Source organism: Mesorhizobium sp. BR1-1-13 (assembly GCF_020165515.1).
Taxonomy (GTDB): Bacteria; Pseudomonadota; Alphaproteobacteria; order Rhizobiales; family Rhizobiaceae; genus Mesorhizobium.
The window spans coordinates 170,940-285,201 of sequence record NZ_JAIUIH010000004.1; the positions used below are offsets into that span (position 1 = coordinate 170,940).

The window sequence follows — 114,262 nt, forward strand, 5'->3', positions numbered from 1 at the left end:
ATCCGAAACAGCCTGCACCAGCCCTAGTCTGGCATGCGTCAATTGTCGGTCGTTAACCTTAACAAAACGTAAGTCCGGATTATCGGTGCCACGGTTCCAATGCCCGTGGAAGCTGGAGGCGAGATCGTAGAGATAGAATGCCAGCCGGTGCGGCTCGAGCGCAAGTGCCGCCGACTCGATCAACCGTGGATATTCAGCGAGTTTCCTGATCAGGCCGATCTCGCCTTCGTCAGTCAGCGACGCAACGGCAGCCGCCAGGCTGTTGCGATCGAAATTGGCCTCGCCCAACTGCTCGCTCGCCTGCCGGAACACCGAATGGCAGCGCGCCGAAGCGTATTGCACATAGAACACCGGATTGTCCTTGGACTGCTCGGTCACCTTGGCGAAGTCGAAATCGAGCGGCGCATCGTTCTTGCGATAGAGCATCATGAAGCGGATGGGGTCGCGGCCGACTTCCTCCACCACCTCGCGCAGCGTGACGAAATCGCCGGACCGCTTGGACATGCGCACCGGCTCGCCATCGCGAAACAGCTTCACCAGGTTGCACAGAAGAACCGTGAGCTTCACCTCGTCGCCGGCGATTGCCCGCGCCAGCGCTTCCAGCCGCTTGACATAGCCGCCATGATCGGCGCCGAGCACGTAGATCAGCTCGACGAAGCCGCGATCGACCTTGTCCTTGAGATAGGCGACGTCGGCGGCGAAATAGGTGAACGAACCATCCGACTTGACCAGCGCCCGGTCCATGTCGTCGCCGACCGCCGTCGAACGGAACAGGGTCTGTTCGCGATCTTCCCAGTCGTCCGGCCTCTCGCCCTTGGGCGGCGGCAGCTTGCCTTTGTAGATATGGCCCTTCAGCGTCAGGTCGTTGATCGCCGAGCGGATCTTCCTGGCATTGTCGGCGTGCAGCGTGCGCTCGGAGAAGAACACGTCGTGATGCACGTTGAGCAGCGCCAGATCCTCGCGGATCATCGCCATCATCGCGTCGATGGTGCGGTCCTTGACGATGGCGAGCGCCTCTTCGTCCGGCATCTGCAGCAAGGACCGGCCGAATTCCTTGGCCAGCGCCTGCCCGACCGGGACCAGATAGTCGCCTGGATAGAGCCCGGCCGGGATCTCGCCGACCTCGTCGCCAAGCGCTTCGCGATAACGCAGCATCACCGAGCGCCCGAGAACGTCGATCTGCGAGCCGGCGTCATTGATGACATATTCCTTGGTCACGTCGTAACCGGCAAAGGCCATCAGATTGGCAAGCGCATCGCCAACCACGGCGCCACGGCAATGGCCGACATGCATTGGTCCCGTCGGGTTGGCCGATACATATTCGACATTGGCCTTCCTGCCGCCGCCGATGCTGGAGCGGCCGTAATTGCGGCCCTCGCCCAGAAGCGTCGTGAGATGTGCCTGCCAAAAACCGTCCTTGAGCCGCAAATTGACGAAGCCCGGACCCGCAACTTCGGCGGCCGCGACATCCTTGTCGTCCCGCAGTGCGAGCGCCAGGCGCTCAGCCAGCGCCCGCGGGTTCTGGCCGGTGGGCTTGGCCAGCACCATCGCCGCATTGGTCGCGAGATCGCCATGACTGGCATCGCGCGGCGGCTCGACGGCGATGCGCGACAGGTCGGGCGAAACGCCGTCATTGTCTTTCAGGTCAAGCGCTTCGACGGCTTTTATGATTCGCGCGGTGAAGTCGGCGAAGATGTTCATGGGTACGACTCTGGCGGCTTTGCAGGGAATCCGGCTTGTTGGCCGGCAAAAACGAGCCCGCCCTAGCTCAAATCCGGCGTATGGTCAAACAAACGGCGGTGTTCCTTCAGCGCGTAGGTGTCGGTCATCCTCGCCAGGAAGTCGGCCACGCTGCGCGCCTTGATGCGATCCTCGGCCCGGTCGAGCCCCTCGCGCCAGCCGTCCGGCATAGCGCGCGGGTCGGCGAAATAGACGTCGAACAGGTCCCTGACGATCCGCTCGGCATCGGCGCGCACGCGCATGACTTCCTCGTGCCGGTAGAGGTGCTTGTAGAGAAAGGCCTTCAGCTCTTTCTCGGCGACGGCCATTTCGGCGGAAAAGGTCACCATCGTCTCGCCCGCCGCCCTCACCGCATCGGCGCTCCGCGGTCCGGTGCGTTCCAGATTGGCGGTGGTCGACCTGATCACGTCCTCGACCATGGCGGTGATCTGGCGCCGCATCAGCTCGTGGCCGGTGCGCACCTCGTCGAGATTGGGATAGCGCGCGCGCACCCCCTCCAGGATCGTGCCCGGCAGCGAGACGGCCTTCAGCATGTCCAGCGTCAGCAGGCCCGCCCTCAGGCCGTCGTCGATGTCATGGGTGTTGTAGGCGATGTCGTCGGCGATCGCAGCACACTGCGCCTCGATGCCGGCGAACCGGTCGAGTTCGAGGTCGTGCAGTTCCGAATAGTCGCGGATCGCCTGCGGCACCGGGCCCTTCAGGCCCTTGCCTTTGGCGTCCGTCAGCGGTCCATTGTGCTTGACCAGGCCCTCCAGCGTTTCCCAGGTCAGGTTCAGCCCGTCGAACTCGGCATAGCGCGCTTCCAGCCTCGTCACGATGCGCAGCGATTGCGCGTTGTGGTCGAAGCCACCCCAATCAGCCATTTTCTCGTTGAGGGCGTCCTCGCCGGTGTGGCCGAAGGGCGTGTGGCCGAAATCATGCACCAGCGCCACCGCTTCAGCCAGATCCTCGTCGCCGCGCAGCGCCCGCGCCAGGGCGCGTGCGATCTGCGCCACCTCGATCGAATGGGTCAGCCGGGTGCGATAATGATCGCCTTCATGGGCGATGAAGACCTGCGTCTTGTGCTTCAGCCGCCGGAACGCGGTGGAATGGATGATGCGGTCGCGGTCGCGCTGGAATGGCGTGCGGGTCGGGCTTTCGACCTCTTCGAACAGGCGCCCGCGCGAGCGCGCCGGATCGCTGGCATAGGCCGCGCGGGGCCTATAGCCGAATCCGATGTCGCCCAACTCGTTGGTCATGGTCGATGCCGCCTGACTTTGGTCGCCTGACTTTGGCCGCTAGACTTTGGCTGCTAGACTTGGCCGCCAGACTATGGCCGGTTGACTTGGCCCTTCGCGCTTCATACCTATCATGTGAAACCGAAAGCAAGGTGACGCCCATGGGCGCGGATGCCAAGACTGCCATGAAAGTCGAGATGACCGATGCTGCCGCCAGGCGGATCGCCAAGATTGTGTCGGGCGAGGCCGGCAAGACGGCGTTGCGCGTTTCCGTCGAAGGCGGCGGCTGCTCCGGCTTTTCCTACAAGTTCGATCTGGTCGATGCACGCAACGACGACGATGTCGCCATCGAGAAGGACGGCGCCACGGTTCTGATCGACGATTTGTCGCTTGTCTATATGGGCGGGTCGGTGATCGATTTCGTCGACGACCTGATGGGCCAGTCGTTCCAGATCCGCAACCCGAATGCGGTCGCCTCCTGCGGCTGCGGCACAAGCTTCTCCATTTAGGAACAACATGCCTGCCATCGGCGCGGTTCGTCAGGTCGCGCTCTCGGCCGGGCGAGACCTCGACGCGACACTGGCCTTCTGGCGCGACGTGCTCGGGATGAGCGTGCATGCGCGTTACGATCCGCCGGGCATCGCCTTCATCATGGCCGGCAGCGTGCGGCTGCTGTTCACCGACGGCATTCCGGCCGGAACCGTCTATTTCGACATATCAGGTCTCGAGGATTTCCACGCCGGCGCGAAAGCTGCGGGCGTTCCCTTCACCGCGCCTCCGACGCTTGTTCATCGCGACACCGAGGGCCAGTTCGGCCCGGCGGGGGAAAGCGAGTGGATGGCCTTTCTAAAGGATCCCGCAGGCAATACGATCGGTCTGGTCGAACGTCTCGCCCCGGAAGAACATTGAGGCCGCCATGAAGATCGTCACCTGGAACATCAACGGCATTCGCGCCCGCATTGGCAACCTCACCCATTGGCTGACCGAAAGCGCCCCCGACATCGTCTGCCTGCAGGAGATCAAGACGGTCGACGAGCAGTTCCCGCGCGCCGAGATCGAGGCGCTTGGCTACAATGTGGAAACCCACGGCCAGAAGGGTTTCAACGGCGTCGCCCTGCTCTCGAAACTGCGCTTCGACGAGGTCATCAGAGGTCTGCCCGGCGACGACGCCGACGAGCATGCGCGCTTCATCGAAGGCGTGTTCTCGACCGACAAGGGCGCATTGCGCGTCGCCTCGCTCTATCTGCCGAACGGCAATCCGATCGATGATGAGAGGAAATTCTCCTACAAGCTGTCCTGGATGGCGCGGCTGGAGCGCTGGGCCGAGGAGCGGCTGAGGCTGGAGGAAGCCCTGGTGCTGGCCGGTGACTACAATGTCATTCCCGAACCTGTCGACGCGAAGTTCCCGGAGAACTGGCTGAATGATGCGCTGTTCCAGCCGCAGACGCGGCAGGCGTTCCGCAGGCTGAAGAATCTCGGCTTCACCGAAGCGGTGCGTTCGGTCACCGATGCGGGCGACACCTTCACCTTCTGGGACTACCAGGCCGGCGCCTGGCAGAAGAACAACGGCATCCGCATCGACCACCTGCTGCTGTCGCCCGAGGCCGCCAACCGGTTTTCATCGGCCTCGATCGAAAAGCATGTGCGCGCCTGGGAAAAACCGTCCGACCACGTGCCGGTGGCCATAGATCTCGATTTGCTGCCGGCCTGACGGAGACCCCTGCCCCTGCTGACGGCGGACCTTGTATCGCCATAATCAGGCGCATGATGGAAGATCATCATGGCGGCCGGGGTTCCCATGACCAGACGATTTGTCCTTTGTCCGATCGGCCTGGTGTTCGCCATGGCCGTCCCCGCGGCGGCCTTGGCCGACCAGGAATGCCTGGCCAATGGAAAATCATATCAAGTCGGCCAGGTCGCCTGCCTGACGATTGCGGACAAGAGCCACCTCGCCCGCTGCGAGATGGTGCTGAACAACACCTCATGGACAAAGGTTCAGGACGGCTGCCCGCAAGACACGCTGGCGCCTCACCTGCACGCCACGCCGATCTCGGCGCCGGCTCCCAGCATGGTGCCGGCGGAGCCGGCCGAGAATTGAGTTCTGATTAGCGATCTCCTCGTGGGGAGATCATCCTTACTGATCGGCGCTGTTGCCTTTGGTCAGGATATCGTCGGCCAGTGAAATCGCAGTGCGGCGGTCGGCTTCGCCGGCGGCGGCAAACGCTTCTTCCTGCATACCGCGGATCCAGGGCTGATCGGCGGGCGCCGCACGTTCGAGTGCTGCCGTCATCATCGCCAGGCCGCGCACGATCTTGCCGCTCTGAAACAAAAGATGGCCGAGCGTCGCCTGCGCGCCGGCATGGCCTTTTTCGGCGGCGAGCTGGAACCAGCGCCCGGCCTGCTTGACGCTGGCCTTCACGCCGCCCTCGCCCTTCAGGAACATCTGCCCCATCTCGAACTGGGCATTCGGGTTGCGGTAGTTGGCGGCTGCGCGCATGTAATATTCCTGGGCCGCCACTTCGTTCTCGGTCACCGGGCTGCCGGGAATGCCCTTGCGCAGGTAGTCGCCCAGCGCCACCAGCGCGTCGGAGACGTAGCTTTCTTCCGGTGAGCCGGGTTCGACGTCCTGATCGACAATCTCGGAGAAGAACTTGAACGCCTCGTAATCGTCGCGCGCCACGCCGTCGCCTTCGGCATACATGCGCGCAAGCTTCCAGGTGGCGCCGATCTGCCCGTTTTCGGCCGCGTATTTATAGGCCTCCGCGGCCTGTTCCTTGTGGCCGTTCTTGTAGGCGGAGTAGCCGAACTGGAACACCGCCCAGGGGCTCGACTGCGGCTTCACGCCGGTCTTGTCGTCGAACACCTTGTCGTCGAAGGCCATGGCCTGGCCGACGGCGCCAAAGATCGCTAACGCGACCAGTGCCGGAAGGACAGACGACCTCAACAACTCTGGTGTTGACTTCAACAACTCAGATGTCCGCATAGCAGTGTGTTTCTTTCGCACCGCCCGGATGGGTGACTGCGCCATCGCGCGCCGACCCTACCGTCTGTGCGTATTTCCATATCGCGCCGGACTGATAGTCGGTCGTGCGCGCCTTCCAACTCTTTGCCCTCGCAGCCAGTTCCCTATCGGACAACGCCACATCGATCGTGCCGTTCACGGCATCGATAGAGATCACATCGCCGTCCCGGATGAGGCCGATCGGACCACCAACGGCTGCCTCCGGCCCGACATGGCCGATGCAGAAGCCGCGCGTCGCGCCCGAGAAACGGCCGTCTGTGATCAGCGCCACCTTGCCACCCATGCCCTGGCCGTAGAGTGCCGCCGTCGTCGACAGCATCTCGCGCATGCCAGGTCCGCCGCGCGGCCCTTCGTAGCGGATGACGAGAACTTCGCCTTCCCGGTAGTTGCGATGCGTCACCGCTTCGAAACATTCCTCTTCCGAATCGAAGCAGCGCGCCGGGCCGGAGAATTTCAACTCCGTCATGCCCGCGACCTTCACGATCGCGCCTTCGGGGGCAAGGTTTCCTTTCAAGCCCACGACACCGCCGGTTTGGGTAATAGGTCTGTCGGCCGGGCGGACCACATCCTGGTGTTCATTCCAGGCAACATGCTCCATATTTTCGGCCAAAGTGCGGCCAGTGACCGTCAGGCAATCGCCATGCAGGTAGCCGTGGTCGAGCAGCGTCTTCATCAACAGCGGGATGCCGCCGGCCTCGAACATGTCCTTGGCGACATATTTGCCGCCGGGCTTGAGGTCCGCGATATATGGCGTCTTCTCGAAAATCCGGGCGACATCGAACAGGTCGAATTTGATGCCGGCCTCATGCGCTATGGCCGGCAAATGCAGCGCTGCATTGGTCGAGCCGCCGGTGGCCGAAACCACCGTCGCCGCGTTCTCCAGGGCTTTCAGCGTGACGATGTCGCGCGGCCGGATATTCCTGGCGATCAGTTCCATGATCTTTTCGCCGGAGGCGAAGTTGAAACGGTCGCGCATTTCATAAGGCGCCGGCGCGCCGCAGGAATAGGGCAGTGCCAGGCCGATCGCCTCGGCCACGGTCGCCATCGTGTTGGCGGTGAACTGGGCGCCGCAGGAGCCGGCCGACGGACAGGCCGCCTGCTCGATTTCAAGCAGTTCGGCATCGCCGATCGTGCCGACCGAGTGCTGGCCCACCGCCTCGAACACATCCTGCACGGTGATCTGGCGGCCGCGATAGCTGCCGGGCAGGATCGAGCCGCCATAGATGAAGATCGACGGCACGTTGAGCCGCACCATGGCCATCATCATGCCGGGCAGCGACTTGTCGCAGCCGGCGAGCCCGACCAGCGCGTCGTAGCAATGGCCGCGCATGGTGAGCTCGACCGAATCAGCGATGACCTCGCGCGACACCAGCGACGACTTCATGCCCTGGTGGCCCATGGCGATGCCGTCGGTGACGGTGATGGTGCAGAATTCGCGCGGCGTGCCGTTGGCGGCCGCGACGCCCTTCTTGACCACTTGCGCCTGGCGCATCAGCGAAATGTTGCAGGGCGCCGCTTCATTCCAGCAGGAGGCGACGCCGACCAGCGGCTGTGCGATCTCGGCCGCCGACAGGCCCATGGCGTAGAGATAGGAGCGATGAGGCGCACGCGCCGGACCCACGGTCACATAGCGGCTGGGGAGCTTGGCCTTGGAGATGACTTTGGCGTCCATACTCTTCCTTGCCCCACATCTTCCTCGCAAGGGGGCGGTGCGGCCTGCTCCCATCGCCGAGCCTTTTGGCGCGTGTCCCGAGACAAGATCGAGGTGCGCCGGGTTTATGGCGGGAAATGGGCAATTTCCTCGGCCTGACTTTTAGTGCAGGGGTTGTTCAGAAAGTGTTGCCAAAACGTCACAACCGCACGAGGCGGAGCCGGTGCGGTTTATCTGCAACGCAGCCCTGCGGCCGACAGGCTCGGCCGCAGCCCCGCAACGAAAAAGGCCGGGCATTGCCCGGCCTTTCATTGGATTTTACAAAGGCTTAGAACTTGATCTTCACTCCACCAGAGATCGCCGTGATCAGATCATTCCCGAAATCGTAGCTGGCATCCTCGCCTGCAACATAGCCGTTCTCACCAGCCAATGTTCCCGAGTGGCCGCTGGTCAGAACGCCGACCGCTCCAGCGAGCCGCACTTCGATGTTGGGCTGCGGCGTATAGGCGACGCCGCCGCCCAGGGTCCACGTATCGGTCTGCGCACCATAGCCATGCGAGGTACCACGATCCCAAGTCAATTGACCGGCGGCACTCCATTGATCATTGAACTTGTGGCCGATACCACCTGAAACGGTCCAGCCGTCACGATACATCAGGTCGAGCGACGTCACTTGACCGGGACCGTTCGTGAAGCATGCCGCCCCAGGCGCAACTGTTGGGCAGATCGGAACGCTCTGCAGCACGCTCCAGTTGACCCACTTGATTGAACCGAAGGCCAGCCAGCCAGGCGCAATACCGGACTGCAGTTTCAGCTCCAGCGAATCCGGCATCGACTCCTCTGCGCCATAGATCGGCACAGAACCTCCAAGAATAGCTGGCAAGGTGAGTGTGCCCGAAATGTTGTCAAGCTTGACCTTCGAATTGTAGACCAAGCTGGCGCGGAGCGCGATATCAGGGATTTCGTAGGCAACGCCGGCGCGCCAGCCCCAACCGTTGGCCTCCAGATCGACACGACCAAGCAGCGGTTGTCCGAGGGGAGTAAAACCAACCAAGCTTTCCTTGAAGCCTGAAATATCCTGATAGAACAACCCGCCGATAAAGCGGAGCTGGCCCTTGCCAGCGTCAAACTTGTAGGAACAGGTGCCGGCGTAATTGTTGCTCTTGATATCGGTCTCGACGTTAGAAAGCGCTCCGTTCCACATACCTGGTGCGGTATGCGCACCCCAAGGCTGCGAATAATCGACCATGCAGTCGATGCCCTGCACAACCTGGGCCTTCATTCCTATGCGCGGCACCCAATAGCCCTCGGCTCCGTCGGCCGAGGTACCAAGGCCGAGATTGGCTCCGCCGGGACCACGCGCATTCTCGTACTTACGGTCCGGCATCACATAGGTTGCTTCCGCATCCGTCGCGAACGGCGCCGGATCAAACAGCAGGTCGATATCGTAGCCGCCGCGTTCCAGGCCGCCGGCATGTGCCGAGCTCATTGCCGTCCCCAGCAAAGCCAGCGAAAAGCACCCTGCCCCCAGCAGTGCTTTCAGACGCAGATTGTTCATGGATGTCCTCCCCGAATAGTCAGTGCATCCAGCTAGAACCAATTCGGGTTAACGGTGCAACAACGAATTCTTGGGGCGTACATGTACATGTCCACCGGACGCATTCCGGACAAAATGCAGACCAGCGCAGCAAGGCAAAAAAACGGTTCGCAGGGCGTGTCTCCCTCAAAAAAACGGGAGAAAATCGGCCAAAAAGGCCATAAATAAGGAGTTTTGAGCAGTCAAACCGCCCCATTGTTACATTATGGCAACAATGGGGCGAAAACTTCCGTTTACGTCAACATTAACGCTACGGAATGCCGGTTTTCGAAGCAAAAAGCCACCCCATTTTAGAGGGCCCTAAAGTCTCCCGAATCTGCCTTCAACCCGCTTCGCGAACCCTGGCCAACGCCACGGAAAGCTTGCCCTGCGCCTCGCGGTATTCGGCCAGCTTTTCACGCTCGGCTTCCACGATCTCGGCCGGCGCGCTGGCGACGAATCTTTCGTTCGACAGCTTCTTGTGCAGGCGCGCGATCTCCTCGGTCACCTTGGCCAGTTCTTTCTGCAAGCGCGCGGCCTCGGCGGCGAGATCGATTAGGCTGCCGAGCGGCAGGCAGACCGTTGCCTCGTTGAGCACGATCTGCGCCGAGCCCTTGGGTGCGGCGTCAACCTGCGAGATGTCGCCGACGCGCGCCAGCCGCTTGATCGCGGCGGCGTGGCGCTCAAGCCGTTCGCGGGTAAGCGTGTTGGCTCCGATCACCATCAGCGGCGCGATGGCTGCCGGCGGCACGTTCATTTCCGAACGCACGGAACGAATGCCGGAGACGAGATCAACCAGCCAGTTGATGTCGGCGGCCGCTTCAGCGTCCTCGAAATCCGGCGACGGCCACGCGGCATGGCAAAGCAGCGAAGCGCGCTCCTTGCCCTCGCCCGCGGTCTGCGCCCAAAGTTCCTCGGTCATGAACGGCATCATCGGATGCAGGAGCTTGTAAATTTCGTCGAGCACGAAGGCGACGCAGGCGCGGCTTTCGGCCTTGGCCGCCTCGTCCGTGCCCATGAACACCGGCTTCAGCAGCTCCAGATACCAGTCGCAGAACAGGTTCCAGACGAAGCGGTAAGCCGCCCCCGCCGCCTCGTTGAAGCGATATGAGGTGATGCCCTCCGTGACCTCTCGCGCGGCGCGCGTCAGCTCGGTCAGGATCCAGCGGTTGACCGCCAGCTTGGCGTCGTTCAGCCAGAAATCGTCATTGCGCGCGACTTCGTTCATCTCGGCGAAGCGCGTCGCGTTCCACAGCTTGGTGCCGAAATTGCGGTAGCCGGCAATGCGCGCCGGGTCGAGCTTCACATCACGTCCCTGCGCCGCCATCACCGTCAGCGTGAAGCGCAGCGCGTCGGCGCCATATTCGTCGATGAGGTCGAGCGGGTCGACGACGTTGCCTTTCGACTTCGACATCTTCTGCCCGTTCTTGTCGCGCACCAGCGCGTGCATGTAGACGGTGTGGAACGGCTCTTCGTCCATGAAGTGCAGGCCCATCATCATCATGCGGGCGACCCAGAAGAAGATCAGGTCGAAGCCCGTTACCAGCACGTCCGTCTGGTAGTAGGTCTTCAGCTCCGGCGTCTCATCCGGCCAGCCCAGCGTCGAGAACGGCCACAGCGCCGAGGAAAACCAGGTGTCGAGCACGTCCTCGTCGCGGGTCAGGATTTCGCCTGGCTGGAAATTCTCGAGCTTGTCCTCGACCCAGGCCTTCCAGGGTCCTTCGAGCGCCAGATAATATTCGATCGCGGCACTCAGCGCTTCTTCCTCGGTCTTCTCGACGAAGACGCGCCCGTCCGGCCCATACCATGCCGGAATCTGGTGACCCCACCAAAGCTGGCGCGAGATGCACCAGGGTTCAATGTTCTCCATCCACTGGAAGTAAGTCTTTTCCCAATTCGCGGGTATGATCTTGGTGCGCCCCTCTCGCACCGAGGCGATGGCCGGCTTGGCGAGTTCGGCGGCGTTTGCATACCACTGCTCGGTCAGGAACGGCTCGATCGGCACGCCACCGCGATCGCCATGCGGCACGGCGTGGCGATGCGGTTCCACCTTGTCGAGGAAGCCGCCTTCTTCCATCAGTTCGACGATCTTCTTGCGCGCGACAAAGCGGTCGAGGCCGTTGAGTTCGTCCCATACCGCCTGGCGCTCCGGCGTCACCTCGAGCCCGGCGAGGAAATCCTCGTTGTCCCTGAGGTTTACCGCCGCCTCGACGGTGAGGATATTGATCGCCGGCAGCTTGTGGCGCTTGCCGACCTCGAAGTCGTTGAAGTCGTGCGCCGGCGTGATCTTGACCGCGCCGGAGCCCTTCTCCGGGTCGGAATACTCATCCGCCACCACGGGAATCTTGCGGCCGACGATCGGCAGGACGACATTCTTGCCGACCAGGTGCTGGAAGCGCTCGTCGTCCGGATGCACGGCGACGGCCGTGTCGCCCAGCATCGTCTCGGGGCGCGTCGTTGCCACGATGATGAAGGTCTTCGGGTTTTCCGGATCGAAGGCCACGCCTTCGACGGGGTAGCGGAAGTGCCAGAGATTGCCGTTGACCTCTTGCTGCTCGACCTCGAGATCGGAAATCGCGGTGAGCAGCTTGGGATCCCAGTTCACAAGGCGCTTGTCCTTGTAGATCAGGCCTTCCCTGTAGAGCGTGACGAACACTTCGAGCACGGCCTTGGACAGGCCCTCGTCCATGGTGAAGCGTTCGCGCGACCAGTCGGCCGAGGCGCCGAGCCGCTTCAGCTGGTTGAGGATCGCGCCCCCGGATTCGGCTTTCCACTCCCACACTTTCTCGATGAACTGTTCACGAGTGAGGTCGCGGCGATGGATCTGCTTTTCCATCAACTGCCGCTCGACCACCATCTGCGTGGCGATGCCGGCATGGTCCATGCCCGGCTGCCACAGCACGTTCTTGCCGCGCATGCGCTCGAAGCGCACGAGAATATCCTGCAACGTGTTGTTGAGGGCATGGCCCATATGCAGCGAGCCGGTGACGTTGGGCGGCGGGATGACGATGGTGAAGGCCTCAGCCCCCTCCTCGGCGCCGGCGCCGGCGCGAAACGCGTCGGCCTCTTCCCACACCTTGGCAATCTTCGGTTCGACGGTTTTGGCGTCGTAGGTCTTTTCAAGCATGGGAAAACGGTCCGCGCTGTCGGATTTTTGCTGGTCCGGTGTAAATCGGAAGGCTTTGATCGAGTCAACCGTAGGGGCCGCCTCGGCAACCGGCACAACAGAAAGAGGATCACCGTTCAGATAGTGTCTGTCCCGTATGCGACAACCTTGGTGGCGTCGGCACTGTCACCGGTTCCAGCCGGAGAGGCATTGCACACCTAGGCCGCCCAATCCCAAATGCCAGCTCGGGTCGTACGAGGAATAGTGCGACGTCTCAGGGCGCGCTGGAGTCCTCCGGCTTTTCTTTCATAGCGTCGGCGAACTTGCGCATAAGCCGCACGAGTTCGTCGACGTCGTGTGCGTCCCAGTTTTCGAAAACGGCGCGAGCGTTTCTCTCTCGTGCAGCGTCGATCTTGTCGGTCATCGCCTTGCCCTTGGGCGTGACGACGGCCTCATTCACGCGGCGGTCTGTCTCGCTCTGCCGGCGCACGGCCAGGCCAAGGCTTTCGAGCTTCGCCACCTGACGGCTGACAGTGGTGTAATCGCGGCCAGCCCGGTCGGCGAGGTCCACTATCCCGATCGGCCCAAGCCGCTCTATCCCGACCAGCAGAGGAAACAGTGCGCGGTCGAGCGCAATTCCGGCCTCCTTTACCATCTGCTCATCGCGCTGAGGCCGGTTCATAAGGCTGGCAATCTCGATCAGCGCTCCGTGGAGCTCGCGAATCTGATGACTTCCAATATGTGTATTTTTCACATTTTTCATTGACGGCACTCCGACTCTCCTATTATGTGCATTTTACACACAAGGAAATCGGTATGACAAACGGATTTGCGGCAGATGTGCTCATCTGCGGCGCGGGAGCGGCTGGCCTGACGCTGGGGATCGAGCTTGCACGGCGCGGTATACCTTTTCAGCTCATTGAGAAGATGAGCGAACCTTTCCGTGGCTCGCGCGGCAAGGGCATCCAGCCGAGGACACAGGAGATTTTCGAAGACCTCGGCATTCTCGACAGGGTCGTTGCCGCAGGCGGCGTCTATCCGCCGATGCGCGTGTATGGCGATGACGGCAGCTATATCGAAAAGGACACCGGCGAGCGCCCCGATCCGACGCCGGCGGAGCCTTACGCTATCGCGCTGATGATTCCGCAATTCCTCACCGAGCGGATCATGCGAGAGCGGCTGGCAGAACTAGGCCATAGGGTCGAGTACGGATGTGAGTTGGTTGGGTTCGAGCAAGGCGAAAACGGTGTCATGGCACGTCTTGCAGGGCCGAATGGCGAGCAAACCGTTCGCGCACGCTATCTTGTCGGAGCGGACGGCGGGCGCAGCTTCGTGCGCGGCGCGCTCGGCTTGAATTTCCCCGGCAAGACGCTGGGCGTGCGTGCGGTCGTGGCGGATGTGCTGTTGACCGGGCTGGACCGCGATGCGTGGCACCAGTTCAACGACGGTGACATGGAGCGAATGGTCGCGATTTGCCCGCTCGCCGGAACCGATCTCTTCCAGATTCAGGCACCCATTCCGCTGGACGGCGAAGTGGACCTCTCGGCAGAACAACTGGGGCGCTTGATTAATGAGCGGACAGGCCGCGCCGACGTGCAGGTGGATTCGGTCGCCTGGGCGTCGGCCTACCTGATGAACGCCCGGCTTGCCGATCGCTACCGGGTCGATCGGGTATTTCTCGTCGGCGATGCGGCTCATATCCATCCGCCAACCGGCGGCCAGGGCCTGAACACCAGCGTGCAGGATGCCTATAATCTGGGCTGGAAACTCGCCGCCGTGCTCGGCGGCGCGGATGATTGCCTGCTCGACACCTATGAGCAGGAACGGCGTCCGGTCGCGGAATCGGTCCTCGGCCTTTCGACGCGGCTGCTCGACGCCCAGAAACAGGGTGGAATGCACCGCGGCCGCGAGGTGCGCCAGCTCGATATCGGCTATCCGGACTCGCCGCTCTCCAGGGAACTGGCCGAACGCAGCAGCGGCCCGCGTGCGGGGGACCGCGCGCCGGATGCCCAAATCAGGGGCGCGGCGGGCCAACCGTGGCGACTGTTCCAACTGCTCAAAGGGCCGCATTGGACGCTGCTTGTTCATCAAGCCGGGAGAGAGACGGTTGCGCCACGCCAGGGGCTGCATGTCCACCACATCGGCCCGCAAGGCGATGTCATCGATGCCTGGGGACACCTTCGCCATGCTTATGCACTGGCACCGGGCGAGTGTGTGCTGATCCGGCCGGACGGGTATGTCGGTGCGATCGCGATTCTTGGCGCGGACCGGACCGCGGAGCTCGAAATCTATTTGGACCGCATGGGCGTAGTCCAACCCGGAGAAGACCCGAAATGACTGTCGAGATATGTTCGAACAATGAGGTTGGCGGGCTCTATGCTTGGATCGGGCCTATATGAAGCGTGGAGCGGCGTGGTCGTGGCAATCGCCATCATCGGAGCCATTATTGCGGCCACCCGCCTCCCTCGACCTGCCGATCCTGAGATTAGCGTGCCTGCGCCAGGGTGAAGGCGCAACGGTGTCCAACCAGCCACCTAAGGCGACCCGGGAAAATCATTGCGCGCCGCGCGCCACGCGCTCGATCTCCTCGCGCACCAGGCGCTCGACCAGCGTTGGCAGGTTGTTGTCCAGCCAGTCCTGCAGCATCGGCCGCAGCATCTCCTCGGCCATCTCGTCGAATGTTTTCTTGCTGCGGCTGGCAAAGGCATCGGAGAGCTCGCCAAAGGCCGCGGCGACCTGCCGGCCCGTATGCTCGGAAAGGATTGCCGGACGGGCCGCAGGCGTTTCATCCGCCGCCTTGCGCGCCTCATCGGTGGTCGCCGGGGCGGCGATCGAAGGGGCCCGCTCGAACGCCGGCTCCGGTATCGGCTCGTCCACCGGCGCTTCGGGCTGGGCAACCGGTTTGCGAATGCCTGGTATCGCCTTCGCCTGCTCGCCGACCGCCGCGATCTCGCGGCGCCAATCGGCGACGATGGCATCGCTTGCCGCGCCGGCCTCGGGCGCCGCGGGCCTGTCGGCCCTTTCGGCGGGCAGCGGCTCGGCAGCGATCCGGGCACTCACCTCGGCAAGCGTCATCGACGCCCTTGGCGCCACGGGATCGGTTCGCTCCGGCGCGTCCATGCGCGCGACCCTTGGTTCGGCCGCCGATGTCTGTGCCTGCACCTCCGCCAGCGTGACCGGCTTCCTGACCTCAAGGCTTGGACGCAGTTCGGCGCGAAACGCGTCGACGTCGGCGGCTGGAGCCTCGCTCGCCGCCGGCTTAAGGTCCTGGCGCAAGTCATCGGCATCGTCCGGCTGCTTACGGCCGCTGTCGCTGTCCTCGATGATCCTCCTGATGGAAGCCAGTATCTCTTCCATGGAAGGTTCGCGCTGTGCGCTGCTTGCCGTTGCCATCGTCACATCCGCCGCCCTTGTGACCTGTTGCAGATTTCCGCTCCGGAAGAAGCCGGATTCGAATCATGGCGACAGCGTAACCGACGGATCGCCGTACGAGAATCCCCATTCTGGGGACATGTGGGATTTCAACAGATTAGCGAAATTCGTCGTGACGGCTTGCCGGCGCAGTTGCGCAAACAATGAAGCGGGCCCGCGGGTCGCTCGCCGGCCCGGCGTTTCGATCGAACGCCGCCCCGCTTCTAGAGAACTACTCGAACCTGTGGAGCTTAGCGGCCGTCCGGCGTGCGCAGGCCGATCCACTTGTCCTTGACGGCGTTGTAGTGCTCTTCAGGCCTGTACTTCGTCGCCTGCAGCGCAAGGCGCTCGGCCGAGAGGCGGCCGATCGCCGACAGGATGGCATAGCTTGCCACCACCACGTCGTGCTCGGAATTTGCCTGGTTGATCTTGGCGGTGATGACGGTGGCCTGCGCGTTGAGCACGTCCAGCGTGGTGCGCTGGCCGACATTGCGTTCCTCGATGACACCGTTCAGCGCCAGTTGCGCGGCGTCGATCACCTGCCTGTTGGCGGCGACGCTCTGCTGCGCGGCGGTGTATTGCGACCACGCCGAGGCGACGGCCTGGCGCACCTGGTCGCGGCTGACATCGACCTGGATGCGGGCCTCGCCAAGCGATTCCTTGTTCTGTCGCACAACCGCCGAGGTGCGGCCGCCCGAATAGATCGGGATCGTCAGTGTCGCACCGATGTTGGCCGAGGTCGAACCGCCGTTGCTCCCCTGGAGGTCGGGATTGCGATGCAGATAATCCTCCGAAATGCCGGCCGACGCGGAAAGCTGCGGCAGCAATGCGCCCTCGGACGATTTCACCGAAAACGCGGCCGCATCGACCAGATGCTGGGTGGCGAGGATCGCCGGATGTTCGGCCGAGGCGATGGCAATCGCCGAATCGAGGCTCGGCGGCAGCAGCCTGGCCAATGGCGAGGCAGGCCTGAGCTTGCCCGGCTCGTCACCGACGATCTGGTGATAGCTCGCCGCACTTGCCAGCGCCTGCGCGCGGGCGGCGCTGAGCGACGCCACGGCGGAAGCGCGCGACGCATCGGCCTGCGCAACGTCGGTGCGCGTGCCTTCGCCGACCTCGAACCGCGAGCGCGCGGCGCGCGCCTGCTCGGTCAGGAACTGCAGATTCTGCTCCGTCAGCACCGCGATCTGCCGGTCGCGTATCACGTCCATATAGGCCGTGGCCGCGCTCAACAGCGTGTTCTCCTCGGTGTTGCGCAGGCTTTCGACTGATGCCTTGACCCGCGATTCGGCTGCCGCCACATTGTTTCTCGTCTGGAAGCCGTCGAACAGGCTCTGGTTTATGACGATGCCCACACTGGCCGACCCCGTCTTGACGTTGGCGCCGCTGGCACGGGTATTCACATAATTCGTGTCGGCCGTCCCGGTGATGGTCGGGCGCCAGCCGGACTTGGCGATGGCCACGCTCTCGTCGGTGACGCGTACGCCGGCTCGGGAGGCATTCAGCGAGGAATTGTATTGGTAGGCCTTTGCAAGCGCGCCGGAGATGGTTTCGGCCGAGGCGGCCAGCGGGGAAAGCGCGGTCGCCGAAACGAGGACGGCGGTGAAAAGTGACTTGCGTAGAGACGGCACCATTAAACCCTCATTCGTTTTCCATGGGAACCACACCGCACCGGCTTCTCCTTTGAGAACCGGAGCGGCGTGTCAGAATGTTCCCTGTCGCTCGGCCCAAAGTGCCCCCATTGGGATCAGCAACGATTGTTCAAATGCAAGCGACCATGACAAAGCCTCTGCTGCAAGGCCAAATCATTCAGAATTCGAAAGCATGCTCACGTTCGAACCCGGGTAGTGGCTTAATTGCCGCATTAAATGCCCGTCTACCGGTTACAACCCCCCCTGCTTTGAAAAAAAGCCGCGCCACGCCGGAATTGCCCTGGCCTTCGACCGCGACGAGGCGGCCGCCTTCGGCGAGCTGGTCGAGCAGCGCCGCCGGCACTTTGCCGACGCTGCCGCCGACGAAGACGACATCGTAGGGCGCCTTGGCCGCATGTCCCTGCGGCAGCGGGCCCTGGACCACGGTCACATTGCCGCAGCCCAGCGATGAAAGCACCGACTTTGCGGTTTCGGCCAGCGCCGAATCACTTTCAAGCGCCACCACGGATCCCGCCAGTCGCGACAGGATGGCCGAGGCATAGCCGGTGCCGCAGCCGACATCGAGGACCGAATCGGCCTGACTGATTTCGGCCAGTTGCATCAGCTTGGCCAGCGGCGAAGGCTCCATCAGATATCGCGCGCCGCCGGGGCCGTCCGCGATGCGGATGTCTTCGTCGATGTAGGCGAGATTGCGCTGGCTTTCGTCGACGAAAAGCTCGCGCGGCACGGAAAGCATGGCGTCGAGCAGCGGCGTGCTGGTCACGTCGGTGGTGCGGATCTGGCCATCGACCATCTTGACGCGAAGCTCGGAGAAATCAGCGCTCATGTCCCAACCAATCCGCTTGCCGCGCCACATCGCGGTTCATCTAGACGGGAACGGCGAGCCCCTGCGCTGACGCGCGGGAGCCCGGAGATTGGAGGCCTCGCCCGGAATCGAACCGGGGTGCAAGGATTTGCAGTCCTCTGCGTAACCACTCCGCCACGAGGCCTCGTTGCTCCCGGCGTTCCACCCGGTTCCAATAGGTTGCGGCGAAAAAGCCGTCAAGCGGCGACAATGCATTCGCGACGGTTTCGCCTGCGCCAGCCCCGGCACCCCGCCCCAAATGCGAGACAGGGCGGTTCGAGCTGCATTAGCAAGCCGTTAAGCATGGCGGATGATCGAGAGAAACTCCGCGCATCGGGCTGCGTTGAAGTGCAGGAGGACTGCGCCATGCAGCTGGCTAAAAAACCTGACGAGTCGACCAACAATGCGGACAGCTCGCCGCTGCTGGGGTGCGAGGAGCTGGTGCGCTACGCCATGGATTGCCTCAAGATAGAAGGCACCGGCCGGCTTTCGCCGCGCGACCGCGCGCGCCTTGCCTCGGCTTCCGCCGTCCTGAAGGAAATCAGCGAGGATCTGAAAGCAGGCCAGCAGGACGTCCCGGAGGAGGCGAGCACTGGAACGCAGGATAGCGCTGCGATTTGATTCGGCCCCTAAGGTCGCCGCGACGAAACCGGGCAAGGCCCCGGCCGATCAATCCGGCCGGCGCCGCCGTTCCCACCAGACGACGAACCGGCGCCGATGGCGCCGCACCATGGCGAATTCGTAGGAGAGCACCAAAAGTCCGAGCGGCACCATCCAGAAACCGAGAACAGGCAAGAACCCCAGAATGCCGCCGATCGTCAAAAGCACGCCGATCGCAATCCTGAGGCCGCGCGAACGCGGCATGGTGAACTTGCGTCCGAAGACCGATATCTTTCGCGCCGGTGCCTGGTTTTCTTCTGCTGCCGTCATCTCGAATGGCTGGTCCGTCTGGTGGCTTGAGGGTGTCACTTGAGGAAAGCCGCGACTGCACATTCGGTTCCGCGCCCCTCGCAAGGAGGCTAATATGAGGACGAACGCCGCCGATTGCGAGAAACGCCTGAGCGAAAAAGTCTCGGAAAAATGCGAAATGGTTCTTTGCAAAGCCGAAAAGGGTTTGCTATAGGCTGCGCCACTCGCATGAGAGCCTCTGTTCCCCGGTAGCTCAGTGGTAGAGCAACCGGCTGTTAACCGGTTGGTCGCTGGTTCGAATCCGGCCCGGGGAGCCAACAATTTCAAAGACATCGCCGCCTGAGCCCAAATCGCGAATTTTGCGATTTGCGTATCAGGGCAACATCTGCGGCAACAGAAGGTTTGCAGCGCGCTGGACAATCGGCCGTTCTGCCGAGCCTTCCACATGGCCAAGGCGAGGCCGCCGCTCGGCAAATCGAAGCGGCTATCGCACGCATGAAGCTCACCAAGGGATCATGCGCTGCTCCTTCGCGGAATCGAGCGAAAGCAAAAGAGCCCTGCTCACCGAAGCAGCCGAAGCCACAAAATCTAAGCCCAGGAAGCAGACTGTCCCAGCGCGTTGACGGTTGGTTAACGTTACGTTACCCTCCATAATTAGCTTAAGCTAAAAAAGGGGGATCTGATGAAAACGACTATCGTTTGCGCGGCTATCGTCCTTGCCACCTCAAGTGCCGCTGTGGCCCACGAGAAGAAGAAAACGGTCAACGCCGACGCATGTGCCGGCCTGTCGATCAAGGCGGCAGTGGCGGCGAAATTGGACTGCACTGCAACGGGTACCGGTATTTCACCACAGACTGACGCAGCTAAACCCAAGGCGCGCCTTGGGTACGACGATGCCAGCCCTGGGATGCCCTCTTTCGGGCTTTAATTTTTCCGCTTCAGTCGCCATGCTCGCGCGCCACGCGCTGGTGCAGGGCTGGAGCGAATGATGCGAAAAATTTTGATATCGGTGCTGCTGCTGAGGGCCGCCTTTTCCATAAACGCCGCCCTCGCGCTGGACAGCAGCGGCACGCCTGTCGTGGTCACGCCGCTTGCCTCGCGCACGACCACCGCATCCGGTTCCGCTCGGCCGGACTGACATGCCGTGCCGGTCGCCGATCTTTATCGATGGAACCCGATTCCTCGGGCTGGGTTCTTCGCGAAATCCCTTTGCTTGGTGAATGCCTTTTCCTGGAGCAAACTCCCTGCCGGGGCTCAAGGAGCAGAAATGAGAGCACGAACAGCGACGGTCGGCGATCTGGAAGACGTGTTTCGCCATTTGTCCAAGCGGATGTCCGACGAATACATCGCCGCCGGCAAGGACAGCAAGGTCGCCTACGACAATCTGATGATGAACCTGAAGGAGGGCCGCGCCCATGCCCTTGTCGACAGCGACGGGACCGTAGCGATCATCGCCTGGCACGAACATGGTGACGCCGCGGACACGCTGTTCGCCGCGCGCGAGGGCTTTTTCAGGGCCGCGACCGTGCGTTTCTGCAGGCGGCATATCAGGCAGATCCAGGCGCTCGCCGGCAATCTCCCCATTCACTCCCGCAGCTGGCTCACGGGACCGGAAATCGCAAAATGGTTTCGCACCATCGGCTATGTCGAGCGCGGCGAGGAAAACGGCGCCAAACTGTTCGAACTGCCGCCGGCCGCGACCCGGCCGGGCTAGGCAAGCGGCTTCGGTGCACCGCGATTCCAGCGTCCATTGCACCGTGGCACGGCTCGCCTTGGCGCGGCCCTAGCCCCAGGCGCCGACCATTTGCCGCGTCGTGGCGTTCAACCGGTTGAAGGCGTTGATCACGGCGATCTGGATGACGAGCCCGGCAAGCGCCTTTTCGTCATAGTGCCGGGCGGCCTCGTCCCATACCTCGTCCGTCACGGCATCCGTTCTGTCGGCCAGCCTTGTGCCGGCCTCGGCAAGGGCAAGCGCGGCGCGTTCGGCATCGGTGAAGTACGGCGTTTCCCGCCAGGCCGACAAGGCAAAGATGCGTTCGTCCTTCTCGCCGGCCTTCTTGAGTTCGCGCGCATGCATGTCGACGCAGACCGAGCAGCCATTGATCTGGCTGGCGCGCAGATGGACGAGCTTGCGCGTCACATAGGGCAAATCGGCCGCCTCGGTCGACTTGTCCAGCGCCAGCAGCGCCTGCAGGGCGCCGGGCATGAGCATCACGGGGTTCCTGAGCCTGGCTTCCATGGTCTTTCTCCGTTTTGAAACGTTTGTCCAGGGCGTGGTTTGCCATGCCCGCAAGCGGCGCATCCGGGAGACTTGTTGTGGTTCGCCGGCCATGCCCGCCGACTGGTCGAGGAGCGTCGGCGCTCAGCCTTGCTTCGCAGCCACCTGCTCAAGCCGCTCAAGAATACGCGGCCAGCCGCTTCCCATGCCGACATATCCACGCTCGTCGGCCGGCCGGAATCCCGAGTGCTCCATCCGCACCCGGGTCGCCGCGCCCTCAGGCGTGAGCGACCAGGTCACCACGGTTTTCAGTCCGCTGTCGGATTCGCTTCCGTCGCCCCAGCTATAGGCAAGCAGGCGTGGCGCCTCGACCTTCAGCACGACGCAGTTCGTCACCCCCGACCAGCCCGGTACCGGTGAAGCGCGAAACGTGAAGCGATGACCCTCTTGCGGCGCGAAGTCGTTCTGCATGAGCCATTCTGCGACAAGTTCGGGCACCGTCAGCGCACGCCATATCTTCTCCGCCGAATGCGGAATCAGCCGTTCGACGACGATCGATTTGGTCTGCGTCATGCCCTGCTCCTCTTAGTCGTTGTCGAGCGGCCGCTCGCGATCAATAACCCGATGGCTATGGATCAACTCATAACCACGTAGTTATAAGACTGTCAAGCAGGGAAATGTCCCCTGGTCCAATGCGACGTGACGTTCCTGCTTTCGCGCCCGCCGCCCGGGTGCTACGGGCTTTTCACAACATAATGGACAGGATCACACCTTGACCGAAGAAGTCCGCCCGCCGCTGATCGAAATCTGTGTCGAGGGCATTGATGGCCTCCTGGCAGCACAGGCCGGCGGCGCCGATAGGGTCGAACTGTGCGCCAGCCTCGTCGAAGGCGGCATCACGCCGAGCCTGGGAACAGTGCGTGCCGCCCTCGACCAGGCGACCGTACCGTTCCATGTCATGGTGCGGCCGCGTGGCGGCGATTTTCTCTACAGCGAAACCGAGTACCGTTCGATGCTGGCCGACGTAGCCGCCCTGCGCGACCTCGGTGTATCAGGCGTGGTGTTCGGCTGCCTCACCGCCGAAGGCACCATCGACGAGCGCCGCATGAGCGAATTGACGGAGGCCGCCGGTGGCCTCAACGTCACTTGTCACCGCGCTTTCGACATGACGCGCGACCCGGCCGAGGCGTTGGAAGCGCTGATCCGTTGCAAGGTCGGCCGCGTGCTGACCAGCGGCCAACGCGACACGGCGATGGAGGGCCTGTCGCTGTTGGCGGACCTGGTGCGATAGGGGGGCGATCGCATCGTCATTCTTGGCTGCGGCGGGCTCGATCTCGGCAACATTGCCGAGGTGCGGCAAAGGACTGGACTATCCGAAATGCATTTCGCCGCCCTCAAGGACGTGCCCAGCGCAATGCGCTACCGCAATCCAAAGGTCGGCATGGGCGGCTCCGATCTCGACCGCGAGTATCGCAACACGCTAACCGATACGCCGCTTGTGGCAGCGACGATCGCGGCGGCCAAGGCATGACCGCCCTCTCCCCGATCAGCCGTGTCTCGCGAAGCGACGAAGCGGCCATACTCGCGCTCAACAACGAGCATGCCGCCGAATTGTCGTGGCTTGAGCCCGAGCGCCTGTCTTTCCTGCTTGGCGAGGCGTTCTATGCGCGCCGCATCGGCGCGCTCGAAGCCTTCATCATGACTTTCGATCAGGGGGCCCGGTACGACAGCCCGAATTTTCTCTGGTTTCGCGAACGCTACGAGCGCTTCGTCTATGTCGATCGTGTCGTGGTGGCGGCGCAAGCCCGTGGCCGCGGCCATGCCCGCCTGCTCTACCAGGACCTGTTTGAGCACGCCACGCGCGCCGGCCACGTACTGGTCGCATGCGAGGTCAATGCCGACCCGCCCAACCCGGCTTCGGACGCCTTCCATGCCGCGCTCGGCTTCTCCGAGGTCGGCGACGCGGTGATCCACGGCGGCAAGAAGGCTGTGCGCTACTACGTCAGGCCTATCATCGCCTGAGCACTGCTCCTTTCCAGGTCTCCACCATTACTGGAACAGCGCCGCCGCACTGACCAGCGTCGTCCAGAACCCCCACAACAGCGGGATGCCGACCAGCAGCCAGGCAAGGATCAATTTGACAGAATTGCTGTTGTCTTGCGCCATGATCACTCTCCTTACGCTGCAGCCGGTTCGGCCTTCATGTGGAACCGTGCATTCACCGGCCGCATCACCAGGTTGAGCAGGAAACCGACGACGAGCAGGCCGGCCATGATGTACATGGTGACCGTGTAGGCATCGGCCTTCGCTACTCCTGCATCGATCTGGTACTGCCTGATGTAGTTGACCAGGACCGGCCCCAGCACGCCCGCCACCGACCACGCCGTCAGCAGGCGGCCATGGATGGCGCCGACATAACGCACGCCGAAGACATCGCGCAGATAGGCGGGAATGGTGGAAAAGCCGCCGCCATACATGCTCAAGATGACGCCATAGAACAGCACGAAAAGGAACACGTTGCCCGACTGGCCCGTCCACGGCACCACCGCATAAAGGATCACGCCGAGCACGAAGAAGACCGCGTAGGTCGTCTTGCGGCCGATATAGTCGCTGGTCGACGCCCAGAAGAAGCGGCCGAGCATGTTGAAGATCGACAGCAGGCCGACGAAGCCGGCGGCGGCGGCCGGCGTGATGCGTCCCGGGAACATCTCCTGGCTCATGGCGGAGGCTTGGCCGAGGACGCCGATGCCGGCCGTCACATTGAGGCACAGCACGCCCCACAGCAGCCAGAACTGCGGTGTCTTCAATGCGTCGTCGAGATGCACGTTGGCGGTTGTCACCATCGTGTTTTGTGTCGTCGGCGGCGTCCAGCCGGCCGGACGCCAGCCATCGGGCGGCACCCTGACGATGACAGCGCCGATCAGCATGAAGATGAAGTAGACGATGCCCAGCACGATGAAGGTTTCGGCGACACCGATATGCTGCGGGGTCGAAAACAGCTTCAACAGATAGACCGAAAGCGGCGAAGCGATGAAGGCTCCGCCGCCAAACCCCATGATCGCCATGCCTGTCGCCATGCCCGGCCGGTCGGGAAACCAGGTGATCAGCGTCTTGACCGGCGAGATGTAGCCGAGCCCGAGGCCGATGCCGCCCAGGACGCCGTAGCCGAGATAGATAATCCACAATTGATGCAAGGTGACGCCGAGCGCCGACACGATGAAACCGCCGCCGAAACAGCAGGCGGCCGCGACCATCGCCTTGCGCGGGCCAACGCGATCCAGCCAACCGCCGCCGAAGGCTGCCGCGAGGCCAAGAAACAGGATCGCGATCGAAAATATCCAGCCGAGTCCGGTCAGCTTCCAATCATCGGGCGCCGAATCGGTGATACCGATCAGTTTCGACATCGGCAGGTTGAAGACGCTGAACGCGTAGGCCTGGCCGATGCAAAGATGAATGCACAACGCCGCCGGCGGCACCATCCATCTGCTGAAACCGGGCTCGGCGATCGTGCGCGAGCGGTCGAGCCAGCCGCCGGCGTTTTCCCTGGTCGTTGCCATTCCATCCTCCCATGCAATGCTCCGATTCGAATAAACTAGGCGGAGCACGGGGCGGGACAACAAGGAATAGCTGCCATAATACCAATGTCTAAGGACATTGGGCTATCCGGCAAGCAGATCGCCAGGTCACCCCTGGCTATATTAGGACGAACTTACCAAACAAGCTGCCGAACAGGCGGCATCGAGCGAGGCTGACCTTGGCCGCTATGCAACGCAAGGGAGGGACACTGCGGCGTCACTCACCAGTTGCGGTTCAGCCACTCACGCGACGGCCGCTCGATAACATAATAGCTGCAGAGCGCGCAGGCAAAGACCCCAGCCAGCATCAGCCAAGGGTCGCTGCCTCGCTCATAGACGAATTGTAGAATGGCTGCTGCCACAGATAGAGCGAATAGGACCATAGGCCCAGCGTCGCCATAGGCCAGGACGACAGCAGTCCGGAAAACAATCTCGTGCTGAAATCGAGAGCGTTGACGGCAAGCGCCAGCAGCGGCACAGCGACCAGATAGTGGATCGGGGTCGGTACCGGGTCCATGAACAGAAGCACCGCCGCGATCGCTGCCGCCACCGCCACATAGGGGCCCTTCAACAGGGCCGGCAGCTTGCCGTCGGTCTTCAGCAGGCAGATGGCGGCCGACAGCAGGATCGACGCGATGTGCACGTCGGTGCGCCAATATGTGGTTTCGTAATCCATGTGCAGGAACCAGTACGAAACGGCACCGTTTGCCATGGCCAGCACCGCCAGCACCAGGAGCAGCGGGATGATGCGGCTGCGGCTTGCGACGAACGCGCTGATCGCGGCCAGGATGATGTAGGCATGCTCTTCGACACAGAGCGACCAGATGTGGTCGAGCGCGCCGGCGCGGTTCACCAGAATTCCGGCATAGTTGTAGGTGAATGTCAGCGCCGTCAGCGCCGCCTTCCATTTGAAGGCGATGAACGTGCCCGACAGCGCAATCATCGAAACGATCACGAACACCAGCAGTGCAGGATAGATGCGGGAGAAGCGGCGCTTGAAGAACTTCTTCAGCGGGTAGCGCTCGACGAACAGGATCTCGGCCATCAGCCGGCCGCTGAGCACGAAGAAGAATTCGACGCCCAGCACGCCGAGATTGATCCCTGCAACGGGAAAGAAATGGCCAATGAGCACCAGCGCGATCGAAAGTCCGCGCCAGCCGTCGAGATAGGCCAGTCTTGTCCTGGCGGATCTGTCGGCGACGGGTCTTGGCGGCACAACATGCGTCGCGGAGATGTCGGTCATGCCGCTCCCTTCGCATTGAAACATGCGAATAGGGTCGCAGGTCGTGATGAACACTCCGAACCCGGCTCGCGTTTGATCGCCGGCATAGTGCAGTGCAATACCGCTTTGTGCAAGTGCGAGATTGCCACAATGCGCCCGTCTGCGGAAAAGGGGCGCGAAGTCCCTCTCCCGCCTGACAGGGATCAGAAAGGAATCAGGCGTTCGCGGCGGCCACCGCGCGCTTGGCCATGACCGCGACCAGATTGGCACGGTAGTCGGCGGAAGCGTGGATATCGCTCATCAGCTTGGTCGCCGGCACCTTGACGCCGTCGAGCGCCGAAGCCACGAAGTCCTTTGCAAGCGCGGCCTCGATCTCCTTCGAGCGGAAGACGCCATCGTCGCCGGCGCCGGTCACGGCCACGCGGATGCCGTCCTCACCCTTGGCCACGAACACGCCGACAATGGCGTAGCGGGAGGCCGGATTGCGGAATTTTTCATAGGCTGCTTTTGCCGGCGCGGTGAAGGTGACGGCCGTGATGATTTCGCCGTCCTCCAGCGCCGTCTCGAACAGGCCCGTGAAGAACTTGTCGGCGGCGATCTGGCGCGTGTTGGTAGTGATGGTGGCATTTAGCGCCAGCATGGCCGCTGGATAATCGGCCGCCGGGTCGTTGTTGGCGATCGAGCCGCCGATTGTGCCCCTATAGCGGACCGCCGGATCACCGATCAGCGATGCCAGATGCGCGAGCGCCGGGCAGGCCTGTTTCAATTTGTCGTCGCTGGCAACATCGAAATGCGTGGTGGCGGCGCCGATCGTGACTGTCCTGCCGGACACTGTAACGCCTTGCAACTCCTTGATCCGCGACAGGTCGACGACATCGGAAGGGGCCGCCAGCCGCGTCTTCATGGCCGGGATCAGGGTCATGCCGCCCGACAGCAACTTGGCGTCGCCGCCCGTGACGAGCTTCGCAGCATCGGCGACCGAGGCGGCGCGGTGGTAATTGACTGCGTACATTGTCTCTCTCCCTTCGGGAAAGAGCGAACAGGGTATAGCGAGTTAGCGAATAGGACCTTCCCTTCGCATCACGCTTTTCCCCTACTCGCTACTCCCTACTCGCTTTTCAATGCTTCGCCGCACGGATTGCGGCCCACACCGTAGACGGCGAAGCCGGCATGGCGATATCCGCGATTCCTATGGCGTCAGTGATGGCGTTGATCACCGCCGGCGGCGAGCCGATAGCGCCGGCCTCGCCGCAGCCCTTGATACCGAGCGGATTGCCCGGACACGGCGTGTTCGAGGTCGAGACCTTGAACGAAGGCAGGTCGTCCGCGCGCGGCATGGTGTAGTCCATGTAGCTCGCGGTCAGAAGCTGGCCGTCGGCATCATAGTGGGCGCCTTCGAGCAGTGCTTGGCCGATACCCTGCGCGATGCCGCCATGCACCTGGCCCTCGACGATCATCGGGTTGATGATGTTGCCGAAATCGTCGGCTGCGACGAACTGGATGATCTCGGTCGTTCCGGTATCCGGATCGATCTCGACCTCGCAGATGTAACAGCCGGCCGGAAAGGTGAAATTGGACGGGTCGTAAAACGCCGTTTCCTTCAATCCTGGCTCCATGCCACCGGGCAAATTATGAGCGGTATAGGCCGCCAGCGCCATCTGGAACCACGGCACGTTTTTGTCGGTGCCGGCGACCTTCAGCGCGCCGTTCTCGATGACGATGTCGCCCTCGTCGGCTTCGAGCAGGTGCGCCGCGATCTTCTTGGCCTTGGCCTCGACCTTGTCGAGCGCCTTGGCAATCGCCGACATTCCGACCGCGCCCGAGCGCGAGCCGTAGGTGCCCATGCCCATCTGCACCTTGTCAGTGTCGCCATGGACGATCGAGACGCTGTCGATCGGCACCCCAAACCGTTCGTTGACCAGTTGCGCGAAGGTCGTCTCATGGCCCTGGCCGTGGCTGTGCGAGCCGGTCAGCACCTCGATGGTGCCGGCGGCGTTGACGCGCACCTCGGCCGATTCCCAAAGGCCGACGCCGGCGCCGAGCGAGCCCACCGCGGCCGACGGCGCCAGGCCGCATGCTTCGATGTAGCAGCTCATGCCGATGCCGCGCAGCTTGCCGTTCCTGGCGGCCTCCGCCTTGCGTCCGGCAAAGCCGGCATAGTCGGCGGCCTCCATGGCCGCGTCGAGCGAGGCGCCATAGTCGCCGGCGTCATAGTTCATGATGACCGGCGTCTGGTGCGGAAACGTGGTGATGAAGTTGGTCCGCCGAAGCTCCGCCGGCGACATGCCGAGTTCCCGCGCCGCGGTCTCCATCGTGCGCTCGATGAGATAGGTGGCTTCGGGACGCCCTGCCCCGCGATAGGCGTCGACGGGTGCCGTGTTGGTGTAGACCGTGCGGACATTGGCGTGGATCGCCGGGATATCGTACTGGCCTGACAGCAGCGTCGCATAGAGATAGGTCGGCACGCAGGACGAGAACAACGACATGTAGGCACCGAGATTGGCCAACGTGTCGACCTTGAGGCCGGTGATCCTGTTGTTCCTGTCGAAGGCCATTTCCACTGTCGAGACATGATCGCGGCCATGTGCGTCGGAGAGGAAGCTTTCGGTGCGGTCGGCCACCCACTTCACCGGCACGCCGGTTTTCTTGGACGCCCACAGGCAGACGATCTCTTCCGGATAGATATAGATCTTGGAGCCGAAGCCGCCGCCGACATCGGGCGCGATGACGCGCAATTTGTTTTCCGGCGCAATGTTGTAGAAGGCGCTCATCACCAGCCGCGCGACATGCGGGTTCTGCGAGGTCGTCCAGCAGGTATAATGGTCTTCCGCTCTGTCGTAGTGGCCCAGCGCTGCCCGCGGCTCCATGGCGTTGGGCACCAGCCGGTTGTTTACGATTTTCATGCGGGTGACGTGGGAAGCCGCCTTGATCGCCGCGTCGGTCGCCTTGGCGTCGCCGATCTCCCAGTCGAAAATCAGATTGTTTTCGGCCTCCGGATGGAGTTGCGGAGCGCCCTTTTCGAGCGCCTTCGTCGCATCCACCACCGCCTCGAGTTCATTGTAGGTGATCTCGACCGCTTCGGCGGCGTCGCGCGCCTGCCCCTTGGTGTCGGCGACCACGACGACGACCGCATCGCCGACATAGCGAACCTTGTCGACCGCCAGCGGCGACCAGGCTCCCATCTTCATCGGGGAGCCGTCCTTGGAATGTATCATCCAGCCGCAGATGAGATTGCCGATGCCATCGGCCTTCAACTCCTTGCCCGTCAGCACACCGATGACGCCCGGCATGGCTTGAGCCTTGTCGACCTCGATCTTCACGATCTGGGCATGCGCGTGCGGGCTGCGCACGAAGGCCGCATGCTTCATACCGGGCACCACCATGTCGTCGACATAGCGGCCGGCGCCGGTGATGAACCGCTTGTCTTCCTTGCGCGCCACGCGAGCGCCGACACCTTCAATGCCCATTAGAAATTCCTCCCGAAATAGTGAGTAGGAAGTAGTGAGTAGTGAAGATCGGCGCCGGTTCGGACCGACTACTCACTCCTCACGCCTTTCTCACGCCGCTTGCCTGACCTTGCCGCTCATCCCCTCCGATGCGGCGAGGATCGCCTTGACGATGTTGTGGTAGCCGGTGCAGCGGCAGATGTTGCCCTCGAGCTCTGCGCGCACCGTCGCTTCGTCGAGGCCTTCGGGGTGGCGCTTGATCATGTCGGCCGCCGTCATGATCATTCCCGGCGTGCAGAAGCCGCATTGCAGTCCGTGATGCTCCTTGAATGCCGCCTGCACGGGATGCAGGTCGGCACCATTGGCAAGCCCCTCGATCGTCACCACGCTCGATCCGGACGCCTGTACCGCGAGCATCGTGCAGGATTTCACCGCCTTGCCGTCGACATGGACGACGCAGGCGCCGCATTGCGAGGTGTCGCAACCGACATGGGTACCGGTGAGACCGAGATTCTCCCGCAAGAAGTGAACCAGCAGCGTCCGGTCCTCGGCCGCACCGCGGACCTGTTTTCCGTTCACCATCAACGAAACGTCCGACATGAATCCTCCCTGGGCATCACCTTGGTCATCACGCTGCCGACGCGGTGTTGGCTTCGGCCATGCGTTATTCGTACACCGCACAAGCCGTAAAAAACAGCGCGGCGCAAAAGCCGGATCATTGTACTTTCGGCCATGGCAGGGCGGAACACCCATTCCCCTCGCCCCATTGCCAAAATGCCGATTGGCGGCAACAATGGCTTTCGACGCTGGCGCGCAAGAAGCACATAAACAGCCGCGCACAGGCAGCGTCGGAGGAAATGCGGGAGAACGTCGCTGACCGTTTCACGGACGCGCTACGCATGCGGTTTGTCGGCGCTGACCACGGACGAGCCCGACCCGGACGTCTTCGCACGCGCGGTAGCGGCGGAGGCGGCCGCCATCGAGGCCGGCTTCGCCCTGTTGTTCTTTTCCCAGCGCCTTGTCGAGGCCGGCGCCCTTTCGCGCGCAATCGCGGCCCATGCGCCGGCGCTACACTACGCCGGCTGCTCGACTGCCGGCGAAATCACGCCGCAGGGCCTCGAGGAAGGCCATATCCTCGCCATGCTGCTCCCTTCGGCGTCGTTCACCGCGGTCAGCACCACGGTTGACAACCTGTCGTCATCGGGCTTGGACAGGGTCACTGGTGATGTCGAGGATCTGAGACGCACGCTGCATGGGCGCATCGGCGGCGAGCGGACCAGGAACACCTTCGCGCTCTGTTTCATCGACGGACTGTCCTATGCCGAGGAAGCGGTGAGTTCGGCCATCCATTGGGGCCTCGATGACATACCGCTGCTCGGCGGTTCCGCCGGTGACGACCTGAAATTCGAGACGACGAGCCTGATCTCCAACGGCAGGGTCACCTCCGACAGCGCCATCATCGTGCTGGTCGCCACGGAAATCCCTTTCCATGTCTTCAAGACCGACAATTTCGTTCCCACCGACGAAAAGCTGGTGGTCACCGCGTCCGATCCCGATCACCGCATCGTGCGCGAGTTCAATGCCACCATTGCGGCCGAGGAATATGCCGCTTCGGTCGGCATCGTCGCGCAGACGCTGACGCCGCTGAGCTTCGCCTCGCATCCGGTGGTGGTGAAGGTAGGCGGTGAATATTACTGCCGCTCTATCCAGAAGATGCATGCGGACGGCTCGCTGTCGTTCTTCTGCGCCATCGACGATGGTGTCGTGCTGTCGATCGCCCAACCCAAGGACATGGTGGAATCGACCCGCGCGGCTCTACTCGACGTCGAGGCGAGGCTTGGCGGCATCGACATGATCATCGGCTTCGACTGTGTCCTGCGCCGGCTGGATGCGCGCAACCGCCAGGTCTTTCGCGAGATTTCCGAACTCTACCGGGTCAACAACGTCATCGGCTTCGGCACCTATGGCGAACAATACCGGTCGATGCATCTCAACCAGACCTTCACCGGCATCGCCTTCGGCGAGCGCCCGGCCGCCGAGTGAGCGCTGCCGTGCCCCTCAAGGACATAGACGATCCCGACAGGCTGAAGAAGATCAACGCCGCGCTGGTCAGCCGCGTCGAGCGTTCGATGGACCAGCAAGGCAACGCCTTCTCGCTGTTCCAGACCGCGATCTCCCTGGAAAGCAGGGTACGCGCCCGCACCGAGGAACTGCACTCGACCTTGCGGCGGCTGGAGCAATCGAACATCGACCTCAGCGCCGCCAAGGAAAATGCCGAGCAGGCGAACCTGTCCAAGACCCGCTTTCTCGCTGCGGCCAGCCACGACGTGCTGCAGCCGTTGAATGCGGCGCATCTGTCCGTCTCCGCCCTTGCCGAAGTGCAGACCAGCGACGAGGGCCGGAAACTGGTGCGGCAGGTCGAGCGCTCGCTGGAGACGATGGAGGACCTGCTGCGCACGCTGCTCGACATCTCCAAGCTCGATGCGGGCGTGGTCCAGCCCGACATTGGCGATGTCAGCCTGGAGGCGCTGTTCTCGTCGCTGCGGTCGGATTTCGAACCTGTGGCCGAACTGAAGGGCCTGTCGCTGAAATTCCGCGCCGTCAACGCCGTGGTCCGCTCCGATCGCACGCTGCTGCGCCGCATCCTGCAGAACATCCTCTCCAATGCGCTGGGCTATACCCGCTCGGGCGGCGTCCTTGTCGGCACCAGGCACCGCGGCGATGCCATCCGCATCGATGTCGCCGACACCGGCTGCGGCATTCCCGACGACCAGCGCGAGGCCGTGTTCGAGGAATTTCATCGCGGCATCATGCCTGCCAATGCCGAACTCGCCGGCGGCGGCCTCGGCCTTGGGCTGGCCATCGTGCGGCGCATCGCCGGCGCGCTCGGACATCCCGTGACGTTTTCCTCGAAGGTCGGCCGCGGCACGATTTTTCACATCGATGTCCCCGTCGGCATCGGTGCCACGGCCGACGCCGTCGCCAGCGCTGCAAGCCTGGAGCGGCCGCGCGGCTACGGCCTGTTCGGCACCAAGGTTCTGCTGGTCGAGAACGATGTCGAGGTGCTGCAGGCGATGACCTCGTTGCTCGAACGCTGGCAATGCCTGGTGCGCGCCGCGACCTCGACCGACGACGCGCTCGACATGCTCGGCGACACGGACTGGGTGCCGGACATCGTCATAGCCGACCAGCACCTCGACGGCGGCGATCTCGGCACCGCCACCATATCGAAGGTCCGCCGCTATCTTGGCCGCGCGGTACCGGCACTGATCGTCACCGCCGACAGTTCCGAAGCCGTCGCCAAGGCGGCGCGGGCCGGCGGCATCGAGCTGATGCGCAAGCCGGTCAAGCCCGCGCAACTAAGGGCGCTGCTGGCCCATCTGCTGGCTTAGACCTGCCCCTCAAAACCCCGCCTGGTCCCTGAAAAGCTCCGCATTGTCAAGCTTCGAAACCTCGATCACCGCTTGCGTGCGGCTGTAGACGTTGAGCTTGCGCAGGATCTCCGAGACGTGCGCCTTGACTGTGGTCTCGCCCACTTGCAACTCATAGGCGATCTGCTTGTTGAGCAGGCCCTGGCGTAGCATCTGCAACACGCGCAACTGCTGCGGCGTCAATGTCGAAAGGCGCTGCACCATGTCGGCGCGGTCGGTGCTGTCGGCGTCGGGCGGGCGGCCCTCATAAGTTTCCGGAACATAGATGGCGCCTTCCATAACCGAGCGTATAGCGTTGGCCAGATCGCTCTTGCGCGCCGATTTCGGGATGAAGCCGGCAGCACCGTAGGACAGCGCCTCGGAAATGATCTTGGGCTCCTCGTAACCGGACACGATGACCACGGGCAGGCGCGGATAGCGTGTCCGAAGCTGCAGCAACCCCTCGAATCCGTGCACGCCGGGCATGCTGAGATCGAGCAGGGCAAGATCGAACGGCTTTGTCCCGGCCAGCAGGTCGAGTGCCTCGGCGATCGAGCGCGCCTCCACCGTGTCGACCTCCGGATAAGCCATCTGCACGGCGCTGTGCAGCGCCTCGCGAAACAGCGGATGATCGTCGATGATCAGGAACCGGGCGCTGTCAATGGCTGCTGTCATGTGGCTCGTTTCGGTTTGCCGGCCGCAGCATAATCCCGCGACCATGGCCGACTTATTGGCAAATAGTCTATCCCAGTGGAGGATGCATCGCCGCGAAAGTGATGGAAACTCCGGATTCCTTATACGGGCCGGCAGGCCAATGCTTTATGAAAAGCGACGCCTTGCCCGACCCCTTAATTCGGCAGAAGGTGCCCGCGACCCCGACATCCAACTGCAGAGACAGACCATGACCGCCTTTGTCCTCCCCGCTCCGCCAACGCCCTCGGTCGCAGTGGCCGGCTCGAACGAACGATTTGCGGTGCGCCGCATCTTCTGCGTCGGGCGCAACTACGCCGCGCATATCAGGGAGTTCGGCAATGACGAGCGCGATCCACCCTTCTTCTTCACCAAGCCGGCCGACGCGGTGGCCGACTCCGGCGCCACGATCCCCTACCCGCCGCTGACGACCAACCTGCACCATGAGATCGAACTGGTGGCCGCGATCGGCAAGCCGGGCTTCCGCATCCCGCGCGCCCAGGCGCTGGATCATGTCTGGGGCTATGCCGTCGGCATCGACCTCACTCGCCGCGATCTCCAGGACGAAGCCAAGAAGGCGGCGCGGCCCTGGGACTGGTCGAAGGCTTTCGACCGCTCCGCGCCGTGCGGTCCTCTGGTTCCCGCGCAAAAATCCGGCCATCCGAGCCAAGGCCGTATCTGGCTGGCCGTCGACGGCAAGATCCGGCAGGACGCCGACCTCGCCGAGTTGATCTGGCCGATCTCCGACATCGTCTCGATCTGCAGCGAAGGCATGGAATTGCAGCCGGGCGACCTCATCTTCACCGGCACGCCGGCCGGCGTCGGCGCGGTCAACCCTGGGGAGACGATGACCGGCGGCGTCGACGGCATCGGCACAATCGAAGTGACCATCGGCCAGCCAAATCGGTGAACGCATGAGCGACATCGTCCTTCACAACTACTACCGCTCCTCCACCTCCTACAGGGTGCGGATTGCGCTGGAGATGAAGGGGCTGACCTATGACTACGTGCCGCATCACCTGCGCCATGGCGAGCATCTCGAACCGGCCTATCTCGCGGTCAACCCGCAGGGCCTGGTGCCAGCGCTGATCCTGGGCGACGGCACCCTGCTGACGCAATCGCTGGCGATCATCGAATTTCTCGACGAGACGAAGCCCGAACCGCCTCTGCTGCCGAACGACGCAGTTGGGCGCGCCCGTGTCAGGATGCTGGCGCAGATGATCGCCTGCGATATCCATCCGGTGAACAATCTGCGTATCCTGACCGCGCTGCGAACCCTGTTCGGCGCCGGCGACGAGGATGTCGCCAACTGGTTCCGGCACTGGGTCAACGAGGGTTTCAAGCCACTCGAAGACCTGTTGATGGCTTCGCCCGAGACCGGCACGTTCTGCCACGGCGACACGCCGGGGCTGGCCGATATCTGCCTGGCGGCACAGGTCACCAGCAATGCCCGTTTCGGCGTCGATATGGCGCCCTATCCGACGATCTCGCGCATCAACGCCGCCTGCATGGCCCTGCCGGCCTTCCAGAACGCCGCGCCGCAAAACCAGATCGATGCCGAGTAACCGTCATTCGGCGACGCGCAGCGTCGCCATCGGCGTATGCGCAAACGGCCGACTTGTCTGGCGGAATCGATTTCCGCTTGACCGGCCCGGGAATCGGCTATCGTTTCCCGAAGTGCGCGCAAGGTGGAGTTGCCGATGAAAGCCGTCGTCTTCGAAAAATTCGGCGAAGAGCCGACGATCCAGACCGTTCCCGATCCGAAGCCGGCGCCGGACGGCGTCGTCATCAAGGTCGAGGCGACAGGCCTGTGCCGCAGTGACTGGCACGGCTGGATGGGCCATGATGCAGATATCCGCCTGCCGCATGTCCCCGGTCACGAGCTGGCCGGCGTCGTGGTAGCCGCCGGCAAGCAGGTGACCCGCTGGAAGGCTGGCGAGCGCGTCACCGTCCCGTTCGCCGTCGGCTGCGGCCATTGCTTCGAATGCACGTCCGGCAATCACCAGGTCTGCGAGCACCAGTCCCAGCCGGGCTTCAACGCCTGGGGCTCGTTCGCCGAATATGTCGCCATCGAGCACGCCGACACCAACCTCGTGCGCTTGCCCGACGAGATGGAATTCGCCACTGCCGCCAGCCTCGGCTGTCGCTTCGTCACCTCGTTCCGCGCCATCGTCGACCAGGGCCGGGTGACGCCGGGCGAATGGGTGGCGGTGCATGGCTGCGGCGGCGTCGGCCTGTCGGCGATCATGATCGCCAGCGCCATGGGCGCCAATGTCATCGCCATCGACCTCACCGAAGAGAAGCTGGACTTCGCCAGGAAGATCGGCGCGGTGGCGACCATCAACGCGGCGACGACCCCGAACGTCGTCAAGGCGGTCAAGCAGATCACCAACGGGGGCGTGCATATGTCCATGGATGCGCTCGGCCATCCCACCACCTCGTTCAATTCGATCGCCAATCTGCGCCGGCGGGGGCGCCATGTGCAGGTCGGCCTGATGCTGGGCGATCACGCCCGCCCGCAGGTGCCGATGGACAAGGTGATCGCGTTCGAGCTCGAAATCCTCGGCAGCCACGGCATGCAGGCCTACCGCTACCCCGCGATGATGGAGATGATCCGCACCGGCAAGCTGAAACCCGAGCTTCTGGTCGGCAAGAAGATCAGCCTTGAGGAAGCGCCCGCCGCGCTGATGGCGATGGGCGGTTTTGAAGGTATCGGCATCGGTGTGGTGACGAAGTTCTAGCCAGCCGCGCCCGTCATCCAACAGTCGCGGGCCGTGGCAAGTCCCGCTTGGCAAACTTTTTGGCGCCGAACACGCACAGCACCACGCCGAGCGTGACGACGACCATCATGGGGCTGACCTGTTCATGCAGCAGTGTCGCCGCCAGGGTGAGGCCAAAGAAGGGCTGCAGCAGTTGCAACTGCCCCACGGCGGCGATGCCGCCTTGCGCGAGGCCGCGATACCAGAACACGAAGCCTATCAGCATGCTGAACAGCGAGACATAGGCAAGCCCGATCCAGGCATTGGTCCCGACCGTGGCGAAGGACGGTGGCAGGGTTACCACGGTCAGCACCAGCATGACCGGCAGCGACAACACCAGCGCCCAGCAGATCACCTGCCAGCCGCCCAGCCTGCGCGACAGCGCGGCGCCTTCTGCGTAGCCCAGGCCGCACACGATGATGGCGGCAAGCATCAGTGCGTCGCCAACCGGCGAGGCAGTCACGCCCTGCGCAAGGGCAAACCCGCCCACCAGCGCGCTGCCGAGGCATGAGAACAGCCAGAAGGCCGGTCTCGGCCTCTCGCCCCCGCGCAGCACGCCGAAGATCGCGGTCGCCAGCGGCAGCAGGCCGACGAAGATGATGGAATGAGCAGAGGTGACATGCTTCAGCGCCAAGGCTGTCAGCAAGGGAAAGCCGACCACCACACCCAACGCGACGATGACAAGCGACATCAGGTCGTGACGCTCCGGGCGCTTCTCGCGGAAGACGAGCAGCAGCCCGAGGCCGAGCAAGGCGGCTATAACCGCGCGCGCCGACGTCAGGAACGTCGGATCGAGATCCATCACCGCCACGCGCGTTGCCGGCAAGGAGCCGCTGAAGATCAACACGCCGATGAATCCGCTCATCCAGCCGCTCGTCGTCTTGTCCATTGCAGGCACTCCATCCATTGCGCCCTCTATCGGGCCCATGCCCATGGCGTCACCAGAGACAATGCAGTACAATTCAACAAAACTGTAATGGTTTGCCGGAAGGTACAGATGGACGAACAACCCGCGAGATTCGATAACAGCGGAACCCTTGTCGAAGGCGTCATGGCCACGATCCGCCAGCGAATTGCCGCGCGCAGCCTCACGCCTGGCGCCCGGTTGCCCTCTATCCGAGCCTTCGCCAAATCCATGCAGGTTTCCAAATCGACAGTGGTCGAGGCCTATGAGCGACTGGCGGCGGAAGGCGCGATCCGTTCCCGGCCAGGCTCCGGCTTCTATGCCGCCGGATCGCTGGCGCCGCTGTCGCTGGCCGAGATCGGCCCCCGGCTCGACCGCGCCGTCGATCCGCTCTGGATTTCGCGGCAGTCGCTGGAAGCGGGCGATGAGATGCTGAAGCCCGGCTGCGGCTGGCTGCCCGCCTCGTGGATGCCGCAGGCAGCGCTACGTCGCGCGCTGCGCACCGTGGCGCGCGCCGATGATGTGGCCCTTGCCGACTACGGCACGCCGCTCGGGCTGCCGCCGCTGCGCCAATTGCTGGCGCGGCGCATGGCCACGCATGGCATCGAGGCTTCCCCCGAACAGATCATGGTGACGGAATCGGGCACGCAGGCCATCGATCTGCTGTGCCGGTTCCTGCTCGAACCCGGCGATACAGTGCTGGTCGACGATCCCTGCTATTTCAATTTCCACGCACTGTTGCGTGCCCATCAGGCCAAGGTCGTCAGCGTCCCCTATACGCCATCGGGACCGGATATCGACTTGTTCGCGCAGGCGCTGGCCGAGCATCGGCCGCGCCTCTACATCACCAACTCCGCTATCCACAACCCGACTGGCGCGATCCTGTCGCCGGTCACCGCGCACCGGCTGCTCAAGCTCGCCGATCAATCGGACCTGACCATCGTCGAGGACGACATCTTCGCCGATTTCGAACACACCCCTGCCCCGAGGCTCGCGGCTTTCGACGGGCTCGAACGTGTCGTCCATATCGGCAGTTTCTCCAAGACGCTTTCGGCCTCGATACGCTGCGGGTTCATCGCCGCGCCCCGTGACTGGATGGAAGGGCTGGCCGACCTCAAGATCGCCACCACCTTCGGCGGCGGGCGGCTCGCGGCCGAATTGGTGCTGACCCTGCTCAGGGATGGCAGCTATCGCAAGCATATGGACCTGCTGCGCGCCCGGCTCTCACGCGCCATGATCGAGACAAGCGCTCGGCTGAAGGCGATCGGGATCACGCCCTGGATCGAGCAGCCCGCCGGTCTGTTCCTCTGGTGCAGCCTGCCGGATGCAGTGGACGCAGCCGAGGTTGCCCGCCGCGCGCTTGCGGCCAATGTTGTGCTGGCGCCCGGCAATGCGTTCAGCCTGTCGCGATCAGCCAGCCGGTTCCTGCGCTTCAACGTTGCGCAATGCGAAGACGAGCGGATTTTCAAGGTGCTGGAGGCAGCCATGCCGCGCTGACGGCTGCGGCGCGGCTTGCGCGATCAGGACTTCACGCAAATGTCGCGCACACAACTCCGCAGCCAGCGCTGCGCCGGATCGGCATCGAGCCGCGGATGCCAGAGCATGGAAATGGTGACCGCCGGGATGTCGACCGGCAGGGAAAAACTCTGCATGCCGGCGCGCGCGCCTTGCGTATGCCGCTCGGGCACGCTGGCGATCAGGTCCGAGGCGCGCGCCATGGCGAGCGCGGCCGAAAAACCGGAAGCCATGCACACGACCGTCCGTTGCAATCCGAGCCGGCTCAAGGCCTCGTCGATCGGCCCTGTTTCGCGGCCCCGCCGCGAAACATTGATGTGACGGCCAGCCGCATAGCGTTCCGGCGTCATCGGGCCTTTGCCCAGCGGGTGGTCGCTGCGTACGGCACCGACGAAACGGTCGCGAAAAAGCGCCTGGATGCGCACCTCCGGCCCGGTCTCGCCGGCCACGCCTACTTCCAGGTCGATCGCCGCTTCGCGCAGCGACGCCATGTCCTTGTCCGACTTCGGCGCGAAACGCAGCCGCACGCCCGGCGCATCGGCCTGGATACGGGCGATCAGGCGCGGCCCGAACTCCTCGACGAAGCTTTCATTGGTGCGCAGCGTGAAGGTCCTCTCCAGGCCCGGCAGATCAAGCAGCTGGGCCGGGCGCAGCAGCGTTTCCGCATCCTGAACCACACGGCCGACCTTCTGGCGCAGTTCCTGCGCGCGTGGCGTTGGAACCAGGCCGCGACCGGCGCGCACCAATAGCGGATCTCCCGTCGCCGCGCGCAGGCGTGCCAGCGTGCGGCTCATCGCCGAGGGGCTGAGCCGTAATCGCTTCGCCGCACGCGCCACGCTGCCTTCGTCCAGCAGGACATCGAGGGCGACGAGCAGATTGAGATCGGGCGGCGACATGGGTCGATCCTAGCACGAAATCCACTGATGTGGCGCGTGATGCACGAATACAATGCAAATGCTGCGCATTCCGCCACATCACGCAAACGATTAGATCTTCGAAGCTTCGACCTGAAGCCGACAAAGGAGATCGCCGTGGCAGTCACTGAGCAACATCGCAACGATCACGCATCGGTCGCACAGAAAATCCCATCGGCTGGATGGGCGCTGGCGAGCCTGTCGCTGGCCACGCTGCTGTCGTCGCTTGGCACCAGCATCGCCAGCGTCGGCCTTCCCGCGCTGATGCAGGCATTCGATGCCTCATTCCAACAGGTGCAATGGGTCGTGATTGCCTATCTGCTCGCCATCACGATCCTGATCGTCAGTGCCGGGCGCCTCGCCGACATACTCGGGCGGCGGCCGCTGCTGCTTTTTGGCATCGCGCTGTTCACATCGGCGTCCGTGCTCTGCGGCCTCTCGCCGGCTTTGTGGCTGCTGATCGCGGCGCGGGCGGTACAAGGGCTTGGCGCGGCGCTGATGATGGCACTGACGTTGGCCTTTGTCGCCGAGACGGTGAGCAAGGCCAGAACCGGCAGCGCCATGGGCCTGCTCGGCGCCATGTCGGCCATCGGCACCACGCTCGGCCCTTCCTTGGGCGGCCTGCTGATCGCCGCTCTCGGCTGGCGTTCGATCTTCCTGGTCAACGTGCCGCTCGGCATCCTGACCTTTGCAATGGCCTGGCGTGCTTTGCCTGCCGGCAACCGGACGGCGCGGACCGGTCAAGCCAGCTTCGATGGTTTGGGCACGGGCCTGCTGGCCCTGACATTGGCGGCTTACGCGCTGGCGATGACGCTGGGTAGAGGCAGTTTCGGGCTCATCGATATCGGCCTGCTGGTCGCGGCTGGCATCGGCATCTTCCTGTTCGCCACGACGCAAAGGATGGCGAAAAATCCATTGGTCGAGCTTTCCGCCTTCCGCGATCTCTCGCTGAGCGCCAGCCTGGCCATGAACCTCATCGTCGCCACCGTGATGATGGCGACCTTGGTGGTTGCGCCGTTCTATCTCTCGCGCGGGCTCGGACTGGACGCGCCAAACGCCGGACTGGTGCTCTCGACAGGCCCGCTGGTCTCAGCGCTGTCGGCGTTGCTTGCCGGACGCCTTGCCGATCGCTTCGGAGCCAAAAGGATGATGGTCGCGGGCCTGCTCGGCCTTGCCACGGGCACGTTCCTCCTGTCCCTGGCGATAACGACACTCGGCATCGCCAGCTATGTCGTCCCCATCACCGTGACCTGCTTCGGTTATGCCCTGTTCCAGACAGCGAACAACGCCGCCGTCATGAGCAGCGTCGGCGGCGGTCAACGCGGCGTCATCTCCGGCCTGCTCAATCTGTCGCGCAACCTTGGCCTCATTACGGGCGCCTCCGTCATGGGCGCCATATTCGCCGCCGCATCGGCCGGAGGACGCGATGCCGGCGGCCAAGGCATGCTGACGTCAGCGGCGGCGGCCAGCGGAATGCAGGTGACCTTCCAGACTGCAACGGCCCTGACGCTGGCGGCGCTGGTGCTGGCGCTGGCTTCGGCTCGCGCCGTCGGCGGTGCTGCGCCCGAAATCCCCTGACTTGCCGCGCTGCATAGCCTGGAGGTTGCCCGGCCGGTCCTCGCCTGATAGGTGAACGACACACAGCCGAAGGACGGCTGCAAGATCATTCGGGGCAGCGGTATGGGAGCCAGCAAGTCAGCAGACGAGTAAGCCGCGACAACATCTCGTTGTTGCGGCTATCTGCCCCGTCATTTCCATTCTGAATCACCGGCAGGTCGCCGCCAAATCTCATCATTTGTGCGGATCCTCGACCATGTTTTATCCAAAACGCCCGATATGGGCTTACTCCTTGCCGTCGGCGCTGCTGCTGATGGCGCCCTTCGACATTCTTGCCTCGCTGGCCATGGACATCTATCTGCCGGTGGTTCCGGCAATGCCGGCAGCTCTTGGCACGACCCCTGATGTCATCCAGCTGACGCTCAGCCTCTATATGGTCACGCTTGGCCTCGGCCAGCTCGTGTTCGGCCCGATCTCCGACCGGATTGGCCGGCGCCCGGTAGTGATCGGCGGCGGGCTGCTGTTTGCAGGCGCTTCGTTTCTGCTGGCCGGCACGTCGTTGGCGACAGCCTTCGTTGCCCTGCGCGTCCTGCAAGCCATCGGCGCATCGGCTGTTCTGGTCGCGACCTTTGCAACGGTCCGTGACGTCTACGCGCAGCGGCACGAAGGCACGGTGATCTACGGCCTGCTCAGCTCGATGCTGGCCTTCGTGCCGGCATTGGGACCGATCGCCGGCGCCTTGATCGCCGACAGCTTCGGCTGGCGCGCGATCTTCATCACGCTCGCCGTCCTGGCCATGCTGACCACGTTCCAGGCGTGGCTGCGATGGCATGAGACGAAGCCCTCGAATGGCGACCGGCCGCACGCCGTATTCCGGTCGATCCTGGGCAGCTTCGCCTTTTGGACCTACACGCTCGGCTTTGCTGCGGCGATGGGCACGTTCTTCGTGTTCTTTTCGACGGCGCCCCGGGTTCTGATCGATCGCGCCGGCTTCTCGCAGATCGGCTTCAGCTTCGCCTTTGCCACGGCGGCATTGGTGATGATCGCAACCACCCGCTTCGCCAAAGCCTTCACCGGCCGCTGGGGTATCGCGGGCAGCCTGGCGCGCGGCATGGCGATGTTGCTTGTCGGCGCCGCAATGCTGGCGATCGGGCAGTTGTTCGCCGCGCCCTCCTTCGCGACCTTCATCCTGCCGACCTGGATGATGGCGGCGGGCATCGTCTTTGCCGCCTCGGTCACGGCCAATGGCGCACTCGAGGCGTTCACGGATGTCGCGGGAACCGCTGTGGCGCTCTATTTCTGCGTCCAGAGCCTGATCATCGGCATTGCCGGCACGTTTTTCGTCCTCCTGCTGGGCGGCGACACCGCGTGGCCGTTGGCCTGCTATGCCGCTGTTTTTGCGGCGATGACGCTGGGCGCCCTCAGCCTTTTGCCGAGCCGGCAGGCAAAGAACGCCTGACGAAGATGACCCAGGGGCCTGACGGACCGCCGCTCAGGCCCCTGCCCGCTTGCGGCGCTCATAGAGCATGACCAGCGTCTCGGCCGTCAGCGCCGGCTTTTCCTCGCCCTCGATCTCGACGGTGTTGGCGGCCTTCATCAGGTATTGGCCCGGCCCCCTGTCCTCCATGGACAGCAGCGTGGTGCGCAGCCGGATGCGTGCGCCCACCTTGACCGGCGCCAGGAATCGCACCTTGTCGAAGCCGTAGTTGAAGGCGGCCTGCGTGTTCTCGGGCACGATTCCCATGCCGAGCGCCAGCGCGCCGATGATCGACAGCGTCAGGTATCCATGCGCGATCGTCGTGCGGAATGGACTTTGCCGCCGCGCCCGTTCCGGGTCGACATGGATCCATTGGTGGTCACCGGTGCATTCGGCGAACTGGTTGATACGGTTCTGGTCGACTGTCGTCCATTCCGAGACGCCGAGCTCCTGCCCGGACATCGTCCTCAACTGCTCGTAGGTCGGCGGCGTCTTAGGCCGTATTTCGGTCATTCCTGTTTTCCCGATGGCTTCCAACGCTTCCGGACCACGAACCGGCGGCTCCTGTCAATTCGCCCTGCATGATTCCGTTCCCCCGGAATCGACGTGAATCCTGGCATCGCCTATGTCAACCCGTATTTGCCCGGTGCAACAGCGTGGCGGGTCGATGAGAGAGCATGCAAACAAACCTTCGCCGAGCGCAGGGCTGGCAGGCAATCAGTCTTTGGCACGCGAGCTACTTCTTCTCGAAGCCGGCGCGGATTTCCTCCATCGCCTCCTTGATGCGCATGCGCAGGATGTCGACCGATTCGGTGCCGGATTTCCTGGCCAGCTCGGCCACTTCGCTGGCATTCTTCAACGTGGTCTCGAAGGATTTCCTGGCGAACTCAGTCTGTTTGGCCATCAGGTCCTGCGGCGTGCCGGGCGCTCTGTAGCCTTGCGTCATGTCGGCGATTTCGCGCAGCGTGTCCTGCAGCATCTCGCGTTGCCTGGAGAACAGCGACGACGCGCCGGCGGCACTTGCCCGCGCCGATTTCTCCAACGCTTCAAGGTTCTTGCGGTGGTGCGCGAGGATCGCCTCGACATCGACATTGGGCAGTTTCAGGTCACGGCCGAACCGGCCGAACATGTCCGTGAAGGAATCGGAAGCCGGTTGTTTGGCCATGCTCATCTGCTCCCCCTGTTGATGCCCCAGCCATGAGAATAGGGCATGGCGTGCGCCCGTCAATTGACGAGAAACAGCCGCTCCGCGGTGTAAAGCGCGATGCCGGCCAGACCGCCGATGATCATGCCGTTGAAGCGAATATATTGCAGGTCCCGGCCGATGTTCATCTCGATCAACCGCGTCAGCTGCGCCAGGTCCCAGCGCTTGACCTGGTCGGCGATGAATTTCGATACGCCGCTCTTCTGGCTCTCGACGAAAGAGGACAGCGCCACCACGAATCCCTGGTTCATGTCGGCCCTGATCTTGGCGTCGCCGGCCAGATGCCGGCCGACCTCGACGAACATGTTGGCAAGATGCGCGCGGATGATCGATCGCGGCGCCTTGGCATCCTGCTCGATGAACAGGCTGAGGCTTTCCCACGTGTCGCCGGCCAGCGCCTTGACTTCCGGCCTGGCGAGGAAATCGCGCTTCAGCTTCTCGGCGCGCCTTGCATACTGCTTCGACGTTCTCAACCGCTCGACGAACCCCTGCGCGAAATGGTCGAATTCCGCGCGCATCGGGTGGTCTGGATCGGCTCTCACCTCGTCGAGCAGCGAACCGGCCGAGGCGACGACCTTCTTCAGGAGATAGGCGTCGGCCCTGAATAGGTTGAACAGCGACGGCAGTTCCTCGCGGATCTTTTCGCGCATGGTCGTCAGCGCCTGTTCATCGTTGAGGAATCGGCCGATCACCTTGATGAACTCATCGAACAGCCTCTGGTGACGGCGATCGTCGGTCAGGGCCGAGAGCAATTCGGCCGCCAACGGCGCCAGCGGCACTTTTTCGATCTGCTCCAGCATCCGGCTGGTGACGAAGCCGCGCAGCCCCGATTGCTCGACGGCGGCAAGCGTCTGCGGAACCAGGCGCACGACGAAACGCGACAGGCCCGCGGCACGCTCCGAATCGGCCAGCCAGTCGGCTACGAGCGCCGAGAAATCGACCTCGGCCAGCTTTTCGCGCACCGGCTCGGGGGCAAGGAAATTGACTTCGATGAAACGACCGAGATTGTCGGCGATGCGGCTCTGGTTCTCGGGAATGATCGCGGTGTGCGGGATCGGCAGGCCGAGAGGCCGCTTGAATAGCGCGACCACCGCATACCAGTCGGCCAGGCCGCCAATCGTCGCCGCCTCGGCAAAGGCGGCGACGAAGCCGAGCCAAGGATAGGTGCTCTCGAAGGACTTGGCCAGGGCGAACACGGCGACGCAAAGCGCAAGTGCCGCCGTGGCAACAAATTTAGTCCGCCGCAGTATGGTAAGCTTGGCATGCGCGTCGGCATCATATCCGCCGGAAGCCAACGCCGTGGCTGATTGTGACATGTCGGAGCCGCTCCTCGTCGATCTCGGACCTATTTAGAGCATTCCAGGAAAGGTGTGTAACGCTGTTCCCTGGAAAAGCGCCTGGCGCTCTCCCCGCGGAATTGCGTGAAAACAAAGAGTTAGGGCGGTCGGCCATCTGCCAAACGCTGGACCGCTCTGGTGTTTCACCCGAGGAAATGCGCATGACAACCGATTCGGCCGCGTCTTGCCGCCTTGCGCACACAAAGTTGACGAGGATATTCAGCTATTATGCGAAGCTAGTCTGGAATTATTCCAAGGTATAGGCCATATTCCGCCGAGGCCAGTGCGGCGAATCCGATAGCTCGGAGCAAAGCTGCACCAGCAAAGTTCAAAATCCGGCGTGATCGCAGCTCGCCGGCGCTTTGTGAGGACAAGATGCGGCTTACCCGCCAGACCAATTATGCCATGCGCATCCTGATGTATTGCGCGGCCAATACCGATCGGCTGAGCCGCATCCCCGAGATCGCCGCCGCCTATTCGGTGTCGGAGCTTTTCCTGTTCAAGATCCTCCAGCCGCTGGTCGAGAATGGCCTTGTCGAGACGGTGCGTGGCCGCAATGGCGGCGTCAGGCTTGGCCGCGCCGCGGAATCGATCAACCTGTTCGACGTCGTGCGCGTGACGGAGGAAAGCTTCGCCATGGCGGAGTGCTTCGAGAACGACGCCGCGGAATGCCCTCTGGTCGACAGTTGCGCGCTGAATTCCGCGTTGCGCGAGGCGCTCAACGCCTTCTTCGCGGTGCTTGCCCGCTATACGATCGCCGATCTCGTGGCGGCGCGTCCGAACGTGCGCAACCTGCTCGGCATCGACATGCTGGAGCGCCGCGCGCCGGCCGCCTAACTCACGACCAGGTCTGTTGAGATTCAGCTCAGGCCGAGTCGAGAATGGTGGCTTCCGAGAACCGGAACGGAGCGTACGTTCGGGTACGTGACTACCGGAAGCGCAGGAAACCGCCGTTCGCAGGCCGGCCTCAGCTGAATATCAACTGACCGCTGATTGAGGCAGCACGAACGGCATATTGCCGGCCGGCAGGACTCGAACCCTCAAGCGGCAACCGAATACCCTTTCGATCAGATCGTCGCTCAGCACATCCTGCGGCGAACCGGTGGCGGCAAGCCGGCCGCAGTGCATGACGAAAATCCGGTCGGCATACATCGCCGTCAGGTTGAGGTCGTGCAGGATGGCAACCACGCCGCCGCCCCTTCTGGCGAAGTCGCGGGCAATGTTCATGATGATCAGCTGGTGCTTGATGTCGAGGCTGGACACCGGCTCGTCCAGGAACAGATAGCGCGGCTTGCCGTCGAGCACCGGCGCCCAGACCTGGCACAGCACGCGGGCGAGTTGAACGCGCTGCTGCTCGCCGCCGGAAAGCTCCTGATAGAAGCGGCCGGCGAAACCGTCTAGGTCGACACGCGCCAGCGCCCGTTCCGGCAGGCGTTCGTCCTCGCCCGGCAGCACACCAGAGCGGCCTCCGACAAGGCCGAGCCTGACAATCTCGCGCACAGTAAAGGGAAACGACAAGGTCGTCGCCTGCGGCAGTACCGCGCGCAGCGTGGCCGCCTCGACTGGCGTCATGGTCGACAGGTCGCGGCCGTTGATGGCAATCCGGCCGGTATGCGCGAGTTCCCCGGACAGCGCCTTGAGGAAGGTCGTCTTGCCCGACCCATTGGGGCCGACAATGGCCGAAATCTCACCCGGCCTGACCTCGAAATCGACGCCAGCCACGATGCCTTTCCTGCCGATCGCCACCGAAACATCGCGCGCTTCGATCATGAAACACCCCTACAGGTCGATGACGCCACGCTTGCGCAGCAGAATCCAGAGGAAGAACGGCGCGCCGGCGATCGCCGTGACGATGCCGATCGGCAGTTCGGCCGGCGCCACGATGGTGCGGGCGACCGCATCGGCCAGAAGCAGCAGCGATGCGCCGAGCAGCGCCGAGGCCGGCAGCAGGAAGCGATTGTCGGGGCCGATCAGCAGGCGCAGCAGATGCGGCACCACGATGCCGACGAAACCGATGCCGCCGCTGACCGCGACGGACGCGCCGACCGCCGCCGAGACGCCGACGATCGCCGTATATTTCAGCCGCTGCACCGGAATACCGAGATGGCCGGCGGTCGCCTCGCCCAGTGCCAGCGCATTGAGGCCGCGGGCCAGGAACGGCATTGCCGCCAGTGCCACCACGATGACCGGCCCGACCGAGCCGATCTTCTGCCATGTCGCGCCGGCCAGCGAGCCGAGCTGCCAGAAAGTCAGGTCGCGCAATTGCCGGTCGTCGGCCATGAAGATCAGGATTCCGGTCAGTGCCATGGCAAGGGCCGCCAGCGCGAGCCCGGCAAGCAGCATGGTGGCGACGGATGTGCGGCCTTGCCGCGTCGCCACCCTGTAAAGCAGCAACGTCACCGACAACCCGCCGCCGAAGGCCGCCAGAGGAAGGGTCAGCGCGCCCAACCACGCGGTCACCGGAGAAAGCATTGTCGTGCCGAGCACGATGACCGCCACCGCGCCGAGGCTGGAGCCTGCCGAAACGCCGATAAGGCCGGGGTCGGCAAGCGGATTGCGGAACAGGCCCTGCATGACCGCGCCGGACACCGCGAGCGCGGCCCCGATCAGCACGCCGAGCACGACACGCGGCAGCCTTATGTCATAGACGATGAGGCGATCTCGCGCGCTCATCGCCACGTCGCCAGGCGCTGCGCCAAACAGCCAATCGCCGACGACCTTGACGGCGGACGCATCCGAGGCGCCGGAGGTCAGCGACAGCACTACCGCTGCCGCAAGCATGACGCAGGCGAGCGCGATGATCAGACGGGCGCGCCCGGAACGGTCACCGTCGCTGGCCATCTTCCTCTCCGCCGGCCCGGCGATCGACTGGTCGACCATGCCGCTCAGTCCGTAATCTGCGTGCCATAGAGCGCGACGGCAAGGTCGTGGACGGCGTCGGCCGTACGCGGTCCGAAGCCGAGCAGATATCCGCCATCGATGCGGATCAGCTTGCGCGCCGTTCCGGCCGGCGTCGAGGCGATCGACGCGTTGCCGAACAATTCGTCGTCCGATACCGGCGGCCCGGCATTGCTCATCATCAGGATCGCGTCCGGCCTGGCGGTGACAACAGCTTCGTCGGACAGTTGCTTGTAACCGGAGAAACCTTCGATCGCGTTGACGCCGCCGGCCAGCTTGATGATGCCGTTGGCCGCGGTGTCGCTGCCGGCCGCCATGATCTTGCCGCCCTGCATCGACAGCACGAACAGGACGCGCTTGCGCTCCTTGATCGAGGCCGTCTGCTTTTCCGCCGCCTGCAGCTTGGCATCGATCTCCCTGGCCAGCGCTTCGGCCTTGGCGTCGGCGCCGAGCGCCTTGCCGACCACGCGGACCTTTTCGAGGATGCCCTCACGGTCGTACCGGTCAGGCACTTCGATGAAGGGGATGCTCGTCTTCTTCAGCACATCGAGCGCCTCCTTGGGGCCGCTGCCGTGCAGCGCCAGCATGCCCGAAGGATTGACCGACAGCACACCCTCCGGCGACAGCTGACGCATGTAGCCGACATCTGGCAGGTCGAGAGCGGCTTTCGGATAGCGGCTGGTGGAATCGCGCGCCACAAGATGCTTTTCCTCGCCGAGCGCATAGACGATCTCGGTGATCGAGCCGCCGATGGACGCGATCCTGGTGGGATCGGCGAAGACGGCACCGTCTTCGGTGGCGCCCGCCGGCTGCAGCGAGGCAAAGCCCAGGAAGATACCGATTGCCGGCCCACGCATCCGTCCAAGGCCAGCCATCAGTCTCGATAGAGAAACCATCATTTTTCCTCAGGCTGCCGTCGGGCTTGGAATGCGCGGCAGGTTTTCGGCCAGGAAGCGCCAGTCGTCGCGCTCACCCTCTCCTTCATGGCGCTTGCCGAAGAACTGGATGATCATGTTGCCGACGGCGTCGTAGACCTCCAGCGACGTGACATGGCCGTCCTTGGTCGGCTTGCGCACGGCCCAGACCTCATGAATGTGGTCGGTGCGCAGGTGCAGATGGAAGGTCTCGTCCAGCACATTGATCCATGGTCCCATTGGCTTGATCGACTTGACCGGACCGGAATGGATCTGGATACAGCCGCGGTTTCCCACAAAGCACATGATCGGCATCTCGCCCGCGGCGGCATGATGGAACATCGCCCTCACCGCATCATTGTCGAGCAGCCAGGCGTAGTCCTGGCCCACCATGCGCACAGCCTGGCGGCGGCTGAGCTTCAACGTCTTCAGCATGCCGAAGAACTGATGCACGTCGGTCAGCCGGCTCCAGCGGTCGCGCAGATCGTCGAGAGTGGCGGTGGTTGTCGCTGCTTCGCCTTCATCATGGGAGGCTTGTCCTAAAACGACCACCGTCGGTTCCTGGTTCGATGATTCCAGCGAAGCGACCAGCTTCTGATAGGCATAGAGATTGGATCCCGGCCGCAGATGCACCTTGTGCACCGCCTCGCCCGCCGCGTCGAAGAATTGCAGGCTGCGGCGGATGTCGTCGCCGTCCCGTTTTTCCACGGCAAAGCCGTGCGCCCATATTTTCGGGAAAATGCGCAGGTCGATGTTCTCGCCCAGCACCATGGCATTGTGATTGCCGGTGACGACCTTGTCGTAGACGCCGATCTTCTCATGCACGGCGCTTTCGTTGCGGGTCAGCGCCATCACCTCGCCGACGGCTTCGAGGCCGGTCAGAAGATCGTTGACGCGTGGCTCGACGCGAACGACATCGTCGCCGCAATGCGCGGCGACCAGCTCGGCCTCCGAAATGCCAAGCTGTGCGGCCAGATCGCGCTCGCGCGTTTTCGGATTGTCCGTCCGCGCCCGCCGGATTTCGTGCGGGGCGGGTTTTACGCGCTGGTCCATTGTCCTGCTACCTTACGCTTACTTGTTGAGGATGAGCTTGCCCTGACGGGTGATCTTGAGCCGGTAGAGCGCGCCGTGATGCTCGATGCCGATCTCGTGCTCGCCTTGGAACAGCGTGTTGCTGGACAGCGTGCGCACCGCCAGCGGAACGCGGTCGAAGCGGGCGGAGGCATCGTCGGAACGGCGGACGCGATAGCGGAAGTCGTTGGGATTGTGCGTGTTCATCTGGATCGATCCCTTTCCTGTGCCGGGCTCCTGGCTAGGCGTTGCGTAATCCGATTCATTCTTGACTCGAATAATCATGTTTACTAGTCAGTGCAATACCGGATTAAATGAGTCAAGATTTAAGACGGGAATACGATCACAAATGCCAGCCAGCCCCAGGCCAGCCCGCATCGAACCTGGAAACTTTGGAGTTGGGGCACATGGGGTTAGCGATTTGGGAACGGCGCGGCTGGTCGGGGCCGAACGGTGCAGCGGCTTTGCTGGCGGGCGTGGCGGCGATTGCCTTGTTCGTGCCACCTGCCAACGCTCAGCAATCAACACAGGCGGCGGGAGAGCAGGCCGATCAATCGAAGCAGGCTGAGGGGGAAAAGCCGGCGCCAGCGGGCGCAACGCTGCTCGACAAGGTTCTGGTCATCAGCCGCACCGGAGAAACGGCCATCCAATCGCTGGCCTCGGCCAGCCATATCGACCAGGAACAGCTCGATCGCCGCATGGCGACGACGCCGAACGAAATGCTGTTCGGCGTGCCCGGCGTCGCGGCGCAGGCCGATGCCAGGCGCGTCAGCACCAGCGTCAATATCCGCGGCCTGCAGGATTTCGGCCGCGTCGCGGTCATCGTCGACGGCGCGCGGCAGAACTTCCAGCGTTCCGACCATGGCACCCAATCGACCTTCTACGTCGACCCCGAGCTTATCAAATCCGTCGACGTCATCCATGGTCCGGTCGCCAACACCTATGGTTCGGGCGCAATCGGCGGCGTGGTCTTCTTCGACACCAAGGACGCCCAGGACTTCCTCAAGCCGGACGAGACATGGGCTGGTTCCGTCACCGGACGCTACGAGAGCAACGGCGGGGGCTGGACCACCAGCGCATCCGGCGCCTATCGCTTCAACGACAATTTGGATGCGCTGGGCAACATCGTCTACCGCAATTATGACGACTACAAGGATGGCGACGGCGACACCGTCAAGGGCACCGGCTTCGACGTGCTGAGCGGACTGCTCAAGACCACCATCCGCCCGAGCGACAACAGCGAACTGAAGCTCGGCTGGGTCGGTTCAAGCGACGGCTGGAACGAGATCAGCGGCGGCGTGCCGGTCAACGACGTCGACCTGAAGTCGAACACCTTCACCGCTCGCTACAACATCACGGACGAAGACAAGAGCTGGCTCGACCTCCACGTCAACACCTCCTACAACAAAACCAATCTTGATCTGACCAGCCTTGTTCCGCAAAACCGCTTCGATCCCGTCACCGGCCTTCCCGTGATGTTGCCGGCAGGTTCGACGGCCACCTTCGATGTCGGCACAGCCGCCATCGACATCTGGAACACGTCGCGATTCGAGACAGGCGGCCTCGCGCATGAACTGACCTATGGCGGCGACTGGGTGAATGACGACGTCGAAACTGGCGGCACGGCAGGCGGCGACAGCTTCTATACGCCTTCCGGCAAGCGCAACGTTTCTGGTGCCTATGTCCAGGACAAACTCACCTGGGACTGGCTCGAGGTGATCGCCGGGCTGCGCTACGACAATTACAGCCTCAAGGACGGCGCTCACGAGGCATCGGGCGACCGCTTGTCGCCGCGCATCACCGTTGGCGTTTCGCCTTTCGAAAGCGCCAGCCTCGCAGGGCTGCAGTTCTACGGCACTTATGCAGAGGGCTATCGGTCACCGTCGCTGACCGAAACCCTGATCAGCGGCAACCATCCGGCTGGCGTCACCTTCCCGTTCCTGCCCAATCCCAGTCTGAAGCCCGAAACCGGCAAGACGGTCGAATTCGGCATCAACTACAGGCAGAACGACATTCTCGAATCCGGCGATGCGTTCCGGCTGAAAGCCGCCTATTTCAACAATGATGTCGACGACTATATCGACGGTGTCACGCTGTCGGCCTTCGATCCAACCAGCGGTTGCCCTTTCGGCCCGGGCATTCCGATCTGCTTCCAGTACCAGAACTTCGCCAAGGCCAAGATCAACGGCTTCGAGATGGAAGGCGTTTATGATGCAGCATGGGGCTACGCCGGACTTTCCGCCTCCATCATCAATGGTCACACCATATCCTACGAAGGCGATCGGGCGGACCTTGCCACGATCCCGTCCGCGCAGGTCACCGCGCAGCTCGGCCTGCGCTTCCTCGAGGACAAACTCACTGTCGGCGGCGAGGTGCAGTACAATGGCAAGCCCAAGGGTAACCCGATCGCCGAGGATTATACGCTGGTCAACGCCTTCGCCAGCTACCAGGCGACCGACAATCTGAAGGTTGATTTTCGCGCCGACAATCTGTTCGATGTCAAATACGCCAATCCGTTGAACGGCAGCACGACGGTCGCGGTCTATGAACCGGGCATAACGCTGAAGCTGGCGGCAACGATGCGGTTTGGAGGATGATGATGACGAACTTGACGGCATCCCTTCGTCTGCTGACCTCGGCGCTGGCGATGTCGCTTGCAGCGGTTCCGGCGTGGGCACAAGAGTCCGCGCCGGCGCCTGCTCTCGTCCTTGAACTCAATGGCGCGCAACCCTCCGAAAAGGGCTGCCGCCTGACCTTCGTGGTCACCAACAATCTCGGCGCCGACCTTTCCAAGGCGGCGTTCGAGATCGCACTGTTCAACGACGCCGGCGTCGTCGACCGCCTGACCGTGCTCGATTTCAAGGACTTGCCGGCCGGCAAGACGAAGGTGACGCGCTTCGATCTCGCTGGCACCAACTGCGTCAAGGTCAGCCGCGTGCTGATCAACAGCGCGACCGAATGCGTCGGCACCGGCGTCGAGCCGAACGCTTGTATGCGCAAGCTCAAAACCGGTACCAAGACCAGTATCGCTTTCGGCGTCTGAGGACGGTGTGGAGCGCGCGCAACAATGAACGCGCCCACAGAGAACCGTTCATCACCCGTCTCAGTCCCGGAAATCGAAAGGAACTTCATGTACATCGCCATGAACCGCTTCAAGGTGCAGAACGGCTCGGAAGCCGATTTCGAAGCCGTGTGGAAAAACCGAGATTCCAGCCTCGCGGAAATGAAGGGCTTCCGGGAGTTCCATCTGCTGCGCGGCCCAGTCAACGAGACCGAAGGCTACACGCTGTTTGCCTCGCACACGGTCTGGGCAAGCCACGACGATTTCATCGCCTGGACCAAGTCGGAGAACTTTCGCGCCGCCCACAGGAACGTCGGCACGACGAAGGTCCACTATCTCGGCCACCCCCAGTTCGAGGGTTTTTCGGTCGTCGAGGGCGCCTGAAGCGACCTCGCCAGCCGGATAAGGGTCCTCACGCCGCCGCAAGCAGGCTGGCATTGCCGCCCGCCGCGGTCGTGTCGACGCAAACGGCCCGCTCATGCGCGTAGGCCGCCGGATTGAGCACCTCGCTGACCAGCGGCACGATCGGCCCTGCGCGTTCGGCGATCACCTTGCGCACGATACGCGCCGCTTCCGGCGTCCCCGAGAAGGCGACGACGTCGACGTGCAACGACCGAGCCTCGACCGGATCGGGGCGGCCGTCGATCGCCGCCAGCGGCAGGCCCTTGCCGGTCAGCGCCGAAAGCGCCGCCGGCGCACCTGGCGCCACCGCCAGCACCGCATTGCCGGCGGCGAGCGCCTGGATCGTCTGGGCAAGCAGCGTGTCGCCGTCCGGTCCCAGGCACAGCACCCGACCGCGCGGCGCCAGTGAGAGTGTATTGGCCTCGCCGGTCGGCCCGGGCAGGTCGATCTGGCCGAAATCGATACCGGCGGCTGCTCCGATCGCCGCGGCACCTTTGCCGCGCAAGTGCTTGCGCAGGATGGCGATGCGGTCCGGCCGCGTCGACCAGCCGCCAAGCGCGGGATCGGGCAGATTGTCGGCGAGTTCGGTCGCCGTCACCTTGTGGCCGTCGGCAAGTGGCGTACCTGCCTCCGGTCCTTTGCGAAAGCGCCGGAGATAATGCGGTCCGCCGGCCTTGGGCCCGGTGCCGGACAGCCCCTCGCCGCCGAACGGCTGCGAGCCGACGACCGCGCCGATCTGGTTGCGGTTGACATAGATGTTACCGGCATGGATCCCGTCGACGAAATGCTGCACGCGACCCTCGATGCGGGTGTGCAGGCCGAAGGTCAGGCCATAGCCCTTGCGGTTGATGGCGGCGATCACCGCGTCGATCTCATCGGCGTCGAAACTGGCGACATGGAGCACCGGCCCGAACACTTCGCGCTCAATCTCCTCGATGCCCTTGACCCGGAACACATGCGGCGCGACGAAGCGGCCATCCCTGGGTGCTTCCAGCTTGGCGATCAGCCGTCCCTGCAAACCCATCGTCGTGCAGTAATCGCGGATCGAACCCTGTGCCTCGTCGTCGATGACGGGACCGACATCCGTCGAGATGGCCCAGGGATCGCCGACCTTGAGCGCCTCCATGGCGCCCTTCAGCATCTCCAGCATCTTCTTCTCGACATCCTTCTGCACATAGAGGACGCGCAGCGCCGAACAGCGCTGGCCCGCACTCTGGAAGGCGGAGGCGAGGATATCGCGCACCGCCTGCTCGGGCAGCGCGGTGGAATCGACGATCATGGCATTCAGCCCGCCCGTCTCGGCGATCAGCATGGCATCGGGCGCGGCTGTCTCGGCCAGTTGCTTCTCGATCAGCTTGGCGACCTCGGTCGAGCCGGTGAAGCAGACGCCGGCGATGCGCGGATCTGTTGTCAGTGGCCCGCCGACCGAGGGGCCATCGCCCGGCAGAAGCTGGATGACGTCTTCCGGCACGCCGGCCTCCCGCAGCATTTCGACGGCCCGGAAGGCGATCAGCGGCGTCTGCTCGGCGGGCTTTGCAATCACCGAATTGCCGGTGACGAGCGCTGCGGCGATCTGGCCCGTGAAGATGGCGAGGGGGAAATTCCACGGCGAGATGCAGACAATGACGCCGCGCGCCTCGGTGCCCGCCTCGGCATTGGCCGCCTCGGCGGCGTAATAGCGCAGGAAATCCACGGCTTCGCGCACTTCGGCGACGCCGTCGGCCAGCGATTTGCCGGCCTCGCGGGTGGCCAGCGCGAAGAATTCGACGGCATTGGCTTCGTAGAGATCGGCGGCGCGATTGAGGATGGCCGCACGTTCGGAAACTCGGCGCCGCGCCCAGGCCGGCTGCGCTTCCACGGCGATGCGCACCGCAGTCGCCACCTGCTTGGCGTTGGCCTCACTGACCGTGCCGACCACTTCCGATGGCTTGGCCGGATTGACGACCGGGCGCTGCTTGCCATAACCGGCGGCGCGCGTGATAGGCTTGGCGTGCCAGCTGTTAGGGCCCGCGAAGGCTGTCCTCTCCTTGTCGATCGCTGCCAACGTCACCGGATCGGTGATGTCGAACCCTTTCGAGTTGCGGCGGCCTGCGCCGAAGATAGCGGCCGGCGGGGGGATCGCGGGATTGGCGGCGGGGCCCTGGTTCTCGACCGCCTCGAGCGGGTCACGCGCAATGTCTTCGGGCTCGACATCCTCGTCGGTGAGTTGGTGGACGAAAGATGAATTGGCGCCGTTCTCCAGCAGCCGGCGCACCAGATAGGCGAGCAGGTCGGAATGCGCGCCGACAGGCGCGTAGATGCGGCAGCGCGTGCCTTCGGCCTTGCGCACCGTCTCGTGCAACGCCTCGCCCATCCCGTGCAGGCGCTGGAACTCGAAGCTATCACGGTTCTTCGTCATCGACAGGATGGCGGCGACAGTGTGGGCATTGTGGGTGGCGAATTGCGGATAGATGCGATCGGTCATCGACAAAAGCTTTCTCGCGCAAGCGAGATAAGAAACGTCGGTGTTGACCTTGCGGGTGAAGACGGGGTAGCCGGCGAGCCCCAGCGTCTGCGCCCGCTTGATCTCGGTATCCCAATAGGCACCCTTGACCAGCCGCACCATGATGGTGCGATCGTATTTCGTGGCAAGCGCATAGAGCCAGTCGATGACGAAGGCCGCGCGTGGTCCATACGCTTGCACCACCACACCGAATCCGTTCCAGCCTGCAAGCTCCGGCTCGGCAAGCACGCGCTCGATGACGTCGAGCGAGAGGTCGAGGCGGTCGGCCTCCTCGGCATCGATGTTGAGGCCCATGCGCGAATGGCGCGCCGCGAGCGCCAGCGAAAGGAGCCGCTCGGCCATGACAGGCAGCATCTCTTCCTTCTGCGCTTCCTCGTAGCGCGGATGCAGCGCCGAGAGCTTCACCGAGATGCCGTGGTTGTGGCGGATGTCGGGGCCGTTGGAGCCCGCGTCGAGCGAGGAAATCGCATCGGCATAGGCCTTGTGGTAGCGCAGCGCGTCGGCCTCTGTGCGGGCCGCCTCGCCCAGCATGTCGAAGGAGTAGAGATAACCCTTCTGCGTCATCGCTCGGCCGCGCTTTACGGCTTCGGCGATGGTGCGGCCGAGCACGAACTGCTCGCCCATCTCGCGCATCGCCGCCGCCACCGCCTTGCGGATGACGGGTTCGCCGAGTCGGCGCACCATGGCGCGCAGCGTGCCTTCGATGCCGCCCTCGCCTTCATCGAGCACGCGGCCCGTCAGCATCAGCGCCCAGGTCGAGGCATTAACGAAGATGGAGCTCGAGCCGCCCGAATGCGCCGACCAGTCATGCGGCGCGATCTTGTCGGCGATCAGGTCGTCCATCGTCTCGGTATCGGGCACGCGCAGCAGCGCCTCGGCCAGGCACATCAGCGCCACGCCTTCCTTGGTAGAGAGGCCATAGGCGGACAGGAAAACCTCCATCAGCCGCGGATCGGACGAGCCGCGCACCGCCCGCACCAGATCCGCGGCGCGAGCCGAGATCGCACGGCGGCCCTCCGCCGAGAGGCCGCTCGCCTCGGCCAGCCGCTGCACGGCCTGATCCTCGTCGGGCAGATAGTTGGCGCGGATTTGCTGGCGGATGGCGTCGAGCGCTGGCATGGCGGGTCCTACGGGCAAGCACAAGGGAGCGGGCCGGCGGTCGCCGGACCGAATGGCGCAAGTTAGCACAGGTCCCGATTTACAGGCGGTCTGAAGAAATCGACATTGTAGTCCAATAGATCTATCATATCAGTGCAAACTACCGAAAAAGGCTGCATTTTCGATGACCGAAGACCAATTGGACCGCATCGACAGGAACATCCTGTCAGCGTTGGCAAGCGACGGCAGGCTTTCCATGTCGGAACTCGCGGCCAAGGTCGGCCTGTCCAAGACGCCGGTGCAGGCGCGGGTGAAGCGGCTGGAGAAGGACGGCTATATCAGGGGCTACCAGGCGATCATCGACCGCGAGCGCATGGGCGAAGGCCATGTCGCCTTCGTCCAGGTGAAACTGTCCGACACCCGTTCGGCCGCGCTCGATGCCTTCAACCGTGCCGTACAGGCCGTGCCCGAGATCGAGCAGTGCCACATGATGGCGTCGAGCTTCGACTACCTTTTGAAGGTGCGGACCCGGGACATCGCCGCCTACCGCCGCGTGCTCGGCGAACGCATTTCGGCCCTGCCCCATGTCGCCCAGACCTCGACCTTCGTGGCGATGGAGACAGTGAAGGACAGGTAATTCATTCCGCCAAGGTCTTCAAAAACGCCACCAGCGCCGTGCGCTCGCGGTCCGACAGCGCCAGCGGATGAATTTCGGATGTCCCTTCCACACTGGGGGCAGCCTTGGCGTAATGCGCCACCACCTCGTCGAGCGACGCAAACTGACCGGCGTGCATGTAGGGCGGCCGCGTGGCCGCGCCGCGCAGCGAAGGCGTCTTGTAGGCGCGCACCAGTTCCGGCGTGTCCCTGACCATGAACCGCAATTCGCCGCAGGCGCCGACATCGCCATCGCGATAGGCGCCGAAGCAGTTGAACGGGTCGGCCTGAACTTGGCGTACCGCGTCGACGCGGCCGCGATCCGGCGGCAGGCCGTTGACCGGCGGCACGCCGGTGTTGTGGAACCCATTGTCGGTAAAGCGCGGCCCATTGTGGCAGGTCACGCAATTGGCCTTGCCGATGAACAGTTTCAGGCCGAGGATTTCCTCCCGGGAGAAGGCGGCGTCGCCCTTCGGCTCGGCCCCGGTCGCCAGGTCCAGCGCAAACCGGTCGAAGCGGGTCTGCGGCGGCTCGATCGAGCGTTCGAAGGCAGCAATTGCCTTGCCGATGTTGGCGAACACCCGGTTTGTCGCGTCACGCTGCCGATCGCTCATGGCGCTCCATGCGGCCTTCTCGGCATCGCTGCCGAGCGGACTGGCATTGGCTGGTATCTCGGACAGATCGGGCAGCGGGCCGAAGATGCGCTCGTAACGTTCGCCGAAGCGCGCCTTGATGTAATGCGCATAGGCGGCACGGTTTCCCGCCTGCTCCAGCGGGTTCTCCAGCGGCGTCAGCGCCTGCGCCCACAGGCTGTCGCGCCGTCCGTCCCAGAAAAACCAGGGATCGCGCGCGATGCCCGCGAGCGGCATGGTACGCCGGTTCGTACGGCCGACGCCAACCGCCTGCGGCAGGCCGTCCTGAAACTGCCGGTCGATCTTGTGGCAGGTCGAGCAGGACACCGTGCCGTCGCGGCTCATGCTGGCGTCGAAGAACAGCGTCGAGCCAAGGGCGGCGGCGGCCGGGACATCGGCGAACCGGTTGGTGGTATCGGGTTTCAGCGCCGGCAGCGTGTTCAGCGCCAGCGAGGCGATGGTCTTCTTCTCGGAATCGGAAAAATCCGGCTTGCCGCATCCGGCAAGAACAGCCATCGCCATCAAGACGAAAAAGCGTGCAAGACGCCTCATCTGCGGCTCACAGCACGACGTTGAAGACGACCGTATCCGACCCAGCCGTCGCGGAGATGGCAAAATGCAGCTGCCACCAGCCGCTCATGGTGAATTTCACTCCTTCGATGCGATAGCGCCCGTCTCCGAGATAGTCCGTCGCCTGCGGGCTGGTCGGCAGGCCGTGACGGTGCTGCGGCATGCCTCCCGATACCGCGATCGCGGCCCCTTCCACCGGCGCCCCGGCTATCGTCTTCAAGGTCAACAGCCAGGCTTCCAGTTCGCCTTGACGGACGACGCCGCGTTCCGGCGCGAAGCTCGCCATGAACAATCCGTTCTCGGTCTTTTTGGTTCGGGAGATATCCGGGCCCGCAACCTGCGCGGTTCGCGGTGCGGTCAGATAGACCACTGCCAGGATGCCAGCCAGCAAGGCTGCCAGACCAAGACCCGCCAAAAGATAACGCCATATCGAAGCCAAGCCGGTTCCTCTTCAGGGGATAACGTTTTGCCGCACGGATCGCATCCCGCCAAACCTGTTGGAATCGCAGGTGACGGAAAAAACCGCCCTTGCCAAGCATGGCGCTCTACTCTCCAAAAAGCTACAGCAGCATCGTAACGGGGAATGGATCATGATCGGCAAAGGTGTCGCCTCGATCGGCGAATGCATGATCGAGCTTTCGGGCCAAACAGGTTCGAACTGGCGCATGGGATTTGCGGGCGATACGTTTAACACGCTGTGGGCCCTGCATGCGCTGAGTGGAAGGCCAGCGACCTACGTCTCGGCTTTCGGAGACGATCCTTTCTCGCAAGACCAGATCGGCTTCTTCGCGGACAACGGCATCGGCATTGGCGAAAGCCCTGTTATCCCGGGGGCGCGGCCCGGCCTCTATGCCATCACGCTGACCGGCGCGGAACGCTCCTTCACCTATTGGCGCGGCGATGCGGCTGCCAGGCAGCTTGCCTCCAATCCGGCTGCGTTGGCAAAAAGCCTTGAAAAGCAGGCGCTTGTCTACTTTTCCGGAATCACTTTGGGAATTCTGGACTCCGCTGCGCGCGCCACGTTGCTATCGGCCGTGGCCGAGGCGCGATCCGCGGGGTCGCTGATCGCCTTCGATCCCAACTACCGGCCCCGACTGTGGCGCGATCGCGAGGAGGCGCAAGCCGCGATCCTGGAGGCGCTTGCCGTCACCGACATCGCATTGCCGACTTTTCCGGACGAGCAGATGCTGTTCGGCGATGAAACGCCGCAAGCAACGGCCGGGCGGCTCGGGCAACTGGTCGGCGAAGTCGTGGTCAAGAATGGCGAACAGCCGGCGCTGATCGTCGAGGACGGGACGCTGCGGGACGTTCAGGCGATCCATGTGGCCACGCCCGTCGACACCACGGGCGCGGGCGATTCCTTCAATGGCGGCTATCTCGCCGCTCGTCTGACCGGACATGCCCCTGCGGAGGCTACGAAGCGCGCGCACCGTGTCGCGGCCAGCGTGGTGCAGGTGCGCGGCGCATTGGCGCCGTTCGAGACGTTGCGTGCGGCATTCGAAACGGATTGAGGGTCAGGGCAGCCGGAACCGATATTCCGTCACGTGATGGTAGATCGCACCCGGCCACAGTGTCGCCTGCGGGAAATACGGCCTGTTCGGTGCGTCCGGCCATATTTGCGGCTCCAGGCAAAAACCGCAGAAGGCTTTGTGGTTTCGCCCTTCCAGCCCCGTGCGCGGCGTCACATACTGGCCGGTATAGAGCTGGACGCCGGGCTCCGTGGTCCACAGTTCCATCTCGACGCCGGAACTCGCGCCTTGCACCCACGCCGCCTGTTTGAGCGGCCCGCGCGCCGAAGCGAGGCAGAAGTTCTGGTCATAGGCAAGCTGCTCGCCTTCGGTCTCCATGCGCAGCGGCCGCGCCTGGCGGAAATCGAAAGGCGTGCCGTCGACAGGCTTCACCGTGCCCGTCGGAATCATTTCGCCATCCACCGGCAGATAGGCGCCGGCATTGAGCATCATCCGGTGATCGAGGATGTCGCCCGTCCCGCCATCATCGAGGTTGAAGTAGGAATGCTGCGTGAGATTGCACAGCGTCGGCTCCTCGCATGTCGCTGATATCTCGACGCTGAGCGTGCCGGGGATCTTCAGCCGGTACGTGCAGGTGACGTCGAGCGCGCCAGGAAAGCCCATCGTGCCGTCGGGGTCGTGCAGTGTCAGCGTGACGAAGTCCCGGCCATGCAGCGAAACCGTCCATGGCCGATGGAAAAAGCCTTGCGAGCCGCCATGCAGCGTGTGCTTGTCGAGAAAATTGCGCTCGGTCTGGTAGCGCTTGCCGGCGATGGTGAAACGGCCGTCGCGGATGCGGTTGGCATAGCGGCCGACGACCGCGCCGAAGAAAGCCGTGTCGGTTTCATAGGATGACAGATTGTCATAGCCGAGCACAAGAGGCGCGTCGTGGCCGGCTAGGCGCAGGTCCTGGATGATCGCGCCGAGCCCGAGGATATTGGCGCTAAGCCCGCCGCCTCTGATGGTGAAGCGGCGAACCGGTTCGCCCGCCTGGGTGGTGCCGAAAACCTCGCCGTCCTTCATTGCCATGCCCGCAAACGTCAGTTGATCCAGACGGCCCGTTTCGTAGCCGGGACAGGCAGATCACAGGCCTGCCTGTCCCGGCGATAGTCTATCAGAGGCCGAGGCCGCCGATGCAGACATATTTGGTATCGAGGTAGTCCTCGATACCCTGATGTCCGCCTTCCTTGCCGAGCCCGGACTCCTTGACGCCGCCGAACGGTGCTTCCGGCGTGGTGATCAGGCCTTCATTGACGCCGACCATGCCATATTTCAGCCCTTCCATGACGCGGAAGGCGCGGCCGAGGTCGCCGGTGTAGAAATAGCAGGCGAGGCCGAATTCGGTGTCATTGGCAAGCGCGATCGCCTCTTCCTCGGTCTCGAACCTGAAGACGGGCGCCACCGGCCCAAAAATCTCTTCCTTCATGAAGCGCATCTTGGGCGTCGCATCGGCGATGACGGTCGGCTGGAAGAACGAGCCGCCGAGCGCATGGCGCTTGCCGCCGGCGACGATCTTGCCGCCCTTCGAAGTCGCGTCGGCGATCAGTTCCTCGACCTTCTCCACCGCCTTCTCGTCGATCAGCGGCCCCTGCTGCACACCTTCCTCCAGACCGGAGCCGACCTTCAGCTTGTCGCTGGCGGCAGCCAGCTTCTCGACGAACCGGTCATAGACGCCGGCCTGGACAAGGAAGCGGTTCGTACAGACGCAGGTCTGGCCCGAATTGCGATACTTGGCCGTGATCGCACCGACGACGGCGCGATCGATGTCGGCGTCGTCGAAGACGATGAACGGCGCATTGCCGCCGAGCTCCATCGACACCTTCTTCACGGTGACGGACGACTTCTGGATCAGGATCTTGCCGACCTCGGTCGAGCCGGTAAAAGTGATCTTCTTGACCAGCGGATTGGCGCAGATCTCATCGCCGATCTCGCCGGCCGCACCGGTCAGGATGTTGATCACGCCCTTGGGGAAGCCGACCTCCTCGGCCAGCGCGCCCCAGGCCAGACCGGAGTAAGGCGTCTGCGAGGCGGGCTTGACCACCGCGGTGCAACCCGCGGCGAGTGCCGGGCCGAGCTTGCGGGCCAGCATCGAGGACGGGAAATTCCACGGCGTGATGGCGGCGATGACGCCGACCGGTTCCTTGGTGACCAGGATACGACGGTCCGCCCATGGCGACGGCACGACATCGCCATAGGTGCGGCGGCCCTCCTCGGCGAACCACAGGATGTAGGAGGCGGCCGAGCCGATCTCGCCCTTCGATTCGAACAGCGACTTGCCCTGTTCGATGGTCAGGAGCTCCGCCAGAACGTCCTGATTGTCCATCATCGCATCGTGCAGCTTGCGCAGCAGCTTCGAGCGCTCGAGCGCGGTGGTCTTGCGCCAGGTCTTGAACGCTTCGTCGGCGGCTTCGATGGCGCGGCGGGTCTCGACCTTGCCCGCTTTCGGCACGGTGCCGATCTTGAGGCCGGTTGCCGGATTGGTCACGTCGACCGTCTGGCCGCTGTCGGCCTGCACCCATTCGCCGTTGATAAGATTGGCCTGGCGCATGAAATGGCTGGTTTTCTGAAGCATGGTCTAGCCTCCGTTCGGCGCTCACGGGCCGCTATCTGGATGTCTTCGATTAGCGCACCGTGCGCTGGGGCCATTGCTCTTAACCTAGGGAAAGCCCCGCAAGCAATCGCAAGATGGCATATAGGGGTTATGCCAGTGCAAGGCGAGAGCCGGGGCCTGATTTCACCGCTGGCACATCGCGTCGAACCGGACTCACGCCGTGCGGCTCAGACCCTGGTCATATTCATGTCAGCCGAAGACGTGCACGCTCACCGCCAGCCAGAAAGCCGTGGTGACGACCGCGCTCGCGGTCGCGATGGTCATCTGGTTCGAAGCCAGCGCCTGGCCTGTGTTGAACTGCACGGCAATGAGATAGGAATTGATGCCGGATGGCAGCGCCGCCACCACGACCGCTACCTTGGCGGTCAAGGGCGGCAGGCCGAGCAACCAGACGAAGATCAGAACCAGCGCCGGCATCAGGAACAGCTTCAGCGTCGATAGCGCCAGCGCCGGGCGGACATTGCCTGATATGCCGAAGCGGCGCAGGCTGAGCCCCATGGCGAACAGCGCCACCGGCCCGGCGGTGCCGGCCAGCGCGTCCACCAGCCGCATGACCAGTTCGGGCAGCGGGATGCCGCTGAAGCGCCATGCGAGACCCAAAAGAATGCCGATGATCAGCGGATTGATGAACAGCCGCCTCAGGAAATTGCGGACGACGCGCACGGGATGCACATGCTCGCCGCCGCCGCGGCCGAACATCTCGAACAGCACGATCGAAGCCATCATCATGACAGGCAGATGCACGGAAACCAGGAGCGACAGAACCTCGAATCCATCTCGCCCGAATATGCCGAGAATGAACGGCGCGCCGAGCAGGACAACATTGGAATAAGCCGACGACACGCCGCCGACGACACCAGCGCGTGCGTCGCGTCCGAATATCCGCGTGGTGACGACATGGCCGGCGGCCCAGGTGATTGCCACCGCCGCGAAATAGACCCCCCATAGCGACCACGGTGCCACCCCGTGGAAATCGGCATTCACCATCGTCTGGAACAACAGCAGCGGCATCGCAACGCTGACCGCGAAATCGGATATCCCCTCGCCGCTCGCCGGCTTCATATAACCGGTGAACCCGGCGAGGTAGCCGAGCGCCACGAGGCTGAAGACGAAAAGGACGGTTTCGGTAAGCGGAGACATTTTTCCAGGGATAGGCGAGCCAAGGTCGCGGTGCAATCGCGCCCGAATTTCTTCGACTCCGAATTTGTTCTGCCAAGCGGGGCATCGCCGAAGGCGGCTGGACGTTTCCCATCCCGCTGACGACCGGAAGACCGATCTGGTGAAGCAGCGGATGACGACGGAGAGGTGAGACCGCGCAGCCCGCAGGCCTTTCGCTTGTCTTTGTACCTGCTTTCCGATCCCTATATGCGGGTGGCCGGTGCCCGGCTTCTGGAAGGATTGCGATGATCCGATTTGTCTTGGCGTTGTTCCTGTTTGGCGTCCCCGTTGCAGCGCATGCGACGGACGCCGGCTGGGCGCTGCTGCGCGATGGCGGTCATGTCGTGCTTTTGCGCCATGCCATGGTCACCGGCACCACCGATCCCGCCAATTTCGATATCGGCAGCTGCGCCACCCAGGTCAATCTGTCCGCACGCGGCAAGCAGCAGTCGAGCAAGATCGGCGCCTTGCTTGCCGCCCGCGCCGCCCCGGTCGAGCGCGTGCTGTCCAGCCGCTATTGCCGCTGCCTCGACACCGCGCGCATCGCCTTCGAGACCGAGCCGGAGCCTTTCGCGCCGCTCGACCTGCTGAAGGGCGACGCGGCGCAGAATGCGGCGCAACTCGCCGCGATCATGAAGGAAATCCGTGCCTATTCCGGCTCTGACAACCTGGTCATGGTCACTCATCTTGAAGATATCGCTGCGTTGACGGGCGTCTCGCCGCGCGAGGGCGAAGCCGTTGTCGTCGAGCCGCAGGGCGATGGCCTGCGCGTGCTCGGCCGCGTTACGTTCTAATGGGGGCCGAGCGGTGCATCAGCGAGCAGCCACGCGTCGATGAGGACTTGCGACAGAGGTAATGTTGCCAAAATACCACCAAAGAAAGATGCCGCGCTAGGGCCGCGACAATCAGGCCAACATCGTCCGCCGCCGCCAGCTATGGACGGGCCGCCGGGTTGACCGGCGGCCCGTCTTGCGTTTCTTGGGCACGCTACCCATCTGCACCCGGCGTATCAGGCCTTTTCCTGCCGGGAAAAACCGATTAGACAGCGCCCAAACAAGATGCGGACAGATTCCGCCCGCAACCGAAGGAAAAGCCCTTGTCCACCACGTTCGACAAAGTCGCCAAGATCATTGCCGACACCAGCGAGATCGACATCGACACCATCACGCCCGAGAGCCACACGATCGACGATCTCGGCATCGACAGCCTCGATTTCCTCGACATAGTCTTCGCCATCGACAAGGAATTCGGTATCAAGGTGCCGCTGGAAAAGTGGACCCAGGAAGTCAATGACGGCAAGGCTTCGACGGACGATTACTTTGTCATGAAGAACCTGTGCGCCAAGATCGACGCACTGGTGGCCGCCAAGACCGCCTGATCCGTACCCGATCATCCATGAGCCCCCGCGACGTCGTCATCACCGGCATTGGCCTTGTCTCCTCGTTGGGAGAAGGCCCCGATGAACACTGGCGCAAGCTCACTCAGCCGGGTCAGAAGCCGGTGCTCGAAGCCGAGCGTTTCGCGCCCTACACCGTCCATCCGCTGCCGGAGATCGACTGGAACCTGCAGATCGCCAAGCGCGGCGACCAGCGCCAGATGGAAACCTGGCAGAGGCTCGGCACCTATGCCGCCGGTCTTGCGCTGGATGATGCCGGCATCAAGGGCAATGACGAGCTCTGCACGACCATGGACATGGTCGTGGCCGCCGGCGGCGGCGAGCGCGACGAAGCGGTCGATGCCGCCATCCTGGCCGCCTCGGAAAGCCGCAACGACCGTGACGTGCTGCTCAACGAGAAGCTTACCACCGAATTGCGCCCCACCCTGTTCCTGGCGCAGCTCTCCAATCTGCTCGCCGGCAACATCTCCATCGTCCACAAGGTGACGGGATCGTCCAGGACCTTCATGGGCGAGGAAGGCGCCGGCGTCGCCGCAGTCGAGACGGCGGCCGCGCGCATTCGTTCCGGCCAGTCGACGCATATACTGGTGGGCGGCGCCTTCCAGACCGAACATTCCGATATGTTGCTCGGCTATGAGCTTGCCGGCTATCTGCATCGCGGTGCCTGGAAGCCGGTCTGGCAGCGGCAAGGCGCCGAAGGTGGCGGCGTGGTATCGGGATCCGGCGGCGCCTTCCTGGTGCTGGAGCAGCGCGAACACGCGGCAAGCCGGGGGCGCAGGATCTATGCCGAACTCGGCCCGGTCGTCTCCGGCCGTGCCAGGCGGCGGCAGGGCGAGCTCGATTCCGAGATCGCCGCGCTGCTCAAGAAGACTGCCGTGCCGAATGGCGGCTTGCTGACCATGTCTGGCGCCTCAGGCGCTCACGCGGCTACCGCCGCCGAGAAGGCGGCATTCGACGCCAATCCCGCGATCGCGGTGCGCGGCTTCGCGACGCTGACCGGCCACATGAAGGAAGCGCAGTTTCCCTTCGCCGTGGCGCTGGCGGCGCTCGCCGTCGACCGCAAGGCCGCCTACCCCGTTTTCGATGCCGCTGCCGAGAAACCGTTCGAGGGCGTTCCCAGAAGCGTCCTTGCAACGGCAATCGGCTACCACCAATTCGAGGGCATGGCGCTGGTCAACGCCGCATAGAGCGGCCAGCCACATACAATGATAAAGGTTAGGGCTTCCGGATGGCCAATCTCAGAGATCACATGGGCAGGCCGATCGTTGCCGTCACAGGCATCGGCGTGGTTACTTCCCTTGGAGCCGGGAAATCAGACAATTGGGCGGCGCTGACCTCGGGCAGATCGGGCATCCACCCGATCACCCGCTTCCCTGTCGACCACCTCAACACCCGCATTTCCGGCATGGTCGATTTCCTTGCGTCGAGCTCGAAGGGCGCCAGCCCCCTCACCTACGAACTGGCGGAGACCGCCGCGCAGGAAGCTGTTGCCGAAGCCGGCCTCAATTCCAGCGACTTCGGCGGACCGCTGTTTCTGGCCTCGCCGCCGGTCGAACTCGACTGGCATGAGCGGTTCGCGCTCTACAATTCCGACAAGCACGACGCCGGTGCCGAAAGGCTGCTTCGGGTGGCGCGCGGTCTGAAGGAGCTCGATACTTTCGAGACTACGCAGTTCGGCTCGATCGCCGACCGGCTCGCCGACCGTTTCGGCACGCGCGGCCTGCCGATCACGCTGTCGACCGCTTGCGCCTCCGGCGCAACGGCCATCCAGCTTGGGGTCGAGGCAATCCGCAGAGGCGAATGCGACCGGGCACTGTCGATCGGCGCGGATGGCTCGGCAACCGCCGAGGCGCTGATTCGCTTCTCGCTGCTGTCGGCGCTTTCGACCCACAACGACATCCCCGAAAAAGCCTCCAAGCCCTTCTCCAAGGACCGCGACGGCTTCGTGCTGGCCGAAGGCTCAGGCGCTCTCGTGCTGGAATCGCTGGAGGCAGCGCTCGCCCGCGGAGCGAGCGTTCTGGGCATTCTGCGCGGCTGCGGCGAAAAGGCGGACGATTTTCACCGCACCCGCTCCAAGCCGGATGGTTCGCCGGCCATCGCGGCGGTGCGCGCCGCCCTCGCCGATGCCGGCCTGGGCGAGGACGAGATCGACTATGTCAACGCGCACGGCACCTCGACGCCGGAAAACGACAAGATGGAGCACCTGTCGCTGTCGACGGTGTTCGGCGAACGGATTGGCTCGATGCCGATCTCGTCCAACAAGTCGATGATCGGCCACACGCTGTCCGCCGCCGGCGCGGTGGAAGCGGCGTTTTCCCTGATGACCATGCGCGAAGGCGTCATTCCCCCGACCATCAACTACGACAATCCCGATCCGGCGATCGTGCTCGATGTCGTGCCCAACAAGAAGCGCAATGCGCAGGTCGGCACCGTGCTCTCGAACTCCTTCGGCTTTGGCGGCCAGAACACTTGCCTTGTCATGGCGCGGGAACCGGTCTAAGCGAGCCACTTCCGCTAGAACAGAACCGACAGGCTCCATGCGCGCACTGCAACTTATCGAGGACCGCCGTCTTGAAACGGTGGACCTGCCGCCCCCGCCGCCGCCCGCGCTTGGCGAGGTGACGCTGCGCATCAAGGCAGTGGCGCTGAACCACATCGACGTCTGGGGCTGGCGCGGCATGGCTTTCGCCAAGCGCAAGCTGCCGCTGGTCGTCGGCGCGGAAGCCTCCGGCGAGGTCGAGACCGTCGGCCCCGGCGTTTCCGGGCTGCTGCCGGGACAGTTGGTATCGATTTACGGCGCGCGCACCTGCGGCCTCTGCCGCGCCTGCCGCGAAGGTCGCGACAATCTGTGCGAACACGTCTCGGGCGTTCATGGCTTCCACCTCGACGGCTTCGCGCAGGAGAAGATCAACCTGCCGGCGCGCCTGCTGGTCCCCGCCCCTCCGGGCGTGAGCGAGATCGGCGCGGCTGTCGCCCCCGTCACTTTCGGCACCGTCGAACACATGCTGTTCGACAATGCCAGGCTCGAGCCCGGCGAGACGATCCTTGTCCATGCCGGCGGATCCGGCATCGGCTCGGCTGCCATCCAGCTGGCGAAGCGGATGGGCTGCACGGTCATCACCACGGTCGGCTCGAACGACAAGATCGACAAGGCCAAGGCGCTCGGCGCCGATCATGTCATCAACTACCGTGACGACCGGTTCGAGGGCGTCGTGCGCAAGCTGACCAAAAAGAAGGGCGTCGACGTCGTGTTCGAACATGTCGGCGCCGATACTTTTGCCGGCTCGATGCTGTGCCTGAAGCGCGGCGGCCGCCTCGTCACCTGCGGCTCGACGTCCGGCGTGTCGACGCAGGTCAATCTGATGCAGCTCTTCCAGCAGCAGTTGAAGCTGCTCGGCTCCTTCGGCTGCCGCATGGAGAACATGGCCAACGCCATGCAGAAGATGGCGGCGGGACAGGTCGCACCCGTCATCGATACCGAAGTCGGCTTCGACGACATCGACGCCGCGCTGAAGCGCATGGAAGGCCGCGACGTGTTTGGCAAGATCATCCTGCGCGTCGTCTAGGCCCTGACTTCTGTGTTGAAGAAGCTTCGCCGCGACCTGATGTTCCGCTACGGCCGGCAATTGCGCCGGTTCGAGCACTGGCTGGTCGCGCGCATTGCGATGATCATCATCTCGGTACTGCGCCTGCTGCCCCCCGACAGCGCGCTGAATTTCGCCGACCGCGTCGCCCGCCGCATCGGTCCATGGGTCGGACGCCATAATGTGGCCGTCGACAATCTGCGCAAGGCCTATCCGCAGAAGAGCGAAGCCGAGATCCAGGCCATCGCCTCCGACATGTGGGGCAACATGGCGCGTCTGGCCGCCGAATACATCTTTCTCGACGCCTTGTTCGACTACGATCCAACTGCCACCCGTCCCGGCCGTGTCGAGGTCAAGGGAGTAGACCATTTCGTCGAGATCGCGGCCGAAAAGAAGCCGCACATCGTCTTCACCGGACATCTCGGCAATTTTGAATTGCTGCCGGTGGCGGCGGCTACTTTCGGCATGAATATCACCGCGCTGTTTCGCCCGCCCAACAATCCGTACCTGGCCGACTACATCCTCTCGACGCGCCGCGCGACCATGGGATCTTTGCTGCCCTCGATGGCGGGCGCGTCGTTCGCGCTCGCCTCGGTATTGGAAAACGGCGGCAATATCGGGGTTCTTGTCGACCAGAAGTTCACGGGCGGGCTGGAAACGACATTCTTCGGCCGCCCCTGCCAGAGCAATCGGGTGCTCGGCACGCTTGCCCGTCATTACGATTGCGACGTCTACCCGGCGCGCTGCGTCAGGCTGCCGGGCAACCGCTTCAGGCTCGAGATAGAAGAGAAGCTGACATTGCCGCGCACCGCCGATGGCAGCGTCGACGTGCGCGCCACCACCCAGCTCCTCAACGACGTGGTCGAGCGCTGGGTGCGCGAGGATCCCGGCCAGTGGATGTGGTTCCACAAGAGATGGGATATCAGCCGCAAGCGACGCAAGGCAAAGACCCGAAGCGCGTAGTCTGGAGCCGTCCGACGCGCCTCAGGCACGACGGCCGGCGCAGCAGTCAATTCCTCACGACGATGCGCGTGTTGCCGAAGCCGACTTCTCTCACCATCGAATAGAAAGCCGCCGCATTGGCCGTATGCAGCCGCACGCAGCCATGCGAGGCCGGTCGGCCGAGCTGCCTCACCGCGCCCGTTCCGTGGATGGCATAGCCGCCGCGGAAGAACACGGAATAAGGCATCGGCGACATGTCGTATTTGCGCGAATACCACATCCGGGCCGTTCGCTGCGGCCGGTAGGTGCCGCGTGGCGTGAAGTAGCCGGACCGAGCCGTGGACACCCTCCACCGGTAGACCTCCTGGCCGTACCTGACCGTCATCGTCTGCGACGACACGTCTATGTTTGCAATGAGGCTGGCTGCCCAGCTCTGCGCCGAAGCACCGAACAGCATCGTGACAAGCGCTGCTGCCATGAGAACTGTCTTTTTCATGCGATCAAACCCCTTTGATTGCCCCTTGCCTGCCTTCACGTCGTTTTTCATCTCTTTAACGGCAGGTGAACGGCATAACATATACTCTTGACCAATTCGCCAATCCAAAGCAGCGAATTTGAACGAATTCCCGCAAGAGTTGCCGTAACGACACGCCGCAACGGCCTAATTGCCAGCGGACTTGCAAAACGACGCCGATCGCTGCTCAACTCGGGCCATGAACGAGCGACTCCTCCAAGCGATCGATGACCGGCGTGACGATCTCGTCGCGCTGACCGCCGAGCTGATCCGCTTTCCCACCATCAACCCGCCCGGCGAAGCGTACCGGCCATGCGCCGAATTTCTTGGCGCGCGGCTGAAGAAGAGCGGCTTTCAGACCGAGTTCATCCGTGCCGAGGGCACGCCCGGCGACACCGCCCGCTACCCGCGCGTCAACGTCGTCGCCCGCTTCGATGGACGCTCGCCTGGCGCCTGCGTCCACTTCAACTCGCATATCGATGTCGTCGAGGCCGGCGACGGCTGGACCGTCGATCCCTTCGCCGGCGTCGTCAGGGACGGCAAGGTCTACGGCCGCGGCGCCTGCGACATGAAGGGCGGCCTGGCTTCCTCGATCATCGCGGCCGAAGCCTTCATAGAGGTATTTCCCGATTTTCCCGGCGCCATCGAGATATCAGGCACGGTCGACGAGGAATCCGGCGGCTTCGGCGGCGTCGCGCATCTGGCGAGGCTCGGCTATTTCTCGAAACCCAGGGTCGACCACGTCATCATTCCCGAACCGTTGAACAAGGACCGCATCTGCCTTGGCCATCGCGGCGTCTGGTGGGCCGAGATCGAGACCAAGGGCGAAATCGCGCATGGCTCGATGCCGTTCCTCGGCGACAATGCGGTGCGCCATATGGGCGCCGTGCTAAGAGCATTCGAGGACGAATTGTTCCCCGCGCTTGACCGCAAGATGACGCGCATGCCGGTCGTGCCCGAAGGGGCAAAGCGTTCGACCATGAATATCAACTCTATCCATGGCGGCCAGACCGAGGATTTCCGGCCCGGCCTGCCCTCGCCCAACGTGCCCGATTCCTGCCGGCTGACCATCGACCGCCGCTTCTTGCTCGAAGAGGATCTCGCCACGGTCAAGGGCGAGGTGACCGGCATTCTCGAGCGGCTGAAGCGTGATCGGCAAAAGTTCGACTACGAGATCCGTGACCTGATGGAGGTGCTGCCGCTGATGACCGAACGCGACGCTCCGGTCGTCAAGGCAATCGCGCAAGGCATCCACGCGATCTTCGATCGCGAGCCCGACTACGTCATTTCACCCGGCACCTACGACCAGAAGCACATTGCCCGCATCGGCCATGTCTATGATTGCATCGCCTATGGCCCGGGCATTCTCGATCTCGCCCACCGGCCTGACGAATGGGTCGGCATCTCGGATATGGTGGAATCGGCCAAGGTGATGGCGTTCGGGCTCAACGTGCTGCTGCGCGGCGCCCCATAGCGCGGGGCAAGTGCCGACGATCGATGCGGTTGCCTGGAGAAAACATTCCCGGCTACGCCGCCGCACAGCACGAAACGCAATTTACTCCCGTGCGAAATCACGCTTCTATTCGCCCGGTTTGAGCGCATGTTTGACCACACGGGGAGTCGCACGATGAAATTGTGGAAAACCATCCTGGCAGCTGCCGTCTTGGCGTTGGCCGTCGGCACTCCCGCGCTGGCGGCGCGAACCGATCTGGTCATCGGCATCCCGCTCGAACCGCCGCATCTCGATCCGACCGCCGGAGCCGCCGCCGCAATCGACGAGGTTCTCTATGCCAATGTGTTCGAAGGCTTGACCCGCATCGGGCCAAACGGCGAGGTGCTGCCGGACCTGGCCGAAAGCTGGACCATCTCCGACGACGGCAAGACCTACACTTTCAAGCTGCACACCGGCGTGAAATTCCACGATGGCGCCGGCTTCAGCGCCGAAGATGTGAAATTCTCGCTCGACCGTGCCCGCGCCGACAATTCGGTCAATGCGCAAAAAGCCCTGTTCGCGGCCATCGATAGGGTCGACGCGGTCGACCCGGCAACGGTCAAGGTGACGCTGAAGAACCCGCGGGGATCCTTCCTCTACAATATGGGCTGGGGCGATGCTGTCATCGTCTCGCCGAAATCCGCTGACGCCAACAAGGAAAAGCCGGTCGGAACCGGCCCGTTCAAATTCCAGAGCTGGGCCAAGGGATCCTCGATCACGCTGGTGAAATCCGACAGCTATTGGGGCACGCCGGCTTACCTCGACAAGGTCGAATTCCGCATCGTGCCCGATGCCGCCGCTAGCGTACCGGCATTGCTTTCCGGCGATATCCAGGCGTTCCCATTCTTCGATCCTGACAGTCTCGCGCAGGTCAAGGACGATCCGCGTTTCAAGGTGGTGATCGGTTCGACCGAAGGCGAAACCATCCTGTCGATCAACAACAAGAAGCCGCCCTTCGACAAATTGCTGGTCAGGCAGGCGATCTCCTACGCGCTCGATCGCAAGGCGATCATCGACGGTGCCTCGGCCGGCCTCGGCCTGCCGATCGGCTCGCATATGTCGCCGGCCAACAAGGATTATGTCGACCTCACCGGCCGCTATCCGCACGACGTCACCAAGGCCAAGGAACTCTTGAAGGAAGCAGGCCTGGAGAACGGCTTCAAGGCGACGCTGAAGCTGCCGCCGCCCACCTATGCCAGGCTCGGCGGCGAGATCATCGCCTCGCAACTCCGTGATGTCGGCATCAACCTCGAGATCATCCCGGTCGAGTGGGCGCAGTGGCTAGACCAGGTGTTCACCAAGAAGGACTACGACCTGACCATCGTCTCCCATACCGAGCCCAATGACATCGGTATCTATGCGCGCAAGGATTATTACTTCAACTACGACAACCCGGCCTTCGACAAGGTGATCGCCGATCTGGATGTCACCTCCGACGAAGCCAAGCGCAAGGAATTGCTGGGGCAGGCACAGAAGATCCTGGCCGACGACGCCGTGGTCGGTTTCCTCTACGAACTGCCCAAGGTCGGCGTCTGGGACGCCAAGCTGGAAGGCCTGTGGGAAAACGCGCCGATCCAGGCCAATGATCTCACCAAGGTGAAGTGGAGCGAGTGAAGCCGTTGGCCAAGAGGCGACGCTTGCGTTCCGCACCCCCCTCTGCCCTGCCACGCTGCCTGACTAGAGCCGCAGGACGATCGTTTCAGGTTTGCGCCGCCCCTCATCGCCCTGCCGGGCACTTCTCCCCGTATAGTGACGGGGAGAAGGGGGCTGGCCGCAACCTCGGCACCCTTTCTGCAACGCTGAAGATTGGCGAAACCCTTTGCGAAGGCGTCCTTCTCCCCGTCTCTATACGGGGAGAAGATGTCGGCAGGCAGATAAGGGGCAGCGCCGATTTCGACTATTGGCCGGTCGAGCGATGACCGCCTACCTCCTCAAGCGCCTCGCCATCGCCGCCGCCACGCTGGCGTTGGCCTCCATGGTCGTCTTCGCGGTGCTGGAGATCCTGCCCGGCGATCCGGCGCGGCTGATGCTGGGCATGAATGCCAGCGCCGATCAGGTCGAGCTGCTGCGCAACCAGATGGGCCTCGACGCGCCCCTGCCCTGGCGTTACCTGCACTGGGCCGGCGGCCTGCTCAGCCTGGATTTCGGCCGCTCCTACACCTATTCGGTGCCGGTCATCGATCTCGTGCGCGAGCGTCTCGTCGTCTCGCTGCCGCTGGCGCTGATCGCGCTCGCCCTATCCACCCTCATCGCCATTCCGGTCGGCCTGTTTTCAGCGAACCATCGCGGGCGGATGGGTGACACGACGGCGATGGGCGCCGCGCAGCTCGGCGTCGCCATCCCCAATTTCTGGTTCGCACTGATGCTGATCTATCTCTTCGCCGTCTGGCTGCGGCTGGTTCCGGCCGGCGGCTTTCCCGGCTGGGGGGCCGGCGTCTGGCCGGCGCTGAAATCGCTGCTTTTGCCCGCAGTGGCGCTCGCGCTGCCGCAGGCCGCGATCCTGGCACGCGTCACCCGTTCGGCACTGATCGAGGTGCTGAACGAGGACTATATCCGCACGGCCCGCGCCAAGGGCCTGCCCTACCGCGTGGTCCTGTGGCGGCACGCGCTGCGCAACGCCATGATCCCGGTGCTGACCATTCTTGGCCTGCAATTCGCCTTCCTGCTCGCCGGCACCATCATCATCGAGAACGTCTTCTACCTGCCCGGCCTCGGCCGGCTGGTGTTCCAGGCGATCACCCAGCGTGACCTGATCGTCGTGGAAAGCGTCGTCATGCTGCTGGTCGCCGCGGTCATCGCCGTCAACCTCGTCGTCGACCTCTCTTACGCCGTCGTCGATCCGCGCCTCCGAAGTCGGCAATGATGTTGCATCCGGACATCCCCGAAGAGACGCTGGGCGGCATCCTCGTCAAGGCGTTCGGTAACCGCTCGTTTCTTGCCGGCTTCGCCGTCACATTGTTCGTGGCGGCGGTGGCGATCCTCTCCTATGTCTGGACGCCCTACGACGTGACCCGGCTGGTCATATCCGACAAGACGCTGGCGCCGTCCTGGATGCACTGGTTCGGCACCGACCATTTCGGCCGTGACATCCTGTCGATGATCATGGTCGGCGCCCGCAATTCGATCGCCGTGGCGCTGGTCGCGGTGGGCATCGGCATGGGCGTCGGCGTGCCGCTCGGTGCTTTTGCGGCGGCGCGCGGCGGCCTCATCGACGAGGTGCTGATGCGCATCAACGATCTGGTCTTCGCCTTCCCTGCGCTTTTGTCGGCGATTATGATCACCGCCATCTTCGGCCCCGGCGCCGTCAATGCCATCATCGCCATCGGCATCTTCAACATCCCTGTCTTTGCCCGCGTCGCCCGGGCCGGGGCCTTGGCGATCTGGCCGCGAGAATTCATCCTCGCCGCCCGCGCCGCCGGCAAGGGCAAGGCGCTGATCACCGTCGAACATGTCTTGCCCAACATCGCCACCTTGCTTCTGGTGCAAGGCACCATTCAGTTCGCGCTCGGCATATTGGCCGAGGCCGGGCTTTCCTATCTCGGCCTCGGCGTCCAACCGCCGATGCCGAGTTGGGGCCGCATGCTGTTCGACGCCCAGACCCGCATGGTGGTGGCGCCCTGGATGGCGATCTTTCCCGGCATGGCGATCGTGATCACCGTGCTTGGGCTGAACCTTTTGGGCGACGGCATCGCCGACATCCTCGATCCGAAATCGCGGCGGCAACGATGAGCCTGCTGGAAATCGACAATCTCTCGCTGGCAATCGGAGACACACCGATCCTCCGGAGCATCGAGCTCTCCATCGCGCCTGGCGAGGTAATGGGGCTGGTCGGCGAATCCGGCTCCGGCAAATCGATGACGGCTCTGAGCGTCATGCGGCTCTTGCCATATGCGGCGCGTGCCAGCGGGCACGTTACCTTCGACGGCATCGACATCCTCGCGGCAAGCGAGGATCAGATGTGCGCCCTGCGCGGCGACGATATCGGCATGGTGTTCCAGGAGCCGATGACCGCGCTGAACCCGCTCAAGACCATCGGCGAGCAGGTCGCCGAAGGCATACGCTGGCATGCCAAGGCAAGCCGCGCCGAGGCGGAAGAGCGGGCGCGAAAAATGCTCGACCGGGTCGGCTTGCCATCGGCAAAATTCCCGCTGTCGCGTTATCCGCACGAACTGTCCGGCGGCCAGCGCCAGCGCGTCGTCATTGCCATGGCCTGCGCGCTGAAGCCGAAGCTGCTGATCGCCGACGAGCCGACCACGGCGCTCGACGTGGTGCTGCAGGCGCAAATCCTCGCCCTCTTGCGCGACCTTGTCGCGGAGAGCGGCATGGGCCTGCTCCTGATCTCGCATGACCTCGCCGTGGTGACGGAAATGGCCGACCGCATCACCATCCTTCGGCATGGCGAGGTGATGGAAGCAGGCGACACGGCACGCACCCTCTCTGAACAGCTCCACCCCTATACCCGCCAGCTGGCGCTGGCCTCGATGCACGTGCCCGCACGTGCCCGGCCGCATGGCGTCACGGCAGCCCGGCCCTTGCTCGAGGTCGAGGGCGTGACGCGCGATTATCCTGGCCGGCGCACCTCACTGTTCAGGCGCGCGCCTGATATCCGCGCCGTCGACGGCGTGTCGCTATCGATGGCGCCGGGCCAGTCGGTGGCGCTGGTCGGCCGCTCCGGCTGCGGCAAGTCTACGTTGGCGCGCATGATCCTGGCGCTCGACCGGCCGAGTTCGGGCACCATCCGCTTTCGCGGCGAGCCCCTCACCGGCAAGAGCGAGGCGGACCTGAAGCCGGCGCGGCGCGACATGCAGGTAGTGTTCCAGGATCCCTATGGCTCGTTCGATCCGCGCCAGAAGGTCGAGAAGCTGGTCGCCGAGCCGCTGCACGTGCTGGACAGGAAACCGGGGCGCGCCGAGCGCCGCGAGATGGTGGCGCAGGCGCTGCACGAGGTCGGCCTCGACCAGTACGACATGGAAAAGTATCCGCACGAGTTTTCCGGCGGCCAGCGCCAGCGCCTGTCGATCGCCCGCGCCATCATCACCCGACCAAAACTGGTCGTCGCCGACGAGCCGGTTTCGGCGCTCGATGTTTCGATCCGCGCTCAGATCCTCGACCTGTTCGCCGAGCTCAACCAGAAACTCGGCATCGCTTATCTCTTCATCACCCACGACCTCACCGTCGCCCGCGCCATAACGGACGAAGTGCTGGTCATGCATGACGGCCAGATCGTCGAGCGTGGCCGGACGAGCGAGGTGCTGGATCACCCGCAATCCGAGGCGGCCAAGGCGCTTGTCGCCGCAGCGCCGGACCTGCACAGGGCAATTGCACGCCGTATGCAGGAGCAGGGGTGAGTGATCGGTTCGCGAAGCGAATCCGCCGTGTGAGTGAAAGGCAACAAACGCCGGAGGGTGCCGCAGATAGCCGGCCCCGGCCGGGATCAACCTACTGCTCCGATTTCACCACGTCGACCGGGCTGATGTCGAGCAGGTCGAGCGTGCGGCGCAGCAGGCGCACCTCGGTCTCGGCCAATTGCGCGTCCGCCTTGGCGATCTCGGCCATATGCTGCGCCAGTTGCTTGCGCCGCTCGACATCGAGGTCGCGGAACAGCGCGATGGCCTGCGAGCCATTGGTCTCGTAACCGAATTCGTTGAGATATTCGATGACGGCGTCGATGCTGGTTTCCGGAATGCCGAAGGCATCCTTGCAGATGCGCCGGAAAGCAACCATCTCGCTCTCGCTGACCGTTCCATCGGCCAGGATCATGCGGAACAGCATCAGAAGTTCCGCCGACAACACGGGGTCGTCCGCCACCTTGCGCACGCCCGGGTCGCCGTCGAAGATCGAGCGTATCTGGTCGAGCAGTTCGAATGCCATCGGAAGCCCCTTTGCCGATTCCTCTAATCCATGTAGCCCAAAAAGCGCAGCGGTTGGGATAACGACAGCACAAACACGAAATCCAGGCGCGACGCTTAGGATAGAAGTAGCGTGAAATCGGTCTTGCGCAAACGGGGTGTTCGTGATCGAAGCCGGAGCGTCTTTTGGCTTGATACTTCCCACCCGATGATCGACCTCACTTTACAATCCGTCGCCATGCTCGCCTTCGCCGGTTTTGCCGCGGGTTTTGTCGACTCGATCGCCGGTGGCGGTGGACTGATCACCATCCCCGCACTGCTGCTGGCCGGCTTCTCGCCGGTCGAGGCGCTGGGAACAAACAAGCTGCAGGGCATGTTCGGCTCGGGATCTGCGACCATCCACTATGCCGCGAAAGGCCATGTCGACCTTCGCCGGCAACTGCCTTCTGCGCTGCTGGCGCTCGCGGGCGGTGCCGTCGGTGCCTTGCTGGCAACGGTCGTGCCCGGCGACCTGCTGCGGGCGCTTCTGCCGCTGGTGCTGATCGCCATCGCGCTCTATTTCGCCCTGAAGCCCAACATGACCGACGTCGATCGCGCCGAGCGTATGACACCCTTCCTGTTCGGGATAACGCTGGTGCCGGCCATCGGCTTTTATGACGGCCTGTTCGGGCCGGGTGCCGGCTCCTTCTACATGCTGGCCTTCGTCGCGCTTGCTGGCTACGGCGTGCTCAAGGCGACGGCCCATACCAAGCTGCTCAATTTCGCCTCCAACATCGGCGGTTTCGTCGTCTTCGCCGCGGTCGGTGTCATCTCCTGGAAGATCGGCCTGATGATGGGCGTCGCCCAGTTCCTCGGCGCCCGCCTCGGCGCCAGCCTGGCCATGCGCATCGGCGCCAGGCTGATCAAGCCGCTGCTTGTCATCGTCTGCGTCGCACTGGCGGCGAAGCTCCTGGCCGACCCGGCGAACCCGCTGCGCGTCCTGATTGGTGTGTGACCCGCGCGCCTGATGGAATGCCACTGTTCGAATCATGTCGAGGAGAGGACCCGCACATGAATCTCAGTGCACCTACCCAGACTGTTTTCATCGGCATTCTCGCCGCCCTTGGCCTTCTTGCGTTCGTCCCACTCGCATCGGTGTGGATCGTGCTCATTGCTTACATCGTGCTTGCCGGCGGCGGCCTGATGCGCGGCGCCTGACATTCAAATCTCAGGCAATTCGGAGCGCCCGGCCAAAGCCGGACGCTTTTGATTCCGGTCCTACTGGCCGAAGCGAGTGAAAAGAGCAGTTAGCTACCGCGCCAGTGCGAAAATCGCGTCGCAGTCAAGATGGGTTTCCAACTCGGCCGCGACCTCGTCGAGAGCCCTCTCGACCTCGGCGCGATAGTCGATGCCGCCGCCCTTGACGCCGAGGCTTTCGAGGAATCTCCCTCGAAAGGCGTCGGCGCCAAACAGGCCGTGCATGTAGGTTCCGACCACCTTGCCATCCGCCGACACAGCACCATCCTCGACGCCATTGATGATCGCCGACGGCCGCAGCATATCCGGGCCGGTGGTGCGGCCGAGATGAATCTCGTAGCCTTCAAGCGGCAGGTCGAACGGCACCGAGCGGGCGCTGACGTTGCGCACCGTCTTTTCCGGTTCCATCACCGTTTCGATGTCGAGCAGGCCAAGCCCTTCCGCTTCGGTGACGCTGCCTTCGATGCCGTCGGGATCGCGCACGATGCGACCAAGCATCTGGAAGCCGCCGCAAATGCCGACGACATGGCCGCCGCGCCTGCGATGGGCGAGAAGATCACGGTCCCAGCCATTTTCGCGAAATTTCAGCAGATCCCCGATCGTCGACTTCGAGCCGGGAATGACCACCAGTCCCGCATCCTGCGGCAACGGCTTTCCAGGCGGCACGAACACCACTTCCACCTGCGGCTCGGCCTTGAGCGGGTCGAGATCGTCGAAATTGGCGATGCGGCCAAGCATCGGCACCGCCACCTTCAGCGCACGCGCCTCCCCGGAGGCAAGCCGTTCCAGCACCACCGAATCCTCCGAGGGCAGCCGCGCAGCCGCCTTCAGCCACGGCACGACGCCGAAGCAGCGCCAGCCGGTAAACCCTTCGATCGCCTTGATGCCGTCGTCGAACAGCGAGACGTCACCACGGAACTTGTTGATGAGGTAGCCAACGATCATGCGCCGGTCTTCCTCCGGCAGGATCAGATGCGTGCCCGCGACCGAGGCGATGACGCCGCCGCGATCGATGTCGCCGACCAGCACGACAGGCACGTCGGCCCGCGTCGCAAAACCCATATTGGCGATGTCGCGGCTTCTGAGGTTGATCTCCGCCGGCGAACCCGCGCCCTCGACGATGACGAGATCGGCGCCCTCGCCAACCTTTGCCCAGGAGTCCAGCACCGCGTCCATCAGCCGACCCTTCAACGCCTGGTAGTCGCGTGCCCGCGCCTCGCCGAACACCTTGCCTTGCACGATGACCTGCGCACCGACATCGGTCTGCGGCTTGAGCAGCACCGGGTTCATGTGAACCGATGGCGGCACGCCACAAGCGATCGCCTGCAGCCATTGCGCGCGGCCGATCTCGCCGCCGCCAGCCCTGTTGTCGCCGGGAATATCGGCGACGGCGGCATTGTTCGACATGTTCTGCGGCTTGAACGGACGCACCTTCAGCCCACGCTTTTTCGCGGCGCGGCACAGCCCGGCGACCAGCACCGTCTTGCCGACATCCGAACCCGTGCCTTGCAGCATGATGGCTTGAGCCATGGCTCAGCCCCTGCCCTGCGTCGCGGTCCCGGTGATCGTGGATTTCTGCGCCAGCGGCCCGCCGCGCCAGATATAGAGCGCCAGCAACGGCTCCTTGCCGGTGCGCATGGCGTGATTGACCTTGGAAGCGTGGTACACGACCTCGCCGGCCTCTCTCTTGTGAAAGCTGTCCTCGCCCATTCGCCACTCGGTGCCGCCGGTCAGCGGGATATAGATCTCCTCGGCGACATGATGGTGGTCGGGATAGACGATATCAGGCCCAAGGATCAGCACGCCGGCGGCGACCTCGTCGTTGGCGAAGTGGCCGCGGGTGCCGAATACTTCGAGCCAGCCATAATTGTCGATGAACGCCTTGCCGAAATCCGACTCACCGTAGGTCTGGCCCCAGCGCAATTCGCCGCGCTCCTGCGCCAGAAATTGGACCAGCTGCTTGGCTCGCGCCGGCGTCAATTCGGCGGCGCGATCGAGATGGCGCAGGCAGCCGAGTGGGTGCGGCTCAAGCTCGCGGGCGGGCATATCCCACCCTATGCGCGCCACCGCATCCCGCACCAGGAAGTCATCCACGGAAGCGAGATAGGCGTGGAACCGCTCTAGCAGCTCATCGAATTTTGTCGTCACATCTTGCTCCGGACATGCATTGACGCACAGCCGCTCCGCGGCGGCTCGGGTTGCGCGGCGGCATCATTGGTCTAGGTTGGTGCGCGCGCAAAGCCAAAAACGACAGGCCAGCGAGCCAGCTGGCCAGCATATAGGGAGCACGCCATGGACGCCGCGGTCGATGCGAGCACCAGCCAGTTCGAACTCAACGAGGACCAGCGCGCCATCCAGGAGATGGCGCAGGCCTTCGCCGCCGATCGCGTCGCGCCGAATGCGCTAGACTGGGACCGCAACAAGCATTTCCCCGCCGACGTGATCCGCGAGACTGGCCCGCTGGGCCTCGGCGGCATCTATGTCAGCGACGATGTCGGCGGCTCCGCGCTCGGCCGGCTCGACGCCGTGCTGATCTTCGAAGCGCTGTCCCACGCCGACCCGGCCTTTTCGTCCTTCATCTCGATCCACAATATGGTGGCTTCGATGATCGACCGTTTCGGCGACGACGGCCAGCGCCGGCGCTTCCTGCCGAAGCTGACCTCCATGGAGTGGCTGGCGAGCTATTGCCTGACCGAGCCGGGTTCCGGCTCCGACGCCGCTGCCCTGAAGACGCGGGCGGTGAAGAGCGGCGGCGACTACGTGCTGAACGGCGCCAAGCAGTTCATCTCCGGCGCCGGCGACAGCGATGTCTATGCCGTCATGGTGCGCACCGGCGTCGACGGGCCGAAAGGCATTTCGACCATTATTGTGCCGAAGGACGCGCCGGGCCTTTCCTTCGGCGCCAATGAGCACAAGATGGGCTGGCACATGCAGTCGACCCGCCAGGTCATTTTCGAGGATTGCAAGGTGCCGGCTGAAAACCTTTTGTCAGGCGAAGGCGCCGGTTTCGGCATCGCCATGGCCGGGCTCGATGGCGGCCGGCTGAACATCGCCGCGTGTTCGCTGGGCGGGGCCCAGTCGGCGCTTGACAAGGCGCTGTCCTACACATCAGAGCGCAAGGCGTTCGGCTCCAGGATCAACCAGTTCCAAGCTTTGCAGTTCAAGTTGGCCGACATGGAGACCGAATTGCAGGCGGCGCGCATCTTTCTCTATGCCGCCGCTTCCAAGCTCGACCGCAAGGCACCGGATGCCCCAAAATGGTCGGCAATGGCCAAGCGCTTCGTCACCGACACCGGTTTCAACGTCGCCAACGATGCGCTGCAGCTGCTCGGCGGCTACGGTTACCTGCACGATTACGGCATCGAGAAACTGGTGCGCGACCTGCGCGTCCACCAGATCCTCGAAGGCACGAACGAGATCATGCGTGTCATCATCGCCCGCGCGTTGATCGGCCGCTGAAGCCTGCAAACTCCGGGAGAACACAATGACGACGATCGCCTTCATCGGGCTTGGCAATATGGGCAATCCAATGGCTGCGAACCTGGTCAAGGCGGGGTATCCCGTGCATGGCTTCGACCTCATGCCCGAAAACCTGACCGTTGCACGCGAGCATGGTGTGGTCATCATGGCCGATGCCGCCGCAGCAGTGAAGGATGCCGACGTCGTCATCACCATGCTGCCCGCCGGCAAGCATGTCCTGTCGGTCTACGAAGAGATCGCGTCCAAGGCAAAGAAGGGCGCGCTGTTCATCGATTCCTCGACCATCGACGTCGATTCGGCGCGCAAGGCGCATGCCATCGCCGCAAAGCACGGCCTGCTGTCGGTCGATGCGCCGGTCTCGGGCGGTACCGGCGGTGCCACGGCCGGCACGCTGACCTTCATGGCCGGCGGCTCCGACGATGCCTTCGCCGCCGCCGAGCCGATCCTGAAGCCCATGGCCGGGCGCATCGTCCATTGCGGCGGCGACGGCGCCGGCCAGGCGGCCAAGATCTGCAACAACATGATTCTCGGCATTTCGATGATCGGCGTCGCCGAGGCCTTCGTGCTGGCCGAAAAGCTCGGCCTGGCGCACCAGGCCCTGTTCGACGTTGCCTCGACGTCTTCAGGCCAGTGCTGGTCGCTGACCACCTATTGCCCGGTGCCCGGCCCGGTGCCGACCTCGCCCGCCAACCACGATTACAAGCCCGGCTTCGCCGCCGCACTCATGCTGAAGGATTTGAAGCTGTCGCAGGAAGCCGCACAAGCCGCGGGCGCGGTGACACCGCTTGGCGCCGAAGCGACACAGCTCTACGGCCTGTTCAACGCGCAAGGGAATGCCGGCGCCGATTTTTCCGGGATCATAAATTTTCTGCGCGGCGCCAATCTATAAGCGACTGATAAAGCTAGCTTTTCTTTCGTACGCCTCGCCGAAGAACCGCAAAATTTAGGTTTGCTTAAGCTCTCGATAACTCCGCGGTAACGATGTCCCTATAAAACGGATTGCGAGGCGGATATCGCGTCCGCCCGGCGCTCCGGATCAGGTCCCGCGTACCGGAGCCCGTAAGTTTCGCCAAGTGTTTGCGTAGCGAAACGCCAAGCGTATCTGGCAAAGCCGCGTTCCCGGTGGGGCGCGGTTTTTGCGTTCCAGGATCCGACATCCCTCATATTCCGATTGCAGCGTTCGGGATCGGCACGTGATCTTCATTGGTCAGCACGATCGGCGCATCGGCGCCATCGACCCGGACCACGAGCAGGCGCGTGCTCCACGTGCCTGCGGTGCGAACCAGGTGCGAAAACACCGTGCCCTTTCCCTTGGCGCCGTGGATGGGAATGCTGAACCGCGCGTCACCCGTCCCATTCGCGTCGACGTTGAGATGGCCGCCGACCCAGAAATTGGCGGTCAAGTCGTCGCCGATAGCGGCTTTCACCCGGGTGTCGGCGCGAATGGCATCCATGGTCATGTGATAGGCGTCACTGTTCTTGATCATGAAAGGGATGCCGCCGACCATCGTCGCGCAGCCCCCGATACTGAGCACCCAGACGGCAAGACCGGCGATCGCCCAGTTGCGCTGCGTTCTGCGGAACTGCTCGGCATCGCGCCATGCACGGTTGCGCCATGCCCAGCGGCTGCCCCGCGCACCAAGCACGAAGATCATGACGATGTTGACGATCGGGATCAGCGCCAGCAGCGCGATGAAGGTGGAGTTGCCGATGCCCCAGATCCAGTTGAGGAAGAAGGCGCCCCAATTCCAGCGATCGAGCTCGGCCGGGATTTCGGCGGGCTGGTTGAGCGGTTGTCCGGCCATGGCATCCCCCGTCGGCAAAACTGCCTTGGCGGTTGTAGCCGATGGCGCCGGCGACCGGAACCCTCCGGTGCGCCTGGGACCGGCAATTGGGCCTTCGACGGCCGGGCGTCTCGGTCACGAACGCCCGGCCATTTCTTTTATCGCTTGCGCAGATCCGCTTGCGCCAAGTCGAGCGCCTTGCCGATACGCTCGCAGGCCATGTCGATCGTGTCCCGGGTCCAGATCAGCGGCGGCGACAGGATCATCGTGTCACCGGTGGCCCGCAGCATCATTCCGTTGGCGATCGCATGGTCGCGCACGGTCACCGCGGCACTTCCCGCCGGCAGGAACCGTTCCTTCGTCGCCTTGTCCTTGACGATCTCGATCGCGCCCATCAGCCCGATCGAACGCACCTCGCCGACCAGCTCGTGCCCGGCGATGCGCTCTTGCAGCGCCTTGGCGAAATAGGGCCCGGTGTCGGTCCTGACGCGATCGACCAGACCTTCCCGCTCCATGATCTCCAGGTTCTTCAGCGCCACGGCGCAAGCCACGGGATGGCCGGAATAGGTATAGCCGTGGTTGAACTCGCCGCCCTTCTCGATCAGCGCCGAGGCAATGCGATCGCCGACCAGCAGCGCCGACAGCGGCTGGTAGCCCGACGTCAGCGCCTTGGCGGTAGTGATGGTGTCGGCCTCGATGCCAAGCGTCTGCGCGGCAAACCATTCGCCCGTGCGGCCGTAACCGGTGATGACCTCGTCCAGCATCAGCAGCACATCGTATTTGCGGCAGATGCGCTGTACCTCGGGCCAATAGCTTGCCGGCGGTATCTTCACGCCGCCAGCTCCCATCACCGGCTCGCCAATGAAGGCGGCGACCTTGTCGGCGCCGGCTTCGAGGATGGCGTCCTCGACCGCCTTTGCCGCGCGCAGGCCGAAATCATGATCGCTCTCGCCCGGCAGCGACAGCTCGTAGGCGTATGGCGTCATCACATGGACGATGTTGGGCACCTCTCCGTTGAGCTGCTTGTGCATGGCGTCCATGCCGCCGAGCGACGTGCCGGCGATGGTCGAGCCGTGATAGGCCATCTTGCGCGAGATGACGCGGTTCTTCTGCGGCTTGCCTTCGAGCACCCAATAGTGGCGCACGAGCCTGAGCGCGGTGTCGTTGGCTTCCGAACCGGAAGAGCCATAAAACACCTGGTTGATGGTCTTCGGCGCGATCTCCGCCAGCTTCTTCGACAGAAGCACAGGCGTCGGCGTCGAGCATTTGAAGAAGGAATTGTAGTAAGGCAGTTCCTTCATCTGCGCATAGGCGGCCTCGGCGAGCTCGTCGCGGCCATAGCCGATGTTGACGCACCACAGCCCCGCCATGCCGTCGAGCAGTTCGTTCCCTTCGGAATCATAGATGAAGGGGCCGTTAGCGTGGGTGATGATGCGCGATCCGGCCTCGCGCAGTTCCCTATGGTCGGTGAACGGGTGCAGATGATGCGCGGCATCGATCTGCTGAAGCTGCTTCAGCGAATAGTTTTGATAGGTCATGGATCTGATCTTTCCTCTGGAACCAATCCGGCTGCGCCGGGGCGGATTCTTCAGAGGACAGCGGGTGGCGAATAGCCTATGCGGGCGCAAAGCCGCAAAAGCTCGGCGCGTAACGTGCGCAGCGACGGCGTCACCGCGCCCCCAAATGCCCGAACCCCGAAAAGGCCGGCCAATGTCACCACGGGAGCCATGCGGGCACCTTAGAGCAAAGAAGGTTCGAGGTGAACCACCCTTTGCTCCGGCCCGAAGCTTTCGGTTCAGCCCTTCCCGCCCAGCGTCCTTTGCAGGAAAACGTACTTCATCGCAGCCTGCGCCGCCTGCGGCCGGCGGTCACCGCGGCCGCCATGGCCGCCTTCGGTCTCCTCGAAGAAGAGCGTCCCGGCATGGCCGGCCTCCTGCAGGCGGGCGGCCATCTTGCGCGCATGGCCGGGATGCACCCGGTCGTCGGCGGTCGAGGTGGTGAGCAGCACCGGCGGATAGGCACCGGCGTCGACATGCTGGTAAGGCGAGTAGGCGGCCAGCCAGATCGCATCTTCCGGCTTCGACGGATCGCCATATTCGGCCATCCACGACGCGCCGGGCGGCAATTCGGTGTAGCGCAGCATGTCGAGCAGCGGCACCTCGATGATGACCGCGCCGAACAGCTCAGGATGCTGCGTCAACGAGACTCCCGTCAGCAAGCCGCCATTCGAGCCGCCCTGGATGCCGAGCGAGGCGGCTGTCGCAATGCCGCGCCTGACGACGTCCTCAGCCACCGCGGCGAAATCGTCAAAGGCGTTCTGCCGGTTTCCCTTCAGCGCTGCCTGGTGCCAGGCCGGCCCGAACTCGCCGCCGCCGCGGATGCAGGCCTGCACATAGGCATTGCCCTTCTCCAGCCACAGCCTGCCGCGCACACCGGCATAGCCGGGCAGCAAAGGCACTTCGAAGCCGCCATAGCCGTAGAGCAGCGTCGGCACCGGTCCCTTCTGGTCACGCCGCCTGACGACGAAATAGGGGATCATCGTGCCGTCCTTCGAGCGCGCCTCGAACTGTTCCGACACGAGCGGCGAAGCATCGAACCGCGACGGCTGCGACTTCACGGTGGCGAGCGTCTCGCCATTGTCGTCGGACCAGATGATCGAGCTCGGCGTCAGGAAATCGGTAAAGGAGAAGGACACGCTGGAGCCGAAATGCTCCGCATGGCTGATGCCGACATTGCCGTTTTCGGGCAGCGCGACAGGCTTCAGCGACCAGCCGCCCTTTTCGCGCGCGCAGACGACGACCTTGCCGCGCACATTGTCCATCAGGTTGATGAACAGCCGGTCCTGCGTGCGGGCCATGCCTGCGATGGACACCCGATGCGTGGGTTCCAGCAAAATTTGGATGGGTCCGAGTGCGCCGGTTTCTACCCAGCGCGCCAGGTCCAGCGAATAGAGACCGTCAGGCTTGCACAGCGTGCCGTCAGGCGCCGTCCACGGGCTGCGCACACTGAAGACGAGTTGATCCCTGAAGATCGCCGTATCGGTCATGTCGTCAGGCAGCGGCAGGCGCCTGTTCTCGCCCGAAGGCAGCCGCAGGAAAATATGCGAAGCGAAGAAATTGAGCGTTCGTGCCAGCACGAGATAACGCCGGTCGCCATCGAACTCGAGCGCCGCGCCAACGGCGAGGTCTTCCTTCTGCGCCTCGAAGATCGGCGTCGCGTCTTCCAGCCTGGTCCCGCGCTTCCAGAGCTTGACCACGCGTGGATAGCCGGATTCGGTCTTGTCGGCCTCTTCGAAGGCTGCCGAGACGATCAACGTATCCTTGTCGAGCCAGCCGAAGCCGGATTTGGAAGCGGGCGCGCGAAACCCATCCTCGACGAACGACTTGGCCGCGATGTCGAATTCGCGCATCTCGCTGGCGTCGCCGCCATCAGGCGACATCGAAACCAGGCAGCGGTTGAAATCGGGGTAGAGCCGGCTGGCGCCGCCGAACACCCACTTCACCCCCTCCTTCGCCGCGAGCTGGTCGAAGTCGATGATGGTTTCCCAGTCCGGTCTGTCGGTCTTGTAGGAAGCCACCGTCGTGCGGCGCCATAGGCCCAACACGTTGGTCTTGTCCTGCCAGAAATTATAGACGTAGCCGTTGAGCGCGGAGCCTACGGCGATGTTGTCCTCGGCGGTCATCAGATCGAGCGCGGTTTCGAACGACGCCTGGTAGGACGGATCGCCCTGCAATTGCGCCACCGTGACTTCGTTCTGGCGATGTACCCAGTCGAGCGCCTCCTTGCTCGTCCTTTCCTCCAGCCAAAGAAAGGGATCATCGGTCGCCAAGCCAGGCTTTGTGGTCGAAATGGTCATGCGGGTCTCCGGGAAATCGCGGGGCGGCCCTGCCTACATCGCGTCAAAGGGCGCCGGATTCAAGGTGTTGAAGCCGCGTCATCGCGGCAGATCGCTTCAGGCCGTCACACGATCCGCCGCCGGATGACGGTCGCAGCCGCCAGCGCCAGGCAGATCGCGCCGAGCGTCACCGGCAGGCCGCTCGCGCCGATCCCGTCCATCACGCCGCCCGCAAGCGGCGGGACGAGGATGCCGCCGACGCCCCACATCAGGGAGAAAGCGGCATTGCCGGCAATTAGCGCCGAGCCGCTGAAACGCTCGCCGAGTTCGATGATCGCCATCGTATAAATGCCGTAGGACACCGCGCCCCAGACGAAGATCATCGGCCAGACCAGCGGCGTTTCGATCAATAGCGGCAGCAGCAGACAGCCGAGCAGCGTCAGCACCAGGCAGATGAACCGCACCAGGCGCGCCGTCAGCCGCTCGGCCAGCAGGCCGAGCGGCACCTGCATGGCGATGTTGCCGGCGATCATCGTCGACAGCAGCGCCGACATGCGGGTCTCGGCGATGCCATAATGGGTACCGTAGACGGGCAGCAGCGCCAGCACCGCCTGCTCGAAGCCGGCAGCCACGACCACTGCCGACAAAAGCAGCCAGGCGAGCGGCATGAAGCCCATCACCGAAAGCCGATGCCCGGCTTCGTCGACCTTGGGCAGGCGCCCGACCACCAGGGCCAGGCAGCCGCCGCAGAAGATGAAGGCGGAAATACCGACCAGGAATGGCGGCCAGCCCTCCGTACCGACGGCCAGCAGGCAAAGCGGACCGGCGGCGAAGCCGGCCGAGATGATCGTGGAATAGACGCCCATGATGCGGCCGCGCCGGGCCGGCGGCGCCAGCGCGATCACCCAGATTTCGCTTAAGACATAGAGCGGATTGGTCACCGCGCCGATCAGGAACCGCAGCGGAAACCAGAGATAGACGTTCTGCGTCCAGCCGATCAGCGCCAGCACGATCGCCGAAAGCGCCGCGCAGGTCAGCGCCGTGCGCCCTGCCCCGAACCGCCGCGCCAGTGAAGGAATGAGCGGCGACGAGACGATGAAGCCAATCGGCGTCATCGCGGCCGACAGGCCGATCATGACAGGCGAAACGCCCTGCCGCTGCAGGATGAAGCTCAAGAGCGGATAGGACAGTCCCTGCGCGATGGCGAACACCGACACGGTCGCGATCACACCGGTGATCGCCGCCCACTGCATCGTCTCGTCGCGCTTCGGTTCCACCCGGTCCATGATCCACATCGCCTCTCGGCTGCAGGCTTAGCGTTTCGACCCGATAGCCGTAAGCCCCAAAGCCCGAACCCACGCTTGTTCCGGCCAAACCCTGTCAGGAGCCTCTGCGGCTGGCCGATCTGTAGAGCGCGAAGGCGACCAGCAGCGCGTCCAGGCCGATGATCACCGCCGGCAACCCCAAAGGCCCGATCGCCTGCATCAGCAGGCCGGCGTTGGGCGGGCCGACAATGCCGCCAACGCCCCACAACAAGGCGAAAGCAGCGTTGCCGGTGACCAGCAGCGAGCCCTTGAACCGGCTGCCGAGTTCCACCAGCGCCATCGTGTAGACGCCATAGCCGACCGCTCCCATCACCAGCAGCACCGCCCAGATCAGCGGCGTCGTGATCAGCAGCGGCAGCAGAAGCGCGCAAACGGTGGTCGCCACCGCGCAAACCAGGATCATGGAACGGCCGCCGAAGCGCTCGGCGAGTAGGCCAAGCGGGATCTGCAGCAGGATATTGCCCAGGGACAACGCCATCACCAGAGCGGCGAGCACGGCTTCCGGCAGGCCATAGCCGGCGCCGAAGACCGGAACCAGCGCATAGGTGCTTTGCTGAACCGCCGCCGAGACCAGCACCGCCAGCAGCAGCGCCGGCGCCAGCCGGGCAAAACCGACAAAGCTGCCGGCTGGCTGGCCGTCATCCTCGAAGCCGGTGAGCTTTGAGGAGACAAGGCGCAGAATGACGGCGCAGAGCACGAAGCCGCCAATGCCGACGCTGAAGGGAGCCCAGCCCGACGTGCCGACCAGGGTCAAGGTGAAAGGCCCGGCCGCGTAGCCGGCCCCCATCAGCGTATTGAACACGCCCATCACCCGGCCGCGTCGCGCCGGCGGCGCCAGCGACAGCGCCCACACCTCGCCCAGGATATAGAGCGGGTTGATGACCACGCCGATGATGAAACGGAGGACGAACCACGCCACCCAGTCCTGCAGATAGCCGATGCCCAGGAAGCACAGCGCACCGATCAGCGAGCAGCCGACGGCGAGCGTGCGGGCGCCGACCAGCCGCACGGCAGCCGGCACGAACGAGGCCGACAGGATCAAGCCAACCGGCATCATCGCCGCCGAGAGGCCAATCAGGCCCGGCGACATGCCTTGCTTCTGCATCAGCAGCGTGAACAGCGGCGAGCTCAGCCCTTGCGCGGCGCCGAACATCGCCAGCGCTGCGGTGATGCCGGCGAGCGCTGTCCACTGCGTTGCCGCTTCGCCTTGGCTCGAGCCGGTCGCGACCATGCTGCCGTTCCATGAGTGAATCGCCGACCTGCGGATCGGCAAGCCATCAGCTACCGGTTCGATCCCGGGAAAGGAAGGGCCGGACAGCGACATCCGCTTGCGCCAACGGCCGGCGCCGTGCACCGGAAGGCTCGCGTCAAAAGCCGCAGGCACCCGCCCACAGCGCTACGGAAAGTACCGTGCGATCGCGCCTTTCCTGCCTTGCGCGTAAGGCTTCAGCCACTTGTCGTCGATGGAGAGCCCATCGTCGTCCGAAGGGCCCTTGCCGATGGTCCTGCGCCAGGCGCGGAACTTGTAGTGGTCGAACACGTCGAGCATATGCACGGCATAGGCTGCGGCGAAGGTCTTGTCGCCTTCGACGATCACCATGTTCTCGTCGTTCTCGTAGGAAGCCTTGTAGCCGAGATTGTGGCTGCCGGTGACGACCGTCGCGTTGTCCTCCATCGGATCGATGATGACGATCTTGTCGTGCACGATGGCATGGCCGACAGTCAGCACCTCCGCCTGGAAATCCCGGGCGATCGTGGCGCCGGTCAGGTTCGCCGCCCGCACGATGGAAACGTTCGGCGCCTCCCAGACCTTCTCCGGATAGACGAAGGGCGACTTGCCGTCCCTGTTCGACTTATGGGTGACCGGATCCTTGGTCGACGCGACATAGTTGGGCATGGCGGTCTCATCGCTGATCGCCCCTTGCACGATCAGCTTCGGATCGGCCCTTGCCGCCGCCACCGCCTGGTCGACGATCGAATTGTCGCCGAGCCGCGAAGGATTGAACACCAGGAACAGCACGGCACGCTTGGCTGCCTTGATGCGGGCGAAGAGGTCCTCGAGATCGATCGGCCGCACCGAGATGTTCTTCTTGTTGCGCTCGGGATCATTGGGCGAGAACCACACCGTCATGCCGTCCAGCGCCGCCGTGGCGCCGTTGAGTGGGTTTGGCCTGTGGTTCTCCCTGCGAAACGGCACGCCTTGCGTCTGCGCGACATGGCCGGCAGCACTTTCCGTGGCCGGCGGCGGGAACAGGTCGGCCTTCATGCGCTGCCAGTAGGCGTCGAATATCTCAGCCATCGCCGGGTCGTCGCGGATGAAGGCGTTGTTGGATTGCCCGCAAATGCCCGTCGAGGTCCAGTTGGTGCTGCCCGTCATCACCGATTGCGGCTTGCCCTGGGCATCGCGATAGACGGCGAACTTGTTGTGGCCGATATGGTTGTTGTTGAACAGGCGATCCGTCACCGCGACGCCAGCGTCGTGCAGCCGCTTCCTGTAAGGTGCGTTGCCGGCGTCCCAGGCTTTCGTCTGCTCATCCCTGCCCGAATTGGAAAGAATGACCTCGACGACGTCCTTGGCGGCAATGATTGCTTCGCACAGTTCGTCGTCGCCAAGCTCGTAGAGCGCAAGCCTGACCGTGCCGCCTTCGTCCTTGGCCCGCTTCAGCAGGCTGGTCAGCACGTCGGGCACGTCGCCATGCAGGTAGGCGCGTATCTTGCTGGTCGGATCCTGCAGCACAGCCCTGATCTTGTCGCGTTGTCCGACCTTGATGCCGGCCTCGGCCAGCGCGCGCGACATCCATTGCGTCGACAGCACGCCATTGGTGAAGGCGACACGCGCCTTGCCGAACATCTGGCCGAGGAAGATCGGCGGACTGACCGCGCCCCGGCCGAGGTAGCCGAGAGGGCGCGCCGGCCCCGTATAGGTCTTTTCGGGGCGCACCGGCACGGGATCGAGCCCCGCCTTCATGTCGCCGACCGGACGCACCCGGTAGGCGATCATTTCGCCGTCCGGCCTGACATCGAGGCTGTCGCGGCGTCGCCGGACAGTGAGATCGCGCCAGAATGTCTTCTGCACCGGCCAGACGCCGGTATCCTGGGGGACCCAGTCCTTGTTGCGCTGTCCCTTGAAGGGCACCCAGGACGCCAGGCAACGCTCCTCGCCGGTGTTTGGATAGAGGCGGACGATCTCGAAGCCCAGGCAGCCCGGGATCATCCCGTCGAGGTCCCAGGAGAGGAACGCGACTTCGTTGTTGGTGGCGGCACGCACTTTGACGACGTCAGGCATGGCTCTCCCTCCGGAGATATTCGACGCACAAGTTTACCAGAAGCAAAAGACGATACTGCAACGAATGGCGCTCCCTTATCCGCGGGCCCGCCTCGGGACCACGCAGCTGCCGTTCCGGCATGTCGCTTCCCTCGCTCTAGTGGTCGCCGCCTCCGCAATGGCCGGGCAGCCGCCGGTCCATTATGCCGCCCACTTTCGCATCGTACGAGGCCCCTCATGACCGCCGCCCTTCAACCCGCCGAACCGGCATTGGCAACCGATCGTGCCCGCCGCGGCGGCCGCGCCGGAAAACGCGCAGGCGGCTCGGCCGCGTTCGAGCAGCCGCCGTTCCGCCAGCTGAAAATCCCGCTCCAGCCGACCAGGCTGGTTTCCGACGACGAGCTGGAATCGATCCACCTCGCCTCGCTGCGGGTGCTGAAGGAGATCGGTGTCGACGTCCTGCATGACGAAGCCCGCCGCATCATGAAGGAACATGGCGCCGACGTGCGCGAAGGCAGCGAGCGCGTGCGCTTCGACAGCGACATGATCCTCGATCTGGTGTCGCACTGCCCGTCCGAATTCACCATCCATGCCCGCAACCCCGCGCACAATGTGCGCTTCGGCGGCGATAATCTGATCATCTCGATGATGGCCTCGGCGCCCAATTGCTCGGACATCGATCGTGGCCGCCGGCCCGGCAACCAGCAGGACTATCGCAATTTCCTGCGCCTGGCGCAGATGCACAACATACTGAACTGCACGGGCGGCTATCCGGTCGAGCCGATCGACATCCATCCCTCCGTCCGCCACCTCGAATGCATCCGCGATCTCGCCACGCTGACCGACAAGGTGTTCCACATCTATTCGCTCGGCAAGGAACGAAATGTCGACGGCATCGAGATCACCCGTATCGCGCGCGGCATCAGCCACGAGCAGTTGCTCGAAGAACCGTCCGTCTTCACCATCATCAACACCAATTCGCCGCTGAAACTCGACGTGCCGATGATGGAAGGCATCATCCAGATGTCGAGCAAGGGCCAGGTCGTCATCGTGACGCCGTTCACCCTGTCGGGCGCCATGGCGCCGGTGACCATCGCCGGCGCGCTGGTGCAGCAGAATGCCGAGGCGCTGTCGGGCATCGCCTTTGCCCAGATGGTCAGGAAGGGCGCGCCGGTTGGTTATGGCGGCTTCACCTCAAACGTGGACATGAAGTCCGGCGCGCCCGCCTTCGGCACGCCCGAATACATGAAGGCGCAACTCGTCGGCGGCCAGCTCGCCCGCCGCTACAACATCCCCTACCGCACCTCGAACACCTGCGCGGCCAACACGGTCGACGCACAGGCCGCCTATGAAAGCGTGTTCTCGCTGTGGGGCGCCATCCAGGGCGGCGGCAATCTGATGATGCATGCCGCCGGCTGGCTGGAAGGCGGCCTGCGCTGCTCCTACGAGAAGACCATCCTCGACATCGACCTGTTGCAGATGGTGGCCGAATTCCTGACCCCGCTCGATCTTTCCGAAGAGGCGCTCGGTTTCGACGCCATCCAGTCCGTCGGTCCCGGCGGCCATTTCTTCGGCACCCAGCACACGCAGGATCGCTACAAGACCGCCTTCTACTCGCCGATCCTGTCCGACTGGCGCAATTTCGAGACCTGGGCGGAAGCCGGCTCGCCGACCGCGCTCGAAAAGGCCAACAAGGTGTGGAAGGAGCGGCTGGCCTCCTATGACGAGCCCTACATGGACCCGGCGATCCGCGAAGAGCTCAACGCCTTCGTCCAGAAGCGTCGCGCCGAAGGCGGCGCGCCGACCGATTTTTGAGCGTCTGCGGTGTCGATGAATTGATCACTCGTATGGATTCGATGAACGGTCGACCCCCACTCCGTCGAGCTGCGCTCGACACCTCTCCCCCGATCGACGGGGGAGAGGAAAGGCGTGAGCTTGGCCAGGCTGGCGCCCTTCCTCTCCCTCCGGAGGGGGGAGAGGTGGCGCCGCGAAGCGGCGACGGAGTGGGGGAAGCCGCTCGTGAAACCCGCAGTCGCCGCAAGATGGGCACCACTCAACGCGCGCGAAAGCTGAGGCAAGGCGGTAACAAGGCTGAAGCATTGCTGTGGCTCGAATTGAAAGGCCGCAAGCTTGGCAGCTATCGCTTTACGCGTCAGTTCTCTATCGGTCCCTTTTTTGCAGACTTCTGTTGCCGCGAAAAATGGCTGGTTGTCGAGCTCGACGGCTCACAGCACGCCGACAGTTCCTACGACCGCCGCCGTGACGATTTCATGCGCGCCCAAGGCTGTTCGATCCTGCGTCTTTGGAGCCATGACGTCCTGAAACACCGCACATCCGTCTGTGAAACCGTCCTTGCCGCGCTCGACGGCAGGCTGGTCGAAAACATCGCTGTCTCCGACCTCCGTTTTATTTTCACACCGCACTCACTCGATTCAATCTCTTCAAAAACGGACCTACCTTCATGAAATCCCATGTAAAAGCGGTTGTCATCGGCGGCGGCGTCGTCGGCTGCTCGGTGCTCTATCACCTGGCCAAAGCCGGCTGGACCGACATCATGCTGATCGAGCGTTCGGAGCTCACCTCAGGCTCGTCCTGGCACGCAGCGGGCGGCTTCCATACGCTCAACGGCGATCCCAACGTCGCCAAGCTGCAGGCCTATACCGTGCAGCTCTACAAGGAGATCGAGGAGCTTTCCGGCCAGTCCTGTTCGCTGCACCTGACCGGCGGCGTGATGATGGCGGACTCGCCCGAGCGCATGGACTTCCTGCGGCTTGCCCATGCCAAGGGCCGCTATCTCGGCATGGATACCGAGCTGATCACGCCATCCGAGGCCAAGGCGATGTTCCCGCTGATGGACGAGACGAATTTCGTCGGCGCCATGTGGGATCCGGTCGAAGGCCATCTGGATCCGTCCGGCACGACGATTGCGTATTCAAAAGCGGCGAAGAAACTCGGCGCCGAGATCGTGCTGCGCAACCGCGTCGTCGAACTGACGCAGCAGGTCGACGGCACCTGGAACGTCATCACCGAACAAGGCACGGTTCACGCCGAGCATGTCGTCAACTGTGGCGGCCTGTGGGCGCGTGAGATCGGCCGCATGGTCGGCCTCGAGCTGCCGGTGCTCGCCATGGAGCACATGTATCTCTTGACCGAACCCATGCCCGAGGTCGAGGAATTCAACAAATCGACCGGCCGCGAGATGATCGGCGTGATGGATTTCAAGGGTGAGATCTACACCCGCCAGGAGCGCAACGGCATCCTGCTCGGCACCTACGAAAAGGCCTGCAAGCCGTGGTCGCCGGTCAACACGCCCTGGGATTTCGGCCACGAGCTGTTGCAGCCCGACCTCGACCGCATCGCGCCGTCGCTGGAGATCGGCTTCAAGCATTTCCCCGGCATCGAGAAGGCCGGCATCAAGCAGATCATCAACGGCCCCTTCACTTTTGCATTGGATGGCAACCCCCTGGTCGGCCCGGTACAGGGGCTGACCAACTTCTGGTGCGCCTGCGCCGTCATGGCCGGCTTCAGCCAGGGCGGGGGCGTCGGCCTCGCTCTGTCCAACTGGATGGTGCACGGCGATCCCGGCTTCGACGTCTGGGGCATGGACGTCGCCCGCTTCGGCGAATGGGCCAGCCTGCGCTACACCAACGCCAAGGTGCGCGAGAATTATTCGCGCCGCTTCTCGATCCGCTTCCCCAATGAGGAACTGCCGGCGGCGCGCCCGGCGCAGACGACGCCGCTTTACGACACCATGCTCGCCAACAACGCCGTCATGGGAGACTCCTGGGGCCTTGAGACCGCGCTATGGTTCGCGCCGAAGGGCAAGGAGCCCAAGGATATCGTCTCCTTCCACCGCTCCAACGATTTTGGGCCGATCGGCGAGGAAGTGCGCGCCACGCGCGAGCGCGTCGGCGTCACCGAAATCGCCAACTTCGCCAAATATGAGGTCTCCGGACCGGGGGCGGAGGATTTCCTCAACCGGCTGATGACCAACCGCATGCCGAAGGCGGGCCGCATCGTGCTGACCCCGATGATCAACGAATTCGGCAAGCTGATCGGCGACTTCACCATCGCCAAGGCCGCGGAAGAACGCTTCATGATCTGGGGCTCGTCGGCCGCGCAGAAATATCACATGCGCTGGTTCGAAAAGCATCTGCCGAAGGATGGTTCGGTGCGGATTCACCGCTTCGACCAGACGCTGGTCGGCCTGTCGATTGCCGGACCGAAGTCGCGGGACCTCCTGCAGAAGCTGGTCGATGTCGATATTTCGACCAAGGCCTTCCGCTTCATGGATTTCCGCGAAATGGCGGTCGGCGGCGCGCCATGCATGGTCAACCGCATCACCTATACCGGCGACCTCGGCTACGAGATCTGGATGGCGCCGGCCTATCAGCGCCTGGTTTACAAGGCGATCAAGGACGCAGGCGAAGAATTCGGCCTGGTCGATTTCGGCATGCGCGCCCTGCTGTCGATGCGCCTGGAAAAGAACTTCCCGACCTGGTTCCGCGAACTCAGGCCGATCTACGGACCGTTCGAAGGCTCGATGGACCGCTTCATCAAGCTGGAGAAGAACGACTTCATCGGCCGCGACGCGGCCGCCAGGGAACGGGCCGAAGGACCGAAGCTGCGCCGCGTGTCCTTCATCGTCGAGGCGGCCGACGCCGATGTGATGGGTGACGAGCCGATCTGGGCCAAGGTCAGCAAGGACTACGGTACGGTGGAAAAGCCGCATGGCTTTGGCGCGCCGCGTTTCGATGCAGCGGGCAAGGAAGTGCGTGGTTCCAAGGCGGCGCAAGGCGCGTCCGCCGTGCGCGGCATCGTCGACGGCGACTGGCGCGTGGTTGGTTGGGTTACCTCCGGCGGCTATGCCCACTATATCCAGAAATCGATGGCGCAGGGTTACGTCCCGGCGGCGCTGGCCGAGGATGAAAGCGCCGGCCTGTTCGAGATCGAGATTCTCGGCCATCGCCGTCCGGCCCGCATCAATGTCGAGCCGCCGTTCGACCCGAGCGGCGAGAAGATGCGGAGCTGAGGTTTCGCCATGGACAGCGCGGCGCCAAAGGGGAGCTTCGGCCGCCATCGCAAGATCATGCCGTTTGTATCAGGCTCGATCGAGGCGCTGCGCGGCGCCTCCCGCCGGAAGGCGGCCGATCTCAACCAGCATGTGCTGGGCTACGGCGCGATAGCCGAAGCGGAATGGGCGGCGGCGGACATTGCCGCCCCCGACCTGGCCGAAATGCGCAAATACCGGCTGGGGCGCATCCGCGCCGAGCTGAAGCGCCGCGGCTATGCCGGCGCCCTGCTCTATGACCCCGTCAACATCCGCTATGCCACCGATTCCACGAACATGCAGCTTTGGGTGGCGCACAACCCGACACGGCATTGTTTCGTTGCCACCGAGGGACCGGTCGTGCTGTTCGACTATTTCTCCTGCGAGCATCTGTCGGACCATTCCGGCGTCGTCGACGAGGTTCGCCCCGCCGTCTCGTGGATGTATCTCTATAGCGGCGAGCTCACCGACCAGAAGGTCCGCCGCTGGGCGGCCGGGATCGCCGATCTGGTGCGGGAACATGGCGGCGGCAGCGGCCGCATCGCGGTCGACCACCTCAACCCCGAAGGCGTCGAGGAACTGGCCCGGCTTGGCATTTCCATCGGCAATGGCGAAGCGGTGATGGAGAATGCCCGGCTGATCAAATCGCCGGACGAGATCGTTGCCATGCGCCGCGCCATCGTCGCCTGCGAGGCGGCAATGGGCGAGATGGAACAGGCGCTCAAGCCCGGCATCTCCGAGAATGAATTATGGGCCGAACTGCATCGCGGCAACATTGCCCGCGGGGGCGAATGGATCGAGACGCGGCTGCTGGCCTCCGGCCCGCGCACCAATCCGTGGTTCCAGGAATGCTCCTCCCGCGTCATCGAGGCAGGCGATCTCGTCGCCTTCGACACTGACTTGATCGGCCCCTACGGCTTCTGCGCCGACCTGTCGCGCACCTGGCTGTGCGGGGATGTGAAGCCAACCGACGAACAACGCGATCTTTTCCGCATCGCCGCCGACCAGATCGCGCACAACACCGAATTGATACAGCCGGGCACCTCCTTCCGCGACCTTGTCGACCGCTCGGCGGTGCCGCCCGGCGACTGTTTCCCGACACGCTATGGCGTGCTCTACCATGGCGTCGGGCTGGCCGACGAATACCCGACCTTGCCGCATGCCGACGACTGGACATCGGACACGCCGGACGGCGTGATCGAGCCAGGCATGGTGCTGTGCGTGGAGAGCTATATCGGCAGGCTCGGCGGGCGCGAGGGTGTCAAGATAGAGGAACAGGTCCTGGTCACCGGCACAGGCAACGAAAAGCTTTCAACCTATTCGCTGGATGCGAGGCTGCTCGGCTAAGCCGGCAAGCGCCTCGCGCATCGCGGCAACCGTTTTTTCCGGCGTCGTTTTCGCCGTGATGAAGGGCAGGCCTTTGCGCCGTCCCGTCCAGCCGACGACCTTCATCTGCCGGGCCGCCGGCTCGAAGCGCTGCGCCAGCGCCCAGCTCTCGCAGTCGATCGCCGCGACATCGGCCCTGCCCTCGGCCACGGCGACGATCGACGCGCGATGTCCGCCGCTTTCGCTGCGCGAGGAAAACACATCAAGGCTTTCGCCCAGCGCCTCCAGGTCGCGCGTCGGCGCGATGATACCGGACATGGAATCGAGGCTGTTGAAGGTGAAGCGTTTGCCGCGGATCAGATCGAGCGGGATGACGGGCCTGCCATTGGCAGGCCCAGGCACGGACGCCTTGCCGTCCGCCCGCATCACCAGCGCGCTCGAATAAAGCTCGCCCTGGCCGCCTTCGTAGAGGTCATAGCTCGGCTGGCCGACAAGCTGCACATGGCCGGCCAGGCCAAGCTCCATCGGCCCCCAGCAAGTCTGCGCGAACAGCAGTGCGGGATGCAGCCAGAGCTGGTGAAAATCGAGCGCGTCCGGCGGTAGTGTCGCTGGATCGGGCGCGATCAGGACGCCGGTGGCACTATGAATGCCGCCCGGCACCGGCGGCAGATCGCCGTTGCGGCGAATGACGGTCTCCGGTGCCTCGATTACCCCTCCTTGCCGAAAGGCATCGCGCAGCAGTGCCCATTGGGCGTCGACCTCGCTGCGCGCCTCGGGCCAGTCATACATCGGCAGCGCTGCAACGAATTCGCTCATGCCGGAATCTGACCATCAAATCTGGAGAAAGGATCGCAAAAACGCGCCGCCGGATTAAAAATAGCCGACACCGTCGGTCGTTTCGCAGGATTCATTCCTTGGGCGGCTCGGCCGGGACCGGCGCGGTGCCGAGCCCGCTGATGCTGCGCGCCCTGACGCGCGGCTTGAATGCCCTGCCCGGTTCCGGCTGACGCCGCAACACCGGATGCACGATCGGCTCCTTGGCCTTGAAAGCATAGGACCTGATCAGCGCGAAATAGTTGGGATAGGCATAGCCATTGTTCATCCGCAGCCATTCCTCGCGACGCTCGCGAAACAGCTGAGGCAGCCGGTACCAGGCCACCGTCGGGGTCTTGTGGTGGACGAAGTGCAAATTGTTGTTGAGGAACAGGAACGACAGCGGCGAGCGCTCGATGATCACCGTGCGGCCTTCCGGATGCTCGGACCATTGATGCTCGGCAAAGGTACGGATCGCGATCAGCGACTGGCCGAGCCACACAGGCAGGATATAGAGCCAAAGCGGGATGCCGAAGCCGAACTGCACGATCGGCGCCACGACGGCGAGGCCGATCGCATGCAGCAGCCAGGCTTTGCGGATGGCCTTGTCGCCAGCCATCATATGTTTAGCGTCGTCGATGAAGAAGCCGATGCAGGACAGCCAGGGACCGAGCAAGAACCGGCCGGCCATGGTGTTGTTGATCTTGAGCAGGAATTTCATTGCCCGCGGCAGGTCGTCATGCTGCCACAGCGCCTGGTAATAGCTCTCCGGATCGTCGAGCGGATCGGTCAGGCGCTCATCAGCATGGTGGCGCAGATGAAGCGTCCTGAAACGGCGGAACGGCCAGACCAGACCGATGGGCAGGAAAACGAAAGCCTCGTTGATCAGCGCATTGCGCGTCGGATGGCCGTGCAGCACTTCGTGCATGATCGACGACTGAAGTGCCAGCATGAAACCGAGCAGAGCGAGCGCGGGGATCGGATAGGACGGCCAGAGCAGTAGACCGGTGGCGAGCCATGCTCCGTAACAGAAGAAAGCGAGGGCTACGGTTGGCCACTCGATGGCCGGTGTATTGCGTCGCCTTATGCTCTTGCCATTCATGCTATCGACCACTGCCCCTCAGTCGCCGGAACCCCAGTGGCTCCTGACAGCATAGTGTCAGGAGAAACGATTCCACTCAACGAGACAAAGTGTACAAAATGTTGCGATTGCGCATTTTCAACCGCACATGTTACAGATTGTAAACATATCTAGAGATTCATTTGCGCCTGAAGCGCCTAGTGAGAACGTTTCGGCGAAAATTTTTCCTCATGATTCGGGGAGTTGGGAGATGGACAAAAGGGATCTGTCAGCAATTTTTCGGGAGCGTCTCAAGCTGCTCCTGACACGGTCCGACCTCAACCAGTCCGCCTTCGCCACCGCCGTCGGCATCGATCGGTCGGCGCTGTCGCAGCTGATGTCGGGCGCGTCGACGCGCCTGCCGCGGGCCGAAACGCTGCTTAATATCGCAGCCGAGTTCAAAGTGTCGCTGGATTGGCTGCTCGGCCTCAGCCAGGACGAGGGCGTCACCGGTGAAATCCGCGAGAGCCTGGAGATCGAGGAAGCCCCCGACGGTTTTGACCGCACGCTTCTGGCCAGATGGTTCGCCGAGGCCGCGGGCACCAAGATCCGCTATGTGCCGGCCGGCATTCCCGATCTTCTGCGGACGCACGCGCTGGTCGACTATGAGGCAAACATCACCAACAGGAGCCGGCTCGCACAGGCAAATGAGACGCAATACCGCATCGAATACAACCGGCGCCCGGAAACCGACATGGAAGTCTGCATGCCGCGTCACACGCTGGAGATTTTTGCACGCGGCCTCGGCGTCTGGGACCGCTTCCCGGAGGCCGACCGTCGGCAGCAACTCGCCCACATGGCGACGTTGCTTGACGATCTCTACCCGACTTTCCGCCTGTTTCTCTACGACGGCCGCATGCGTTATTCGATCCCGCTCACCATTTTCGGACCCTACCGCGCCGCTATCTATGTCGGCGACATGTATGTCGTGCTGAACGCCACCCAGCCGGTCCAGGCGTTGACCCGGCATTTCGACAATCTGATCCGGGCCGCCGACGTCAACCCGCATGAGGCAGCAAGCTTCGCGCGCAATCTGGCCGGCATGTCGTTCCCATCAGGTTCCGCATGACCGCGGGCACCCGTAACTGCGCCCCTTAACTGCGACTCCGCCGTCGCTATTTCATTGACTAGACATAAAGACTTCTTTATATCCTTATCCGAATTCAGAATGTGAAAGCCAATCCGATGACGACGACCAACCCGATCGACGCGCTGCTGGCGCAAAAAGGCGTGCTTTTGGCTGACGGGGCCACCGGCACCAATTTGTTCGCAATGGGTCTGGAGGCTGGCGAGGCTCCTGAGCTGCTGAACGAGACCGCGCCCGACACCATCACCAGCCTGCACCAGAATTTCGTCGACGCCGGCGCCGACATCATCCTGACCAATTCGTTCGGCGGCACCCGTCACCGGCTGAAGCTGCATCATGCGCAGGACCGCGTGCACGCGTTGAACAAGCGCGCCGCCGAGATCGCCCGCGCGGTTGCCGACAAGGCCGGTCGCAAGGTGATCGTTGCCGGCTCAGTTGGCCCGACCGGTGAGTTGCTGGTGCCGCTTGGCGCCATGACCTATGACGAGGCGGTCGACGCCTTCGCCGAGCAGATCGAAGGCCTCAAGGAGGGCGGCGCCGAGGTCGCCTGGATCGAGACCATGTCGGCGCCCGACGAGATCCGTGCCGCCGCCCAAGCGGCGATCCGCGTCGGCCTGCCCTATACCTATACCGGTTCCTTCGACACCGCCGGCCGCACCATGATGGGCCTGCTGCCGAAGGACATACACGGCGTCGCCGACGGCTTGTCGCAAGCCCCGCTCGGCGTCGGCGCCAATTGCGGCGTCGGCGCTTCCGACATCCTCGCCTCGCTGCTCGACATGACGCAGGCGAAGCCGGAGGCAACCGTGATCGTCAAGGGCAATTGCGGCATTCCCGAATTCCGCGGCACCGAAATCCACTATTCCGGCACGCCTGAATTGATGGCCGACTATGTGCGCCTTGCCGTCGACGGCGGCGCGAAAATCATCGGCGGCTGCTGCGGCACCTCGTTCCAGCACCTGGCCGCCATGCGCAAGGCGCTCGACGCCCACACCAAGGCGGATCGTCCGACCGTCGAGACGATCGTCGAGCGCATCGGTCCGATGCGCAACAAGGTGGCCACGGCGAACACCGCCGAGACCAGCGAGGCCCGCCGCGAGCGTCGCCGCAGCCGGGCCTGAAGCCACCGCTTTCTCATTATTCGCTGTTGTCGGCGTAGCTCGACTGCGCCGATTTGAGATCGACGACATGGTCGCCGCGCATCGTCATCAGCGCTCCGGATGAAACCGGATCGGTGATCTGCTCCAGCATGATGCGGAAACGATCGTTGGTCAGAGCCGACATGGCGGTGTGGCGCGCCTGCGCGACATCGTCGCCGATGCGCCTGGCTTCAGCCGATTGGGCTGCCGCCGAAGCGGCCCGAGCCTGCGGTGTCGAGTTGGCGGTAGTCCTGATCTGCAATTCCGGCTCCCTCAAGCCCCACACACTTGGCCGGCGTAACAAGAGGAAATTGCGATCCGGTACCGGAAATGCCGCGCAATTTAACGATCGCAGATTCCGAAAAAAGGCCGGCAAGGGTGAAATCCCTCGCCGGCCTGCCTCACCCGCCCGTGGGGCTTCTCCGTCGGAACGATCTCATCTGAAGAAACCGGCCGTCATCAACATTACCGGTTGTTGCCCAGCGCCGAGGCAAGGCGCACAAGCGAGAGGAACTCGGACCTGTACCCAAACGGGTCGCCTCCCCGGGCGGCAGTGGCGATCTCCATGATCTTGTCGTAGCCGAACTTCGCCGTCGCATCCTCGTCGCGCAGCTTCTGGCCGAAGGCCGCGACGGCGACGGAGAAACGCTGGTCGGTGCTGGCCTGGTCGAAGGATGCCACCTCGTTGGCCGACGTCACCGGCGTGGTGATCAGCTTCGAGACGTCTTCGTTAGGCAGCTTGTAGCGGATTTTGACGAAGGCATATTCGTCCGCATTGGCGACGCCGCCATTGTTGACCCCAGCCTGGCCATAGCGCAGCGGTTCGATCTGTTCGCCGCCGCTGCCCTTGGGCGTGATCTCGTAGATTGCGGTGACCGAATGGCCCGAGCCGATCTCGCCGGCATCGACGCGGTCATTGTTGAAATCCTCGCGGTTCAAGGCGCGGGTCTCATAGCCGATCAGCCTATACTCCGAGACCTTGGCGGGATTGAACTCGACCTGGATCTTCACGTCCTTGGCGATGGGGAACAGCGTCGAGGAGGCATCCTCGACCAGCACCTTCTCGGCCTCGGCCAGCGTGTCGATATAGGCGGCGGTACCATTGCCGTTCTGCGCGATGGTCTGCATCATCTGGTCGTTCAGATTGCCGCGGCCGAAACCGAACACCGAAAGGAAGACGCCGCTCTTGCGCTCTTGTTCAATCAGGCGCTTGAGATCGTCGTCGTCGCTCTGGCCGACATTGAAGTCGCCGTCGGTGGCGAGCATCACGCGGTTGACGCCGTCCTTGATGAAGGACTGCTGGGCAAGCTTGTAGGCCTCCTTGATGCCGGCCTCGCCGGCGGTCGAGCCGCCGGGCTGCAACTTGTCGATAGCGTTGAGGATCTTGTCCTTCTCGGCAACCTTCGTGGGCATCAGCACCGTGCCGGCATCGCCTGCATAGGTGACGATCGAGATGGTATCGTCGGTCTTCAGCTTGCTGACCAGAAGCCGGAATGCCGACTTGAGCAGCGGCAATTTATCCGGTTCGTCCATCGAGCCCGAGACGTCGATCAGGAACACCAAATTGGCCTTGGGCTGCTCGGCCGGCTTGACGTCGAAACCCTTGATAGCGACATGCATCAGCTTTGTGTGCGCGTTCCACGGCGTCGGCATGACGCTGACGGTCGAATTGAACGGCGTCGACGCCGCATCCGGCCCCTTCCAGTCATAGGGGAAGTAGTTGATCATCTCCTCGACCCGCACCGTATCGGCCTGCGGCAGGAAACCCTCCTTCAGCGAACGGCGCGCGAAGGAATAGGAGGCGGTGTCGACGTCGATGGAAAAGGTCGAGACCGGGTCCTCGAGTGCCGAATGCACCGGATTGGTCTTGAAATCCTGGACGCGGTCGCGATTGTCCTCCGGTGGTGCGATCTGGTCCGCCGGCGCCATGGCGGGCTGCTGCGGTGCTATCAATTTGGACATGCGTGCGGCTCGCGACGTGCTGGGCGCGGCAGTGCTATCCAGGGCGAACTCGCCCGTTGGCGCAGGTGGCGCAGGTTCCGCTGGCGCAACCTGTTCCTGCGCATTCTGCGGTGCCAAGCCTCCGGCAACGGCCGATTCGGATTTGCTCGGCGCCGCCAAGGCGTCTTTTGCGTCGCGGCTTTCCGCGTCGGCCTTCTTGTCTTTCTCCGGCGAACTCGTTGCGAGCGGTTCGTTGATCGCCTGATCGCCCGTCGCCTGTTTGGCCAGTGGCTTCACGGTGGCGGGCTTGTAGGCCAGCGTCTCGGTCATCTTTTCGCCGCCGCCGAAAGTGGACGGCTGTTCCCTCAGCATATGGAAAGTGGCGTATCCGGCGATAGGCAGGGCGACGAGCCCGGCAAGGGCCGGCGTGGCTATGAGTTTCTTTTGCATGATTTCGCTCCAGAGCTTTTGTGCTCGCTCTGTGAGACGAAGACCGCCGACCGATCCTTGGGTGGCGGCGGAAATATTTTCCTGGTCATAGGCGCGCATGGCGGCCTCGAAGGCGCGCGCCTTCGCGCTCTCGCCCGGCGCCGGGATCGCTATGTCGCGCAGTCTCTTGAGTTCGTTCTCGTCGACCATGATCACACTTCCCCGGCCGAGCGCATCAGCGTTTTCAGCCGTTTCTTCGCTTCATGGATGTGCCAGGAAACCGTTGTCTCCGAGATCGCCATCGCCTCGGCGGCGGCCGCGTGGCTCAAGCCCTCGCCATAGACAAGCAGCACGGCGTCGCGCTGCTTGTCCGGCAGTCGCCGAACCGCAGCCCACAGCGCCTCGGCAGGATCTTCCGGCTCTTCGCAAGTCTCGCCCGAAACCAGCGCATGGACGCCATAGGCTTCGGTCTTGACCGTCTCGCGGGCGCTCTTGCGCATCATGTCGCGCGCGGCGTTCAGCGTCATGGCATGGAGCCAGGTGGTGAAGGCGCTGCCGCCGCGATAGTCGCGGATCGCCTTGCCGAGCCGGACGCAGACTTCCTGCGCGATGTCTTCGGCATCCGCCTTCCGGCCGCACCAGCGATAGGCGGCGCGATAGACGAAATCATAGTGCCTTTCGAGCAATGTGCCGAAAGCCCCCTTGTCCCCGACCTTCGCCCGCCCGATCAGTTCGGCGTCGGAGGCTTCGCTCTCATCCAGCATCATCGCCATCATTTGCCTGTTGGACGAAGGCTAATGGCCAATCCTTGGGGTGAGGGAAAGATTTTTTTGGAAAGAAGCTCTTCCTTCGCCCCTTCACGGGGAGAACGTGCCCGAAGGGGCGGCGCGAACTCATGAAAGTTTACGCAGCCGCGTCCGGCGAATTAGGCTGGGCTTGCGTTTGGGCCGAAGGACCTACCCGAGCGTCTCGGAAAACAGGGTGATCAACCGGTTCCAATGCCGCTCGGCGCCAACATCGTTGTAGACGCTGTGGTCCGGCACGCACCAGCCATGCGCCATGCCGACATAATTCTCCAGCACGTAATCGACTTCCGCCGCCCTGAACGCCTCGGCCAGCCGCGCCGACTGTTCGGGCGGAAAACTCCTGTCGACGCCCGCCATGCCGACATAGACGCGTGCCTTGACCGACCCGGCCTTGCGGTGCGGACTGTCGGCCGCGTCGCTGGCGAGATTGCCGCCATGGAAACTGGCAGCCGCCCTGATGCGATCCGGATAGAAGGCGGCTGCGTTCAGCGCCCGCGCGCCGCCCATGCAATAGCCGACAACGCCGATCGGCCCGGTGACGCCTTCGGCAGCGAGTGCGTCGAGGAAGGCGCCGCTGTCGGCAATGGTCATTTCCTGCGTCGTGCCGCTGATCAGCGCCATCAGCGGCACTTTGGTTTTTTCCTCGACGAAGGCGGTCTTGGCATCGAACGGACCGTAGGGCGCGTTGCGATAGAAGAGATCGGGCACCAGCACGGCGTAGCCCTCCTCCGCCAGCCGCTCGGCCATGCCGTCGAGCGCAGGGCGCGGGCCGAAGGCATCCATGTAGAGGATGACGCCGGTCTTGGCCGGGGAAGCGTTGGCCTGGCGGAACAGCCCCGCCCTCGCCATACCGTCCTTGGTCTTGATCTGAAGGTCCTGTTTCGCCATCGCCAGCTCCGTTCGGTTGCTGGGCGATACATATCCGGGCACGCCGGCAGGGCAAGCTGTTGCCTGATTTTGGCAGTCAACATTTCGTGCGGCAGCGCGACGAGCTTACCGACCCGCGAACGCTGCCATGTGAAAGGCCTGCACCTCCGGGGGGTAGCGATAGGCTGTGCCGTAGGGGCAGGCATTGCGGTCGAGGCAGCCGCCGTTACGGCAGGGGCCGCCACTCGGCCCGCGCACATGCGCCAGGCAGGCTTGATGAGCGAACCCCTCCGCGGAATAGGCGTCGACCGGGCAGGCTTTCAGGCAGGGTTTATCGACACAGGCGTCGCAGAGATGGATCGCCTCGCGAGTCTCGGGAAGCGCGATCTCGTCCGCAAACAGCAGCGCGCCGCGATAGGCATGCCAAAGCCCATATCGCGAATGCATGAGGATGCCGAGCGGTGACGGCTTCAGGCCCTCGGCCCGCATCGCCCATTGCTGGAACGGCAGATAGGGCTTGTCGGAAGGCGAAACGGCGCGTGCGTCGAATTCTTCCGCTACCGCGCCAATGACCTGCCGGGACCAGGTATCGAGGGGATCGGCGATGGCCTGTGATTGACTGTCGCGCCAGCGCAGGAAATGCGGCCAGGGTGCCGCCCCCGCCTGCCCCACCAACAGCGCCGACCTGGCCGGTGCACCGGAGCGGCCACAAGGCGCCGCCTCGCCATCCGCAAAGGTAAGGCCGCCACGCAGGATGAGGCCGTTGGCCCCAAGCGCGGCCGCAATCTCCTCCATCCTGCCGCGCGAAAGAATCATCCCTTCTTGACCGGATCGGAGAAAGCGCTCCGCCAGACTTCCTTGTGGATGATGTTGGCGACTTTAGCCCCGCCTGACTCGGGCTCCTTTCACGTGAAGGCGTCGGGCATCGACCCCTTCTTCTTGGCGATGAAGTCCTTCAGCGCTTCGTCGATCGCCGGATCGAGGTGCGGCGCCTCGTAGCTCTCCAGCCAGCGGCGCGCGAGTTCGTTGGCGCGCTGCGGCGCGGTCTTCTCCCCTTCGGCCAGCCACTGCTCGTAGGAATTGTTGTCGGCGATGTTGGAACGGTAGAAGGCGGTCTGGAAATTCGCCTGCGTGTGGTCGCAGCCGAGATAGTGGCTGCCCGGCCCGACCTGGCGGATGGCGTCCATCGCCTGGCCGTTTTCCGACAGGTCGACGCCTTCGGAGAATTTTTGCGTCATGCCGAGCTGGTCGATGTCCATCATGAATTTTTCGTAGCAGGACGCCAGCCCGCCCTCGAGCCAGCCGGCCGAATGGAGGACGAAATTGGTGCCGGCCAGAATGGTCGAGTTCAGCGTGTTGGCGCTTTCATAGGCTGCTTGCGCATCCGGGATTTTGGAAGCGCAGAGCGAACCGCCGGTGCGGAACGGCAGGCCGAGGCGCCGTGCGAGCTGTGCGGCGCCGTAGGACACCAGCGACGGCTCCGGCGTGCCGAAGGTCGGCGCGCCCGACTGCATCGAGATCGACGAGGCGAACGTGCCGAACAGCACCGGCGCGCCCGGCCGGATCAGCTGCGTGAATGAAGCGCCGGCAAGCACCTCGGCAAGCACCTGGGTCAGCGTGCCGGCGACCGTCACCGGGCTCATCGCGCCGGCGAGGATGAACGGCGTGACGATGCAGGCCTGGTTGTGGCGCGCATAGACCTTCAGCGCGCCAAGCATGGTTTCGTCGAACACCATCGGCGAGTTGGCGTTGATCAGGCTGGTCAGGACCGTGTTGTTTTCGACGAAGTCGTCGCCGAACACCAGCTTGGCCATGGCGACCGTGTCCTCAGCACGTTCCGGCGCGGTGACCGAACCCATGAACGGCTTGTCGGAATATTTGATGTGCGCGTAGATCATGTCGAGATGGCGCTTGTTGACCGGTACGTCGACCGGCTCGCACACGGTGCCGCCCGAATGGTGGATCGAAGGCGCCATGTAGGCGAGCTTCACGAAATTCTGGAAATCCTCAATTGTCGCGTAACGCCTGACGCCGTCGAGGTCGCGCACGAAGGGCGGTCCGTAGACCGGGGCGAAGACGGTAGCATTGCCGCCGATCTGCACTGAGCGTTCGGAATTGCGGGCATGCTGGGTGTAGATGGAGGGCGCGGTCTTCAAGAGCGACCGGCAGAGCCCCTTCGGGAAATGCACGCGCTCGCCCTTGACGTCGGCGCCCGCCTCTTTCCACAGCTGCAACGCCTCCGCATCGTCGCGGAAGATGATGCCGATTTCCTCGAGCACCGTATCGGTGTTCTTCTCGATCAGCGCCAGGCCTTCCTCGTCGAGCACTTCATAGACGTTGATCTTGCGCTTGATGTAGGTGAGCTGGGTGCCGGGACCGCCGCCCGAACGCGCCGCCCGCCTTGCCGCCGCCCCGCCGCTGGCGCCGCGTCCACGTCGCGCGTTTGACGCTTCCTGGTCCACTGCCGCGTGTTCGCTCATGATCGTTCTTCCCTGAATTTGGACCGGCTTGATTAGCGCCCGGCCCGGAACCGTTGTGGCCGCCTATCGCGGCTTCCGGCGGATCGTAGCCATGCACCCTATTCGAAACGGCCCGTCCGCGCCAACGCCTGTCGCAAAATCGACAAGAAAACCGATAGATTTTTCAGTCGCTTTCCTTTTGCGGGAAGTCGCAAATCAGCTATGGATACGCGCCCCTCGCGGGTTAGGTATTGGCGCGTTGATTTTAAGCTGCCATGGTCGTTCCCGGCAGCAAGGAGCCTGAGAAACAATGTCCGACGACGAGATTATCCTCTCCGAGCTTTCCGACGACGAGTTGGTGCAGCAGATGCACGACGATCTCTACGACGGTCTGAAGGAAGAGATCGAGGAAGGCACCAACATCCTTCTCGAGCGCGGCTGGGCGCCTTACAAGGTGCTGACCGAGGCGCTGGTCGAGGGCATGCGCATCGTCGGCGAGGATTTTCGCGACGGCATCCTGTTCGTCCCCGAAGTGTTGCTGTCGGCCAATGCGATGAAGGCCGGCATGGCCATCCTGCGCCCGCTGCTCGCCGCCACCGGCGCGCCCAAGCAGGGCAAGATGGTGATCGGCACCGTCAAGGGCGACATCCACGATATCGGCAAGAACCTCGTCGGCATGATGATGGAAGGCGCCGGCTTCGATGTCATCGACCTTGGCATCAACAATGCGGTCGAGAAATATCTCGACGCCATCGAGCAGCACCAGCCGGACATTATCGGCATGTCGGCGCTGCTGACCACCACCATGCCCTACATGAAGGTCGTCATCGACACGATGAAGGAAAAGGGCATCCGCGACGACTACGTCGTCCTGGTCGGCGGTGCGCCGCTGAACGAGGAATTCGGCAAGGCGGTCGGCGCCGACGCCTATTGCCGCGACGCCGCTGTGGCGGTCGAGACGGCCAAGGACTTCATGAAGCGTAAACACAATGTGCGCGCTTCCGCCTGATACAAGGCAAGGCGGACGCTCGACAGACGAAGCCGCGCCTTGCAGCGCGGCTTTTTTGTTCCCAGATGTTGGGAGCAGCGGCGGTCAGGGTTTCTTGACGGTATCGTCAACGGCCTTCGCGGTAGACTTGATATCCCTGCCGACGCCGCGGACGGTGTTGGCACAGGCCGAAAGGGCCAGGGCACAAGCCAGGATTGTGATTGGCGCAATGCGTAACAGTTTCATCGACGGTTTATCCCTCTCTCGGTAGATCGCCCCACAGCAACGAAAGCCGGCTCGGCTGGTTTCATGAAGATGCCCAGACCCAAGCAGAATCAAGCGGACAAGCTGCTCATCATCGCCTGCGGGATGATTGCGCGCGAGGTGTTGGCCGTCAAGGAACAGCTCGGGCTTCATCACCTCGAATTGACATGCCTTCCGGCCGAGTTTCATTTCTATCCGGACCGCATCGCGCCGGCGATGGACAAGGCCATCGAAAAGGCCAAGGCGGAAGGCTACAGCAACATCTTCGTCGGTTACGCCGATTGCGGCACCGGCGGCCTGCTCGATCGGGTCTGCGAGAAGCATGGCGTCGAACGCATGGCCGGTCCGCATTGCTTCGCCTTCTACCAGGGCATGGATGCCTATGCGAAGGTCGCCGACGACGACATGATGTCCTTCTACATGACCGATTTCCTCTGCCGCCAGTTCGACGCCTTCTTCATGAAGCCGCTCGGCCTCGACAGGCATCCGGAGCTGATCAAGGACTATTTCGGCAATTACGAGAAGCTGATCTACCTGGCCCAGACCGACGATCCGGAGCTCGACAAGGTCGCGGAAAAGGCCGCGAATCTGCTTGGCCTCGTCTATGAGCGGCGCGCAACAGGCTATGGAGACCTGACGGCCGGGCTGGCCAAGGCCGCGGCTGACGTCTGACGTTGGCCGGGCTGCGGCCCTCCTGCGCGGCTATTGGCGATCGCCCTTTCCGAAGGCAAAGACAGGACGGATCGCCGCCTTCTACTGGAGAATGGCCTTGATCTGTTCCCAGGCCAATTGCCCCAATCTGGCGTCAGCCTCATCATTTCCACCATGCGCGTGCAAGGATGATCGCGGCGTCGTTTCGCCCGGCAGCAATACGCGATGACCCGCGTCCTCCGCCAGGACAAGTTGGGTCGGCAAACCGGCGTCGGCTCGCCGTTCCACAATTGAGGTCGCAAATTTGTCCGAGGGCCAAAGGGCATCATCGCGTCCTGCGACGAGCAGGATCCGGGCGTTGGACTTCTCCAAGGGTATGGTCGCCGCCTCGATCTTGGTTTCGTGCCTCTTCAGGCAATGTTCGAACAAGCTCCTGTAGGTGATAAGACCGTCTCTATATTCTGGCTCCCATTCAGGATCCGTGGGAACAAAGGGAAGTGGCCTGCCCCGCAGAGTCCAGGACGAGCGCTCCGGCCAGCTGATGCCATCGAGGCCAGCACCGATGTTTCCCCATACGACTGACGAAGGACTGAACGCGACGACTGCGCTGATACGCGAATCGTGCACTGCCGCCAGCAACGCGGCTTCGGCGCCTTTCGACGTGCCGACAAAGACGATCCGCTTGCAGCCGAGTTCCACCAGGCAGTCCGCCGCGGCAAAGAAAATCTCCAGCGGCACCTCGCAGATGCCGGCGGCTTGGCCCTCGTCCCCGAACCAGCGGAGCGCAACCGCCGTCGTTCCTTGACTAGCAAAAAGCCTGGCTCGCGACACGTCCACCCGACCGCTGGAACCGCCGAGCACCACGACCCCGGTGGTGCTGTCAGCTGCGGTCCGAAACATCTTTCCGGACAGTCCCCGCGGAAGGCTGTCGCCGTCTATCGCCATGGCAGGCTCACTTTCGACCCAGCCAGCCCGACGATCCTGTAAACAAGATCCGCATTTCGCCGCACCATCGTTTTTAACCTCGGACATTGTTAAGCACGGATGACAGCCTGCCGCGAATGGGTAAATTGCGCGCAAGCCAAGCAAAGGCGCCGTCCAGCGGTCGGCTGCCGGACACCGACGAGGAATGCCGATGACCCTTCGCCCGATGCTTGCCGTTGCCGGCCTTCTCTGCTGCACCTTGCCCGCGCTTGCCGACGGCGAGGTGCAGAAGCTGATCACCGCCGCCGACAAGGCGCGGCTGGACAAATATGGCGAGACGCGCAAGGCGGCTCTTGCCGAGGCGAAGGCGGGCAATCCTGGCGAGGTCAGGCAGCTCGACGCCTTGCTGGCCAAGCCGCTGGTTGCTTTCTCCGACAAGGACCTCACCGGCAAATGGCAATGCCGCACCATCAAGGTGGGCGGGCTGAGCCCGCTCGTTATCTATGGCTGGTTCAAATGCAGGGTGACCGACGACGGCTCCGGCTGGCGGCTGGAAAAGCTCACCGGCTCGCAGCGCACCAAGGGCCGCTTCTTCGACGACGGCGAAAAGCGCGCGATCTATCTCGGTTCCGGTTCTGTCAACAACGACCAGGCAAAACCCTATGGCAGCGGTCCTCGGACCGACCAGGTCGGCTACGCCTTCCGCAATAGTGCCGAGGAATGGCGCATCGAATTCCCCGCTCCCTATTACGAATCGAAGCTCGACATCATGGAGTTCAAGCGCTGAGCGGAGCCTTCCTGCCGGCTCCGGCATACCAAGGATTAACCCGCCTAGTCTAAGCTCCGGCCGTGGCAGTTGGTCCCAGGGGTGGCAAGATCAATGGCAGTACCGGAAACCAATCCGAGACCGATCGTGGTCGTTACCGGAGGAGGCCAGCACGTATGGGCAATGGTCAACGCCATTGCCGACCGTGTCGGCCCTGTCATCGTCATCCTGGAAGTCCCTGAATCCAAAAAGCGATTGCTGCTTGGCCGTGCCCGTCGCCAGGGCTGGCTGCAGGTCATCGGCCAGTTCGGCACGATGGTGCTGAGCAGGCTGGGCAAGCGGCTCTACGCCAGCCATGCCGCCCGATTGATCGCCGAAGAGAAGCTCGAGACCGAGCCGCGGCCGGGCCAGGAGATCATTCATGTTGCCTCGGCCAACGGGCCGGAGTGTCTCGCGGCGATCCAGAGAATCCAGCCAGGCGTTGTCCTGCTTAA

The 114,262-nt window shown here is 63.6% G+C and carries 102 protein-coding genes, 2 tRNA genes and 2 pseudogenes (2 of these 106 only partly in view); 51 read left to right on the forward strand and 55 right to left on the reverse strand.

Features of this window, described 5'->3' with window-relative positions:
• On the reverse strand, positions 1-1,701 hold the 5' portion of the coding sequence (argS, locus tag LB533_RS11570; protein WP_140638954.1) for an arginine--tRNA ligase. The gene continues 57 nt to the left of window position 1, outside the view; only the first 1,701 of its 1,758 coding nucleotides appear in the window; it begins with the start codon at positions 1,699-1,701; its stop codon lies off the left edge, out of view.
• Positions 1,702-1,763: 62 nt separating this feature from the next.
• Positions 1,764-2,978 carry a deoxyguanosinetriphosphate triphosphohydrolase gene (locus LB533_RS11575; RefSeq protein WP_224677207.1) on the reverse strand — a complete coding sequence of 405 codons (1,215 nt, stop codon included), beginning with the start codon at positions 2,976-2,978 and terminating at the stop codon, positions 1,764-1,766.
• A gap of 140 nt (positions 2,979-3,118) precedes the next feature.
• On the opposite strand from LB533_RS11575, the gene erpA reads away from it, so the two are divergent.
• The 4 genes from erpA to LB533_RS11595 all read left to right on the forward strand — a co-directional run bounded on the left by erpA (position 3,119) and on the right by LB533_RS11595 (position 5,055).
• A complete protein-coding gene (gene erpA, locus LB533_RS11580) occupies positions 3,119-3,466 on the forward strand; it encodes an iron-sulfur cluster insertion protein ErpA (RefSeq protein ID WP_140551452.1) in 348 nt (115 codons plus the stop codon).
• Positions 3,467-3,473: 7 nt separating this feature from the next.
• Positions 3,474-3,866 carry a VOC family protein gene (locus tag LB533_RS11585; protein WP_140638956.1) on the forward strand — a complete coding sequence of 131 codons (393 nt, stop codon included), beginning with the start codon at positions 3,474-3,476 and terminating at the stop codon, positions 3,864-3,866.
• Positions 3,867-3,873: 7 nt separating this feature from the next.
• The gene (gene xth, locus LB533_RS11590) at positions 3,874-4,668 is read left to right on the forward strand and encodes an exodeoxyribonuclease III (RefSeq protein WP_140495757.1); all 795 of its coding nucleotides are present in this window, start codon (positions 3,874-3,876) and stop codon (positions 4,666-4,668) included.
• Positions 4,669-4,737: 69 nt separating this feature from the next.
• The gene (locus LB533_RS11595; protein WP_210239872.1) at positions 4,738-5,055 is read left to right on the forward strand and encodes a hypothetical protein; all 318 of its coding nucleotides are present in this window, start codon (positions 4,738-4,740) and stop codon (positions 5,053-5,055) included.
• Positions 5,056-5,091: 36 nt separating this feature from the next.
• Here the strand turns inward: LB533_RS11595 and LB533_RS11600 are convergent, their stop codons facing one another.
• From LB533_RS11600 to LB533_RS11620, 5 genes are all read right to left on the reverse strand, one after another.
• A complete protein-coding gene (locus LB533_RS11600; protein ID WP_140638958.1) occupies positions 5,092-5,940 on the reverse strand; it encodes a tetratricopeptide repeat protein in 849 nt (282 codons plus the stop codon).
• A complete protein-coding gene (gene ilvD / locus LB533_RS11605) occupies positions 5,927-7,651 on the reverse strand; it encodes a dihydroxy-acid dehydratase (RefSeq protein ID WP_140638959.1) in 1,725 nt (574 codons plus the stop codon). Before ilvD ends, LB533_RS11600 begins: the two co-directional genes overlap by 14 nt.
• A 307-nt stretch (positions 7,652-7,958) precedes the next feature.
• Positions 7,959-9,188, reverse strand: coding sequence for an OmpP1/FadL family transporter (locus LB533_RS11610; protein ID WP_140638960.1), 1,230 nt, complete (start codon positions 9,186-9,188; stop codon positions 7,959-7,961).
• Between the two features lie 361 nt (positions 9,189-9,549).
• Positions 9,550-12,333, reverse strand: coding sequence for a valine--tRNA ligase (locus LB533_RS11615; protein WP_140638961.1), 2,784 nt, complete (start codon positions 12,331-12,333; stop codon positions 9,550-9,552).
• A 253-nt stretch (positions 12,334-12,586) separates the two neighbouring features.
• Positions 12,587-13,084, reverse strand: a complete 498-nt coding sequence (locus tag LB533_RS11620) for a MarR family winged helix-turn-helix transcriptional regulator (protein ID WP_140638962.1) — start codon at positions 13,082-13,084, stop codon at positions 12,587-12,589.
• 44 nt (positions 13,085-13,128) lie between these two features.
• Here LB533_RS11620 and LB533_RS11625 point away from each other — a divergent pair, with 44 nt between their 5' ends.
• Positions 13,129-14,649, forward strand: coding sequence for an FAD-dependent oxidoreductase (locus LB533_RS11625; RefSeq protein WP_224677208.1), 1,521 nt, complete (start codon positions 13,129-13,131; stop codon positions 14,647-14,649).
• Positions 14,650-14,865: 216 nt separating this feature from the next.
• Here the strand turns inward: LB533_RS11625 and LB533_RS11630 are convergent, their stop codons facing one another.
• From LB533_RS11630 to LB533_RS11645, 4 genes are all read right to left on the reverse strand, one after another.
• Positions 14,866-15,705 carry a PopZ family protein gene (locus LB533_RS11630; protein ID WP_224677209.1) on the reverse strand — a complete coding sequence of 280 codons (840 nt, stop codon included), beginning with the start codon at positions 15,703-15,705 and terminating at the stop codon, positions 14,866-14,868.
• A 269-nt stretch (positions 15,706-15,974) separates the two neighbouring features.
• Positions 15,975-17,354, reverse strand: a complete 1,380-nt coding sequence (locus tag LB533_RS11635) for a TolC family outer membrane protein (RefSeq protein ID WP_140639227.1) — start codon at positions 17,352-17,354, stop codon at positions 15,975-15,977.
• Positions 17,355-17,532: 178 nt separating this feature from the next.
• Positions 17,533-18,201: a protein-L-isoaspartate O-methyltransferase family protein gene (locus LB533_RS11640; RefSeq protein ID WP_224677210.1), complete on the reverse strand. Its 669-nt coding sequence runs from the start codon at positions 18,199-18,201 to the stop codon at positions 17,533-17,535.
• An 89-nt stretch (positions 18,202-18,290) separates the two neighbouring features.
• Positions 18,291-18,364: transfer RNA gene (locus tag LB533_RS11645), tRNA-Cys, on the reverse strand.
• Positions 18,365-18,522: 158 nt separating this feature from the next.
• Here LB533_RS11645 and LB533_RS11650 point away from each other — a divergent pair.
• A complete protein-coding gene (locus LB533_RS11650; protein WP_140638966.1) occupies positions 18,523-18,840 on the forward strand; it encodes a hypothetical protein in 318 nt (105 codons plus the stop codon).
• Between the two features lie 48 nt (positions 18,841-18,888).
• Here LB533_RS11650 and LB533_RS11655 read toward each other — a convergent pair whose 3' ends face one another.
• On the reverse strand, positions 18,889-19,149 hold the full coding sequence (locus LB533_RS11655) for a hypothetical protein (RefSeq protein ID WP_140638967.1): 261 nt from the start codon (positions 19,147-19,149) through the stop codon (positions 18,889-18,891).
• A 221-nt stretch (positions 19,150-19,370) separates the two neighbouring features.
• On the opposite strand from LB533_RS11655, the gene LB533_RS11660 reads away from it, so the two are divergent.
• The 4 genes from LB533_RS11660 (at position 19,371) to LB533_RS11675 (ending at position 20,842) form a co-directional block, all read left to right on the forward strand.
• Positions 19,371-19,445, forward strand: a tRNA-Asn gene (locus LB533_RS11660).
• A gap of 365 nt (positions 19,446-19,810) precedes the next feature.
• Entirely contained in the window at positions 19,811-20,056 is a 246-nt protein-coding gene (locus LB533_RS11665; RefSeq protein ID WP_140638968.1) for a hypothetical protein, read from the forward strand.
• Positions 20,057-20,116: 60 nt separating this feature from the next.
• The gene (locus LB533_RS11670) at positions 20,117-20,266 is read left to right on the forward strand and encodes a hypothetical protein (RefSeq protein WP_224556616.1); all 150 of its coding nucleotides are present in this window, start codon (positions 20,117-20,119) and stop codon (positions 20,264-20,266) included.
• A gap of 129 nt (positions 20,267-20,395) precedes the next feature.
• Positions 20,396-20,842 (forward strand): hypothetical protein, encoded by a 447-nt coding sequence (locus tag LB533_RS11675; protein ID WP_140551432.1) that lies wholly within the window; start codon positions 20,396-20,398, stop codon positions 20,840-20,842.
• A gap of 69 nt (positions 20,843-20,911) precedes the next feature.
• Here LB533_RS11675 and LB533_RS11680 read toward each other — a convergent pair whose 3' ends face one another.
• Together LB533_RS11680 and LB533_RS11685 are read right to left on the reverse strand one after the other, a co-directional pair.
• Positions 20,912-21,367, reverse strand: a complete 456-nt coding sequence (locus LB533_RS11680) for a carboxymuconolactone decarboxylase family protein (RefSeq protein ID WP_224677211.1) — start codon at positions 21,365-21,367, stop codon at positions 20,912-20,914.
• 123 nt (positions 21,368-21,490) lie between these two features.
• Positions 21,491-21,919 carry an SRPBCC family protein gene (locus LB533_RS11685; protein ID WP_140495735.1) on the reverse strand — a complete coding sequence of 143 codons (429 nt, stop codon included), beginning with the start codon at positions 21,917-21,919 and terminating at the stop codon, positions 21,491-21,493.
• Positions 21,920-22,118: 199 nt separating this feature from the next.
• On the opposite strand from LB533_RS11685, the pseudogene LB533_RS11690 reads away from it, so the two are divergent.
• Both LB533_RS11690 and LB533_RS11695 read left to right on the forward strand, forming a co-directional pair.
• Positions 22,119-22,877 (forward strand): annotated as a pseudogene (locus tag LB533_RS11690) (copper homeostasis protein CutC).
• Entirely contained in the window at positions 22,874-23,368 is a 495-nt protein-coding gene (locus tag LB533_RS11695) for a GNAT family N-acetyltransferase (protein ID WP_224677212.1), read from the forward strand. Before LB533_RS11690 ends, LB533_RS11695 begins: the two are co-directional and overlap by 4 nt.
• A 155-nt stretch (positions 23,369-23,523) precedes the next feature.
• Here LB533_RS11695 and LB533_RS11700 read toward each other — a convergent pair whose 3' ends face one another.
• From LB533_RS11700 to LB533_RS11720, 5 genes are all read right to left on the reverse strand, one after another.
• Entirely contained in the window at positions 23,524-24,903 is a 1,380-nt protein-coding gene (locus LB533_RS11700) for an OFA family MFS transporter (RefSeq protein ID WP_224677213.1), read from the reverse strand.
• Between the two features lie 325 nt (positions 24,904-25,228).
• Entirely contained in the window at positions 25,229-26,164 is a 936-nt protein-coding gene (locus LB533_RS11705; protein WP_224677214.1) for an acyltransferase family protein, read from the reverse strand.
• A gap of 193 nt (positions 26,165-26,357) precedes the next feature.
• Positions 26,358-27,155, reverse strand: a complete 798-nt coding sequence (locus LB533_RS11710) for an FAD binding domain-containing protein (protein ID WP_140638974.1) — start codon at positions 27,153-27,155, stop codon at positions 26,358-26,360.
• Positions 27,156-27,261: 106 nt separating this feature from the next.
• Positions 27,262-29,610 (reverse strand): xanthine dehydrogenase family protein molybdopterin-binding subunit, encoded by a 2,349-nt coding sequence (locus tag LB533_RS11715; RefSeq protein ID WP_224677215.1) that lies wholly within the window; start codon positions 29,608-29,610, stop codon positions 27,262-27,264.
• 90 nt (positions 29,611-29,700) lie between these two features.
• Positions 29,701-30,189, reverse strand: a complete 489-nt coding sequence (locus LB533_RS11720) for a (2Fe-2S)-binding protein (protein ID WP_140521053.1) — start codon at positions 30,187-30,189, stop codon at positions 29,701-29,703.
• Between the two features lie 306 nt (positions 30,190-30,495).
• On the opposite strand from LB533_RS11720, the gene LB533_RS11725 reads away from it, so the two are divergent.
• A complete protein-coding gene (locus LB533_RS11725; RefSeq protein WP_140638977.1) occupies positions 30,496-31,632 on the forward strand; it encodes an FIST signal transduction protein in 1,137 nt (378 codons plus the stop codon).
• Positions 31,633-31,640: 8 nt separating this feature from the next.
• On the forward strand, positions 31,641-32,981 hold the full coding sequence (locus LB533_RS11730) for a hybrid sensor histidine kinase/response regulator (protein ID WP_224677329.1): 1,341 nt from the start codon (positions 31,641-31,643) through the stop codon (positions 32,979-32,981).
• Positions 32,982-32,990: 9 nt separating this feature from the next.
• Here LB533_RS11730 and LB533_RS11735 read toward each other — a convergent pair whose 3' ends face one another.
• Positions 32,991-33,674, reverse strand: coding sequence for a response regulator (locus tag LB533_RS11735; RefSeq protein ID WP_224677216.1), 684 nt, complete (start codon positions 33,672-33,674; stop codon positions 32,991-32,993).
• A 226-nt stretch (positions 33,675-33,900) separates the two neighbouring features.
• On the opposite strand from LB533_RS11735, the gene LB533_RS11740 reads away from it, so the two are divergent.
• The 3 genes from LB533_RS11740 to LB533_RS11750 all read left to right on the forward strand — a co-directional run bounded on the left by LB533_RS11740 (position 33,901) and on the right by LB533_RS11750 (position 36,430).
• Positions 33,901-34,599, forward strand: coding sequence for a fumarylacetoacetate hydrolase family protein (locus LB533_RS11740; RefSeq protein ID WP_140623324.1), 699 nt, complete (start codon positions 33,901-33,903; stop codon positions 34,597-34,599).
• 4 nt (positions 34,600-34,603) lie between these two features.
• The gene (gene maiA / locus LB533_RS11745; RefSeq protein ID WP_224677217.1) at positions 34,604-35,254 is read left to right on the forward strand and encodes a maleylacetoacetate isomerase; all 651 of its coding nucleotides are present in this window, start codon (positions 34,604-34,606) and stop codon (positions 35,252-35,254) included.
• A gap of 135 nt (positions 35,255-35,389) precedes the next feature.
• Positions 35,390-36,430: a zinc-dependent alcohol dehydrogenase family protein gene (locus tag LB533_RS11750; RefSeq protein WP_140623320.1), complete on the forward strand. Its 1,041-nt coding sequence runs from the start codon at positions 35,390-35,392 to the stop codon at positions 36,428-36,430.
• Between the two features lie 13 nt (positions 36,431-36,443).
• Here the strand turns inward: LB533_RS11750 and LB533_RS11755 are convergent, their stop codons facing one another.
• A complete protein-coding gene (locus tag LB533_RS11755; RefSeq protein WP_224677218.1) occupies positions 36,444-37,337 on the reverse strand; it encodes a DMT family transporter in 894 nt (297 codons plus the stop codon).
• A 108-nt stretch (positions 37,338-37,445) separates the two neighbouring features.
• Here LB533_RS11755 and LB533_RS11760 point away from each other — a divergent pair, with 108 nt between their 5' ends.
• Positions 37,446-38,849: a PLP-dependent aminotransferase family protein gene (locus LB533_RS11760; RefSeq protein WP_224677219.1), complete on the forward strand. Its 1,404-nt coding sequence runs from the start codon at positions 37,446-37,448 to the stop codon at positions 38,847-38,849.
• 23 nt (positions 38,850-38,872) lie between these two features.
• Here LB533_RS11760 and LB533_RS11765 read toward each other — a convergent pair whose 3' ends face one another.
• Positions 38,873-39,763: a LysR family transcriptional regulator gene (locus LB533_RS11765; RefSeq protein WP_224677220.1), complete on the reverse strand. Its 891-nt coding sequence runs from the start codon at positions 39,761-39,763 to the stop codon at positions 38,873-38,875.
• Between the two features lie 135 nt (positions 39,764-39,898).
• On the opposite strand from LB533_RS11765, the gene LB533_RS11770 reads away from it, so the two are divergent.
• Positions 39,899-41,359 carry an MFS transporter gene (locus LB533_RS11770; protein WP_224677221.1) on the forward strand — a complete coding sequence of 487 codons (1,461 nt, stop codon included), beginning with the start codon at positions 39,899-39,901 and terminating at the stop codon, positions 41,357-41,359.
• 235 nt (positions 41,360-41,594) lie between these two features.
• Positions 41,595-42,797: a CmlA/FloR family chloramphenicol efflux MFS transporter gene (cml, locus tag LB533_RS11775; RefSeq protein WP_224677222.1), complete on the forward strand. Its 1,203-nt coding sequence runs from the start codon at positions 41,595-41,597 to the stop codon at positions 42,795-42,797.
• A gap of 33 nt (positions 42,798-42,830) precedes the next feature.
• Here the strand turns inward: cml and LB533_RS11780 are convergent, their stop codons facing one another.
• From LB533_RS11780 to LB533_RS11790, 3 genes are all read right to left on the reverse strand, one after another.
• Positions 42,831-43,328 carry a MaoC family dehydratase gene (locus tag LB533_RS11780; protein ID WP_140495716.1) on the reverse strand — a complete coding sequence of 166 codons (498 nt, stop codon included), beginning with the start codon at positions 43,326-43,328 and terminating at the stop codon, positions 42,831-42,833.
• A gap of 223 nt (positions 43,329-43,551) precedes the next feature.
• Entirely contained in the window at positions 43,552-43,980 is a 429-nt protein-coding gene (locus LB533_RS11785) for a phasin family protein (RefSeq protein ID WP_140638987.1), read from the reverse strand.
• A gap of 59 nt (positions 43,981-44,039) precedes the next feature.
• Entirely contained in the window at positions 44,040-45,335 is a 1,296-nt protein-coding gene (locus LB533_RS11790) for a DUF445 domain-containing protein (protein WP_224677223.1), read from the reverse strand.
• A gap of 396 nt (positions 45,336-45,731) precedes the next feature.
• Here LB533_RS11790 and rirA point away from each other — a divergent pair, with 396 nt between their 5' ends.
• Entirely contained in the window at positions 45,732-46,193 is a 462-nt protein-coding gene (gene rirA, locus LB533_RS11795; RefSeq protein ID WP_140638989.1) for an iron-responsive transcriptional regulator RirA, read from the forward strand.
• 141 nt (positions 46,194-46,334) lie between these two features.
• On the opposite strand, the gene LB533_RS11800 is transcribed toward rirA, so the two are convergent.
• The 5 genes from LB533_RS11800 to hemP are packed head-to-tail and all read right to left on the reverse strand — an operon-like array spanning position 46,335 to position 50,446.
• Complete coding sequence (locus LB533_RS11800; RefSeq protein WP_224677224.1) at positions 46,335-47,126, reverse strand: heme ABC transporter ATP-binding protein; 792 nt, start codon at positions 47,124-47,126, stop codon at positions 46,335-46,337.
• 9 nt (positions 47,127-47,135) lie between these two features.
• Entirely contained in the window at positions 47,136-48,236 is a 1,101-nt protein-coding gene (locus LB533_RS11805; protein WP_224677225.1) for a FecCD family ABC transporter permease, read from the reverse strand.
• A gap of 5 nt (positions 48,237-48,241) precedes the next feature.
• Positions 48,242-49,150: a hemin ABC transporter substrate-binding protein gene (locus LB533_RS11810; protein WP_224677226.1), complete on the reverse strand. Its 909-nt coding sequence runs from the start codon at positions 49,148-49,150 to the stop codon at positions 48,242-48,244.
• 9 nt (positions 49,151-49,159) lie between these two features.
• Positions 49,160-50,221 carry a hemin-degrading factor gene (locus tag LB533_RS11815; RefSeq protein WP_224677227.1) on the reverse strand — a complete coding sequence of 354 codons (1,062 nt, stop codon included), beginning with the start codon at positions 50,219-50,221 and terminating at the stop codon, positions 49,160-49,162.
• Between the two features lie 18 nt (positions 50,222-50,239).
• Positions 50,240-50,446 (reverse strand): hemin uptake protein HemP, encoded by a 207-nt coding sequence (gene hemP, locus LB533_RS11820; protein ID WP_023757683.1) that lies wholly within the window; start codon positions 50,444-50,446, stop codon positions 50,240-50,242.
• A gap of 200 nt (positions 50,447-50,646) precedes the next feature.
• On the opposite strand from hemP, the gene LB533_RS11825 reads away from it, so the two are divergent.
• The 3 genes from LB533_RS11825 to LB533_RS11835 all read left to right on the forward strand — a co-directional run bounded on the left by LB533_RS11825 (position 50,647) and on the right by LB533_RS11835 (position 53,684).
• Positions 50,647-52,836, forward strand: coding sequence for a TonB-dependent hemoglobin/transferrin/lactoferrin family receptor (locus tag LB533_RS11825; protein ID WP_224677228.1), 2,190 nt, complete (start codon positions 50,647-50,649; stop codon positions 52,834-52,836).
• A gap of 2 nt (positions 52,837-52,838) precedes the next feature.
• The gene (locus tag LB533_RS11830; protein ID WP_224677229.1) at positions 52,839-53,282 is read left to right on the forward strand and encodes a hypothetical protein; all 444 of its coding nucleotides are present in this window, start codon (positions 52,839-52,841) and stop codon (positions 53,280-53,282) included.
• Positions 53,283-53,369: 87 nt separating this feature from the next.
• On the forward strand, positions 53,370-53,684 hold the full coding sequence (locus LB533_RS11835) for an antibiotic biosynthesis monooxygenase family protein (RefSeq protein ID WP_140517212.1): 315 nt from the start codon (positions 53,370-53,372) through the stop codon (positions 53,682-53,684).
• 28 nt (positions 53,685-53,712) lie between these two features.
• On the opposite strand, the gene putA is transcribed toward LB533_RS11835, so the two are convergent.
• Positions 53,713-57,324: a bifunctional proline dehydrogenase/L-glutamate gamma-semialdehyde dehydrogenase PutA gene (putA, locus tag LB533_RS11840; protein ID WP_224677230.1), complete on the reverse strand. Its 3,612-nt coding sequence runs from the start codon at positions 57,322-57,324 to the stop codon at positions 53,713-53,715.
• Between the two features lie 163 nt (positions 57,325-57,487).
• Here putA and LB533_RS11845 point away from each other — a divergent pair, with 163 nt between their 5' ends.
• On the forward strand, positions 57,488-57,940 hold the full coding sequence (locus LB533_RS11845; protein ID WP_140551405.1) for an Lrp/AsnC family transcriptional regulator: 453 nt from the start codon (positions 57,488-57,490) through the stop codon (positions 57,938-57,940).
• A gap of 1 nt (position 57,941) precedes the next feature.
• On the opposite strand, the gene LB533_RS11850 is transcribed toward LB533_RS11845, so the two are convergent.
• Together LB533_RS11850 and LB533_RS11855 are read right to left on the reverse strand one after the other, a co-directional pair.
• Complete coding sequence (locus LB533_RS11850) at positions 57,942-59,141, reverse strand: cytochrome-c peroxidase (RefSeq protein WP_224677231.1); 1,200 nt, start codon at positions 59,139-59,141, stop codon at positions 57,942-57,944.
• 7 nt (positions 59,142-59,148) lie between these two features.
• On the reverse strand, positions 59,149-59,598 hold the full coding sequence (locus LB533_RS11855) for a FixH family protein (protein WP_224677232.1): 450 nt from the start codon (positions 59,596-59,598) through the stop codon (positions 59,149-59,151).
• Between the two features lie 151 nt (positions 59,599-59,749).
• Between LB533_RS11855 and LB533_RS11860 the strand changes: the two genes are divergently transcribed.
• Positions 59,750-60,670, forward strand: a complete 921-nt coding sequence (locus tag LB533_RS11860; RefSeq protein WP_224677233.1) for a sugar kinase — start codon at positions 59,750-59,752, stop codon at positions 60,668-60,670.
• Positions 60,671-60,673: 3 nt separating this feature from the next.
• On the opposite strand, the gene LB533_RS11865 is transcribed toward LB533_RS11860, so the two are convergent.
• From LB533_RS11865 to LB533_RS11875, 3 genes are all read right to left on the reverse strand, one after another.
• On the reverse strand, positions 60,674-61,696 hold the full coding sequence (locus LB533_RS11865) for an aldose epimerase family protein (RefSeq protein ID WP_140639001.1): 1,023 nt from the start codon (positions 61,694-61,696) through the stop codon (positions 60,674-60,676).
• An 85-nt stretch (positions 61,697-61,781) separates the two neighbouring features.
• Positions 61,782-63,239: an NAD-dependent succinate-semialdehyde dehydrogenase gene (locus LB533_RS11870; RefSeq protein WP_224677234.1), complete on the reverse strand. Its 1,458-nt coding sequence runs from the start codon at positions 63,237-63,239 to the stop codon at positions 61,782-61,784.
• A 228-nt stretch (positions 63,240-63,467) separates the two neighbouring features.
• The gene (locus tag LB533_RS11875) at positions 63,468-64,418 is read right to left on the reverse strand and encodes an AEC family transporter (protein WP_224677235.1); all 951 of its coding nucleotides are present in this window, start codon (positions 64,416-64,418) and stop codon (positions 63,468-63,470) included.
• A 263-nt stretch (positions 64,419-64,681) separates the two neighbouring features.
• Between LB533_RS11875 and LB533_RS11880 the strand changes: the two genes are divergently transcribed.
• From LB533_RS11880 to LB533_RS11905, 6 genes are all read left to right on the forward strand, one after another.
• Positions 64,682-65,230 (forward strand): histidine phosphatase family protein, encoded by a 549-nt coding sequence (locus LB533_RS11880; RefSeq protein WP_224677236.1) that lies wholly within the window; start codon positions 64,682-64,684, stop codon positions 65,228-65,230.
• 302 nt (positions 65,231-65,532) lie between these two features.
• Positions 65,533-65,814 (forward strand): acyl carrier protein, encoded by a 282-nt coding sequence (locus LB533_RS11885; RefSeq protein WP_010909964.1) that lies wholly within the window; start codon positions 65,533-65,535, stop codon positions 65,812-65,814.
• A 17-nt stretch (positions 65,815-65,831) separates the two neighbouring features.
• Entirely contained in the window at positions 65,832-67,019 is a 1,188-nt protein-coding gene (locus tag LB533_RS11890) for a beta-ketoacyl-ACP synthase (protein ID WP_140639004.1), read from the forward strand.
• Positions 67,020-67,060: 41 nt separating this feature from the next.
• On the forward strand, positions 67,061-68,332 hold the full coding sequence (locus LB533_RS11895; protein WP_140517231.1) for a beta-ketoacyl-ACP synthase: 1,272 nt from the start codon (positions 67,061-67,063) through the stop codon (positions 68,330-68,332).
• 37 nt (positions 68,333-68,369) lie between these two features.
• On the forward strand, positions 68,370-69,398 hold the full coding sequence (locus LB533_RS11900) for a zinc-binding dehydrogenase (RefSeq protein ID WP_140639005.1): 1,029 nt from the start codon (positions 68,370-68,372) through the stop codon (positions 69,396-69,398).
• A gap of 39 nt (positions 69,399-69,437) precedes the next feature.
• On the forward strand, positions 69,438-70,379 hold the full coding sequence (locus tag LB533_RS11905) for a lipid A biosynthesis lauroyl acyltransferase (protein ID WP_263487478.1): 942 nt from the start codon (positions 69,438-69,440) through the stop codon (positions 70,377-70,379).
• 46 nt (positions 70,380-70,425) lie between these two features.
• Here LB533_RS11905 and LB533_RS11910 read toward each other — a convergent pair whose 3' ends face one another.
• Entirely contained in the window at positions 70,426-70,854 is a 429-nt protein-coding gene (locus LB533_RS11910; RefSeq protein ID WP_224677238.1) for a L,D-transpeptidase, read from the reverse strand.
• A gap of 217 nt (positions 70,855-71,071) precedes the next feature.
• On the opposite strand from LB533_RS11910, the gene LB533_RS11915 reads away from it, so the two are divergent.
• The 5 genes from LB533_RS11915 (at position 71,072) to LB533_RS11935 (ending at position 77,712) form a co-directional block, all read left to right on the forward strand.
• Complete coding sequence (locus tag LB533_RS11915; protein WP_140639008.1) at positions 71,072-72,346, forward strand: acetylornithine deacetylase/succinyl-diaminopimelate desuccinylase family protein; 1,275 nt, start codon at positions 71,072-71,074, stop codon at positions 72,344-72,346.
• Positions 72,347-72,499: 153 nt separating this feature from the next.
• Entirely contained in the window at positions 72,500-73,978 is a 1,479-nt protein-coding gene (locus LB533_RS11920; protein WP_140639009.1) for an ABC transporter substrate-binding protein, read from the forward strand.
• Positions 73,979-74,279: 301 nt separating this feature from the next.
• A complete protein-coding gene (locus LB533_RS11925; RefSeq protein ID WP_140639010.1) occupies positions 74,280-75,227 on the forward strand; it encodes an ABC transporter permease in 948 nt (315 codons plus the stop codon).
• Complete coding sequence (locus LB533_RS11930; protein WP_140639011.1) at positions 75,224-76,093, forward strand: ABC transporter permease; 870 nt, start codon at positions 75,224-75,226, stop codon at positions 76,091-76,093. The genes LB533_RS11925 and LB533_RS11930 overlap by 4 nt, the downstream gene beginning before the upstream one ends.
• Entirely contained in the window at positions 76,090-77,712 is a 1,623-nt protein-coding gene (locus LB533_RS11935; protein ID WP_140639012.1) for an ABC transporter ATP-binding protein, read from the forward strand. Before LB533_RS11930 ends, LB533_RS11935 begins: the two co-directional genes overlap by 4 nt.
• A 91-nt stretch (positions 77,713-77,803) precedes the next feature.
• On the opposite strand, the gene LB533_RS11940 is transcribed toward LB533_RS11935, so the two are convergent.
• Complete coding sequence (locus LB533_RS11940) at positions 77,804-78,235, reverse strand: TerB family tellurite resistance protein (protein ID WP_140495687.1); 432 nt, start codon at positions 78,233-78,235, stop codon at positions 77,804-77,806.
• Positions 78,236-78,421: 186 nt separating this feature from the next.
• Here LB533_RS11940 and LB533_RS11945 point away from each other — a divergent pair, with 186 nt between their 5' ends.
• Both LB533_RS11945 and LB533_RS11950 read left to right on the forward strand, forming a co-directional pair.
• The gene (locus tag LB533_RS11945; RefSeq protein WP_140551386.1) at positions 78,422-79,207 is read left to right on the forward strand and encodes a TSUP family transporter; all 786 of its coding nucleotides are present in this window, start codon (positions 78,422-78,424) and stop codon (positions 79,205-79,207) included.
• 56 nt (positions 79,208-79,263) lie between these two features.
• The gene (locus LB533_RS11950) at positions 79,264-79,410 is read left to right on the forward strand and encodes a hypothetical protein (protein WP_140639013.1); all 147 of its coding nucleotides are present in this window, start codon (positions 79,264-79,266) and stop codon (positions 79,408-79,410) included.
• Positions 79,411-79,503: 93 nt separating this feature from the next.
• Here LB533_RS11950 and LB533_RS11955 read toward each other — a convergent pair whose 3' ends face one another.
• A complete protein-coding gene (locus tag LB533_RS11955; RefSeq protein ID WP_224677239.1) occupies positions 79,504-80,979 on the reverse strand; it encodes a cobyric acid synthase in 1,476 nt (491 codons plus the stop codon).
• A 3-nt stretch (positions 80,980-80,982) separates the two neighbouring features.
• Positions 80,983-81,597, reverse strand: a complete 615-nt coding sequence (locus LB533_RS11960; protein ID WP_224677240.1) for a dimethylsulfonioproprionate lyase family protein — start codon at positions 81,595-81,597, stop codon at positions 80,983-80,985.
• Between the two features lie 144 nt (positions 81,598-81,741).
• Between LB533_RS11960 and LB533_RS11965 the strand changes: the two genes are divergently transcribed.
• Entirely contained in the window at positions 81,742-82,908 is a 1,167-nt protein-coding gene (locus tag LB533_RS11965) for an isobutyryl-CoA dehydrogenase (protein WP_224677241.1), read from the forward strand.
• 19 nt (positions 82,909-82,927) lie between these two features.
• Positions 82,928-83,818, forward strand: a pseudogene (mmsB, locus tag LB533_RS11970) (3-hydroxyisobutyrate dehydrogenase); the annotation flags it as partial.
• Positions 83,819-84,089: 271 nt separating this feature from the next.
• Here the strand turns inward: mmsB and LB533_RS11975 are convergent.
• The 6 genes from LB533_RS11975 to LB533_RS12000 all read right to left on the reverse strand — a co-directional run bounded on the left by LB533_RS11975 (position 84,090) and on the right by LB533_RS12000 (position 93,159).
• The gene (locus LB533_RS11975) at positions 84,090-84,734 is read right to left on the reverse strand and encodes a cytochrome c oxidase assembly factor Coa1 family protein (protein ID WP_224677243.1); all 645 of its coding nucleotides are present in this window, start codon (positions 84,732-84,734) and stop codon (positions 84,090-84,092) included.
• A gap of 137 nt (positions 84,735-84,871) precedes the next feature.
• On the reverse strand, positions 84,872-86,251 hold the full coding sequence (locus tag LB533_RS11980) for an aspartate aminotransferase family protein (RefSeq protein WP_140639019.1): 1,380 nt from the start codon (positions 86,249-86,251) through the stop codon (positions 84,872-84,874).
• Between the two features lie 257 nt (positions 86,252-86,508).
• Positions 86,509-88,569: a prolyl oligopeptidase family serine peptidase gene (locus LB533_RS11985; RefSeq protein WP_224677244.1), complete on the reverse strand. Its 2,061-nt coding sequence runs from the start codon at positions 88,567-88,569 to the stop codon at positions 86,509-86,511.
• 104 nt (positions 88,570-88,673) lie between these two features.
• Positions 88,674-89,834, reverse strand: coding sequence for an MFS transporter (locus LB533_RS11990; RefSeq protein WP_224677245.1), 1,161 nt, complete (start codon positions 89,832-89,834; stop codon positions 88,674-88,676).
• Between the two features lie 94 nt (positions 89,835-89,928).
• Positions 89,929-91,104: an MFS transporter gene (locus LB533_RS11995; protein ID WP_224677246.1), complete on the reverse strand. Its 1,176-nt coding sequence runs from the start codon at positions 91,102-91,104 to the stop codon at positions 89,929-89,931.
• Positions 91,105-91,269: 165 nt separating this feature from the next.
• Entirely contained in the window at positions 91,270-93,159 is a 1,890-nt protein-coding gene (locus LB533_RS12000; protein ID WP_224677247.1) for a phospholipase D-like domain-containing protein, read from the reverse strand.
• 216 nt (positions 93,160-93,375) lie between these two features.
• On the opposite strand from LB533_RS12000, the gene LB533_RS12005 reads away from it, so the two are divergent.
• From LB533_RS12005 to LB533_RS12020, 4 genes are all read left to right on the forward strand, one after another.
• Positions 93,376-94,953 carry a trimethylamine methyltransferase family protein gene (locus LB533_RS12005; RefSeq protein WP_224677248.1) on the forward strand — a complete coding sequence of 526 codons (1,578 nt, stop codon included), beginning with the start codon at positions 93,376-93,378 and terminating at the stop codon, positions 94,951-94,953.
• Positions 94,954-95,117: 164 nt separating this feature from the next.
• The gene (locus LB533_RS12010) at positions 95,118-95,603 is read left to right on the forward strand and encodes an endonuclease domain-containing protein (protein WP_224677249.1); all 486 of its coding nucleotides are present in this window, start codon (positions 95,118-95,120) and stop codon (positions 95,601-95,603) included.
• Positions 95,600-98,170: an FAD-dependent oxidoreductase gene (locus LB533_RS12015; protein ID WP_140639026.1), complete on the forward strand. Its 2,571-nt coding sequence runs from the start codon at positions 95,600-95,602 to the stop codon at positions 98,168-98,170. The genes LB533_RS12010 and LB533_RS12015 overlap by 4 nt, the downstream gene beginning before the upstream one ends.
• Positions 98,171-98,179: 9 nt before the next feature.
• Positions 98,180-99,535: a M24 family metallopeptidase gene (locus tag LB533_RS12020; RefSeq protein WP_140639027.1), complete on the forward strand. Its 1,356-nt coding sequence runs from the start codon at positions 98,180-98,182 to the stop codon at positions 99,533-99,535.
• Here the strand turns inward: LB533_RS12020 and LB533_RS12025 are convergent.
• Together LB533_RS12025 and LB533_RS12030 are read right to left on the reverse strand one after the other, a co-directional pair.
• Positions 99,500-100,330 carry a phosphate/phosphite/phosphonate ABC transporter substrate-binding protein gene (locus LB533_RS12025; RefSeq protein WP_140639028.1) on the reverse strand — a complete coding sequence of 277 codons (831 nt, stop codon included), beginning with the start codon at positions 100,328-100,330 and terminating at the stop codon, positions 99,500-99,502. The two genes, LB533_RS12020 and LB533_RS12025, sit on opposite strands and share 36 nt — an antisense overlap.
• A gap of 91 nt (positions 100,331-100,421) precedes the next feature.
• Positions 100,422-101,429, reverse strand: coding sequence for a fatty acid desaturase (locus tag LB533_RS12030; protein WP_140639029.1), 1,008 nt, complete (start codon positions 101,427-101,429; stop codon positions 100,422-100,424).
• A 229-nt stretch (positions 101,430-101,658) separates the two neighbouring features.
• Here LB533_RS12030 and LB533_RS12035 point away from each other — a divergent pair, with 229 nt between their 5' ends.
• Positions 101,659-102,516 (forward strand): helix-turn-helix domain-containing protein, encoded by an 858-nt coding sequence (locus tag LB533_RS12035; RefSeq protein WP_140639030.1) that lies wholly within the window; start codon positions 101,659-101,661, stop codon positions 102,514-102,516.
• Positions 102,517-102,632: 116 nt separating this feature from the next.
• Positions 102,633-103,655: a betaine--homocysteine S-methyltransferase gene (gene bmt / locus LB533_RS12040; protein ID WP_181169322.1), complete on the forward strand. Its 1,023-nt coding sequence runs from the start codon at positions 102,633-102,635 to the stop codon at positions 103,653-103,655.
• Between the two features lie 16 nt (positions 103,656-103,671).
• On the opposite strand, the gene LB533_RS12045 is transcribed toward bmt, so the two are convergent.
• The 6 genes from LB533_RS12045 to LB533_RS12070 form a co-directional block, all read right to left on the reverse strand.
• Positions 103,672-103,935 (reverse strand): hypothetical protein, encoded by a 264-nt coding sequence (locus tag LB533_RS12045; protein WP_181169323.1) that lies wholly within the window; start codon positions 103,933-103,935, stop codon positions 103,672-103,674.
• 203 nt (positions 103,936-104,138) lie between these two features.
• Positions 104,139-106,253: a vWA domain-containing protein gene (locus LB533_RS12050; protein WP_224677250.1), complete on the reverse strand. Its 2,115-nt coding sequence runs from the start codon at positions 106,251-106,253 to the stop codon at positions 104,139-104,141.
• Positions 106,254-106,255: 2 nt separating this feature from the next.
• Positions 106,256-106,816 (reverse strand): RNA polymerase sigma factor, encoded by a 561-nt coding sequence (locus tag LB533_RS12055; protein ID WP_224677251.1) that lies wholly within the window; start codon positions 106,814-106,816, stop codon positions 106,256-106,258.
• Between the two features lie 183 nt (positions 106,817-106,999).
• On the reverse strand, positions 107,000-107,737 hold the full coding sequence (locus LB533_RS12060; RefSeq protein WP_224677252.1) for a dienelactone hydrolase family protein: 738 nt from the start codon (positions 107,735-107,737) through the stop codon (positions 107,000-107,002).
• A 105-nt stretch (positions 107,738-107,842) separates the two neighbouring features.
• Positions 107,843-108,532, reverse strand: coding sequence for a 4Fe-4S dicluster domain-containing protein (locus LB533_RS12065; RefSeq protein WP_224677253.1), 690 nt, complete (start codon positions 108,530-108,532; stop codon positions 107,843-107,845).
• A gap of 89 nt (positions 108,533-108,621) precedes the next feature.
• Positions 108,622-110,196 carry a trimethylamine methyltransferase family protein gene (locus LB533_RS12070; protein WP_140559618.1) on the reverse strand — a complete coding sequence of 525 codons (1,575 nt, stop codon included), beginning with the start codon at positions 110,194-110,196 and terminating at the stop codon, positions 108,622-108,624.
• A gap of 289 nt (positions 110,197-110,485) precedes the next feature.
• Between LB533_RS12070 and LB533_RS12075 the strand changes: the two genes are divergently transcribed.
• Together LB533_RS12075 and LB533_RS12080 are read left to right on the forward strand one after the other, a co-directional pair.
• Positions 110,486-111,184, forward strand: a complete 699-nt coding sequence (locus LB533_RS12075; RefSeq protein WP_095764935.1) for a corrinoid protein — start codon at positions 110,486-110,488, stop codon at positions 111,182-111,184.
• A gap of 288 nt (positions 111,185-111,472) precedes the next feature.
• Positions 111,473-112,099: a DUF1638 domain-containing protein gene (locus LB533_RS12080; protein ID WP_224677254.1), complete on the forward strand. Its 627-nt coding sequence runs from the start codon at positions 111,473-111,475 to the stop codon at positions 112,097-112,099.
• A gap of 81 nt (positions 112,100-112,180) precedes the next feature.
• On the opposite strand, the gene LB533_RS12085 is transcribed toward LB533_RS12080, so the two are convergent.
• Complete coding sequence (locus tag LB533_RS12085; protein ID WP_224677255.1) at positions 112,181-113,023, reverse strand: acyl-CoA thioester hydrolase/BAAT C-terminal domain-containing protein; 843 nt, start codon at positions 113,021-113,023, stop codon at positions 112,181-112,183.
• A 190-nt stretch (positions 113,024-113,213) separates the two neighbouring features.
• Here LB533_RS12085 and LB533_RS12090 point away from each other — a divergent pair, with 190 nt between their 5' ends.
• Together LB533_RS12090 and LB533_RS12095 are read left to right on the forward strand one after the other, a co-directional pair.
• Positions 113,214-113,789, forward strand: coding sequence for a DUF4893 domain-containing protein (locus tag LB533_RS12090; RefSeq protein WP_224677256.1), 576 nt, complete (start codon positions 113,214-113,216; stop codon positions 113,787-113,789).
• 93 nt (positions 113,790-113,882) lie between these two features.
• Positions 113,883-114,262, forward strand: partial view of a formyl transferase gene (locus LB533_RS12095; RefSeq protein ID WP_224677257.1) — the beginning only. It continues 403 nt past the right edge of the window; only the first 380 of its 783 coding nucleotides appear in the window; it begins with the start codon at positions 113,883-113,885; the stop codon falls past the right edge of the window.

Coding starts and splice junctions, on each gene's coding strand:
- LB533_RS11870 (WP_224677234.1), bottom strand. CDS start 63,239: ATGCTTCAGAAAACCAGCCATTTCATGCGCCAGGCCAATCTTATCAAC.
- LB533_RS11640 (WP_224677210.1), bottom strand. CDS start 18,201: ATGAGCGCTGATTTCTCCGAGCTTCGCGTCAAGATGGTCGATGGCCAG.
- LB533_RS11945 (WP_140551386.1), top strand. CDS start 78,422: ATGATCGACCTCACTTTACAATCCGTCGCCATGCTCGCCTTCGCCGGT.
- LB533_RS11760 (WP_224677219.1), top strand. CDS start 37,446: ATGGACGAACAACCCGCGAGATTCGATAACAGCGGAACCCTTGTCGAA.
- LB533_RS12075 (WP_095764935.1), top strand. CDS start 110,486: ATGTCCGACGACGAGATTATCCTCTCCGAGCTTTCCGACGACGAGTTG.
- LB533_RS11940 (WP_140495687.1), bottom strand. CDS start 78,235: ATGGCATTCGAACTGCTCGACCAGATACGCTCGATCTTCGACGGCGAC.
- LB533_RS11585 (WP_140638956.1), top strand. CDS start 3,474: ATGCCTGCCATCGGCGCGGTTCGTCAGGTCGCGCTCTCGGCCGGGCGA.
- LB533_RS11595 (WP_210239872.1), top strand. CDS start 4,738: ATGGCGGCCGGGGTTCCCATGACCAGACGATTTGTCCTTTGTCCGATC.
- erpA (WP_140551452.1), top strand. CDS start 3,119: ATGGGCGCGGATGCCAAGACTGCCATGAAAGTCGAGATGACCGATGCT.
- LB533_RS11990 (WP_224677245.1), bottom strand. CDS start 89,834: ATGGACCGGGTGGAACCGAAGCGCGACGAGACGATGCAGTGGGCGGCG.
- LB533_RS11695 (WP_224677212.1), top strand. CDS start 22,874: ATGACCGCCCTCTCCCCGATCAGCCGTGTCTCGCGAAGCGACGAAGCG.
- LB533_RS12070 (WP_140559618.1), bottom strand. CDS start 110,196: ATGAGCGAACACGCGGCAGTGGACCAGGAAGCGTCAAACGCGCGACGT.
- bmt (WP_181169322.1), top strand. CDS start 102,633: ATGACGACGACCAACCCGATCGACGCGCTGCTGGCGCAAAAAGGCGTG.
- LB533_RS11860 (WP_224677233.1), top strand. CDS start 59,750: ATGATCGGCAAAGGTGTCGCCTCGATCGGCGAATGCATGATCGAGCTT.
- LB533_RS12050 (WP_224677250.1), bottom strand. CDS start 106,253: ATGGTCGACGAGAACGAACTCAAGAGACTGCGCGACATAGCGATCCCG.
- LB533_RS12000 (WP_224677247.1), bottom strand. CDS start 93,159: ATGCCTGACGTCGTCAAAGTGCGTGCCGCCACCAACAACGAAGTCGCG.
- LB533_RS11790 (WP_224677223.1), bottom strand. CDS start 45,335: ATGTCACAATCAGCCACGGCGTTGGCTTCCGGCGGATATGATGCCGAC.
- maiA (WP_224677217.1), top strand. CDS start 34,604: ATGAGCGACATCGTCCTTCACAACTACTACCGCTCCTCCACCTCCTAC.
- LB533_RS11930 (WP_140639011.1), top strand. CDS start 75,224: ATGATGTTGCATCCGGACATCCCCGAAGAGACGCTGGGCGGCATCCTC.
- hemP (WP_023757683.1), bottom strand. CDS start 50,446: ATGAACACGCACAATCCCAACGACTTCCGCTATCGCGTCCGCCGTTCC.
- LB533_RS11575 (WP_224677207.1), bottom strand. CDS start 2,978: ATGACCAACGAGTTGGGCGACATCGGATTCGGCTATAGGCCCCGCGCG.
- LB533_RS11680 (WP_224677211.1), bottom strand. CDS start 21,367: ATGGAAGCCAGGCTCAGGAACCCCGTGATGCTCATGCCCGGCGCCCTG.
- LB533_RS11710 (WP_140638974.1), bottom strand. CDS start 27,155: ATGTACGCAGTCAATTACCACCGCGCCGCCTCGGTCGCCGATGCTGCG.
- LB533_RS11670 (WP_224556616.1), top strand. CDS start 20,117: ATGCGAAAAATTTTGATATCGGTGCTGCTGCTGAGGGCCGCCTTTTCC.
- LB533_RS11655 (WP_140638967.1), bottom strand. CDS start 19,149: ATGACGGCAGCAGAAGAAAACCAGGCACCGGCGCGAAAGATATCGGTC.
- LB533_RS11740 (WP_140623324.1), top strand. CDS start 33,901: ATGACCGCCTTTGTCCTCCCCGCTCCGCCAACGCCCTCGGTCGCAGTG.
- LB533_RS11915 (WP_140639008.1), top strand. CDS start 71,072: ATGAACGAGCGACTCCTCCAAGCGATCGATGACCGGCGTGACGATCTC.
- LB533_RS12005 (WP_224677248.1), top strand. CDS start 93,376: ATGACCGCCGCCCTTCAACCCGCCGAACCGGCATTGGCAACCGATCGT.
- putA (WP_224677230.1), bottom strand. CDS start 57,324: ATGCCAGCGCTCGACGCCATCCGCCAGCAAATCCGCGCCAACTATCTG.
- LB533_RS11750 (WP_140623320.1), top strand. CDS start 35,390: ATGAAAGCCGTCGTCTTCGAAAAATTCGGCGAAGAGCCGACGATCCAG.
- xth (WP_140495757.1), top strand. CDS start 3,874: ATGAAGATCGTCACCTGGAACATCAACGGCATTCGCGCCCGCATTGGC.
- LB533_RS11845 (WP_140551405.1), top strand. CDS start 57,488: ATGACCGAAGACCAATTGGACCGCATCGACAGGAACATCCTGTCAGCG.
- LB533_RS11965 (WP_224677241.1), top strand. CDS start 81,742: ATGGACGCCGCGGTCGATGCGAGCACCAGCCAGTTCGAACTCAACGAG.
- LB533_RS11895 (WP_140517231.1), top strand. CDS start 67,061: ATGGCCAATCTCAGAGATCACATGGGCAGGCCGATCGTTGCCGTCACA.
- LB533_RS11810 (WP_224677226.1), bottom strand. CDS start 49,150: ATGGTTTCTCTATCGAGACTGATGGCTGGCCTTGGACGGATGCGTGGG.
- LB533_RS12080 (WP_224677254.1), top strand. CDS start 111,473: ATGAAGATGCCCAGACCCAAGCAGAATCAAGCGGACAAGCTGCTCATC.
- LB533_RS12055 (WP_224677251.1), bottom strand. CDS start 106,816: ATGGCGATGATGCTGGATGAGAGCGAAGCCTCCGACGCCGAACTGATC.
- LB533_RS11675 (WP_140551432.1), top strand. CDS start 20,396: ATGAGAGCACGAACAGCGACGGTCGGCGATCTGGAAGACGTGTTTCGC.
- LB533_RS12015 (WP_140639026.1), top strand. CDS start 95,600: ATGAAATCCCATGTAAAAGCGGTTGTCATCGGCGGCGGCGTCGTCGGC.
- LB533_RS11765 (WP_224677220.1), bottom strand. CDS start 39,763: ATGTCGCCGCCCGATCTCAATCTGCTCGTCGCCCTCGATGTCCTGCTG.
- ilvD (WP_140638959.1), bottom strand. CDS start 7,651: ATGGACGCCAAAGTCATCTCCAAGGCCAAGCTCCCCAGCCGCTATGTG.
- LB533_RS11665 (WP_140638968.1), top strand. CDS start 19,811: ATGAAAACGACTATCGTTTGCGCGGCTATCGTCCTTGCCACCTCAAGT.
- LB533_RS11705 (WP_224677214.1), bottom strand. CDS start 26,164: ATGACCGACATCTCCGCGACGCATGTTGTGCCGCCAAGACCCGTCGCC.
- LB533_RS11975 (WP_224677243.1), bottom strand. CDS start 84,734: ATGGCCGGACAACCGCTCAACCAGCCCGCCGAAATCCCGGCCGAGCTC.
- LB533_RS11780 (WP_140495716.1), bottom strand. CDS start 43,328: ATGACCGAAATACGGCCTAAGACGCCGCCGACCTACGAGCAGTTGAGG.
- LB533_RS12030 (WP_140639029.1), bottom strand. CDS start 101,429: ATGAATGGCAAGAGCATAAGGCGACGCAATACACCGGCCATCGAGTGG.
- LB533_RS12090 (WP_224677256.1), top strand. CDS start 113,214: ATGACCCTTCGCCCGATGCTTGCCGTTGCCGGCCTTCTCTGCTGCACC.
- LB533_RS11955 (WP_224677239.1), bottom strand. CDS start 80,979: ATGGCTCAAGCCATCATGCTGCAAGGCACGGGTTCGGATGTCGGCAAG.
- LB533_RS11880 (WP_224677236.1), top strand. CDS start 64,682: ATGATCCGATTTGTCTTGGCGTTGTTCCTGTTTGGCGTCCCCGTTGCA.
- LB533_RS11805 (WP_224677225.1), bottom strand. CDS start 48,236: ATGGTCGACCAGTCGATCGCCGGGCCGGCGGAGAGGAAGATGGCCAGC.
- LB533_RS11700 (WP_224677213.1), bottom strand. CDS start 24,903: ATGGCAACGACCAGGGAAAACGCCGGCGGCTGGCTCGACCGCTCGCGC.
- LB533_RS11910 (WP_224677238.1), bottom strand. CDS start 70,854: ATGAAAAAGACAGTTCTCATGGCAGCAGCGCTTGTCACGATGCTGTTC.
- LB533_RS11610 (WP_140638960.1), bottom strand. CDS start 9,188: ATGAACAATCTGCGTCTGAAAGCACTGCTGGGGGCAGGGTGCTTTTCG.
- LB533_RS11800 (WP_224677224.1), bottom strand. CDS start 47,126: ATGATCGAAGCGCGCGATGTTTCGGTGGCGATCGGCAGGAAAGGCATC.
- LB533_RS12060 (WP_224677252.1), bottom strand. CDS start 107,737: ATGGCGAAACAGGACCTTCAGATCAAGACCAAGGACGGTATGGCGAGG.
- LB533_RS11755 (WP_224677218.1), bottom strand. CDS start 37,337: ATGGACAAGACGACGAGCGGCTGGATGAGCGGATTCATCGGCGTGTTG.
- LB533_RS11950 (WP_140639013.1), top strand. CDS start 79,264: ATGAATCTCAGTGCACCTACCCAGACTGTTTTCATCGGCATTCTCGCC.
- LB533_RS11900 (WP_140639005.1), top strand. CDS start 68,370: ATGCGCGCACTGCAACTTATCGAGGACCGCCGTCTTGAAACGGTGGAC.
- LB533_RS11825 (WP_224677228.1), top strand. CDS start 50,647: ATGGGGTTAGCGATTTGGGAACGGCGCGGCTGGTCGGGGCCGAACGGT.
- cml (WP_224677222.1), top strand. CDS start 41,595: ATGTTTTATCCAAAACGCCCGATATGGGCTTACTCCTTGCCGTCGGCG.
- LB533_RS12085 (WP_224677255.1), bottom strand. CDS start 113,023: ATGGCGATAGACGGCGACAGCCTTCCGCGGGGACTGTCCGGAAAGATG.
- LB533_RS11830 (WP_224677229.1), top strand. CDS start 52,839: ATGACGAACTTGACGGCATCCCTTCGTCTGCTGACCTCGGCGCTGGCG.
- LB533_RS12020 (WP_140639027.1), top strand. CDS start 98,180: ATGGACAGCGCGGCGCCAAAGGGGAGCTTCGGCCGCCATCGCAAGATC.
- LB533_RS11875 (WP_224677235.1), bottom strand. CDS start 64,418: ATGTCTCCGCTTACCGAAACCGTCCTTTTCGTCTTCAGCCTCGTGGCG.
- LB533_RS12065 (WP_224677253.1), bottom strand. CDS start 108,532: ATGATTCTTTCGCGCGGCAGGATGGAGGAGATTGCGGCCGCGCTTGGG.
- LB533_RS11785 (WP_140638987.1), bottom strand. CDS start 43,980: ATGGCCAAACAACCGGCTTCCGATTCCTTCACGGACATGTTCGGCCGG.
- rirA (WP_140638989.1), top strand. CDS start 45,732: ATGCGGCTTACCCGCCAGACCAATTATGCCATGCGCATCCTGATGTAT.
- LB533_RS11650 (WP_140638966.1), top strand. CDS start 18,523: ATGGCGGATGATCGAGAGAAACTCCGCGCATCGGGCTGCGTTGAAGTG.
- LB533_RS11890 (WP_140639004.1), top strand. CDS start 65,832: ATGAGCCCCCGCGACGTCGTCATCACCGGCATTGGCCTTGTCTCCTCG.
- LB533_RS11625 (WP_224677208.1), top strand. CDS start 13,129: ATGACAAACGGATTTGCGGCAGATGTGCTCATCTGCGGCGCGGGAGCG.
- LB533_RS11630 (WP_224677209.1), bottom strand. CDS start 15,705: ATGGCAACGGCAAGCAGCGCACAGCGCGAACCTTCCATGGAAGAGATA.
- LB533_RS11925 (WP_140639010.1), top strand. CDS start 74,280: ATGACCGCCTACCTCCTCAAGCGCCTCGCCATCGCCGCCGCCACGCTG.
- LB533_RS11995 (WP_224677246.1), bottom strand. CDS start 91,104: ATGGTCGCGACCGGCTCGAGCCAAGGCGAAGCGGCAACGCAGTGGACA.
- LB533_RS11935 (WP_140639012.1), top strand. CDS start 76,090: ATGAGCCTGCTGGAAATCGACAATCTCTCGCTGGCAATCGGAGACACA.
- LB533_RS11985 (WP_224677244.1), bottom strand. CDS start 88,569: ATGACCATTTCGACCACAAAGCCTGGCTTGGCGACCGATGATCCCTTT.
- LB533_RS11685 (WP_140495735.1), bottom strand. CDS start 21,919: ATGACGCAGACCAAATCGATCGTCGTCGAACGGCTGATTCCGCATTCG.
- LB533_RS12035 (WP_140639030.1), top strand. CDS start 101,659: ATGGACAAAAGGGATCTGTCAGCAATTTTTCGGGAGCGTCTCAAGCTG.
- LB533_RS11850 (WP_224677231.1), bottom strand. CDS start 59,141: ATGAGGCGTCTTGCACGCTTTTTCGTCTTGATGGCGATGGCTGTTCTT.
- LB533_RS12025 (WP_140639028.1), bottom strand. CDS start 100,330: ATGAGCGAATTCGTTGCAGCGCTGCCGATGTATGACTGGCCCGAGGCG.
- LB533_RS11815 (WP_224677227.1), bottom strand. CDS start 50,221: ATGGACCAGCGCGTAAAACCCGCCCCGCACGAAATCCGGCGGGCGCGG.
- LB533_RS11715 (WP_224677215.1), bottom strand. CDS start 29,610: ATGGGCATTGAAGGTGTCGGCGCTCGCGTGGCGCGCAAGGAAGACAAG.
- LB533_RS11720 (WP_140521053.1), bottom strand. CDS start 30,189: ATGTCGGACGTTTCGTTGATGGTGAACGGAAAACAGGTCCGCGGTGCG.
- LB533_RS11920 (WP_140639009.1), top strand. CDS start 72,500: ATGAAATTGTGGAAAACCATCCTGGCAGCTGCCGTCTTGGCGTTGGCC.
- LB533_RS11980 (WP_140639019.1), bottom strand. CDS start 86,251: ATGACCTATCAAAACTATTCGCTGAAGCAGCTTCAGCAGATCGATGCC.
- LB533_RS11615 (WP_140638961.1), bottom strand. CDS start 12,333: ATGCTTGAAAAGACCTACGACGCCAAAACCGTCGAACCGAAGATTGCC.
- LB533_RS11735 (WP_224677216.1), bottom strand. CDS start 33,674: ATGACAGCAGCCATTGACAGCGCCCGGTTCCTGATCATCGACGATCAT.
- LB533_RS11905 (WP_263487478.1), top strand. CDS start 69,438: ATGTTCCGCTACGGCCGGCAATTGCGCCGGTTCGAGCACTGGCTGGTC.
- LB533_RS11865 (WP_140639001.1), bottom strand. CDS start 61,696: ATGGCAATGAAGGACGGCGAGGTTTTCGGCACCACCCAGGCGGGCGAA.
- LB533_RS11835 (WP_140517212.1), top strand. CDS start 53,370: ATGTACATCGCCATGAACCGCTTCAAGGTGCAGAACGGCTCGGAAGCC.
- LB533_RS11600 (WP_140638958.1), bottom strand. CDS start 5,940: ATGCGGACATCTGAGTTGTTGAAGTCAACACCAGAGTTGTTGAGGTCG.